This window comes from Cobetia sp. UCD-24C, assembly GCF_001306765.1.
Classification (GTDB): domain Bacteria; phylum Pseudomonadota; class Gammaproteobacteria; order Pseudomonadales; family Halomonadaceae; genus Cobetia; species Cobetia amphilecti.
In genome coordinates, this window is the sequence record NZ_LJTD01000003.1 from 230,687 (window position 1) to 346,029 (window position 115,343).

The 115,343-nt window shown below is 63.6% G+C and carries 97 protein-coding genes, 1 pseudogene and 2 riboswitches (2 of these 100 running past the window's edge); of the genes and pseudogenes, 45 read left to right on the forward strand and 53 right to left on the reverse strand.

Translation table 11 applies throughout. The features are described 5' to 3' along the window. Positions 1-520: the 3' portion of a zinc transporter ZntB gene (locus AOG28_RS05180; RefSeq protein ID WP_054555550.1), read on the forward strand. It extends 506 nt beyond the left edge of the window; 520 of the gene's 1,026 nt are visible here — the last part of the coding sequence; its start codon lies beyond the left edge, outside the window; its stop codon occupies positions 518-520. A 39-nt stretch (positions 521-559) separates the two neighbouring features. Here AOG28_RS05180 and AOG28_RS05185 read toward each other — a convergent pair whose 3' ends face one another. Further along, on the reverse strand, positions 560-883 hold the full coding sequence (locus AOG28_RS05185; protein ID WP_054555551.1) for a SelT/SelW/SelH family protein: 324 nt from the start codon (positions 881-883) through the stop codon (positions 560-562). 353 nt (positions 884-1,236) lie between these two features. Between AOG28_RS05185 and AOG28_RS05190 the strand changes: the two genes are divergently transcribed. The 5 genes from AOG28_RS05190 to AOG28_RS05210 all read left to right on the forward strand — a co-directional run bounded on the left by AOG28_RS05190 (position 1,237) and on the right by AOG28_RS05210 (position 7,302). After that, the gene (locus tag AOG28_RS05190) at positions 1,237-2,544 is read left to right on the forward strand and encodes an MFS transporter (RefSeq protein ID WP_054555552.1); all 1,308 of its coding nucleotides are present in this window, start codon (positions 1,237-1,239) and stop codon (positions 2,542-2,544) included. A 272-nt stretch (positions 2,545-2,816) separates the two neighbouring features. Continuing rightward, positions 2,817-3,257 (forward strand): PAS sensor domain-containing protein, encoded by a 441-nt coding sequence (locus AOG28_RS05195; protein WP_043331389.1) that lies wholly within the window; start codon positions 2,817-2,819, stop codon positions 3,255-3,257. Positions 3,258-3,520: 263 nt separating this feature from the next. Continuing rightward, entirely contained in the window at positions 3,521-3,766 is a 246-nt protein-coding gene (locus tag AOG28_RS05200) for a PA3496 family putative envelope integrity protein (RefSeq protein WP_054555553.1), read from the forward strand. A 193-nt stretch (positions 3,767-3,959) separates the two neighbouring features. Continuing rightward, entirely contained in the window at positions 3,960-5,621 is a 1,662-nt protein-coding gene (ettA, locus tag AOG28_RS05205) for an energy-dependent translational throttle protein EttA (RefSeq protein ID WP_043331392.1), read from the forward strand. A gap of 331 nt (positions 5,622-5,952) precedes the next feature. Then, complete coding sequence (locus tag AOG28_RS05210) at positions 5,953-7,302, forward strand: DUF2254 domain-containing protein (protein WP_160317851.1); 1,350 nt, start codon at positions 5,953-5,955, stop codon at positions 7,300-7,302. Positions 7,303-7,490: 188 nt separating this feature from the next. Here the strand turns inward: AOG28_RS05210 and AOG28_RS17615 are convergent, their stop codons facing one another. The 14 genes from AOG28_RS17615 to ftsB all read right to left on the reverse strand — a co-directional run bounded on the left by AOG28_RS17615 (position 7,491) and on the right by ftsB (position 20,518). Then, positions 7,491-7,652 (reverse strand): DUF1328 domain-containing protein, encoded by a 162-nt coding sequence (locus tag AOG28_RS17615; RefSeq protein ID WP_043331394.1) that lies wholly within the window; start codon positions 7,650-7,652, stop codon positions 7,491-7,493. A 431-nt stretch (positions 7,653-8,083) separates the two neighbouring features. After that, positions 8,084-8,467 (reverse strand): TlpA family protein disulfide reductase, encoded by a 384-nt coding sequence (locus AOG28_RS05215; RefSeq protein WP_043331395.1) that lies wholly within the window; start codon positions 8,465-8,467, stop codon positions 8,084-8,086. An 8-nt stretch (positions 8,468-8,475) separates the two neighbouring features. After that, entirely contained in the window at positions 8,476-9,393 is a 918-nt protein-coding gene (gene lpxL / locus AOG28_RS05220; RefSeq protein ID WP_054555555.1) for an LpxL/LpxP family Kdo(2)-lipid IV(A) lauroyl/palmitoleoyl acyltransferase, read from the reverse strand. Positions 9,394-9,453: 60 nt separating this feature from the next. Continuing rightward, on the reverse strand, positions 9,454-10,605 hold the full coding sequence (gene alr / locus AOG28_RS05225) for an alanine racemase (RefSeq protein ID WP_054555556.1): 1,152 nt from the start codon (positions 10,603-10,605) through the stop codon (positions 9,454-9,456). Positions 10,606-10,985: 380 nt separating this feature from the next. Continuing rightward, positions 10,986-12,356, reverse strand: coding sequence for a TolC family outer membrane protein (locus AOG28_RS05230; protein ID WP_054555557.1), 1,371 nt, complete (start codon positions 12,354-12,356; stop codon positions 10,986-10,988). 383 nt (positions 12,357-12,739) lie between these two features. Continuing rightward, positions 12,740-13,717, reverse strand: coding sequence for an RNA polymerase sigma factor RpoS (gene rpoS, locus AOG28_RS05235; RefSeq protein ID WP_043331399.1), 978 nt, complete (start codon positions 13,715-13,717; stop codon positions 12,740-12,742). A 61-nt stretch (positions 13,718-13,778) separates the two neighbouring features. Beyond that, positions 13,779-15,020: a peptidoglycan DD-metalloendopeptidase family protein gene (locus AOG28_RS05240; protein ID WP_235506948.1), complete on the reverse strand. Its 1,242-nt coding sequence runs from the start codon at positions 15,018-15,020 to the stop codon at positions 13,779-13,781. Continuing rightward, positions 15,013-15,966 carry a DUF368 domain-containing protein gene (locus AOG28_RS05245; protein WP_054555558.1) on the reverse strand — a complete coding sequence of 318 codons (954 nt, stop codon included), beginning with the start codon at positions 15,964-15,966 and terminating at the stop codon, positions 15,013-15,015. Before AOG28_RS05245 ends, AOG28_RS05240 begins: the two co-directional genes overlap by 8 nt. After that, the gene (locus AOG28_RS05250) at positions 15,963-16,619 is read right to left on the reverse strand and encodes a protein-L-isoaspartate(D-aspartate) O-methyltransferase (protein WP_054555732.1); all 657 of its coding nucleotides are present in this window, start codon (positions 16,617-16,619) and stop codon (positions 15,963-15,965) included. The genes AOG28_RS05245 and AOG28_RS05250 overlap by 4 nt, the downstream gene beginning before the upstream one ends. Positions 16,620-16,803: 184 nt before the next feature. Next, a complete protein-coding gene (surE, locus tag AOG28_RS05255) occupies positions 16,804-17,550 on the reverse strand; it encodes a 5'/3'-nucleotidase SurE (RefSeq protein WP_043331401.1) in 747 nt (248 codons plus the stop codon). 51 nt (positions 17,551-17,601) lie between these two features. Beyond that, the gene (truD, locus tag AOG28_RS05260; protein ID WP_326998953.1) at positions 17,602-18,777 is read right to left on the reverse strand and encodes a tRNA pseudouridine(13) synthase TruD; all 1,176 of its coding nucleotides are present in this window, start codon (positions 18,775-18,777) and stop codon (positions 17,602-17,604) included. Further along, a complete protein-coding gene (ispF, locus tag AOG28_RS05265; protein WP_054555734.1) occupies positions 18,770-19,270 on the reverse strand; it encodes a 2-C-methyl-D-erythritol 2,4-cyclodiphosphate synthase in 501 nt (166 codons plus the stop codon). The genes truD and ispF overlap by 8 nt, the downstream gene beginning before the upstream one ends. A 91-nt stretch (positions 19,271-19,361) precedes the next feature. Next, positions 19,362-20,147: an IspD/TarI family cytidylyltransferase gene (locus tag AOG28_RS05270; protein WP_235506949.1), complete on the reverse strand. Its 786-nt coding sequence runs from the start codon at positions 20,145-20,147 to the stop codon at positions 19,362-19,364. After that, positions 20,144-20,518 carry a cell division protein FtsB gene (gene ftsB / locus AOG28_RS05275; RefSeq protein WP_054555736.1) on the reverse strand — a complete coding sequence of 125 codons (375 nt, stop codon included), beginning with the start codon at positions 20,516-20,518 and terminating at the stop codon, positions 20,144-20,146. Before ftsB ends, AOG28_RS05270 begins: the two co-directional genes overlap by 4 nt. A 153-nt stretch (positions 20,519-20,671) precedes the next feature. Between ftsB and AOG28_RS05280 the strand changes: the two genes are divergently transcribed. Further along, the gene (locus AOG28_RS05280) at positions 20,672-20,983 is read left to right on the forward strand and encodes a hypothetical protein (RefSeq protein WP_054555559.1); all 312 of its coding nucleotides are present in this window, start codon (positions 20,672-20,674) and stop codon (positions 20,981-20,983) included. Between the two features lie 52 nt (positions 20,984-21,035). Here the strand turns inward: AOG28_RS05280 and AOG28_RS05285 are convergent, their stop codons facing one another. After that, positions 21,036-21,620, reverse strand: a complete 585-nt coding sequence (locus AOG28_RS05285; protein ID WP_054555560.1) for an NUDIX hydrolase — start codon at positions 21,618-21,620, stop codon at positions 21,036-21,038. A gap of 142 nt (positions 21,621-21,762) precedes the next feature. Here AOG28_RS05285 and AOG28_RS05290 point away from each other — a divergent pair, with 142 nt between their 5' ends. Together AOG28_RS05290 and AOG28_RS05295 are read left to right on the forward strand one after the other, a co-directional pair. After that, a complete protein-coding gene (locus tag AOG28_RS05290; protein WP_054555561.1) occupies positions 21,763-22,392 on the forward strand; it encodes a CoA pyrophosphatase in 630 nt (209 codons plus the stop codon). 231 nt (positions 22,393-22,623) lie between these two features. Then, a complete protein-coding gene (locus AOG28_RS05295) occupies positions 22,624-23,289 on the forward strand; it encodes a 2OG-Fe(II) oxygenase (RefSeq protein ID WP_054555562.1) in 666 nt (221 codons plus the stop codon). 56 nt (positions 23,290-23,345) lie between these two features. Here AOG28_RS05295 and AOG28_RS05300 read toward each other — a convergent pair whose 3' ends face one another. Together AOG28_RS05300 and AOG28_RS05305 are read right to left on the reverse strand one after the other, a co-directional pair. Further along, positions 23,346-24,818, reverse strand: coding sequence for an MFS transporter (locus AOG28_RS05300; protein WP_082388398.1), 1,473 nt, complete (start codon positions 24,816-24,818; stop codon positions 23,346-23,348). Between the two features lie 247 nt (positions 24,819-25,065). Beyond that, positions 25,066-25,800: a class I SAM-dependent methyltransferase gene (locus tag AOG28_RS05305; RefSeq protein ID WP_082388310.1), complete on the reverse strand. Its 735-nt coding sequence runs from the start codon at positions 25,798-25,800 to the stop codon at positions 25,066-25,068. A gap of 331 nt (positions 25,801-26,131) precedes the next feature. Between AOG28_RS05305 and AOG28_RS05310 the strand changes: the two genes are divergently transcribed. The 6 genes from AOG28_RS05310 (at position 26,132) to thiC (ending at position 34,121) form a co-directional block, all read left to right on the forward strand. Beyond that, positions 26,132-27,166 carry a lysophospholipid acyltransferase family protein gene (locus tag AOG28_RS05310; RefSeq protein ID WP_235506950.1) on the forward strand — a complete coding sequence of 345 codons (1,035 nt, stop codon included), beginning with the start codon at positions 26,132-26,134 and terminating at the stop codon, positions 27,164-27,166. 283 nt (positions 27,167-27,449) lie between these two features. Continuing rightward, positions 27,450-28,571: a PQQ-dependent sugar dehydrogenase gene (locus AOG28_RS05315; protein ID WP_152965336.1), complete on the forward strand. Its 1,122-nt coding sequence runs from the start codon at positions 27,450-27,452 to the stop codon at positions 28,569-28,571. Positions 28,572-29,025: 454 nt separating this feature from the next. Beyond that, positions 29,026-29,838 carry a TIGR04283 family arsenosugar biosynthesis glycosyltransferase gene (locus AOG28_RS05320; protein ID WP_200906738.1) on the forward strand — a complete coding sequence of 271 codons (813 nt, stop codon included), beginning with the start codon at positions 29,026-29,028 and terminating at the stop codon, positions 29,836-29,838. After that, positions 29,831-30,556 (forward strand): TIGR04282 family arsenosugar biosynthesis glycosyltransferase, encoded by a 726-nt coding sequence (locus AOG28_RS05325; protein ID WP_054555565.1) that lies wholly within the window; start codon positions 29,831-29,833, stop codon positions 30,554-30,556. The genes AOG28_RS05320 and AOG28_RS05325 overlap by 8 nt, the downstream gene beginning before the upstream one ends. Before the next feature lie 197 nt (positions 30,557-30,753). After that, a riboswitch (TPP riboswitch) is annotated at positions 30,754-30,880 on the forward strand. A gap of 146 nt (positions 30,881-31,026) precedes the next feature. Further along, positions 31,027-31,686 carry a thiaminase II gene (gene tenA / locus AOG28_RS05330; protein WP_043331406.1) on the forward strand — a complete coding sequence of 220 codons (660 nt, stop codon included), beginning with the start codon at positions 31,027-31,029 and terminating at the stop codon, positions 31,684-31,686. 158 nt (positions 31,687-31,844) lie between these two features. Next, positions 31,845-31,985, forward strand: a riboswitch (TPP riboswitch). A 126-nt stretch (positions 31,986-32,111) separates the two neighbouring features. Continuing rightward, a complete protein-coding gene (thiC, locus tag AOG28_RS05335; RefSeq protein WP_082388312.1) occupies positions 32,112-34,121 on the forward strand; it encodes a phosphomethylpyrimidine synthase ThiC in 2,010 nt (669 codons plus the stop codon). Positions 34,122-34,250: 129 nt separating this feature from the next. On the opposite strand, the gene AOG28_RS05340 is transcribed toward thiC, so the two are convergent. From AOG28_RS05340 to AOG28_RS05355, 4 genes are all read right to left on the reverse strand, one after another. Next, entirely contained in the window at positions 34,251-34,529 is a 279-nt protein-coding gene (locus tag AOG28_RS05340) for a peptidylprolyl isomerase (protein ID WP_043331408.1), read from the reverse strand. Positions 34,530-34,729: 200 nt separating this feature from the next. Further along, positions 34,730-35,098: a phasin family protein gene (locus AOG28_RS05345; protein ID WP_043331409.1), complete on the reverse strand. Its 369-nt coding sequence runs from the start codon at positions 35,096-35,098 to the stop codon at positions 34,730-34,732. 426 nt (positions 35,099-35,524) lie between these two features. After that, positions 35,525-36,820: a nuclease-related domain-containing protein gene (locus AOG28_RS05350; protein WP_054555566.1), complete on the reverse strand. Its 1,296-nt coding sequence runs from the start codon at positions 36,818-36,820 to the stop codon at positions 35,525-35,527. Positions 36,821-36,949: 129 nt separating this feature from the next. Continuing rightward, positions 36,950-38,278 carry a GNAT family N-acetyltransferase gene (locus AOG28_RS05355; protein WP_235506951.1) on the reverse strand — a complete coding sequence of 443 codons (1,329 nt, stop codon included), beginning with the start codon at positions 38,276-38,278 and terminating at the stop codon, positions 36,950-36,952. Between the two features lie 103 nt (positions 38,279-38,381). Between AOG28_RS05355 and AOG28_RS18630 the strand changes: the two genes are divergently transcribed. Next, positions 38,382-38,771 (forward strand): DUF4190 domain-containing protein, encoded by a 390-nt coding sequence (locus AOG28_RS18630; protein WP_235506952.1) that lies wholly within the window; start codon positions 38,382-38,384, stop codon positions 38,769-38,771. Positions 38,772-38,930: 159 nt separating this feature from the next. Beyond that, positions 38,931-40,103 (forward strand): nicotinate phosphoribosyltransferase, encoded by a 1,173-nt coding sequence (pncB, locus tag AOG28_RS05365; RefSeq protein ID WP_043331412.1) that lies wholly within the window; start codon positions 38,931-38,933, stop codon positions 40,101-40,103. A 166-nt stretch (positions 40,104-40,269) separates the two neighbouring features. Here the strand turns inward: pncB and AOG28_RS05370 are convergent, their stop codons facing one another. From AOG28_RS05370 to gap, 4 genes are all read right to left on the reverse strand, one after another. After that, positions 40,270-41,136 (reverse strand): dienelactone hydrolase family protein, encoded by an 867-nt coding sequence (locus tag AOG28_RS05370; RefSeq protein ID WP_064503214.1) that lies wholly within the window; start codon positions 41,134-41,136, stop codon positions 40,270-40,272. Positions 41,137-41,231: 95 nt separating this feature from the next. After that, complete coding sequence (locus tag AOG28_RS05375) at positions 41,232-43,586, reverse strand: sensor domain-containing diguanylate cyclase (RefSeq protein ID WP_152965337.1); 2,355 nt, start codon at positions 43,584-43,586, stop codon at positions 41,232-41,234. 445 nt (positions 43,587-44,031) lie between these two features. Next, positions 44,032-44,424: a hypothetical protein gene (locus AOG28_RS05380; protein ID WP_054555568.1), complete on the reverse strand. Its 393-nt coding sequence runs from the start codon at positions 44,422-44,424 to the stop codon at positions 44,032-44,034. A gap of 695 nt (positions 44,425-45,119) precedes the next feature. After that, positions 45,120-46,124: a type I glyceraldehyde-3-phosphate dehydrogenase gene (gene gap, locus AOG28_RS05385; RefSeq protein WP_043331416.1), complete on the reverse strand. Its 1,005-nt coding sequence runs from the start codon at positions 46,122-46,124 to the stop codon at positions 45,120-45,122. A 365-nt stretch (positions 46,125-46,489) separates the two neighbouring features. Between gap and edd the strand changes: the two genes are divergently transcribed. The 5 genes from edd (at position 46,490) to AOG28_RS05410 (ending at position 53,198) form a co-directional block, all read left to right on the forward strand. Next, positions 46,490-48,340: a phosphogluconate dehydratase gene (edd, locus tag AOG28_RS05390; RefSeq protein ID WP_054555569.1), complete on the forward strand. Its 1,851-nt coding sequence runs from the start codon at positions 46,490-46,492 to the stop codon at positions 48,338-48,340. Between the two features lie 55 nt (positions 48,341-48,395). Beyond that, positions 48,396-49,412 (forward strand): glucokinase, encoded by a 1,017-nt coding sequence (glk, locus tag AOG28_RS05395; protein WP_054555570.1) that lies wholly within the window; start codon positions 48,396-48,398, stop codon positions 49,410-49,412. Between the two features lie 37 nt (positions 49,413-49,449). Continuing rightward, on the forward strand, positions 49,450-50,328 hold the full coding sequence (locus AOG28_RS05400) for a D-hexose-6-phosphate mutarotase (RefSeq protein WP_054555571.1): 879 nt from the start codon (positions 49,450-49,452) through the stop codon (positions 50,326-50,328). A 204-nt stretch (positions 50,329-50,532) separates the two neighbouring features. Beyond that, a complete protein-coding gene (gene pgi / locus AOG28_RS05405; RefSeq protein WP_054555572.1) occupies positions 50,533-52,215 on the forward strand; it encodes a glucose-6-phosphate isomerase in 1,683 nt (560 codons plus the stop codon). Further along, complete coding sequence (locus AOG28_RS05410) at positions 52,215-53,198, forward strand: carbohydrate kinase family protein (RefSeq protein WP_054555573.1); 984 nt, start codon at positions 52,215-52,217, stop codon at positions 53,196-53,198. The genes pgi and AOG28_RS05410 overlap by 1 nt, the downstream gene beginning before the upstream one ends. A 241-nt stretch (positions 53,199-53,439) precedes the next feature. Here AOG28_RS05410 and AOG28_RS05415 read toward each other — a convergent pair whose 3' ends face one another. The 10 genes from AOG28_RS05415 to AOG28_RS05460 form a co-directional block, all read right to left on the reverse strand. Further along, positions 53,440-54,504 carry a porin gene (locus AOG28_RS05415; protein ID WP_054555574.1) on the reverse strand — a complete coding sequence of 355 codons (1,065 nt, stop codon included), beginning with the start codon at positions 54,502-54,504 and terminating at the stop codon, positions 53,440-53,442. A gap of 631 nt (positions 54,505-55,135) precedes the next feature. Next, complete coding sequence (locus tag AOG28_RS05420) at positions 55,136-56,521, reverse strand: TRAP transporter large permease (RefSeq protein ID WP_043331424.1); 1,386 nt, start codon at positions 56,519-56,521, stop codon at positions 55,136-55,138. Beyond that, the gene (locus AOG28_RS05425; RefSeq protein WP_054555575.1) at positions 56,518-57,102 is read right to left on the reverse strand and encodes a TRAP transporter small permease; all 585 of its coding nucleotides are present in this window, start codon (positions 57,100-57,102) and stop codon (positions 56,518-56,520) included. The genes AOG28_RS05420 and AOG28_RS05425 overlap by 4 nt, the downstream gene beginning before the upstream one ends. A gap of 97 nt (positions 57,103-57,199) precedes the next feature. Further along, positions 57,200-58,189 (reverse strand): TRAP transporter substrate-binding protein, encoded by a 990-nt coding sequence (locus AOG28_RS05430; protein ID WP_054555741.1) that lies wholly within the window; start codon positions 58,187-58,189, stop codon positions 57,200-57,202. 406 nt (positions 58,190-58,595) lie between these two features. After that, positions 58,596-59,501, reverse strand: a complete 906-nt coding sequence (locus AOG28_RS05435) for a ProQ/FINO family protein (RefSeq protein WP_054555576.1) — start codon at positions 59,499-59,501, stop codon at positions 58,596-58,598. A gap of 103 nt (positions 59,502-59,604) precedes the next feature. Beyond that, positions 59,605-60,156 carry a dihydrofolate reductase gene (locus tag AOG28_RS05440; RefSeq protein WP_054555577.1) on the reverse strand — a complete coding sequence of 184 codons (552 nt, stop codon included), beginning with the start codon at positions 60,154-60,156 and terminating at the stop codon, positions 59,605-59,607. After that, a complete protein-coding gene (locus tag AOG28_RS05445; RefSeq protein ID WP_043331428.1) occupies positions 60,153-60,947 on the reverse strand; it encodes a thymidylate synthase in 795 nt (264 codons plus the stop codon). The genes AOG28_RS05440 and AOG28_RS05445 overlap by 4 nt, the downstream gene beginning before the upstream one ends. 214 nt (positions 60,948-61,161) lie before the next feature. Next, complete coding sequence (gene lgt / locus AOG28_RS05450) at positions 61,162-61,965, reverse strand: prolipoprotein diacylglyceryl transferase (protein WP_054555578.1); 804 nt, start codon at positions 61,963-61,965, stop codon at positions 61,162-61,164. Between the two features lie 127 nt (positions 61,966-62,092). Then, on the reverse strand, positions 62,093-62,875 hold the full coding sequence (locus AOG28_RS05455) for a sulfite exporter TauE/SafE family protein (protein WP_054555579.1): 783 nt from the start codon (positions 62,873-62,875) through the stop codon (positions 62,093-62,095). 73 nt (positions 62,876-62,948) lie between these two features. Beyond that, a complete protein-coding gene (locus tag AOG28_RS05460) occupies positions 62,949-65,762 on the reverse strand; it encodes a response regulator (RefSeq protein WP_054555580.1) in 2,814 nt (937 codons plus the stop codon). Between the two features lie 162 nt (positions 65,763-65,924). Here AOG28_RS05460 and AOG28_RS05465 point away from each other — a divergent pair, with 162 nt between their 5' ends. Beyond that, complete coding sequence (locus tag AOG28_RS05465) at positions 65,925-66,887, forward strand: NRDE family protein (RefSeq protein WP_054555581.1); 963 nt, start codon at positions 65,925-65,927, stop codon at positions 66,885-66,887. On the opposite strand, the gene ptsP is transcribed toward AOG28_RS05465, so the two are convergent. Then, positions 66,880-69,180, reverse strand: coding sequence for a phosphoenolpyruvate--protein phosphotransferase (gene ptsP, locus AOG28_RS05470; protein WP_054555582.1), 2,301 nt, complete (start codon positions 69,178-69,180; stop codon positions 66,880-66,882). The genes AOG28_RS05465 and ptsP overlap by 8 nt on opposite strands. Before the next feature lie 308 nt (positions 69,181-69,488). Continuing rightward, positions 69,489-69,962 (reverse strand): annotated as a pseudogene (locus AOG28_RS05475) (RNA pyrophosphohydrolase); the annotation flags it as partial. A 260-nt stretch (positions 69,963-70,222) separates the two neighbouring features. Between AOG28_RS05475 and AOG28_RS05480 the strand changes: the two are divergent. Further along, positions 70,223-70,879, forward strand: a complete 657-nt coding sequence (locus tag AOG28_RS05480) for an HAD family hydrolase (RefSeq protein ID WP_054555583.1) — start codon at positions 70,223-70,225, stop codon at positions 70,877-70,879. 258 nt (positions 70,880-71,137) lie between these two features. Beyond that, entirely contained in the window at positions 71,138-72,529 is a 1,392-nt protein-coding gene (locus AOG28_RS05485; protein WP_043331433.1) for an FAD-dependent oxidoreductase, read from the forward strand. Between the two features lie 108 nt (positions 72,530-72,637). On the opposite strand, the gene rsd is transcribed toward AOG28_RS05485, so the two are convergent. From rsd to AOG28_RS05515, 6 genes are all read right to left on the reverse strand, one after another. Further along, positions 72,638-73,132, reverse strand: coding sequence for a sigma D regulator (rsd, locus tag AOG28_RS05490; RefSeq protein WP_054555584.1), 495 nt, complete (start codon positions 73,130-73,132; stop codon positions 72,638-72,640). Between the two features lie 126 nt (positions 73,133-73,258). Next, positions 73,259-73,819 carry a disulfide bond formation protein B gene (locus tag AOG28_RS05495; RefSeq protein ID WP_082388316.1) on the reverse strand — a complete coding sequence of 187 codons (561 nt, stop codon included), beginning with the start codon at positions 73,817-73,819 and terminating at the stop codon, positions 73,259-73,261. Between the two features lie 164 nt (positions 73,820-73,983). Next, entirely contained in the window at positions 73,984-75,582 is a 1,599-nt protein-coding gene (gshA, locus tag AOG28_RS05500) for a glutamate--cysteine ligase (protein ID WP_082388318.1), read from the reverse strand. Positions 75,583-75,746: 164 nt separating this feature from the next. Further along, positions 75,747-78,170, reverse strand: a complete 2,424-nt coding sequence (locus tag AOG28_RS05505) for a Tex family protein (RefSeq protein WP_082388320.1) — start codon at positions 78,168-78,170, stop codon at positions 75,747-75,749. Positions 78,171-78,330: 160 nt separating this feature from the next. After that, positions 78,331-78,828 (reverse strand): peptide-methionine (R)-S-oxide reductase MsrB, encoded by a 498-nt coding sequence (gene msrB / locus AOG28_RS05510; protein WP_054555585.1) that lies wholly within the window; start codon positions 78,826-78,828, stop codon positions 78,331-78,333. Positions 78,829-78,970: 142 nt separating this feature from the next. After that, entirely contained in the window at positions 78,971-79,732 is a 762-nt protein-coding gene (locus AOG28_RS05515; RefSeq protein ID WP_054555586.1) for an SDR family oxidoreductase, read from the reverse strand. Positions 79,733-80,376: 644 nt separating this feature from the next. On the opposite strand from AOG28_RS05515, the gene AOG28_RS05520 reads away from it, so the two are divergent. The 5 genes from AOG28_RS05520 to AOG28_RS05540 all read left to right on the forward strand — a co-directional run bounded on the left by AOG28_RS05520 (position 80,377) and on the right by AOG28_RS05540 (position 85,395). Then, positions 80,377-80,940, forward strand: a complete 564-nt coding sequence (locus tag AOG28_RS05520; protein WP_054555587.1) for an FxsA family protein — start codon at positions 80,377-80,379, stop codon at positions 80,938-80,940. Positions 80,941-81,554: 614 nt separating this feature from the next. After that, on the forward strand, positions 81,555-81,848 hold the full coding sequence (locus AOG28_RS05525) for a co-chaperone GroES (RefSeq protein ID WP_043331438.1): 294 nt from the start codon (positions 81,555-81,557) through the stop codon (positions 81,846-81,848). A 57-nt stretch (positions 81,849-81,905) separates the two neighbouring features. Beyond that, positions 81,906-83,555 (forward strand): chaperonin GroEL, encoded by a 1,650-nt coding sequence (groL, locus tag AOG28_RS05530; protein WP_043331439.1) that lies wholly within the window; start codon positions 81,906-81,908, stop codon positions 83,553-83,555. Between the two features lie 342 nt (positions 83,556-83,897). Then, positions 83,898-84,716 (forward strand): RNA methyltransferase, encoded by an 819-nt coding sequence (locus AOG28_RS05535; RefSeq protein ID WP_054555588.1) that lies wholly within the window; start codon positions 83,898-83,900, stop codon positions 84,714-84,716. A 475-nt stretch (positions 84,717-85,191) separates the two neighbouring features. Further along, positions 85,192-85,395: a hypothetical protein gene (locus AOG28_RS05540; protein WP_043331440.1), complete on the forward strand. Its 204-nt coding sequence runs from the start codon at positions 85,192-85,194 to the stop codon at positions 85,393-85,395. A 258-nt stretch (positions 85,396-85,653) separates the two neighbouring features. On the opposite strand, the gene rpsA is transcribed toward AOG28_RS05540, so the two are convergent. From rpsA to AOG28_RS05580, 8 genes are all read right to left on the reverse strand, one after another. Then, positions 85,654-87,333, reverse strand: a complete 1,680-nt coding sequence (gene rpsA, locus AOG28_RS05545) for a 30S ribosomal protein S1 (RefSeq protein ID WP_043331442.1) — start codon at positions 87,331-87,333, stop codon at positions 85,654-85,656. 306 nt (positions 87,334-87,639) lie between these two features. After that, positions 87,640-88,359, reverse strand: a complete 720-nt coding sequence (gene cmk, locus AOG28_RS05550; RefSeq protein WP_043331443.1) for a (d)CMP kinase — start codon at positions 88,357-88,359, stop codon at positions 87,640-87,642. Continuing rightward, positions 88,356-90,587: a bifunctional prephenate dehydrogenase/3-phosphoshikimate 1-carboxyvinyltransferase gene (locus AOG28_RS05555; RefSeq protein ID WP_131433164.1), complete on the reverse strand. Its 2,232-nt coding sequence runs from the start codon at positions 90,585-90,587 to the stop codon at positions 88,356-88,358. The genes cmk and AOG28_RS05555 overlap by 4 nt, the downstream gene beginning before the upstream one ends. Before the next feature lie 68 nt (positions 90,588-90,655). Beyond that, positions 90,656-91,795 carry a prephenate dehydratase gene (gene pheA / locus AOG28_RS05560; protein ID WP_054555589.1) on the reverse strand — a complete coding sequence of 380 codons (1,140 nt, stop codon included), beginning with the start codon at positions 91,793-91,795 and terminating at the stop codon, positions 90,656-90,658. 13 nt (positions 91,796-91,808) lie between these two features. After that, complete coding sequence (gene serC, locus AOG28_RS05565) at positions 91,809-92,903, reverse strand: 3-phosphoserine/phosphohydroxythreonine transaminase (protein WP_054555590.1); 1,095 nt, start codon at positions 92,901-92,903, stop codon at positions 91,809-91,811. Positions 92,904-92,961: 58 nt separating this feature from the next. Continuing rightward, the gene (gene gyrA, locus AOG28_RS05570; RefSeq protein ID WP_054555591.1) at positions 92,962-95,739 is read right to left on the reverse strand and encodes a DNA gyrase subunit A; all 2,778 of its coding nucleotides are present in this window, start codon (positions 95,737-95,739) and stop codon (positions 92,962-92,964) included. Positions 95,740-95,986: 247 nt separating this feature from the next. Further along, the gene (locus AOG28_RS05575; RefSeq protein WP_082388322.1) at positions 95,987-96,499 is read right to left on the reverse strand and encodes an acyl-CoA thioesterase; all 513 of its coding nucleotides are present in this window, start codon (positions 96,497-96,499) and stop codon (positions 95,987-95,989) included. 131 nt (positions 96,500-96,630) lie between these two features. Then, a complete protein-coding gene (locus AOG28_RS05580) occupies positions 96,631-97,731 on the reverse strand; it encodes a YHYH protein (protein WP_152965338.1) in 1,101 nt (366 codons plus the stop codon). A gap of 412 nt (positions 97,732-98,143) precedes the next feature. On the opposite strand from AOG28_RS05580, the gene AOG28_RS05585 reads away from it, so the two are divergent. Together AOG28_RS05585 and AOG28_RS05590 are read left to right on the forward strand one after the other, a co-directional pair. Then, positions 98,144-99,064 carry a recombination-associated protein RdgC gene (locus AOG28_RS05585; RefSeq protein ID WP_054555593.1) on the forward strand — a complete coding sequence of 307 codons (921 nt, stop codon included), beginning with the start codon at positions 98,144-98,146 and terminating at the stop codon, positions 99,062-99,064. Positions 99,065-99,126: 62 nt separating this feature from the next. Beyond that, positions 99,127-100,395, forward strand: a complete 1,269-nt coding sequence (locus tag AOG28_RS05590) for a 1-acyl-sn-glycerol-3-phosphate acyltransferase (protein ID WP_054555594.1) — start codon at positions 99,127-99,129, stop codon at positions 100,393-100,395. An 85-nt stretch (positions 100,396-100,480) separates the two neighbouring features. Here the strand turns inward: AOG28_RS05590 and AOG28_RS05595 are convergent, their stop codons facing one another. Then, on the reverse strand, positions 100,481-101,944 hold the full coding sequence (locus tag AOG28_RS05595) for a TrkH family potassium uptake protein (RefSeq protein ID WP_054555595.1): 1,464 nt from the start codon (positions 101,942-101,944) through the stop codon (positions 100,481-100,483). Between the two features lie 409 nt (positions 101,945-102,353). On the opposite strand from AOG28_RS05595, the gene AOG28_RS05600 reads away from it, so the two are divergent. The 13 genes from AOG28_RS05600 to AOG28_RS05660 all read left to right on the forward strand — a co-directional run. Beyond that, positions 102,354-103,067, forward strand: a complete 714-nt coding sequence (locus tag AOG28_RS05600; protein ID WP_054555596.1) for a beta-ketoacyl synthase chain length factor — start codon at positions 102,354-102,356, stop codon at positions 103,065-103,067. Positions 103,068-103,075: 8 nt separating this feature from the next. Beyond that, positions 103,076-103,873 carry a lysophospholipid acyltransferase family protein gene (locus AOG28_RS05605; RefSeq protein WP_054555745.1) on the forward strand — a complete coding sequence of 266 codons (798 nt, stop codon included), beginning with the start codon at positions 103,076-103,078 and terminating at the stop codon, positions 103,871-103,873. A 524-nt stretch (positions 103,874-104,397) separates the two neighbouring features. Next, complete coding sequence (locus tag AOG28_RS05610) at positions 104,398-104,667, forward strand: phosphopantetheine-binding protein (protein ID WP_054555597.1); 270 nt, start codon at positions 104,398-104,400, stop codon at positions 104,665-104,667. Next, positions 104,657-104,929: an acyl carrier protein gene (locus AOG28_RS05615; protein ID WP_054555598.1), complete on the forward strand. Its 273-nt coding sequence runs from the start codon at positions 104,657-104,659 to the stop codon at positions 104,927-104,929. The genes AOG28_RS05610 and AOG28_RS05615 overlap by 11 nt, the downstream gene beginning before the upstream one ends. Further along, the gene (locus AOG28_RS05620) at positions 104,926-105,537 is read left to right on the forward strand and encodes a hypothetical protein (protein WP_054555599.1); all 612 of its coding nucleotides are present in this window, start codon (positions 104,926-104,928) and stop codon (positions 105,535-105,537) included. The genes AOG28_RS05615 and AOG28_RS05620 overlap by 4 nt, the downstream gene beginning before the upstream one ends. Beyond that, complete coding sequence (locus tag AOG28_RS05625; RefSeq protein WP_054555600.1) at positions 105,537-107,558, forward strand: AMP-binding protein; 2,022 nt, start codon at positions 105,537-105,539, stop codon at positions 107,556-107,558. Before AOG28_RS05620 ends, AOG28_RS05625 begins: the two co-directional genes overlap by 1 nt. Next, positions 107,555-108,418, forward strand: coding sequence for a glycosyltransferase family 2 protein (locus tag AOG28_RS05630; RefSeq protein ID WP_235506953.1), 864 nt, complete (start codon positions 107,555-107,557; stop codon positions 108,416-108,418). Before AOG28_RS05625 ends, AOG28_RS05630 begins: the two co-directional genes overlap by 4 nt. Continuing rightward, positions 108,415-109,473, forward strand: a complete 1,059-nt coding sequence (locus AOG28_RS05635) for a hypothetical protein (RefSeq protein ID WP_054555601.1) — start codon at positions 108,415-108,417, stop codon at positions 109,471-109,473. The genes AOG28_RS05630 and AOG28_RS05635 overlap by 4 nt, the downstream gene beginning before the upstream one ends. 113 nt (positions 109,474-109,586) lie before the next feature. Continuing rightward, on the forward strand, positions 109,587-111,191 hold the full coding sequence (locus AOG28_RS05640) for an HAL/PAL/TAL family ammonia-lyase (protein WP_054555602.1): 1,605 nt from the start codon (positions 109,587-109,589) through the stop codon (positions 111,189-111,191). A gap of 65 nt (positions 111,192-111,256) precedes the next feature. Continuing rightward, positions 111,257-111,754: an acyl-CoA thioesterase gene (locus tag AOG28_RS05645; protein WP_054555746.1), complete on the forward strand. Its 498-nt coding sequence runs from the start codon at positions 111,257-111,259 to the stop codon at positions 111,752-111,754. Then, a complete protein-coding gene (locus tag AOG28_RS05650; protein WP_054555603.1) occupies positions 111,754-112,350 on the forward strand; it encodes a LolA family protein in 597 nt (198 codons plus the stop codon). Before AOG28_RS05645 ends, AOG28_RS05650 begins: the two co-directional genes overlap by 1 nt. Then, positions 112,347-114,779 carry an MMPL family transporter gene (locus AOG28_RS05655; protein WP_054555604.1) on the forward strand — a complete coding sequence of 811 codons (2,433 nt, stop codon included), beginning with the start codon at positions 112,347-112,349 and terminating at the stop codon, positions 114,777-114,779. The genes AOG28_RS05650 and AOG28_RS05655 overlap by 4 nt, the downstream gene beginning before the upstream one ends. Positions 114,780-114,863: 84 nt before the next feature. Continuing rightward, a protein-coding gene (locus AOG28_RS05660; protein WP_082388326.1) for an NAD(P)/FAD-dependent oxidoreductase crosses the window boundary here: on the forward strand, positions 114,864-115,343 show its start. It continues 912 nt past the right edge of the window; only the first 480 of its 1,392 coding nucleotides appear in the window; its start codon is at positions 114,864-114,866; its stop codon lies beyond the right edge, outside the window.

Below are 115,343 nucleotides of genomic sequence, written 5' to 3' on the forward strand. Positions count from 1 at the left end.
GGTCGATCGCGTGGCGGAGCTCAGCCATCGCCTCGATGAGCAGCTCGCCATCATCGAGGAAGACCAGCTCAATGATGTCGAGATCGACCCGGATGACATTACCCGCCTGCGGCGCCCCCTGATCACCCTGCGACGCTTCATGGGGCCGCAGCGCGACTGTCTGGCACAGCTCTCCCAGGGGCCATTGTGGATCGATGAACAGGCGCGCTTGGACCTGCGCGAGATCGCCAACCAGCTGTCGCGCTACGTGGAGGATTTCCAGGCCATGCAGGAACGCGCGCTGATCATCCATGAGCAACGCATGAGCGAGCACAACGAGCAGCTCAACCAGCGCATGTATCTGCTGTCGGTCATCACCGCCGTCTTCCTGCCGCTGGGCTTTCTCACCGGCCTGCTGGGGGTCAACGTCGGCGGTATACCGGGCAGCGACAGCCAGTGGGGCTTCGCTGCCTTCGTCGGCATCACGCTGGGCGTGGTCGCGATGCAGATGTGGCTGCTCAAGCGCAAGAAGTGGTGGTGAGCGCGCCCATGGCGTAGCGGAGCTGCTTGCAAGCGCTGCTTACGAGCCCTGCTCACGACTGGCGCGGTCGATATGGCCCAGATCGCGCTCAGGATCGAGCACATCACGCACGCGCTGCTTGAGGTCACGACTGTCGGGGAAGCCGCCGTCGCGCTTGCGCTCCCACAGTACCAGCCACTCCGAATCTGGAGTGGCCTGGCACAGCACCTCGAAATGGCCGCCGTGACTCGGCGCCAAGGCCACCTCACCGAGGTCTTCTCCGAAGGTGGACAGCAGTTCCTGTGCATACCAGGCCGCACGCAACAGCCAGTTGCAGCCGGTGCAGTAGTGAATCCGGACTTTCAGCGTGGATGCCTGATCCATGGTGGTGCCTACTCCAATCAATGATGTAATGATCACTTCACTGCACTGTCGCGCAATGGTCAACACCAAAAACCTACACACAAACTGTACATAAACTATACTCGGCGCAGTCATTCCTTCAGTGACGTCGCACTGCGATCGATCCTTCTTCAACCGGCGGCACGGGCGTGATCTGCATCACGACTTCCCGTACACGACGCCGATAGCGGAGCCCTGGCCACATGTCACCCCTGTCTTCCTCTACCGAGGCCTCCTCTCCGTCAGACGCTCAAGACCGCGAGACTGAGCGGGAGTCTGCAGACAAAGCCCACGAGAGGCCGTCGGGCAGCGGTCAGAGTCGCTTCTTCGAGCGCATGACCGGCGATGAAGATTCGCGCATGTGCAAGGACATCTCCGAGGATGCCTGCCACCAGCAACCCGGCAATTTCTGGCGTCACCTGCTGGCCTCGCTGGGCACCAAGCTGGCCGACGAGATGGCCAGTGCGCGGCTGGTGCTGCCGTGGCTATTGGGGTTGATCGGGGCGCCGGTGTGGATGGTGGGGCTGCTGGTGCCGATTCGCGAGGCGGGCGCCCTGCTGCCTCAGCTGCTGGTGGCAGGCTTCATTCGCCCACTGCCGCAACGCAAGTGGGTGTGGGTCGCCGGGGCCTCCATCCAGGCCTTGATGGCACTGGGGCTGGTGATGATCAGCCTGCTTGCCGAGGGCAACTTCGCCACGCGTCACGGACTCGATGGCACCCTCGCGGGCAGTCTGGTACTGATCCTGTTGATCCTGCTGTCGCTCGGGCGCGGGGTGGCCTCCATCGCCACCAAGGATGTGCTGGGCAAGACCATCGCCAAGAAGCGCCGCGGGCGCCTGATGGGCTGGAGTGGCAGTGTGGCGGGGGCGATGACCCTGCTGGCTGGTGTCGCCTTGATGCTGCTGGGCGAGCAGCCCGGGCAGCAGGTGCTGGCGATACTGATGGCCATCGCGGCGCTGGGCTGGACACTCAATGCCCTGTGCGCCGCCATGATCCGCGAGGACAGCGGTGCCACCAGCGGCGGTGCCAATGCCTGGGAGACAGTGCGTGACGGGGTCATCCAGCTCAAGCATGACGCTGCCTTCCGCAACTTCAATCTGGCGCGCGCCCTGCTGCTCTCAAGCGCGCTGGCACTGCCGTATATCGCCTTGCTCGGCCAGCAGCAGAGCGGTGAGAGCCTGGGCGGACTGGGCGTGCTGGTGGTGGTGTCAGGACTGGCCGGCATGCTGGCCAGCCCCATCTGGGGCAGGCTGGCCGATGCCTCCAGCCGCCGCGTGATGCGCAACGCAGGGGCCGGCGCCGCCGTCTGCTGCGCCCTGGCCGGCAGCATGGCCTGGTGGCCACAGGCACTGGCCGACAACATCTGGAGCTACGCACTGGTCTACGGGCTGCTGGTGATCGCCCACGCCGGTATCCGCCTGGGACGCAAGACCTACGTGGTCGATCTCGCCACCTCTGACAATCGCGCCCTCTACGTCGCGCTCTCCAACACCCTGACCGGCGTGCTGATGCTGGTACTGGGGCTATTGATCGGCGGGCTCGCCCAGTGGCTGGGCAGTGAATGGTTGCTGATGATTCTGGCGGTCGTCGCGGCCTGTGCCGCGCTCTGCGCGCAGCGCCTGCCGGAGGTGGAGGACGACTGAACATCCGGGGCAGGCATGACGGCCCCCCTGTTACTCCCCTTTCTCCCCTTTCTCCCCCTTCTCTATCTGATCGACTCTCACGCTGACAGGGCCTGACAACGATGTCGGGCCCTGTCACATTAGCGGCTGCGATTGCATAAGCCGCGTCTCCCCGCCATAGTGAAACCGATCATGGTGCTGGAATGTCCGGGCACACGGACAGGCACCCTATACCCGTACTCTCGGGCTCGGTCTTCATGGCCGGGTTCTTAAGCCGCAAGGATCAGAGTCAGATGAAAAGACCCCACATGATCAGCCCCGAGCTGCTCGAGAGAGTCGTGAATGCCTCGGACGATGGCATCGTGGTGGCGGAACAGGAAGGCGATGAGAATATCCTGATCTACGTGAATCAGGGCTTCGAGCGCCTCACCGGTTACAGCGCCGACGAGATTCTCTACCGCGATTGCCGCTTCCTGCAGAATGATGACCGCGATCAGCCGCAGCTGGACAACATCCGTGCCGCGCTGCGCGACAAGCGCCCGTGCCGCGAGATACTGCGCAACTATCGCAAGGATGGCAGCCTGTTCTGGAATGAACTTTCCATGACACCGGTCTTCGATGAGCATGACAACCTGCAGTATTTCGTTGGCGTCCAGAAGGATGTCACCGGCCTGATGACCGCCAAGGAAGAGCTGGAACGCCTGCGCGCGGAGCACCCCAGCGAGTCCAACTGATCGCCAGACGCTAAAGATCAGGCGCCGCATTGCGCCAGCAACGACAACGCCCACCCCACCGGTGGGCGTTGTCGTTGCTGGTCTCTCGCCTTTGGCAGTTGGCGAAAGCCCTGCCGGGCTGAGCGAAAGGCTTGTCATCCTCGTCAACGGGCGGTATATAGCCAGAGAGCCTTCGGCGCATCGCCGCTGGCGGTGCCCGGTGTCACAGGCCAGTCCAGGCGCTGGATATCGGGCAGGTCGTTCCAAGATCGTGAGGTCCGCCCATGGCCCGTGAACAATTCCTCGATGATATCGATGCCACGGCACTCGCCGAAGACAGCCCCACCGATGTGGACTTCGAGCTGTCATCCTCCAGCGCACCTGCCAAGCCACAACGCAATGACTCCCGCCAACGTCTTGAAGCTCTGCTTGAGGAGCGCGCCCTGGCTCGCTCCATCCGCGAAGGCTGGGACGATGAAGCCGACGACGATGATCTGATCGACGCCAGCGACTGGGGCGAAGAAGAGTAAGCTCTCCTTCAGCGGCGTGCAGGGGAAGGGATACCAGGGAACGGACAGGCCATGGAAGGGGTCGACGTCAGGACAGGGAATGTCATGCAGTGAGTCGCCGCGCTCGCCTGGCACAGGCTGCCCGGCTGGCCAAGCGTGACGCCGGGCACTATCATCTGCGCGTCATTCCATTCTCCAACCAAATTGGGATTCCATGGCGCAATACGTCTATACCATGAACCGGGTGGGCAAGGTCGTTCCCCCGAAGCGCGAGATTCTCAAGGACATCTCGCTGTCCTTCTTCCCGGGTGCCAAGATCGGTGTGCTCGGTCTCAACGGCTCGGGCAAGTCCTCGCTGCTGCGCATCATGGCCGGCGTCGATCAGGACTACAACGGCGAAGCACGTCCCATGCCGGGTCTGAATGTCGGCTACCTCCCCCAGGAGCCGGAACTGGATGATTCCAAGAACGTGCGCGAGTGCGTGGAAGAATCCCTGGCCCACATCAAGAACGCCCAGACCGAACTTGATGAAGTCTATGCCGCCTACGCCGAGCCGGACGCCGATTTCGACGCCCTCGCCGCGCGTCAGGCCAAGCTGGAAGACCTGATCCAGGCCTCCGACGCCCACAACCTCGAGCGCAAGCTGGAAGTGGCCGCCGAAGCACTGCGCCTGCCGCCGTGGGATGCCAATGTCGGCGTGCTGTCCGGTGGTGAGCGCCGCCGTGTCGCACTGTGCCGTCTGCTGCTCTCGAGCCCGGACATGCTGCTGCTGGACGAGCCGACCAACCACCTGGACGCCGAATCCGTCGCCTGGCTGGAACGCTTCCTGCACGACTACTCCGGCACCGTGGTCGCCATCACCCACGACCGCTACTTCCTCGACAACGTCGCCGGCTGGATTCTCGAGCTGGACCGTGGCCAGGGCATTCCCTTCGAAGGCAACTATTCCTCGTGGCTCGAGCAGAAGGACGCTCGCCTGCAGCAGGAAGCCAAGCAGGAAGCCTCGCGCAACAAGGCCATCCAGCAGGAGCTCGAGTGGGTTCGTCAGAATCCCAAGGGCCGTCAGGCCAAGAGCAAGGCGCGTCTCAATCGCTTCGAGGAAATGCAGTCCGGCGATTTCCAGAAGCGCAACGAGACCAACGAGATCTACATTCCGCCGGGACCGCGCCTGGGCGACAAGGTCATCGAGCTGCACAACGTCACCAAGCGTTTCGACGACAAGCTGCTGTTCGATGATCTGTCCTTCACCATCCCCCAGGGGGCCATCGTCGGTATCGTCGGCGGCAACGGTGCGGGCAAGTCCACGCTGTTCAAGCTGGTGACCGGCAAGGACACTCCGGACAGCGGCGAAGTCGTGCTGGGCGAGACCGTCAAGGTCGCCTACGTCGAGCAGCTGCGTGATGGCCTGGAAGACAATCAGACCGTCTGGGAAGCTGTCTCCGGCGGTCAGGACATGCTCAACATCAATGGCCATGAAGTCTCGTCGCGCGCCTATGTCGGCCGCTTCAACTTCAAGGGCACTGACCAGCAGAAGCGTCTGTCTGATCTGTCCGGTGGTGAGCGTGGCCGTCTGCAGCTGGCCCAGACCCTGAAGCAGGCTGCCAACGTGCTGCTGCTGGATGAGCCGTCCAACGACCTGGACATCGAGACCCTGCGTGCACTGGAAGAGGCCCTGCTGGCCTTCCCGGGCTGCGCGATGGTCATCTCGCACGACCGCTGGTTCCTGGATCGCATCGCGACCCACATCCTCGCCTACGAGGGTGACTCCAACGTGGTGTTCTTCGAAGGCAGCTATACCGAGTACGAAGCGGACTATCACGCGCGTGTCGGCAACGATGCTCCCAAGCGCATGAAGTACAAGCGTATCGACGCCTGATGAGCCGGCGGGGTCAGCCACGCTGATCGGCGCAAGCTGCAAGACGCCCTCACCGGTCCCCCGGTGGGGGCGTCTTGCCATCGGGCCCTGCTTTCCGTTCCAGCCTGTCCGTTCCAGTTCGTCCTCTCTGTCTACCCTGTTCGGTTCTGCCCGCTCTGTCCGCCTTGTTCAGCACTACTGTTCTGCTGCTTTCCTCCCCTCCTCACCCCCTGAACCCTCCTGCCAGCACGTCATGCTGACTTGCAGTGCTCGGCGCGAGCCGTCATAACAGGAGCTTGCCAATCCATCCGTTCGGGAATCGTCTATGAATCGCTGGCTACAGCAACCCCTCATGTGGCTGCGAACCTGGACCACCAGCATCGCCTATCTCCCCAGCATGCTGGCCATGGTCTATACCCTGCTGGGACTGATCTCGGTGATGCCCTCCGGGCTGCCGGACCCTTCCTCGCTGCCGAATAGCGACTTTTTCGAAGCACTGACCTTCAAGCAACATGACACCCCACGCACCTTGCTGGCGGCGCTGGTCGGCGGCCTGATCTCGCTGATGGTCTTCAGTTTCACCATGGTGATGAGCGTGCTCACCCAGGCCGGCGCGCAGTTCTCCCACAAGCTGCTGCTGGGTCTGGTGACCGAACGTCATCACCAGCTGGTACTCGGCCACTACCTGGGCAGCCTGCTGTTCCTGCTGGTCAACCTGATGGTGCCCAATACGGGAGACTCCCCGACCCTGTGGCGTTCGCTGGCGGTCTATCTCGGCGTGCTGATGATGGTCAATTGCCTGGGGATGTTCGTCTACTTCATCCATCAGGTCTCGCAGTCGGTGCAGATCAATGCCGTCGCGCGGCGCCTGTCCGGCCGCACCCGCCTCTCGCTGGAGCGCCTGCGTCAGCGCAATCGGGACGATGGCTTCTGCGAGCGCGAGGTCGGCCGTGACGACGACCAGTGCCAGCTACTGCGGGCACGCCGGCGCGGCTACATCCAGCAGGTCGACTTCTCGGCGCTGCGCCAGCTGGCCATCAAGCATGACATGGTGGTGCATCTGGATTTCGCGCTGGGCGCCTTCATCGTCAGCGGCATGCCCTTGATGCGCATCGAGTGGCCCAACGGCCTGCCAGAGGGCGCGACGGCGGGGGAAGAACTCGATGAAGAGCAGCAGGCCGAGTTGATCAAGAACCTGCGTGCCGCGCTTGGCTATCTGGATGGGGAGTCCGTCGAGGACCTGCACGAGCACGGCCTGACCCAGCTGATGGAAGTCGCCATCAAGGCGCTGTCGCCCGGCATCAATGACCCCGGTACGGCACGGCTGTGCATGCACCAGCTGACGGAGCTGCTCAGCGAGCGCATGTCAGTGCCGCTGTGCAATTGTTGCGTGGATGATCACAAGGCCGTTCGCGTCAGCTGGCAGATGGAGTCCTTCGCAAGCCTCCTCTACCGCTCCATCACGCCGATTCTGCATTATGGCCGTGATGACCTCTCGATCTGTCTGGCCCTGCTGGAGCTGTTGAAGACCCTGTCTCTGATGGGCGCGCAGTACGGCCATCTGGTGCTGCTGCAACAGCATGCCGACAAGGTGGTAGAGGCGATTCTCGCCCAGGCCGAATTCGAGGTGGATCGTCGTTTCATCGAACACGGCCTGCAGGCCGGTCACCATCGTCTGAACCTGCCCAGCCCTCAGTGGTGAAAAGGCCAGCGCCTGAACGCAAGACGCCCGCGACGGTCGATTACCGTCGCGGGCGTTGCTGTCTCTGACTCGTACTATTTCTGAGCCGTACTGTCTGTGAGCCGTACTATCTCTGAGCCGTCTATCCGATCACGTGACGGCTTGCGGCCTGTTGCCGTCAGTCTGACCCGTGGCAGGAAGTCAGAGCCTCACGGCTTGCGGCGGCTCTTGAAGAAGGACACCAGGAACAGCACCAGGAAGATCACGAACAGGACCTTGGCGATGGTCGCTGCGGTGCCGGCGATGCCGCCGAAGCCCAGTACGGCGGCAATGACAGCGACGATCAGAAAGATGATTGCGTAGTTGAGCATGTCAATTCCTTATGTCATGTGAGAATTGTCGCGGCGGAGTCAGCCCCTGACGGATGACGCCTCAGGCGCACTCCAGAGTGCTGAAAGCGGCGATCAGGAGGCGTGTCAGCCACCTGACTCGTTATTGCCAAGATGGTAATAAACTAAAGCTTTGTCAACATAATGTCGCACTTCAGTAAAAGAATTTGCCTCAACCCTTGTGATGGGTTGAAAGCCTGCTCCGTCATCCGCACGTCTTGTCATAGGCACACGATAAGCGGCACTCGGTTGACCGCACGCATGCAGCTCGGGCAGGTGATGTTGCTTGTCGGGTGCCGCTTTACACAGCAAAGACCCCCGTTCGGCGAGATGCCGAACGGGGGTCTTTGCTGTGTGCATCACTCGCGTCATCCCCCTGACAGCGGCGGATGATCGATGCCAGGGGTGACGGTCTACAGCGCGGCGATCAAGGCCTCGGCGTAGGCGACGAGATCGGGCTCGCTCATCACCTCGACGCGGTTCAATCCACTGTCGAGACTCGCCGGCTGACCGTGGCGAACCAGCAAGGTACGTGGATAGCCCGCACCACCGATGCGCTCACTCAGCTGTGCATGAGCATCGCTGAGATAGACCCCACGGGTCTGCTGCACGCACAGGGTCACCAGTGGCAGACCGCCACGGGCAAGCGCCGCCTCGAAGGCAGGCAATGCCGGACGCTGACGCTCGGTGCAATCCGGGCACCATTCCGCGACCTGATTGAGCACGAAGGTATCGCCAGCGGCCAACCGCGCTTCCACCTCGGCCAGGGTGACGTGAGAAGAGATGTCGTTGCTCATGGTTCACCTCAGTACAGGGACGGATCGGTTTTCTCGGGACGTGTCTTGAAGCGACGGTGCAGCCACAGATACTGCTCGGGATGCTTGCGGATCGCCCCTTCGATGAAGGCGTTGATGCGCGTGGCATCGGCGACGTCATCGCCACTCGGGAAGTTGTCCAGCGCCGGCAGATACTCCAGCGTATAGGTACGATTGTCCGGATTGCGGTGGAACATCAAGGGCATCACCGGCGCGCCCGTCATGCGGGCGATCTTGGCCGTCAGCTTGATGGAGGCGGCATCGATGCCGAAGAACGGCGCGAACACGCTGACCTCGCGGCCGAAGTCCTGATCCGGTGAATACCACACGCCATGGCCGCTCTTGATGCGACGCACCACGCCCCGCAGGTCGTGACGATCGATGGCGATCCCGAAGATGCGATTGCGCGCACGGGTCATGAAGCGCTCGAACAGCGGGTTGTCGTGGGGGCGATAGACGACATCGGCCGGGAAGAACAGCGAGTGCAGTGCGCCGCCCAGATCCAGGGTCGAGAAGTGGATGCCCACGATGAGCGCCCCCTTGCCCTGGGCCATGGCGCGCTCCATGTGCTCCTGCCCCTTGAAGGTCACGCGATCACGCATGTGCTCAGGATCACGACACCAGCCGGTGGCCGTCTCGAAGATACCGATGCCGTTGGCGTGGAAGGTCTTGCGTACCTGACGCGCGCGCTCCGCCTCGCTCCACTCGGGAAAGCACAGCTTGAGGTTGGTGTCGGTGATATGACGACGACGCTTGCCGAAGCGCCACGCCAGCTCACCAAGGCCACGCCCCAGCCACAACTTGGCGCACCAGGGCAGATAGGCCGAAGCCTTCATGGCACCGATGCCCAGCCAGGTCAGCCAGTAGCGGGGGTGTGCAAAACTCTCGGGATAGCTCTTCTTGGCCATGACTCTCTCGTTCGACGGGCAACGGCGGCCATTGTAGACCGCGCGAGCCTTGCCGTCAGGTCAGGCGTGCGTATCCAGCGGCTGAGCGCTGGCCAACTGCGCGACACCCTTGTCGTCCGCCACACTGCCAACGCCGCCATGATAGTGTCTGGGCACGCGCGGCAGCAGCCCCGTGAGCAGTGTATAGCTGATGGTGTCGCAGCTGGCGGCGACGCGATTGACCTCAAGCCCCTCACCCCACAGCACCACACGAGAACCGACACCCGCCTCGGGCAGGTCCGTGATATCCACCGTCAGCATGTCCATCGACACCTTGCCGGCCAGCACCGTTTCCTGACCATCCACCAGCACTGGCGTGCCATCCACGGCGTGACGGTCATAGCCATCACCATAACCGCAGGCGACGACACCGATACGCGTCGGACGCGTCGCCACGAAGCGCCCCGAGTACCCTACCGGCTCACCGATGGCGATCTCACGCACGGCGATGATGGCCGAAGACAGCGTCATCACCGGCTTCAGACGCCGACTGGCATCATTGGCGCCTTCCAGCGGGTCTGCCCCGTAGAGCATGATTCCCGGGCGGTTCCAGGCCGCATGCGTCTCTGGCCAGGCAAGCGTCGCCGGTGAGTTGGCCAGACACAGCGGCAGCTCTGCCTCGGCCGCCAAGGCTGTCACCGCCGCCATCTGCTGCTGGAAGTAGTCTGGTGTCAGGCTGTCAGCACTCGCGAAGTGCGTCATCAGGTGCAGATCACGCGCCTTGCCACTGGCCTCGAGGCGCGTCTTGGCGTCCAGCACCTGCTCGGACGTGAAGCCGAGACGATGCATCCCCGAGTCGAACTTGATCCAGCAGGACAAGGGCTGCGCAAGCTCACTCTGTTCGAGGGCCGCCAACTGCCATTCGCTGTGGATGGCGCACCAGAAGTCATGCTCGGCCGCCAAGGCGTACTCCGCGGCCTCGAACACTCCTTCAAGCAGCACGACCGGATGAGAGATGCCGCCCGCCCGCAGCGCCAGCGCCTCCTCTATCGTGGCCACCGCAAAGGCGGGGGCGAGATCCGCCAGTGCCTGCGCGCACGCCACCGCACCATGCCCGTAGGCGTCCGCCTTGATCACGGCAAGGGCGCGCGAATGCGGCGCCAGCTCGCAGGCCAGCTGATAGTTGTGACGCAGTGCATCGAGATCAATATCAGCGCGCAGTGGGCGGGACATGAAGGGACTCCAGGGTGATCGGTGAAAATGACAGACAGCAGAGCAAGCCCCTCAATTATTTTCCATCATCGCCGTCAGGTCACGCTGAAAACCACCAAACTTTCCCCAAATCACCGATAGAAACCACTGCCTGTTAAAACACACGCAGGATTTTCGTCCAAAACAACCACGAAACTGCCTGCCTCGAGGCCGCGCTGCCCTTGCGCGCTGCTTTTTCGGCGCCTTGGTGTCTGGCCATCACTTGCCTGTTGAACACATGCCTGACGATCAGTGGCCTGACCCACTGATGCCCTCAAACGCATCCCCCAAAACGCATGCACCCCCGCAGGCTGGGCCTGTGGGGGTGCATGCAGCACGTGGCGACAGCCAGCGCAGGACGATCAGGGCGTCACGTTTTCCAGCTCGTCGGGGCTCTCATCATTCAGCACCAGGGATACCTGACGATCTGCCTTGAGGCTCTCGTTGAGGTCACGCACGCTGTTGATATCGATGATACCTGCCGCCTGACGCAGGTTGAGCAGATCGAGCACATAGGTGTAACGCGAAGAGGCGTAGTCCGCCAGCGCCTGATACAGGGCCTGCTCGGCGTCCAGCACATCGACGATGTTACGGGTGCCGACTTCATAACCGGAGCGAGTCGCTTCCAGTGCACTGCGGCTGGAGACGATCGCCTGCTTGCGCGCCTTGACGGTCAGGACGTCGCTGCGCACCTGGCTGTAGAGCGAGCGTACGCTCTGGGTGGTGGAGCGCTGCTGATCAAGCAGGTCGTACTGGCTCTGCTCGAGCAGATGGGTGCTCTGACGTACCTGGGCGGAGGTGCGGCCACCGGTATAGATCGGCAGGGAGGCCTGGATACCGATCTGGTTGTATTCCTGATACCCCCCGGCAGTATCGATGTCGGTTTCATCGTAGGAGTAGGTCGCGAAGGCGCCGACTTCCGGCAGGTGGCCTGCGCGGGAGGTCTTCACATCGCCTCTGGCGACATCGACACCCTTCTGGGCAGCACCGATCAGCGGGTTGTTGGACAATGCCATCTCGACCCACTTGCCGCGGCTGGCCGGCACCGGCGCTTCGATCGCCAGATCTTCTTCCAGACCATCGATGGAATCGTACTGCTGGCCCGTCAGCTGCTGCAGGGCCTCGAAGCTGACCTGGAGATCGGCTTCGGCCGCGATGCGCTGGGCACGCGCGTCATCGAATGATGCCTTGGCTTCCTGCACATCCGTGATCGCGATCAGACCGACCTCGAACTGCTGATTGGCCTGGTCCAGCTGGCGGGAGAAGGCCTTTTCCTGAGCGATGCGCGCATCGAGCACATCACGATTGTTCAGGATGGTGAAATAGGCAGACGCCACGTCATAGAGCAGCTGCTGCTGATCGGAATCCAGCAGCAGTTTCTGCTGACGGGCGGTGTCCTTGCTGGTCGCGAGCTCATACCAGTCGGCGGCATCGAACAGCTGCTGGTTGACGTTGACCACGATATTGCTGTCGGTGTAATCGCCTTCGGTGCCGCTCTGGGAATTGCCGGTGACATCGGTACGCGACACGGTTCCCGTGGCAGTGATCTGGGGCAGCAGGTCAGCAAGCTCGATACGCTCATTGTCCTCGACACTCTGATAGAGCGAGCGAGAGGAGGACAGGCTGGCGTTGTGGGTCAATGCATCACGCGTGATGTCGAGCAGATTGGCAGCCTGAGCCTGGGTCGCAAAACCCATCGCCAGCACCAGTGGCAGTATGCGAATGTTGGCCATGTATGCGTTGTTCCTGATCAGTGACAGTCGTGACCTGCATGGCGCCTCGAAAGCACCAGGACAAGGTAAAAGGTAGCTCACACATCGGCTGGACTACTGCCTCAGCCCTGCTCAAGCGGGTCGTGGAAAAAGTGGCCTTAGTCTAATCGTCGCTCTTTTGGGCGTCCAGTTAGTTGGCTAACTTTGTTGCACGATACAGCGTTTCCAAATTGACAACAGTGTCATGGGGCATCCTGTACTCGAGCGCAGTGCGTCAGAATGCCCCCACTCTGCCAGAATAATGATGACACAATATGAAAACGGCCCACTCGAATCACGAGCGGGCCGTTTTCACTGGCAACCTGCATCAGGGTATCGACAGCCATGACGACTGTGCCCGCGCATCATTCAAAGATGGATTCGAGCGTCAGCCCCTGCTTCTCGAGCATGCGCCGCAGCTTCTTGAGCGCCTCGACCTGAATCTGACGCACCCGCTCACGCGTCAGGCCGATCTCCTCGCCCACTTCCTCCAGCGTCGCGGCTTCATGACCGCGCAGCCCGAAGCGGCGCACCACTACTTCCATCTGCTTCTCGGTCAGTTCCGCCAACCACTCATCGACATGCGCCTTGACGTCGACATCCACCAGGCTGGACTCCGGACTGGTGTCATTCTCGTCGGCGATGGTCTCGATCAGCGGCTTGTCGCTCTCGCCGCCCATCGGGTAGTCGACGGATGACACGCGCTCATTGAGCCCCAGCATCTTCTTGACGGTATCGACCGGCTTGTCGAGGAAGTCGGCAATCTCCTCCGCGGTAGCCTCGTGATCCAGTTTCTGGGTCAGCTGGCGCGCGGCACGCAGGTAGATGTTGAGTTCCTTGACGACGTGAATCGGCAGACGAATGGTGCGCGTCTGATTCATCAGCGCCCGCTCGATGGTCTGGCGAATCCACCAGGTGGCGTAGGTCGAGAAACGGAAGCCGCGCTCGGGGTCGAACTTCTCCACCGCGCGGATCAGCCCCAGATTGCCCTCCTCGATCAGATCGAGCAGCGACAGACCACGATTCAGATAGCGCCGCGCGATCTTGACCACCAGCCGCAGGTTGGACTCGATCATGCGCTGACGACCGGCAGGGTCGCCAGCCTGTGCCAGACGCCCGAAGTAGACTTCCTCCTCGGGCTTGAGCAACGGGGAAAAACCAATCTCGTTGAGGTAGATCTGGGTCGCATCCAGGCTTTGGTAGTGCTTGCGCTCTTCACGATTCAAGGCGCGTTCGAATGCCGCCTCTTCCGCTTCTGCCTCAAGCGTATCGTCGTCCTCCTCGACATCCTCAAGGGACAACTCAACCTCAGCCTGATCGATATCCTTTTCCAGCATGCTCATGTCGATACCCCGTTGTCTCTGGTCTGGTGCCAGGAACTTGTTGTTGTGGCAGCGGTGGGAATCAGCGTTTAGGCAGGAATTTCAGTGGGTCCTTGGGCTGCCCATCCTCGCGAATCTCGAAGTGCAGCTGCGCACGTTCAGCGTCAGTGGCTCCCAGAGTGGCGATGACCTGTCCGGCGTCGATCACATCGTTCTCTGATACACGCAGAGTGTCGTTGTGGGCGTAGGCGCTCAGATAGCGGTCGTTGTGCTTGAGAATGATGAGGTTACCGTAACCACGTACTCCGCTTCCGGCGTAGACCACGATTCCCGGCCCTGCTGCCTTGACAGGTTGCCCCTTTTGACCAGCGATATCAATGCCGCCGGTGACACTCTCGGACTCGCCGAACTTGCCGATGATCTCGCCTTGCGTAGGCCACTGCCAGTCAACGTTTTTTACTGGAACATAGGTCTTCTTGGCCGGTGCAGCCTTGGCGGTTTCGCCAGCGACGTTGGTGCCCTTTTCAACCTTGGCAGCCTCATTTTTCACGCTAGCGGCCGCTTTATCACGCTCTGCCGCGGCGGCAGCGGCGGCTTGCTCGGCCTTTTCCTTGGCAGCCTTGCGCGCCTCGGCCTGGGCGGCGGCCGCACTGGCAGCTGCCTCGCTGGCCGTCTGACTGGACGAGCTACTGGCCTGCGCAGCACTGCTGCTGGCCTGCTCTGCGCTGTCATTGATGGCGTTGCGCGCCGTCTCGGCGAGTGCCTCTTCACTGCCCTCCTGGTAGACAGGCCCCAGTCCGGCAGCCGCCGCGGCGCCGGTGGCGGCCGAGGACACGCCACCCGAGCCGGTCGTCAGCGACTGGGCCTGGCTGGTGCGCTGTTGCTGCTGAGCCATGGCGGACTCATCCGGTGCCAGCCAGTCAGGCAGTTCGCTGCCGCCGGCGATCGAGCTGTCGCTGCCCCCGCCCATCGGCGTGGCAACGACGCCACCGCTCGAGGCGACGCTCGTGCCGGAAGCGCCCGCCGCACTGGCCGGCAGCTGGGTGTTGGGGTCCAGACGCAGCGTCTGCCCCGGCTGCAGGGTGTAGGGCGGATTCAAGCCGTTCATGCGCGCCACATCCCGGAAATCCTGGCCACTCTGCCAGGAGATGCCATACAGGGTGTCACCGCGCTGAACGGTATAGGTGTCGGAGGTGATACGCGCATTGCCGGCGTTGAGGTCCTGCACCTGCGGGCGAGTGGTCGCCGTGCTGCAGGCTGTCAGCGCACCCAGCGCCAGACCTGCCAACGTCAGTTTGATTCCCTTGTCCATCCTGTCACGCATGTTCCTGCTCCTTGCGGGAATTGCTGGAGTCGTCATCCGGGCCGGAGCGTTCTCCGGCAAACCAGACAAGCAATACGCCGGCCAGCATCAGGGCGAGTGCCGCCCACAGCTGGGCAGGCTCACCGGTCACACTGGTGTAGGTATCCGGCATCATGAAGTGGTAATCCAGCGGAACCTGTTCACCCTTGGGTCCCAGACGATAATCGGTGATGGTGCGCCACGGCCACAATACCGGCAGCGAGCCGAGAATGAAGCCCGTCAGCAGCATCAGTGTCGCGGTGTGATGATGACGAAACAGCCACGACAACAAACGCGAGAAGGTAAATAGCCCGATGGCGCAGCCACTGCCGAACAGCACGATCAGCTGCAGATCGAAGCTCTTGATGCCAGTCATCACCGTGCCGTAGAGGCCCATGGTCAGCAACAGGAAGCTGCCGGAAACGCCCGGCAGCAGCATGGCACTGATGGCGATGGCGCCGCCGACCACCAGCACCCAGGAGGCATCGGTAGCGGCAGGCAACAGGCTCGGCAACTTGCTGGCCAGCACCAGCCCCAGCGCCAACCACACCAGATAGCCCATCCGGAAGGTGGTGATACGCCGCGCGACCACCACCCCGGAGCACACCACCAGCCCGAAGAAGAAGGCGTTGAGCAGCAGCGGCTGAGCCTCCATCAGCCAGGTCACCAGATGCGCCACACTGATCAGGCTGGCGAAGATGCCAGCGACCAGCGGCAGCAGAAAGGCCAGATTCAAATGCTGCCACAGCGCCTTGAAGCCCTGCTCACGCCATACGCCGATGGCAGAGGGGCCGAAGCGCTTGATGGACTCGATCAATTCTTCATAGATGCCGGTCACGAAGGCAATCGTGCCGCCTGATACTCCGGGCACGGCATCCGCCGCCCCCATGCCAGCGCCCTTGAGGAACACGCTCAAAGCTCGTTTCACCTGATCACTCCCTCGAGCAACGGCACGAAGCGCACGGCCTCGAACCGCTGAATATCCTGAGTGTCGCCGACGTGGCGCACTCGTGTCAGCCACTGACGATCACTGTCGTCCTCGGCCAATGGCACGATCATCACCCCCTGCGGGGCCAACTGCTTCAACAACGCCTGCGGCAGATGTGGCGCGCAGGCGGTCACCACGATCAGATCAAATGCCGAGTCATCGTCCTGCCAGCCATGCCCACCATCGGCATGGCGCAGCTCGACATTGTCGAGCCCGAACCAGCCAAGGCGTTGAGCGGCCCTGGCATGCAGCACGGCGATGCGCTCGAGCGAAGACACCCGAGCGAACAGGCGCGCCAGCAGCAATGTCTGATAGCCCGAACCGGTGCCGACCTCCAGCACCCGACACTCCTCGCGCGGGCGCGGCGCTTGCGCCAGGGCAAGCTCCGTCATGCGGGCGTGCATGTAAGGCTGGGACAGGGTCTGCCCCTGCCCCAGCGGCAGCGCGGTATCTTCATAGGCACGGTGCGCCAGCGCCTCATCGAGAAACAGATGGCGCGGCTCACTGGCCATCAGCTCCAGCACCCGCTCATCGCGAATGCCGGCGTCCTCCAGGCGCGCCACCATGCGGTCTCGCGTGCGCTGGGACGTCATGCCGATACCGCTCAGCTGCGCCGTGTCCGGTCGCCTGAGATGCAAGGGCCCGGCGATTCCCGCTGCGCTGTCTGACTGCGCAAGCGGGAAAGCGTTCTGATACACGTCCTTCATGGTCTTGATTCATATCCTTCGAACGAGGACTTCACAGCGAAATCTTGAGCCTTGGCTGGCGCTACGTCACTCAGGTCAGCGCCTCGAGCCACTGCGCCACATCGTGACGCGCCCCGTGGGAGGTGAGATCCGTCATCAACGGCGTGATCGACACATAGCCCGCCGCAATGGCGGCGAAGTCGGTGTCATCGCCATCATCGATGCCATCGCCGGCCAGCGCGATCCAGTAGCGGGTACGACCACGCGGGTCCTTGACCTCGATCGGGGCACCCGCCGGGCCACGGTGGCCCTGACGCGTGACGCGAAAACCGCGAATCTCGCTCCACGGCACATCCGGCACATTGACGTTGAGCAATGAGCGCGGCGGCAATGCCAGGGTCTCGGCCGCGCCGACGAGGCTCGCCGCAACGCGTCCAGCGGTCTCGAAGTGGGTCTTGCCGCACAGTGACATCGCGATCGCCGACATGCCCAGCGAGCGCCCTTCCATCGCCGCCGCCACGGTGCCGGAATACAGCACGTCATCGCCCAGGTTGGCACCATGGTTGATGCCGGAAATCACGATGTCAGGCTTCTCGTCCCAGACGCCATTGACGCCCAGATAGACACAATCCGCGGGCGTGCCGTCGACGCTGTAGAAGCCGTTCTCCATCGCGGAGAGCAACAACGGCCGACTCAGCGTCAGCGAGTTGCTGGCCCCTGAGCGATCACGGTCCGGCGCGACCACACGAATGCGTGCCTGCCCGGCCAGCGCGTCATGCAGCGCCTTGAGCCCCGGAGCGTGCACGCCATCATCATTGGAAAGCAGAATCCTGCGCATCATCTCACTCCTTTGCGAATCATCGGATAGCCGTCATGTCGCCTGACGGCACTACAGCAGCGGGTGGGCGATCAGCTCACGCAACAGGCCCGTCGCGAAGCTGCCACGCGGCAGATCAAAGTGCAGCCAGACACTGGCCTCGCTGCCTTCGGCGTGCGACTGCTCTGGCGTGATATCCCACTCCAGACGCGGCTTGCCGGGAATCAGGCGCAGCGGACGACGCTCCGCCTTGACGCCGGCCTTCTCGAGTCCCTCGCACAGCTGCGGCCAACGCGTGCCCAGGACCTGCTCGAGCTGGGCGACCTGCGCATGAGCCTCCGCACGCCCGGTGCCCCACAGCGGGCCAGTGGGATGAATATCGCCACTCGCCAGGCGCTGCGCCAGCGTCTCGGCCGACTCACTGCCATCGGTGACGAAGCGCGAGCCCGTCCCGTTGAGCGCAAACACCTCACCGCTCAGCGCCGTCGCCCAGCAATTCGCCTTGAGCCGCGCGGCCAGCACCTCGTTGAACAGGAAGCTGCGCGCGGTCGACAGCAGCATGCCGCTGCGGTCATCACGCTTGCGCCAGCCACGCACCAGCACGGCACGCGCCCGGCCGAGATTATGTCCCTGATGCCCGAAGCGCTGCGGCCCGAAATAGTTGGGCACACCATCACGTATCAGCGTCTGCCAGCGCGCCTCGAATTCGGGATGCGCAACGGCCTCACCGCTGACACGCAGCGCGAAGCGGTTGCCGCGATGCACGCCACGCTTGAGCTTGCGCGGATGACGCACGCTGGCCAGCACGCGGACGCCCTTCTCGGCCAGCGCATCGCTGAGATCCTGCGGCGCTTCACACCCCGGCAACCACACGGAGACCCACTGCTGGGTGATCGCCTGCTTGTCCTTGAGACCGGCCACGCCGATATCGCGCGGCGCGACCTCACACAGGCCGGCCAGTTCACGGCACAGCTCATCGGTGGTCAGGCCGCGTTTCTCGACCCACAGCCACTGATGCTCGCCGTGACCTTCGGGCACGAAGTCCATCAGCTCGGTGACCCGGAAGTCCTCCGGCGTGTGACGGAAGTCGCCGGCTCCCAGCGGGCCGCCATGCGCATGCGGCCAGCGCTGCATCAATTCGGCTTCCTTGACCCACGCCTCGCTGCCCGCGGCGTCCAGTGCCGCCAGCGCCTCGGCAAACAGCGCATCCGCCTCGGGCGACTCAGACATGTCATTCACTTCAGACATGCTCGGCTCCGCCCGCGGTCGGCAGCGCGCCCAGCAGCACCACCGCCTCGGCGGCGATGCCTTCCTTGCGACCGGTGAAGCCGAGCCGCTCGGTGGTGGTGGCCTTGACGTTGACGACCGCCAGCGGCACGCGCAGGTCTTCGGCGATCACTTCCCGCATCGCCTGGATGTGCGGCGCCATCTTCGGCGCCTGCGCCATCACGGTGAGATCGACATTGCCGACCCCGAAACCGGCAGCATTGACCAGCCCGATCACGTGGCGCAGCAGGCCACGGCTATCGGCGCCGGACCACTCGCTGTCGGTGTCCGGGAAATGCTTGCCGATATCGCCCATGCCACAGGCACCGAGCAGCGCATCGCACAGCGCATGCAGCAGCACGTCACCGTCGGAGTGCGCCACGAAGCCATGCTCGTAGGCGATCTTCACGCCACCGATCATCAGGTGATCGCCATCGCCGAAGCGATGCACATCGAAGCCGTGGCCGATGCGCAGGGCCATGGGCACATGGCCAGCCGGCTGAGGAGAGGCCGCGGATTGCGCAGAGGAAGTGGCAGCAGCGGGTGTTGCAGATTGCTCAGTCATGTCAGGCAGACGTCCGGGGGCTATCGGGAAGCGCCTCGCGCGCGGCCAGCAACAGACGCGCCATGGCGAGGTCTTCCGGATGGGTGATCTTGAGATTGTCGCGGGCGGCGGCGACCAGCACGGGGGCACGGCCACAGGCCTCCAGTGCCGAGGCCTCATCCGTGATGAGCGCGGGGTTCTCCCCAAGCGCTTCACGCAGCGCCCGCCGCAACAGGCCCAACGGGAAGGCCTGCGGCGTGAAGGCATGCCACAGGCCGACGCGGGATTCGGTGTGCGCGATGCTCGGCGCACGCTCTTCATCGCCATGCGGGCGGGAGTCGCCGGCCGGCGCGGCGCGCTTCATGGTGTCACTGGCGGGGGCCGCGAGGATGGCGCCATCGGCACTGCGACGAGCGGTCGCCACCAGCGCATGGATATCGGCGTCGCGAACGCAGGGACGCGCGACATCGTGCACCAGCACGAGGTCATCGTCATGGGCGTGGCGGCTCAGGCAATCCAGGCCCGCCAGCACGCTGTCGGCACGCTCGCTGCCGCCATCGGCGCGCAGCCAGTCCTGCCACGGCACCATCGACGGCGAGAAATAGCCATCATCGGCGCCCAGCACCAGACAGAGCCCTGCCTCGGGCAGCGCGCGCTTGAGCGTCGCCAGCGTCGCCTCCAGCACGCAGCCGCCGGGCGACAGCTCCAGATACTGCTTGGGGCGGTCAGCCTGCATGCGACTGCCCACTCCGGCGGCCGGCACCAGATACCACAGACGGGGCTCGCGCGAGGCGTCTGTCGGCATCATGGCGTGATCACCTTGGGCAGCCCGCCTTCCAGGCCCTTGCCCTCCAGCGCACCGTCCGCCACTTCATCGGGTGATGGCGCCTTGCGTTCCGGCACCGCGACATTGGGCACCCACAGGAACTGCTCGTCCTTGCGCACCATGCCGAGGTCATTGCGTGCACGCTCCTCGATGGCCGCCAGACCATTCTTGAGGTCGACCACTTCCGCACCGAGCCGCTGATTGCGGTTGTCCAGCACCGCATCTTCCTTGGAAAGCTGCTGCACGCGTGCGCGAATATCGAATAATTCGGTGATGCCATTTTCGCCCCACCACAGCCGATACTGGAGCAGTGCCAGCAGCAGCAGCAGTGAGATATTGATCCATTTGAGCATGGCGATGTCCTTGGCCGTTGCAGCGCGCATTATGCCATCATCCGGGAGCGTGACGCAGGCACTGCCAGCATCCGTTGCCACGCTTGACGCACCCCTGTCGATCAGGGCCACCTGATGACAGCGCCCTCTCACCCTTCTGCCAGGAGTCATCCGATGTACAAGCTTGCGTTCTTCGTCCCGATGAATGACGCCGAACACGTCAAGGAAGCCGTCTTCGCCACCGGTGCAGGGCGCATCGGCGACTACGAGGCCTGCTGCTTCGAGACACGCGGCACCGGCCAGTTTCGGCCACTGGCCAGCGCCAATCCGCATATCGGGACCTGCGGCACGCTGGAGCGCGTCACCGAACTGAAGATAGAGCTGGTATGTGACGATTCGCTCATCGCCGCTGCCGTGGCGGCGCTGCGCGACGCCCACCCCTATGAAGAAGTCGCCTTCGATTGCTGGCGACTGGAAACGTTCTGACCCCGCGCCCCCCGAAGAACGAGGCACGCGAGGTCAGCAATGGCCAGACGATCTAGCTCGCGGGCAGGAAGGTGGTGTTGAAGAAGTGCTCGCGGGTTTCCAGGTCGATCTGCTCGAGATGCAGCGGGAAATGTTCGTCACCCTCGCCGTGGCGGCGGTCCTCGAAGTAGCGGCGCAGCGTCACTTCCATGGTCGGGAAGGCCAGTGACTGCCAGGGGACCTCCTCCTCGGCGAACAGCGCCACCTCGAGACTCTCGACGCCCGCCGAGTAGTCGCTGATCAGCTCGGCCCGAAACAGCATGTAGACCTGATTGATGTGCGGCAGGTCGATCAACGTATAGAGCCCCTGCAGCTTGACCTCGGCGCCGGCTTCTTCCCGCGTCTCGCGGGCAGCGGCGTCGCTGGTGGTCTCGGCGTTCTCCATGAAGCCGGCCGGCAGGGTCCAATAGCCCAGGCGCGGCTCGATGGCACGCCGACAGAGCAACACCTTGCCATCCCGCACCGGCAGGGTGCCCGCGATGATGCGCGGATTCTGATAATGGATGGTGCCGCAGCTATCACACAGGTAGCGCAGACGATCATCGCCCTGCGGCACTGCCAGACGCACCGTTTCACCACAGTGACTGCAATAATTCATTCGCTCTCCCATGAAATCTCAAGGCGCCCTTCAGTGACATCCCGTCCCCGCTTCCTCGCTGCGCGATGGGCCCAGGGGCATGGCAGTCGCCTTGACCGCCAGGACCCTCGCGCCACATGATGAATGCCTACGAGGAAACGACATGCTAGAAGCCCTGCGCCAACGCCTGCAAGCACATCAACCCCTTGCGACCGACCACCAGCTACCACGCGCCGCCGTCCTGATCGCGCTGATCGATCGTCCCGAACCGACGCTGCTGCTCACGCGTCGTGCCAGCCATCTCAGCCAGCACCCCGGCCAGGTGGCTTTCCCCGGCGGCAAGGCCGAGCCCGATGATAGCAATCTGTTGGCCACCGCGCTGCGCGAAGCCGAGGAAGAAGTCGCGCTGCCGCCCAGCGCCGTGGAGGTCTTCGGCCAGCTGAGCGACGTGATTTCCCTGCACGGCATGCGTGTCACGCCCTTTGTCGGGCGCATTCCCGCCGACCTGCCGCTGCGCGCTGACCCCGGCGAGATCGAGCAGATCTTCGAGATGCCGCTGAGCATGTTGCTCAAGGACGAGCGCGAGCATACCGACGTGATCACCGTCGGTGACGAGACCTGGTACGTGCCCAGCTATCGCGTGGCCGACCAGGTGCTGTGGGGGCTGTCCTCGATGATGCTGGTCGAACTGATGGCCATCGGCTTCGGCCATGCCGTGAGCCTCAAGGCAGCGCCACCGCCTGGTGCCCCGCTGCGCCATCTGCCGCCGCGCCCGGTGCCGCCTCGGCCCTGAAGCTCAAGCTCCTGAATTCCTGAGTTACTGAGCCCCTGAGTTACTGAGCTCCTGCACCAGACAAGGTGCGTTCCCGCCGAGCGGCTCGCCATTGCCCGGATGTCATCGTCCTGATGTCATTGCCCATGGTTTTGCAGCACTGCCATTGCCCCGACGATATTGCACCGACAATGGCACTGGACTATAACTCCTCGCCCACGATGCCATGCCACTTCCCGTTCGGAGCGCCTGATGCCCGCTGCACCTGCACCCGCCCCACTGCTGGACCCTGTCGCACTGAACCTGCTGATCGATGAACTGGTCGAGCATGGCTACAGCGTGCGCCCCGACTTCCTGCCGCACCAGGTCATCGGTCAGCTCAATGATGAACTGACGGAGCTTGAGACGCGGCAGCAATTGACGGCGGCGGGTATCGGGCGCGGACGCGAGCATGATCTGCGCCCGGACATCCGCGGCGACGCGATTCGCTGGCTGGACCGCAATTCGCGTGCCCAGCGCGCCTATCTGGAAGCGATGAACGTGCTCAAGGATGAGCTCAACCGTGCCCTCTACCTGGGGCTGTTCGAGTATGAGGCCCACTTCGCCCACTATCCGGTCGGCAGCTTCTACAAGAAGCATCTCGACAGCTTTCGCGGCCGCGGCAATCGCCTGATCTCCAGCGTACTCTATCTCAATGAGGACTGGCCGCACGATGGCGGCGGCGAGATCGTGCTCTATGACCCCGAGGATGACAGCCGCGAAATGGCGCGCGTCACCCCCGAGGCCGGCACCTTCGTGTGCTTTCTCTCCGAGCAGATCCCCCATGAGGTGCTGCCGACGCATCAGGCGCGCGCCAGTGTCACCGGCTGGTTCCGGCGCAACAGCTCACAGGGCAATCTGGTCGATCCCGCACGCTGACTCCCGGGCGGGAAGGCCCAGCCAGACAGGTCTGGACAGCACCGCACCAGCGGCCCTCAGTCGCGCGCCAGCGGCGCGTCATCGCGTGGTGGCACTTGGCGCTGCGCATCCTGCAATGCTTGCTCGTCATTCAAGGCCTGCTCCTCGTGCAGCGCCTGCTCCTCCTTGACCTCGATCTCCTCGAGGCTGTCCAGCGAGGCATCCGTGATCAGCTCCGGCATGTCAGCGACCAGCTCACGCGTGACCTCGACCAGCGGGTCATCGGCCTCGGCGTCACGCAGGTGCTCCTCGGCGGCCTCGACCAGTTCAGGCCCGACCGCAAGCTCGGTGCCCAGCGGTGTCTGCGGGGCATGGGTCTCGAAGCGCGCCAACGGCTGCGGCGCCGGACGCATGACGCGTCGCCAGACGAAGAAGAGCAGCATGCCGCCCCCCATCACCGCCAGACTCAGCGCCATGCCGGGCATCGCGCCCATCTCGGCCATCGGCAGCGATACCGCCGGCGGGGACAGGGTCGACCCCACCGCGTTGATCAACAACAGGCCCTGGCTCATGCGCACCAGGGCACCGGCGGGCGCACGGTCGGCGGCATGGCTGACCGCCACCGGATAGAGCGTGAAGGCGGCACCGCCGAGCAGGAACAGCACCGTCAGCTGGGCGATACCCTCGCGCGCCGGCCCCAGCAGCAAGGCAGCGAAGCCGACGATGGCGATCGACAGGATGATCAGTACCTGCTGGCGATCGTGGCTGTCAGACCAGCGGCCGATGGGGTATTGCAGCAGCATGCCGCCGAGAATCACCAGCGCCATGCGCTGACCGATCTCCGCGGTGCTCAGGGTGCCGCCATCGCCCAGCGCCAGAGGCAGCAGGCTGTAGATGACCGCCACCACCAGTCCCGAGGCCAGACAGCCGAACACGCCCGTCGGCGTGATGCGAATAAGGCGCCACGGGCTCAGGGGTTCGGACTGTTCGATCAGCGGCGAGACTCGCGGCAGCAGCACCAGCGGCAATACCGAGGCCGCCGCCAGCATCGCCACCAGCATGAAGGCCGCCTCGAGGCTCAGCATGGCGGTCACGCCCAGCAGCAGCTGACCGAGCACCCCCGCGCCGTAGAGCACGATCATGTAGAGCGCCAGCAGGCGCCCGCGCACGGCAGGGTCGGCGGCGCTCAGCAGCCAGCTCTCGATGACCAGATATACCCCGACCAGCGACCAGCCGATCATCATACGCAGCAGGAACCACACCACCGGGTGGTCGCCCAGCCCCATGGCCAGAGCCGCGACCGCCACCAGCGAGGCGAAGCCGGCATAGGCGCGGATATGGCCGATGCGCAGTAGCAGGCGGTCGTTGACCAGCGCGCCGAGCCCGAGGCCCAGATAGTAGGCCGAGCTGATCAGGCCGATCGCCTCGCTCGAGACGCCGGCGGCAGACAGCCGCAACGGGACCAGCGAGGTCAGCATGGCGTTACCGATCCCCAGCAAGGCAAGGCCGAGCAGGGGCGCAAGGGACATCAACAGCAGATGACGGGGCATGACCAGATCCTCGGCCGGCCGCCAGTCAGCGATCAGCCAATGCCGCAAGGTGCGGATATCGTCGGGAGGGGGAATTTGCCCTGCGAGAATACGTCAAGGCGCGGGCAATATAGTGACAGTCCGCGCCAAATCCAAGCCTTTTTGCGTCATTTGGCGACAATATCGCCTTGCGTATCGCTGCGCCCTGTCTAGCGCCCTATTCATGCCCTGTCCCACGCCCTGTCCCGCGCCCTGCCCCACGCCCTTGTCAGGCGGGTTGGGGCACGCGGAAGATGACGCTGTCGTTGGCGACCTGCTCAAGCTCGAGTCCGTGCGTACGCGCAAGCCAGGCAAAGGTCGCCGGGCTGAACAGGCACACATGCGTCGGATCACGCAGGTAGTGCCAGCGCCTGAGCGCCTCCGGGTCATCCGAGGCGGGCTGCGTCATCACCCCCAGCAGGCCGCCGGGCCTGAGGCAGCGTAACCACTGGCGGAAGACTTCACCCGGTGAGTAGAGATGCTCGATCACCTCGGTGCTGACGATGAAGTCATGCTGGCGGGTGAGCGCTGCCGGGTTCGGATGATAATAGAGGTCGTGCAGCGCCATCGGATGACCCGCCTCCTCGAACATCTGCGCCAGGGCAGGCCCCGGCCCACAGCCGAAATCGAGCCCGCTGGCACCGGCCGCGAGCCGCTCGCACATCGGCGTGAATAGCTTGGCCAGGAAGCTTCGATAGCGCGGGTCTGCTGGGTCATTCTCGTGCTGGTCGTAGATATCCTGCTCTGCCTTGGCATCCAGGCGCTGGGATGGCGCCAGATACAGCAGATGACATTCCGGGCAGCGCAGGTAATCGCGCTCGTCGGCGGGCGGTCGCTGACCGGTGTCGGGGCACGGTCTGCGCCGCTGTACCAGGTGCAGCACATGCTGGCTCTGGGACGCCTCACACAGCGGGCAGACAGTATCCGCAGGCGGATAGGGAACGAGGGAATCAGGGGCTGACATCAGGGCTCCGCGGCAAGGGACACTGGCGATGAGGGTCGACGCCACCACACGACTGGCGGTGACAACTCGGCGCCACGCGCGACACCGCGGCGGCACGGGCAATTCCGCAGCAGGTGAACGTATCGAAGGTGGCGACTGTCTGAGTGCTGAATGATACCCCGCGCCAGTGTCTTGCGCCTGCCACGATGGAGCCTGCAGGCACCGCCCCCCTCTGGCACAATGAGCATCATTCGAGTGCGGCACCGCGACACCTGACGATGTCACGGCGCCTGCCTTCGCGTCAGACAGGCGCGACCTTTCACGCCAGACCACCGGAACTTCACGTGTGACGATGGACAAGACTCTCAAGCGGTTCGAACAGGCCATGGAACAGCGCCTGACTCCTCTCAAGGCCAACTCCGTGGCCTGTCTGTGGCAACGACTATCCGGACTCAGCACCCGCCAGCTCTGGTGGCTGGCGCGCCCGTTGGCGCGTGTGGTGCAGCTGTGCAATCCCCGTGAGCGCCGGGTCACGCGCCAGAATCTGGGCCAGGCCTTCCCGCAGCTCGACAGCCAGGCGCGCGCGCGTCTGGCGAGCGACAGCCTCGCGCATTCCACCGCCACCATGCTGGAACTGGGCAAGGTGTGGCTGGGCGATGAAGACGCCGTGCGCGATTCGATTCTCGAGGTCCACGGCCGCAACCTGCTCGACGAGGCGCGCGCCGAGGGGCGCGGCGTCATCGTGCTGGCGCCACACTTCGGTAACTGGGAAGTGCTCAACTTCTGGCTCTCCAGCCATTTCCCGTTCACCGCCATGTACGAGCCGCCCAAGTTCGAACGCCTCGACCCGATCATCCGCAATGGCCGTGAGCGCATGGGCGCAAGCCTGGTGCCCACCAACTCGCGTGGCGTAGCTGCCTTGCTCAAGGCACTCAAGCGCGCCGAAGCGATCGGCATACTGCCGGATCAGGAGCCGGGCCGTGGCAGCGGCGTCTTCGCCGACTTCTATGGCCGCCCCGCCTATACCGCCACCCTGCTGCCCAAGCTGGTGGCGAGAACCGATGCGCGCGTCGTCACCGGTGTCGCCCAACGCCTGGAAGATGGCCATGGCTTCGCCATCCACTTCCTCGCTGCGGATGAGGGGGTCTATTGCGAAGAGGAGGTCGCCTCGGCACGCGGGGTGAATGCCTCGGTGGAAGCGGCGATCGCCTTGGCACCGGCCCAGTATCAGTGGGAATACAAGCGCTGGCGCAAGAGCCCGCAGGAAATGGAGCAACAACCGGGCTGGCAGGAATCCCGCTTCTATGCGCGCACCTATTCCTTCTTCTCGCTCAAGGGCTGGCGCCGCTATTTCAAGCATCGCCGCAAGGCCAGCAAGCGCGGCTGAGGGCAGCACTGGCGGATCAGGCCATCAGCTCCCAGACTGAATGCGCATGGCTCAATGACAGGAGGCAAGGATGCCGATCCAGACTCACGCCGCTCACCTCACAAGCGCATCCCTGTCCCGGGTGGTGCCGGCACACCTGATGACAGGCTTGGCGACAAGGTTGGCAACAAGAGTGGCGACACGCCTGGTCGTAAGTGCCGTGGCGGCCTGTCTCGCATTGTCTCTGCCAGCCCAGGCAGAGACAGAGGCCCCTTCCTCACTGTCGCTGGTGAGCGCTCAGCAAGTGCCCAGCGATGCCCCAGCGCTCAAGCTGCCTGAGGGCGCCACGCTCGAGCGGCTGGCCTCGCTCGACAGTCCACGCATGCTGCATCTCACTGATGCTGGCGAGCTGCTGATCGGCTCGCGGGCCGAGCGTGTCTATCGCGCTCAGCTGACGCCGGACGGCAACCTCTCTGCCGTGAAGACGCTGGTCGAACTGTCGGGCTACCCTCACTCGCTGGTGGTGCGCGGCGACAAGCTCTATGTCGCGACCACCGCCGCCTTGCTGGTCGCCGACTATTCACCCGGCGAGTCTCTCACCCGCGATGACTTTCGTGAGCTGATCGCCCTGCCCGGCGGCGGTGGCCACAACTCACGCACCTTGAGTCTCGGGCCGGAGGGTGACCTCTATCTGGCGCTGGGCATCCAGGGCAATTGCTCGAATCAATACCTTGCAGGCAGCGAGCAGGGCTACTCCTTCAGTGAACGCCGAGGCGGCGTGCTGCGCCTTGAAGAATCCGGCGATGCGCCGCACTGGCAGCCCTGGGCCAGCGGACTGCGCAACCCGGTAGGCCTCACCTGGCAGCTGGGCATAGAAGGTGAGCCGCGCCTACTGGCCACCAACAACGGCCCCGACCACTGGGGCTATGAGCAACCTCGCGAGCTGGTGGTTGCTGCTCGCGAAGGCAGCTTCCATGGCATGCCCTGGCATCAGTGGGTCGATGGCCGCTGGCAGGCGGATGACTGCATCACGAGCGATTCACCGCGCAAGCGTGACGAGATTGCAGCGCCGCTGGCCGAGATCCCCGCTCGCAGTGCGCCGATGGGAATCGCGGTGGTACCGCCAGAGCATCCATTGGCGGCAGACATGGATGTCGTGGTGGCAGTCCACGGCAGCTGGGGCACGGCGCCCTCCGGCAACGCGGCGGGTGACCCGGCCAGCCGCCGTGAGCCTCGCCTGCTGGGCCTCAAGCTGGCGACGCCAGACACTGAAGCACGCCTGGTGCCAGTGCTGACCGGTCTGCAGGACAGCAGCAGCGGTCAGCGCTGGATTCGCCCGCTCGATGTCCTGTTCGGCCCTGATGGCAGCCTGTACTTCACCTCGGATAGCGGCGCGGCTGGCCTCTATCGCCTCACCTTCGATTGATGGCCTGACCTCCAGCAGAACGGGCTTTTGATAACCGAGGCCCTGGCCCTTATTCACGCGCTCTCTCCAAGCCCTCTGTCCAGGCTCTCTTCTCCAAACCCTCTCTTCAGGCTCTCTTTCCAGGAGCTGCTTGGCAGAGGGCCTATGGACAGGGCCTATGGTTAGGGCCTATGGACAGGGCCTATAAATAGGGCCGATGAATGCAGCGCTTGCCTGCTGCAGACTCAGAAAACCTGCCGTTCATGCCCCGCCTGCGAATTACAGAAATGTAGTCCCGTGCCCTGGCATGCACCCAATGGCCAGCTAGGCATTGTGTGGCCATGGAGCGACTCTGGGTCGACGCCAAGCGTTTAATGAACGATGACGCTTTGAGAGAGCGTCTCTCGCCCGTGCATCCAGCCTACGAACTCCTGCGTATGATCCAACGAATACGCCATCGTCGGAGCCTGCCGCCATGAACCAGCAGCCACCCCCAGCATCACGGACGCCCGCCAACCGGGACTCCCTGTCGAGCACATGCACGCACCTGACGCGCGCTCCCTGGCTGAGCATCGTGATGCCGGTGCATGACGAGGCAGCCGGCATCGTGCAAACCCTGATTGCCCTGAGTCGCCTGCGCGCGGGCGGGGACTGTGAAGTGATCGTGGTGGATGGCGGCTCGACGGATGGCACCCCCTCACTGGCCCGACCGCTGTGTGATGCCGTGCTGAGCAGTGAACCGGGCCGGGCACGCCAGATGAATGCCGGAGCCGCGCGTGCACGCGGAGAATGGCTGCTGTTTCTGCATGCCGATACCGACTTGCCCGACAATGCGCTGGCATTGCTCAAGGAGGCCGTCACGACGCATCGCCGCAGCGACTGGGGCCGCTTCGATGTCAGCATCAAGGGCGAGTCGCCGTGGTTACCGATGATCGCCGCCATGATGAATCTGCGCTCGCGGCTGACCAGCATCAGCACGGGCGACCAGACCCAGTTCGTGCAGCGCTCGACCTTCGAGGCCATCGGCGGCTTTGCCGACATGCCACTGATGGAAGATATCTGGCTGAGTGCCCAGCTCAAGCATCTGACCCCGCCAATGAACCTGACGGCGCGCGTCACGACCAGTGGTCGACGCTGGGAGACCCACGGCGTCTGGCGCACCATCGTCAAGATGTGGGGACTGCGGCTGGCGGCCTGGTGTGGCGTCTCCCCTGCACGACTGGCACGTCTCTACGGCTATCGCGCCGCGGCGCAGGCCTGTGAGCAGCGCGGCATGCCCCATGCGTGATACGGCGTTGCCTACCTTGCCCACCGCTGATGCCGCGTCAGAGGTGCGCCCGACTCTCATCATCTTCGGTCGCCTGCCCATCGCCGGCCACTGCAAGACACGCCTGATCCCCGCACTCGGCCCCGAGGGCGCAGCTCGACTCTATGCGCGGATGCTGAGCCATATCGTTGACCACGCCTGCGCCGCGCGCCTCGGCAAGGTCGTGGTGATGCTGACGCCCGCTGACGAGCCGTCGAGTCAGGCATCTGAACAGGCGGCTCTGCGGGCAGCGCTGGAAGCCCGGCTGCGAAGCATTGTCGACACCTCTGCCGACCTCACCTTCGAGACACAGCCACAGGGGGAGCTCGGTGAGCGAATGTCTCGGGCCATGGCCCGACATCTGCCCGAGGGGCCGGTGTTGCTGATGGGCTCCGACCTGCCGGCGCTGGACAGCCAGCGGCTGCGCGAGGCAGCCCACAGACTGCGCACTCACGACGCGGTGCTGCAGCCCACCGACGATGGCGGCTATGGCTTGATCGGCCTCAAGGCGCCCTGCCCGCAAGCCTTCCTGCTGCCCCGCTGGAGCCATGCCCATGTCTGCCGGGACACTCTGGCGCTGCTGGCACGGGCGGGGAGAACGGCCGCTTGCCTGCCGATCAGCTGGGATGTCGATGAACCGCGTGACCTTGCGCGACTGTCGCGCCACCTGCCGGCGCTCATGGCCGACCTTGCCGCTTGAGGCTTTGCATGAACATGCTCACGGCTTTCTACAAAGCCGCTTGAGGCTCATCACAAGCCCGCTTGAGGCTCTTTATAAGCCCGTCTGAGGCTCTTCACACATTCGGCATGCCTCCCAAAGTCGTATGCATTTTTGCTCACACTGCCCTTCTTCTGCGCCGCAGGGCTGTTACACTCGCTGCATCGTGACTCATATGTCACAGCTTGACGGGGTGCCGGTAAGACCGGCTGAGATGTCATGCGCAGGCAATGTCCTTGCGTGAATGACGATCCCGCCGAACCTGATCCGGCTAGTACCGGCGTAGGGATCAAGCGCGAAGCGATGCCACTCGATATCGTCACCACTTTCTCACGGTGACTGTCGGCACCTCCCCCGCTTTTCCCCTGCTCCTGTTCCGGTACTGGCCACGCTTGCGCCAGAGACCTGTCGCCCCATCACGGGTCGTCAGCACGCTCACCGAGGGATGCGTCATGCCTAGTTTCAACGACCTGACCAGTGCCTGCGCCGAGGAATGGCGTGACTATCTCGAGCACGACTTCGTTCGCCAGCTGGGCGAAGGTCGTCTGCCGGAGGAGTCCTTCCGCCATTACCTGCAGCAGGACTACCTGTTCCTGATCCACTTCGCACGCGCCTGGGCGCTGGCCGCCTACAAGAGCCGCACCCTCGCGGAGCTGCGTCAGGCCACGGCCAGTCTCGACACCATCCTCAATACCGAGCTCGATCTGCATATCGGCTACTGCAGCGAGTGGGGCATCAGCGAGGATGACCTGAGCGAGCTGCCGGAATCCCGCGCCACCCTGGCCTATACCCGTTACGTGCTCGATTGCGGCCAGCGCGGCGACCTGCTTGATCTGCACGTGGCGCTCGCGCCCTGCCTGATCGGCTACGGCGAGATCGCCGAGTGGTTGCTCGATCAGGACACCACCGAGATCGAGAACAACCCGTACGCGGACTGGATCGCGATGTACTCAAGCGATGACTTCAAGGAAGCCGTCGAAGCCGAGCGCGAATGGCTGGATGCGCGCCTCTCGGAAGTCTCGGAGCGCCGACTGGGTGAACTGGTCGATGTCTTCCGGGACGCCACGCGACTCGAGATCGACTTCTGGCAGATGGGCCTCGATCGCGCTTGAGGCATCACAGACTGACGTCCCGACGCTCGCCATGAGCCGCTCGGGATGACGCCATCCTCCATGGATGGCACGACTGACAGGCCAACAGAGCCTGGATGCGAGAAAGCTCCCCGGGGCAAGCCTGACGCTTCGGGCAACACCCTCGCATTGAAATCTGAACACGCTTGACGGGGTGCCGGTGGAACCGGCTGAGATCCTGCATGCATGCTTCGCCGCCCTGACGCGCGAGCTTGCCAGCAAGGGGTCCCGTGGAACCTGAACCGGTTAGGACCGGCGTAGGAATCAAGCTGATGGCCAGCCGCTGCGCGCGGCCGCCTCGCTCCCGGGCCACCTGTTGGCAAGGAGTCGGCGACGACCATCCTCTCCCTGCGCACGGTCTTCCCATGATGACGTCAGCCGTGACGTCGCCCTTTGAGGAGACCTGCATGAGCACTGCCCCGACGACACAAGACCCGCAAGCCACCAACGCCGCCGAGTCACCGCTCGCCTCGCAGCCTGATGCTGCCCCCAAGGCACGCGCGCGTGCCGGTCGCAAGGATGGCAGCCGCCACCTCGCCAGCGAAGCACAGGTCGACGCCGCCGCCATCGCGCCGCTGAGCGGCTCGCGCAAGATCTATATCGAAGGCTCCCGTCCGGACATCCGCGTGCCCATGCGCGAGATCGGCTGCTCGCCGACCCAGACCTCCAGCGGCCTGGAAGAGAACCCGCCGATCGTCGTCTACGATACCTCCGGCCCCTACACCGATCCGGCGGTCGAGATCGACATTCGCCGGGGCCTGGCGCCGCTGCGCGAGCAGTGGATCGAGGAACGCGGTGATACCGAACAGCTCAATCAGCTGAGCAGTGAATATGGCCGCGTGCGCCAGGCCGACCTGCGCCTGTCGTCCCTGCGCTTCGAGCTGGACCACCGCCCGCGTCGTGCCCTGCCGGGCAAGAATGTCACCCAGCTGCACTATGCGCGCCAGGGCATCATCACCCCGGAGATGGAATACATAGCGATTCGCGAGAATCAGCGTCGTATCGCGCTGCGTGAGGAATATCAGGGCAGCGAATCCGTCGAGAGCATTCTGGGCCATCAGCACCCGGGCCACAGCTTCGGCGCCAACCTGCCCGACGAGATCACCGCCGAATTCGTGCGTGAGGAAGTCGCACGCGGCCGCGCCATCATTCCCGCCAACATCAATCACCCGGAAAGCGAACCGATGATCATCGGCCGCAACTTCCTGGTGAAGGTCAACGGTAACCTGGGTAACTCGGCAGTCACCTCCTCCATCGAGGAAGAGGTCGACAAGATGACCTGGGCGATCCGCTGGGGTTCCGACACCGTGATGGACCTCTCGACCGGCGCCAACATCCACGAGACCCGTGAATGGATTCTGCGCAATTCTCCCGTGCCGATCGGCACGGTGCCGATCTATCAGGCGCTGGAGAAGGTCGATGGCGTGGCCGAGAACCTCGATTGGGAGATCTTCCGCGACACGCTGATCGAGCAGGCCGAGCAAGGCGTCGACTACTTCACCATCCACGCCGGCGTCCTGCTGCGCTATGTGCCGCTGACCGCCAGCCGCGTGACCGGCATCGTCTCGCGCGGCGGCTCGATCATGGCCAAGTGGTGTCTGGCGCATCACGAGGAAAGCTTCCTCTATCGCCACTTCGAGGACATCTGCGAGATCTGCAAGGCCTACGACATCAGCCTGTCGCTGGGCGACGGCCTGCGCCCGGGCTCGGTGGCCGATGCCAATGACGCCGCCCAGTTCGGTGAGCTCGAGACGCTCGGTGAGCTGACCAAGATCGCCTGGCAGCACGATGTCCAGGTCATGATCGAAGGCCCGGGTCACGTGCCGATGCACCTGATCAAGGAGAACATGGACAAGCAGCTCAGCGAGTGTGACGAGGCGCCCTTCTACACCCTCGGCCCGCTGACCACCGACATCGCCCCGGGCTACGACCACATCACCTCCGGCATCGGTGCCGCGATGATCGGCTGGTTCGGCTGCGCCATGCTCTGCTACGTGACCCCCAAGGAGCACCTGGGCCTGCCCAACAAGGACGACGTCAAGACCGGCATCATCACCTACAAGATCGCCGCGCATGCCGCCGATCTGGCCAAGGGCCACCCGGGCGCGCAACGCCGTGACAATGCGCTCTCCAAGGCACGTTTCGAGTTCCGCTGGGAAGACCAGTTCAATCTGGGCCTGGACCCGGACACCGCGCGCAGCTTCCACGACGAGACGCTGCCCAAGGACTCGGCCAAGGTCGCCCACTTCTGCTCCATGTGCGGGCCGAAGTTCTGCTCGATGAAGATCACGCAGGAAGTGCGTGATTACGCCAATGAGCATGGTCTGACCGGCGATGCCGACAGCGTGATGGCCGGCATGCAGGAGCAGGCCGACAAGTTCAAGCGTGAAGGCAGCCAGCTCTATCAGGAGGTCTAGGCGAGCGCCTGATACACAGGAAAGCTGACTTTCCGAGCGACACAAAAAACGCCCCGACCAGTGATGGTCGGGGCGTTTTCGTCACATCCTGCCAGGGGCTCATGACATCTCATGAGCGTGACAGAAGGCTCACGTGCGGCTGGTGACTTCCAGCAGGTGATAACCGAACTGGGTCTTCACCGGGCCCTGAACCGTGTTGATCGGGGCGCTGAACACGACTTCGTCGAATTCCTTGACCATCATGCCCGGGCCGAAGGCGCCCAGATCGCCGCCACTGCGGCCGGACGGGCAGGAGGAGTGCTCGCGAGCGGCATCAGCGAAATCGCGGCCGTTCTCGATTTCGGTCTTGAGAGCTGCACACTGTTCTTCGCTGGAAACGAGAATATGACGCGCTGTGGCCTGTGCCATGTCTATCACCTGTCACTGATCGAATAAATGCCGCCGGCAATCACCGGCGGCGTGGCAGGACATTGTGGCCCAAGGCAGCGCTCGCCGCTAGCGTCGCGCGCCTCCCCACCTGCTCAGCAATGCCCCAGACACGCGAACGCCCACCCGGAAGACCGGATGGGCGTTGGGGACGCTCGCCTGAGAGCGTCGGCAGCAGTCGCTTACTTGGCGACTTTCTGCATGGCCTCGGAGGCGGACTTGGCGTTGCTTTCTGCCAGTTCCTGACCTTTCTTGGCGTATTCCTGGTTCAGCTCGACCACTTTCTGGGTGTCGTTCTGCAGCTTCTCGCCCAGAGTCTTGACGGTTTCCTGCTGCTCCTTGACGAAGTTCTTCAGACCTTCGCTGTCCTTGATCTCGAGCATGGAACGCGCCTGGGTCAGGGAAGCATCAGCATAGGACTTGGTCAGTTCCATCTGTGCGCCGATCAGCTTCTCGCTGTAATCGATGCTCAGGGCGCTGAACGCACGCAGCGGAGACAGGAACATATCGTCGAACTGCTGAGCGGACTTCTCGAAGTTGGCATTGAACATGTAGGCACCCTCCAGGGTATTGGCATCACGCTGAAATGAACCGGAGCGTTGCTCCGTTCGGTTATCAGGACTGAACCGGGCTGGTGCACCGTAGTGACCGAGCCATCATTATCAAGCCGTCACTATCAAGCCGTCGCGGTCAGATAGTGCTATCGACCAGGTTCCATCCTCGCTGCAACGCAGCATAAGACAGTCTTTGTTGCACTGCAACATCAAAAACATCGCAACGACTGATCTGTACGCCCTGGTTGATGCAGTTGCTTGATTGCACTGGAGAAAAACAATCAGAAGCCGAAAAGAAAATTGACGCCTTGGGGCCCCGTCATGCCACACACCACGCCCCTGGAACGCCAGGCTGGGCCAAAGTGCTGGAACAGAAGCCCGAAGCTGAAAGACTGAACTTGAGGAGAGCGCCGTGTTGCTGCGTCACTGGCATGAGGCGTCGCGACAGCGTTTGCAGAGCAGACGCCCGCCCAGCGCGCGTGCCTGATCTGCCTGGCGACAGAAGTCGACACTCTGGGTGGAAAGCCATCGCCGACAGCCCTGACAGCGCGGCAAGCCTTCCTCATCCTGCGACTGGGCGGAAGACGCGCCCTGCTGATTGTCGGCCACAGCCCCCGGCTGCTCGCCTGCCGCCTGCGGGCTCGTGGGGTCTTCTCGGCTATCCTGATCCGGGGCCTGGTGCCCGGGTTGCCAATGCGCGGCCTGCAGCCCTCGGCCCCCAAAACCGCACTGCCGTTTCAGGACAACCGTAGATGTCACGCCACGCTGGACCGCCAGCGTCGTGTCATCCGATGCCCCTTCCATGTCATCAGACTCTGCCGCCATGGCAGCGCTTTCGCCTGAGGCCCGCACCAGTTCTTCAGGCGATAGCGGCGGTTGCCATAGATAGGCCAGCGGGGATACCAGAGTGGCAGCGTCACCCTCCGTCGCGCGCGTGCCAGCGGCCAGGCCCAGCTCCGCCACCCAATCCGTATTGGGGGCCACATGCTGGGTCGCGATGGCGCGCCCCAGCTGGCGCAGACGGCGTTGATCGAGGCGGTGGGTAAAACTGCGCAACCGTGTCACGTAAGCGGTCTTGCCGCTCACCTGCAGGCACTGTCGCTTGAGGCGCGCGAAGGACAGCAGCGCACGACTGTCGACGATGTCTTCCGGCGGCCGACTGACCTGAGCCGCATCGGCCACCACGATGCGATAGCGCAATTGCGGCTGCAGGGTCATCCCAAGGCGAACAGGCAACAACGAGGAGGCCTCCAGCCATTGCACGATGGCGCGGCTACGCTCAGGGATCGTCTGCAAGGGACACGGCGTCACGGCATGCGCCATGACGCCATCTTCGCCTGAGGGTGTCTCGCCACCCTCAGAGACTCGTCCGCTATGGGCCAACAGCTCACCGAAGGGGGTGATCGAGAGCGTCAGATCAAAACAGGAGGCGTCCAGCACCCAGACCTGCATGAGGCTATTGATCAGCAGGTGATCGATCTCGATCACGCCCTCTGGCTGCGCTAGGCGCACATCATGCAGCACCACCCAATCATCCCGCGTCCCCAACAAGGCATCCAGCTGGCTTGCCAGCACACGGCGACGCGCCTGACGGGCACGTATCGCACGCAGGGCCTCCAGCACCTTGTGGCGCTCGGGCGCGGCAAGCGCAGCATCCTGCGCCAGCACCTCGAGCACCAGCAGGTCGTATTCCCGTGAATCGCAGTCCTTGATCAGCATGGGCGCCTCTGGATTAGAGCATTCATATATAACTCAGTGTAGTGCTCTATTCGCAATCTTTCTTGCCTCTGACTCTGCGGGAGAATCCGCCAGCGGATAGCGGATGACAGTGAAGAAGGCTGAGGGTCATCACTCCTGCGCTGTCTGAGGCGCGGGCTCCCGGTAGGGCAGCATTACCGTCACCTGCTGACGCGCCTTGCTGAGCCAACGTGCCTCCTCCTCGACCGCCTCTGCCACCGCCTCCTGAAGCCCGGGATGCATCAGCCAATGCAGCGACCCGGTGGCATATGCCGCGAAACCGCGGCTGATCTTGTGCTCTCCCTGGGTGCCGGGGTCGAAGCGCTTGAGCCCTCGCTGCAGGCAGAATTCGAGCCCCTGGTAATAGCAGACCTCGAAGTGCAGACAGTCGGCATGCACTTCGCTGCCCCACCAACGACCATACAGGCAATCACTGCCGATCAGACACAAGGCTGCCGCCACCGGCGCGCCCTGCTCATCACGCGCCTGCACCAGCAGCAACCGCTCAGGCATGCTGCGCCTGAGCTGCTGGAAGAAATCGAGCGGCAGATAAGGGCGCTGGCCGCGCTCGAGATAGGTCATGCAGTAGCAGCGGTAGAAGGCCTCGATGTCATCAGGGCCAATCTGCGCTCCCTCGAGCCTGGCCAGCGTGAAGCCTTGCTCGGCGACCTTGCGCCGCTCGCGACGGATCTCCTTGCGCCGTTTGGAGCGCAGACTCTCAAGCCAGGTGGCAAAGTCAGGCTCGCCGCGTGACTGCCAGTGATATTGCATCCCGGGTCGCGAAATCAGCTCCGGAATCGCCGCCTGCCAGTCTTGCCGCTCCTGTGCCGAGGCAAACAGCAGATGAAACCCGCTGTGCTCATAACGACGCAGCGCACTACCCGGCTCAGCCGCGGGTGCGATGCCGGCCTTGAGATGCGGCCACAACCACTCAAGCAAGGCACGCCGGGCTGCGGGCGACGCCAACTGCGACGAGGTGACAAGGCGTGGGCCATCGCTGGGAGTGAACGGCACGGCAGTCAACTGCTTGGGATAATAGCGCCCACCGGCCTGCTCCAGGGCCTCCGCCCACTGCTGATCGAACACATATTCGCCACGCGAGTGCAGCTTGAGATAGCGCAGCAGCCCCGCCAGCAAGCGGCCGTCGGCGTCTCGCACTACCAGATGGGCAGGATGCCAACCACTGGCGGCGCTGGCCGCACCGCAGCTTTCCAGCGCGCTCAGATAGGCATGCTGCAGAAAGGGATAGTCATCGCCTGCCAGCGCATTCCATTCACTGGCGGTGAGGGCGTCGAGGGAATCCAGCACCTCCAGGCGCCAGCCCTGCTTCTCTACGGCATCTGCGGCGCTCACAGCCTGCTGCAGGCCTGTCGCGGCCCCTGTCGCGTGTGCCGCCGACCCTGTCGCCGCCTCATCCTCTGCCTGCCATTGCCCTGTCACCGTACTCTCCTCATAGTCTTGCCATGCCCACCGCTGGTGCAGACATGCCGCACATCCCAGGACATGCTAGTGTGTCGCCATGATGCAGGACAACGAGACCCACATGACAGAGACTCCCACGCCGCCCGACGACACGTCCACGAGCGGCTCACAGACCCAGGGGCGCGCTCAAGAGTCCTCGCAAGGGCCCTCTCAAGGACCCTATGCGCCGACCCCGCCCGCGCAGGACACCCATGCCAGCACGAATCTCATGGCAGTGGCCGCCTTTGCCCTGAGCGTGCTCGGCTGCCTGCTCGCGCCTGCGGCACTCGGCGGCGTCGTGTGTGGCCACATTGCGCGCAGCCAGATCCGCCGCAGTGGCGAAGCCGGTGACAGCTGGGCCCTGGCCGGACTGATTCTCGGCTACCTGCTGATCGCCCTGTCGCTGGCCGGCCTGCTGATGTTCGGCGGCATGATGCTGACCATGTTCGGCATCATGGCCTTCAGCACCTGACCAGCGCCTGGGCACTCCGGCTTGAACGTGCAGCGCGCCTGCACGGATAATGCGTCGACATTGCTTCCCCGTGCCAGCAGGGCATGCCTGCCTCTCGCAGCGCCTGCCCTGCCAGCGATTCCGGTTCCCCCGAGCCGCCTTGATACTGAGCGAGCCTCGATGTTGTACTCGATTCTCGATAATGATTTCTACAAGTTCACCATGCAGAACGCCGTGGTGAAACTGTTTCCGTATGCGCGCGCTCGCTACGCCTTCATCAACCGTGGCGAACATTCGTTCCCGCCGGGGTTCGGCGAGGCCTTGCGCATCGCGGTAGACAACATGGCCGAACTGGCATTGAGCGTGGAAGAGAAATCCTTCCTCGAGCTTCACTGCCCCTTCCTGGACCCGACCTACCGCGACTTCCTGGCGGGTTTCCGCTTCGATCCCTCCGAAATCACCATCACCCAGACCGGTGATGAGCTGGAGGTGCATATCGAAGGCTACTGGTATCGCACCATCCTGTGGGAAGTCCCGCTGATGGCGATGATCAGCGAGCTCTGGTATCAGCTGGGCGGAGATCAACGCGACAGCGATCAGGCCCTGCGCGACAGCACCCTGGCCAAGATCGAGCACTACAAGCGACTCGGCATCCGCGTGGCGGAATTCGGCACTCGTCGTCGTCACTCCTACGATGTGCACGACAAGGTGGTCGCGGGCCTCAAGGACCACGGCCGCGGCTGCTTCATCGGCACCAGCAACGTGCACATGGCGCAGCGCCACGGCATCAAGCCGATCGGCACGCACGCCCATGAGTGGTTCATGTTTCATGCCGCGCGCTTCGGCTTCAAGATGGCCAACATTCTGGCGCTGGAGAACTGGGTCAAGGTCTATCGCGGTGACCTGGGGATCGCCCTGTCTGACACCTTCACCAGCCAGGCCTTCTTCAAGAGCTTCGACAAGAAGTTCGCCAAGCTGTTTGACGGCGTGCGCCACGACAGTGGTGACCCCATCGACTTCGCCGAGACCACCATCCGTCACTATGAGTCGCTGGGGATCGACCCCAAGACCAAGACCATCGTGTTCTCCGATGGTCTGGACACCGACAAGGTCGATCGCATCGTGCGCTACTGCGCCGGGCGTATCGGCATGTCGTTCGGCATCGGCACCAACTTCACCAATGATGTCGGCCCGCAGCCGATGAACATGGTGATCAAGATGACCGAAGCCCGTCCCGAGGGTCAGGAATGGGTGCCGGTGATCAAGCTGTCGGACGTCTCGAGCAAACACACCGGCGACCCCGACATGATTCGTCTGGCGCACCAGGTGCTGTCACTCAAGGAGCTGGATTGAAGCGCACGCTCAGCGATCGCTGAACGCCTTGCCATGGCCTCCTGCCAGAGACCTTGAAACAGGCTCATGAAATAGCTTCTAGAACCCCCCCCATGAAAAAGCCCGCCCGGAAACCTCCCGGGCGGGCTTTTTCATGTCGATCACCTTCAGCACCGGTGACGACGGCTCAGGTCTTGACGGACTTCTTCGGTGTCTTGAAGACCTCATTGAACAGGTTGAGCATGACCTGCCAGGAAGCCGAATCCGCGGCCGCGTCATAGCCCAGCGGCAGATCGTACTTGGCCGCCTTGGCATCCGATTCCGGATTGGTGAAGGCGTGCTTGGCGCCCGGATACTGTATCAACGTGGTGCGCGTCTCGAGTGACTGGAAGGTCGCGACCAGCTTGTCGAGATCCTCCTGCGGCACCAGCGTATCGGCCGCGCCATTCTGGATCACGACCCGGCCGGCAAACGGCTCGGGCTCCGTCACGGCAATCGACGGGCTGCCATGGAAGCTGACGACCGCCTTGAGCGGTGCTCCGGTCAGCGCCATGTTGAGCACCACGGCACCGCCGAAGCAGTAGCCGATCGCCGCCATGCGCTCGCCATCGACTTCCGGGCGTGAGCGCAGCACCGCCAGCGCCGAATTGAAGCTGGATTCGGCCTTCGGCCAGTCACTCATCACCGCAGAGGAGAAGGCACCTGCCTCCTTGGGGTGCTCGGCCGTGCGCCCACCGCCATACATGTCGACGGCCATGACCACGTAGCCAAGTCCTGCCAACTGTTCGGCGCGCTTGCGGGCGTAGCTGTTCAAGCCCCACCACTCATGCACCAGCAGGATACCGGGACGGCGCCCCTGCGCCTTGGCATCGCGTGCGATCAGGCCTACGTGCTCCTCACCATTGGCCCGATAGGTCACCGTCTCCGTCACCACCTGCGGCCCCTCGAGACGATTGACCAGCGGTGCATCCTCGGCGGCCATGGCCTGTCCGGCGGAAAATACCGACTGTGCAAACAACAGGGTGCCAGCGCACCAGCCACGTAACATTCGCATCGCCTACTCCTTGTATGACGTGATCCACTTGCATGACGCGATCCACAACCCGAGACACCGGCTGCAGGTGTGCCCGATTGATCACCGGCATTGGCTCAATTGTCCTCGCTCAAGGACTGCGATGCCAGTACCACCCGATCGCGACCGCTGCGCTTGGCACTGTAGAGCGCCATATCGGCACGGTGCAGGTAGCCATCCCGGGTCTCCCCCGGCAGCGGTGTCGCCACTCCCATGCTGATGGTGCAGCGCAGTGTCAGCGACTTGAAGCGCACCTCCAGCGCCGCGATCTGCTGTCGCAGGCGCTCGGCCATGCCGACACCGGTGGCGGTACCGGCATCGGTGAGCAGGACGGCAAACTCCTCGCCGCCCAGACGCGCAAAGCAGTCATCGCGCCGCAGCTGGGCACGACACGCCTCGCCAAGACTGATCAGCACCTGATCGCCCGCCGCATGGCCGTGAGTGTCATTGACGCGCTTGAAGTGGTCGATATCAAACAGGATCAACGCCATCTGCTCCCGCGATGACGAGCTCAGCAGGGTATCGAGCGTGTCGAGGAAGCTGGCCCGGGTCATGGCGCCGGTCATGGCGTCCGTCATCGCTTCATGCTCACGGCGCTGTTCGACCAGCTTGCGCTCATGAATGTTGCGCGACACCGACAGCACGCGTTGATACCGCCCGGTGACGGGGTCCATCGAGGGCGTCGAGATCGACTCGAACCACAGCGTATGCCCGGCCTTGTGTTGAATCCTGAAGTCGATTCGAAACACCTCGCCGAGACAGGCGGCACGATGGACCTCCTGCGCGATGCGCAGCATGTCATCGGGATGGATCAGCTGCTTGATCTCCTGGCCGATGATCTCCTGCGGGCGATAACCGCAGAGCTTTTCCACCGAGGGGCTGATGTACTGACAGATGCCATGGGAGTCCTCGATGCTGACCAGATCGCTGACGGAGTTGAGGATGAAGCGATAGCGCTCCTCGCTCTGGCGCAGTTCATCCTCGATACGGTATCGGACGGTGGCATCATCACAATAGCCATTCCAGATTACGCCGCCCTCGGGGGAGTCGATCACCTGCGGCAACCCGACACACGCCAGCCTGCGCTCCTGACCATCCGGATGCTGATAGCGTATCTCCGCCTCCCAGGGCGATTGCTGCCGGGCACTGGTCTGCAGTGACATGAGCAGCTGCTCACGCTCGCGACCCGCAATGCGCGCCAGCAGCAGCATGGGGTCGTCGATGACGGCCTGCGGGTCGAGCCCCAGCACTTGCGAGGCAACTGGCGAAAGGTAGGTATAACGCAGCTCACCCTCCCGACTCAGGCGACACTGGAAGACGACGCCGCGCATCTGCTGGACAAGGTTGTCCAATTGGCGCCGATGCGCTTCGCGCTGGGTGACATCACTGAGCTTGCCGAGCACGGCGGTGGCCTCTCCCGCAGGCGAGTAACTCAGCTGCATGTCATCCTGGAGATAGCGCTTGCGCCCATCCACATGCACGAAGGCGTAACACAGACTCAGACGACTATGGCGCTCCCGCACGGCCTCGCCGAAGCGCTGCTGACAGATGGTCAGCTCATCCGGCGCCAAGCGGGCTTGCCAGAGGCCCGGGCTTGCCATCAGCAGGTCATGCGAGAGCCCGGTGAGCGCCTCGCTGCCTGCCGACAGATACTCCAATTCCTCTGGCGGCCATTCACCAGCGGTCGCGTAGTGCGCGCCGGGCGTCTCATCCACCCGCCGCGCCAGACGCTGCTGTTGATCGATCACATGCTCGAGACGTTGATGTACCTGGGTGATGTCGCGCGCCATCACGGCCACCTGACGCCCCTCGTCGGCGAGTGAGCGTCCCAGACTGACCATCTGCACGGACAACCTGGATTCCCCCCGCGGCAGCGACAGACTGATATCGCATTGCCAGGGTTCGGCTCTCTCCAGGCTACGCAGAACATGAGGGAGGTAGAGGTGCTCAAGCGAGAGGCGGGAATGCGCACAGGCCGCATCGTGATAAAGGTGCCAGGCCGGGTTGGCATGACTGATCACCAGGCTTTCATCCTTGAGCAGCAGGATCGCCATTGGGTCACGGCTGCGCACCATCATCAGACGATAGGCACGCGCCAGCTGCTGCTCCTGCTCATTGGCCTTGTCACGCTGCGTGATATCCGTCACTCGTCCACACAGCGGATGCCCCACGCCAGAACTCCACAGACATTCCTCGAGCAACAACAGCTGACCGCTGCGGTCGCGCATGCGATACGTCGTACGCTCGACCCGCCCCATCGAGGCGCGAAAGTCACTCAACCGCTGCCGGTCGGCGGTGATCACCAGCGAAAGCCAGAGCTCCGGCTGCTTGAGAAAATCCCGCACCGTATATCCCAGCAGGCGTTCCGCCGCTGCATTCATGGCAATCAAGCGCTGACCATCAGCACTGAGCGTGAACAACACATCTGCCACGACAGCATAATGATGCTGCAGCAAACGACTATCCGCGAATGATTCAGGCAACGTGAAACCCCTTCTCTGTCATGCGGTTTGCTCAAGAATGCCCTATCCATGGCGCTGGCAGCCAGCAGTACCCCCAACGCTTGGTTGCGCGAGGATCCGAGCAGATGACGGCATATGAACGATTGCGACCTTTGCCTTTGCGTCTGACTATCTCCCTTATCGGCAGCGCACGCGCAATGTTGTGGGCGAATATCACGCAAGCGGCGCCGAAGGGAAAACCTCAGGATGCAAAAAGCCCGAAGCATAAGCTTCGGGCTTTTTGGGGAGCTCACATTGACCAGACCTGGCCCTGAACAGAGCTGTTCTTGAACAGAGCAAGCCTTGAACAGAGCAAGCCTTGAACAGAGCAAGCCTTGAACAGAGCAAGACTTGAACAGACTTGGCCTGAAAAGATCTAGCCTTGCGCGGAACGCGGCATGGCATCGTCGATGAGCGCGGAGGACGGGGCGTCAGGTGCGCCGCTGCGGCCGTCGTTGCTCTCGCCAGCCGGCTGGGCAGTAGCGCGCGGGGCCTTGCGCTTGTGACGCCGCGACTGCCTGCTGTCCTTGTCCTGCTGGGCGGAAGGCGCCTTGACCGGCAGGCGCGCCCGCAGGTGCTCGAGCAACGCGCGAAAATCATCCGGCTCCATGCCGATGCGCTCCGCTGCGGCACTTTCCTGCCATAGCACATAGATCGCCGGCTGCTCACGCCCCAGGTCCATACCCACGACCTTGCCCTCGCGCTGGGTACGCGGGTCGCGCAAGGTAGCACCGATCAATTCATGAGCTTCGCGGATGGCATCGTGCATCTGAGACAGCCTGCTGTGGAAGTCGAGATAACTGCCGGAAAGTGTGCGGCAGTGTGGCAATACCTTCCCTGAATTGCGCACAACAATGGATCACTCGCAGGCCATATGACCGCCTGCATGATTTGACGTTGTCATGACCTGGCTCGCCGATAGACGCAAGGCCAACAGGTGCGAAGTGTAACACACCGCCACAGTTTCGCTAATTTCACTCGACCGTGAATTACGATGACGACATGTTGACCACCTTTCTCGACGTATCAGTGCACGTTTCACGCCACCTGATCCAACTCTGTCGCGATCGTGCTCAGAAAAGTTGCCATAAGGTCACGCCATTGACGCAAGGCAACGACACTTTGCGCCTTGAAGCATCTCCCGCACTTTTATGGTGCGCAAAAAAAACCTCTCCCATTGGGAGAGGTTCAAAAATGGATGACGCGATGTCATTCCGAGCAGCATCGAAGCCGGTCTTGGCGCCAACCCTGACCGACCACCGATTCAAAGGGGACGAATGGCATTGCCTTGTCCGTGGAGCCTGAGCGCGACGCGAGAATCCTCGGGCCACTCGTCCTCACCTGTTGGGAGCCTGCCCTCCTGTCTTGCCGACAGACTGACAGACTCCCGAATTCTTGCTGTCCCGCGCGGCCTTGTCGGTTGATCGATGAGGGATCAACGGCCGCGCGGGACTCACCAAGCGCTTACTTGGCGGCTTGCATTGCCAGCGCAGTGTCGAGCATACGGTTGGAGAAGCCCCACTCGTTGTCGTACCACGCCATGACCTTGACCAGGCGATCTTCGCTGACGCGAGTGTGATTGCTGTCGAAGGTGGAAGAGTGTGCATCGTGATTGAAGTCGATGGACACCAGCGGCAGCTCGTTGACGGCCAGCACGCTGGAGCCTTCGGCGGCCTTGGCCACGATGGCGTTGATCTCTTCGATGGAGGTATCACGCGACGCGGTGAAGGTCAGATCGACCAGCGACACGTTGATGACCGGCACGCGGATCGCCAGACCATCCAGCTTGCCGTTCAGTTCCGGCAGCACCAGACCCACCGCCGCGGCGGCACCGGTCTTGGTCGGGATCATGGAATGGGTCGCGCTGCGGGCACGGTACGGGTCGGAGTGGTAGACATCCGACAGGTTCTGATCGTTGGTGTAGGCGTGAATGGTGGTCATCAGGCCATTCTCGATGCCGACTTCATCATTCAGCGCCTTGGCGACCGGCGCCAGGCAGTTGGTGGTGCAGGACGCGTTGGAGACGACCTGATGCTCGGCCTTCAGCACATCTTCGTTGACGCCGAACACGACAGTCGCATCGGCATCGCCGCTCGGCGCGGAGATCAGCACACGCTTGGCGCCGGCTTCGATGTGCTTGGCAGCGGCAGCACGCTTGGTGAACAGACCGGTGCATTCCATCACCAGGTCGATGTCCAGGCTGGACCACGGCAGCTGGGCCGGGTCACGCTCGGCCAGGATGCGGATCTTGTCGTCACCGACGAACAGATTCTCTTCGTCGTGCGAGACGGTTTCGGCGAAACGGCCGTGGACGGTATCGCGGCTCAGCAGGTGAGCGTTGAGCTTCGGATCACCCAGATCATTGATGGCGACGACCTGGATACGATCGTTGTACTGACCTTCATACAGCGCACGCAGCACGTTGCGACCGATGCGACCAAAACCATTGATGGCGACGCGTAATGTCATGACTCAACTCCTGTGGCGTATGGCGGGTGCAGGACCAGACCTGATCCAGGAACGAAAGCCTGCAATGCGTTCCGTGAAATTATCCTACACGCTTTTCCCATAATTTGGCCGAAAGTCGTCCAGTCTTCAAGCAGTTTTTTTGTTAAATTTACCGAATATTCCGAACAAAACCGTTTCTCGAGCGCTATGACGCGCTACTGTAGGCTACCCCGGTAACCGAACGACGCGACACGAGTGAGGCCAGAGGCTTTACACCGCCATCACCACTGGATAGCGTCGCCGGATAGCAGCACGCCCACACAGCGGGAAACGCTTTCTTTCGCCAGCCTCGGCGCCCTGCGCCGCCTGATACATGAGGTAAGAGCATGTCAGTCAACCAGACCGTAGAGCACGTGACCCAGCGCATCATCGACCGCTCCCGCGAACGCCGCGCCGCCTATGAGCAGTTGATGGAAAGCCAGCAGCGCCGCGGTGTACACCGCTCCGAGCTCTCCTGTGGCAACCTGGCGCACGGCTTTGCCGCCTGTGGCGAGACCGACAAGAATCGTCTCAAGCTGATGAACTCGGCCAACCTGGGCATTATTTCGTCATATAACGACATGTTGTCCGCCCACCAGCCGTTCGAGGACTATCCGCGCATCATCAAGGAAGCCGTCCAGGCGATGGGCTCCACCGCCCAGTTCGCCGGCGGCGTGCCCGCGATGTGCGATGGCGTGACCCAGGGTCAGCCGGGCATGGAGCTGTCACTGTTCTCCCGCGACCTGATCGCCATGGCCGCCGCTGTCGGCCTGTCGCACAACATGTTCGATGGCGCCCTGTTCCTCGGCGTGTGCGACAAGATCGTCCCGGGCCTGTTCATTGCCGCCGCACGCTTCGGCCACCTGCCGACACTGTTCGTGCCGGCAGGCCCGATGCCCTCCGGCCTGCCCAACAACGAGAAGGCGCGTGTCCGCCAGCTGTTCGCAGAAGGCAAGGTCGGCCGCGATGCGCTGCTGGAAGCCGAGTCCGCTTCCTACCACAGCCCGGGCACCTGCACCTTCTATGGCACCGCCAACTCCAACCAGCTGATGGTCGAGCTGATGGGCCTGCACCTGCCGGGCGCGTCCTTCGTCAATCCGGGCACGCCGCTGCGCGAAGCCCTGACGCGTCACGCCGCCGAGCAGACCATCCGCAACAGCGAAGTCGGCGGCGACTACCGTCCCTTCTATCGCCAGATCGATGCCCGCGCCATCGTCAATGCCATGGTCGGCCTGCTGGCTTCCGGCGGCTCCACCAACCACACCCTGCACCTGGTCGCGATGGCCGGCGCTGCGGGCGTGACCATCACCTGGGATGACTTCACCGAGCTTTCCGCGGTGGTACCGAGCCTGACGCGCATCTACCCGAACGGCCAGGCCGACATCAATCACTTCCAGGCGGCCGGCGGCATGAGCTTCCTGATCCGTGAACTGCTCAAGGCGGGTCTGCTCCACGACATCCCCACCCAGGACGGCGGCACCCTGGCCGGCTATGTCCGCGAGCCCTTCCTCGAGAACGGCAAGCTGGTCTGGAAGGACGGCCCCACCGACAGCCTCGACGAGGATGTGCTGCGTCCGGTGGCCAACCCGTTCGCCCCGACAGGCGGCCTGACCGTACTGGACGGCAACCTCGGCCGCGGCGTGATCAAGGTCTCCGCCGTCAAGGAAGAGCATCGTCTCGTCGAGGCGCCGGTGAAGCTGTTCAGTGACCAGGATGAGATGAAGGCCGCCTTCGAAGCCGGCGAGCTTGAGCAGGACATGGTCGCCGTGGTGCGCTACCAGGGTCCGCGTGCCAACGGCATGCCGGAACTGCACAAGCTGACGCCCTACCTCGGCATTCTGCAGGACCGCGGCTTCAAGGTCGCACTGGTGACGGATGGCCGCATGTCTGGCGCCTCGGGCAAGGTCCCGGCCGCCATTCACATGACGCCGGAAGCGCTCGACGGCGGCCCGCTGGCACGCCTGCGCGAAGGCGACGTGGTCCGCCTGGACGCCAATGCCGGCACCCTCACGGCGCTGGTCGATGAAGCCGAATGGGCCGAGCGCGAGGCCGAGACCATCACTCGCGACAGCTATCATCACGGCCTGGGCCGCGAGCTGTTCTCCGGCATGCGTTCACTGGTCGGCGGTGCCGAGGAAGGCGCCTCCAGCTTTGCAGGCTACGGAGACCTGCCGGGCAGCGGCCACGACCTGATGTGATGGGCGCACCCTGTCACTCTCCTGAGGCACTGACGCAAAGGAAGGATGCCGGACGATGACCCGCGACACCTCCCATCGCCTTGCTCTGGTAGGCGATATCGGTGGCACCAATGCCCGGCTGGCACTTGTCCAGCCGGGCAGCCACACCCTGCAGCACATCCAGACGCTCGCCTGCGCCGAGCATGCCGGACTCGAGGAGGCCATCCAGGCCTACTATCGGATGCTGGGCCTGTCGGAGGCCGAGCAACCCGTCGAGGCCTGCCTGGCCTTCGCCTGCCCCGTGCATGATGAACGCGTCAGCATGACCAACAATCACTGGACGTTTCTCAAGCGCGAGGTGCGCGAATCATTGAAGCTTGAGCGCTTCAAGTGCCTCAATGATTTCACCGCCATGGCGCTGGGCGTGCCCCACATCGAGGCCAGCGAACGCCTGGCCATCGGTGAGGAGCTCACCGAAGGTAGTGGCGATGCGGCCTCGCCACGCCTGGTGATCGGCCCCGGCACCGGGCTGGGTGTCGCGGGTCTGGTGCGCGGCACGCACAACTGGATCCCGCTCGCGACCGAAGGGGGGCATGCAAGCTTCGCCCCCACCGACGAGATCGAGGATGGTCTGCTCGGCATCTTCCGCCGTCGCCATGGTCGCGTCTCGGTGGAGCGCCTGCTGTGTGGCCAGGGCATGCTCGAGATCTATCAGGCCCTGGGCGAGCTTCGCGGCCTGCCGACTCCCCTCGACAGTGCGGCCAGCGTCAGCCAAGCAGCGCATGAGCACCTGCATCACGATGAACCGCAGAATGCTCTCGCCTTTGATGCCGTGATGCGCTTCATGAAGATTCTTGGCGCGGTCGCCGGCGATGCGGCACTCACGCTGGGGGCGCGTGGCGGGGTCTATCTGTGCGGTGGCGTGCTGCCGCGCAACCTGGATCTGCTGATGCGCAGCGATTTCCGACACGCCTTCACCGACAAGAATCGTCTGAGCCGTTACAATGCCGCGATACCCACCTGGGTGGTGACCGCGCCGTGGACCGGCCTGCTGGGCGCCGCCGAGGCTCTGCACAATGAAGAGGTGGCATGATGCACCGCCACCTCCTGAACCATCGAGGTAGCTCGAGATGATCCCCGAAAGTCTGCGCGCACTGATCGCCGACACCGCTGGCCAACGCACTGTCGAATGGCAGGGCCGCTCGCTGTTGATCCTCAACCAGGAGTGGGGCGAGCTGGTGGTCTGCCACCAGGGGGCTCAGGTGCTGCACTATCAGCCGACGGGCGATTCTCCCTGGCTGTGGGTGACGGAAACGCCCGCCGCCCTGCCGGGCAGCATTCGCGGCGGCATTCCGCTGTGCTGGCCCTGGTTCGCGGATGAATTCCCCGAGGGCGAAAGCGAACTGCACGGCCCCGCTCGCAAGGCCGACTGGCGCATCGATGCGGTGGACGAGGAAGACGAAGGCGTCGAGATCCATGCCTCACCGGTCTCAGCGCTGCACGCCGCCCTCTCTCCGCGCGTGGTGATCTTTGCCAGCCGCCGCTTCCTCAAGGTCGAGCTGATCACGGAAAACCGTGGCGAGGCCCCGATCAAGATGACCGGCGCGCTGCATACCTACTTCGCAGTGGCGAATGCCTTCGAGTGTCGCGTCACTGGTCTGGCCGGCGCCAGCTACCTGGACAAGCGCCAGGACTTCTCGCGCTTCGACCAGCAGGGCGAACTGGGCGTGCGCGGCCCGCTGGACCGCATCTACCAGACCAGCCAGATTCAGGTGCTCGAAGACGGCAAGCGTCAGCTGCGCATCGCCAAGCAGGGCTCTGACTCCACGGTGGTCTGGCATCCCGGGGACGCGCCGCCGGCCGACACCAGCGTCGAGAATGCGCGCAGCTTCCTGTGTGTCGAGACCGCCTGCACGCGCCTCGACCCGGTCTGGCTGCCGCCGGGCGCTCAGCATCTGCTGGCTCAGCACATCTCACCGCTGAGTGGTGATGAGGCAAGCGGCGTGTGAATGACAGCCGGCCACGCGGCTCACGGCGTGGCCGGCACCTTGCGCACCTTGTCGACCAACCGAGAGCGCCAAGCGCCTGAATCGTGTCATCGACACGACTGCCGGCTGACAGTGACTCTCGCCTCACCTGCAAGCGTGCGTCGGGCCGCCACAGAATGCGACCCGCCCCGATGAACTTCAACAACCCATACGATGGACACTTCCATGCTGCAATTGACCCGTAGTGTTTCCTGGCAGGCGCTGACCCGGCTGGGCGAGGTGACCCGCAACGACCGCATCCGCGATTACTTCGCGGCGGATCCCAAGCGCTTCGAGAAGATGAGCCTGCGCGTCGGCGGCCTGTTTCTCGACTACTCCAAGCACCACATCTCCGATGAGGTGATGGAGGCGCTGGTCGAACTGGCTGAGCACTCTGCACTCGTTCAACGTCGCGCGCAGATGTTCTCCGGCGACATCATCAACGTCACCGAGAATCGCCCGGTGCTGCACACCGCACTGCGCAGCCAGACCAACACGCCGGTCATCGTCGATGGCAAGGACGTGATGCCGGAAATCCACAAGACGCGCGAGCAGATCCGCGCCTTCTCGGAAGCCGTGCGCAGCGGTGAGTGGAAAGGCTTCGACGGCCAGCGGATTCGTGACGTGGTCAACATCGGCATCGGCGGCTCTGATCTGGGCCCCAACATGGCCTGCCGTGCGCTGCTCAAGCATCGCCACCCGGAAATCAATTTCCACTTCGTCTCCAACGTCGATGGCAACCACATCCAGAAGGTGCTCAAGCGTCTGGATCCGGCCACCACGCTGTTCATCGTCTCCACCAAGACCTTCTCCACCCAGGAAACCCTGCTCAACGCCAAGACGGCGCGCCGCTGGTTCCTGGAGCACGCCGGTCAGGATGCCGACGTCGGCGCCCACTTCGTCGCGGCTTCCACCAACCGCAAGGCGGCCAAGGAATTCGGCATTCGCGAAGAGAACGTCTTCGAATTCTGGGCCTGGGTTGGCGGTCGCTACTCCATGTGGTCTTCCATCGGCCTGCCCATCGCCCTGTCCATCGGCTATGAAGGCTTCATGGAGCTGCTGGAAGGCGCCCACGAGATGGACCAGCACTTCATCAATGCGCCGATGGCCGAGAACATGCCGGTCCTGATGGCGCTGATCGGTATCTGGTACATCAACTTCATGGGCGCCGAGACCCAGGCAATCGTGCCTTACGACCAGGCCCTGCATCAGCTGCCCGCCTTCCTGCAACAGCTGGACATGGAATCCAACGGCAAGTCGGTCGACATCTTCGGCCGTCCGGTGGACTACAAGACCGGCCCGATCGTCTGGGGCGAGACCGGCTCCAACGGCCAGCATGCCTTCTTCCAGCTGCTGCACCAGGGCACGCGCTACGTGCCCATCGACTTCATCGCCTCACTGAAGCCGGAGCCGGGTACCGAAGAGCACCACTTCGCGCTGATCACCAACATGCTGGCTCAGGCCAACGCCTTCATGGAAGGCAGCCAGGATGGCAGCAACCTCGATCCGCACTACAATTGCCCGGGTAACCGCCCGTCGAGCACCCTGCTGCTGGATGAGATGACACCGCGCAATCTCGGCGCACTGATCGCCCTCTACGAGCACAAGGTCTTCGTGCAGGGCGTGATCTGGAACATCAACTCCTTCGACCAGTGGGGCGTGCAGCTCGGCAAGCGCATCGCCGGGGAAATCAGCGCGCGTATCGATACCGACGTGAAGGCCTTCGATCCGTCCACCCAGGGCCTGCTGGCGCTGGTCCGCGAGCACTTCCCTGCCGGTGGCGCCACCCAGGCGGATGACAGCAACGACAAGCCGGGCAAGAAAGCCAAAGGCTCCACGACGACCACTCGCAAGGAAACCTCCTCCTGATGACTCCGGTAATCGCGTTCGGCGAAGCGCTCGTCGACATGCTCTCCAACAAGCTCGGCGGCCAGGCCGTCGAGCAGGAAACCTTCACGCCCTACGCGGGCGGCGCACCGGCCAACGTCGCGGTGGCCTGTGCCCGCCTCGGCCTGCCGAGCCACTTCGTCGGCATGCTGGGTCAGGACAGCTTCGGTGACTTCCTGCACGACGAACTGAGTGCTCATGGCGTGCAGATGGATCACGTCAAGCGCACCAGCCATGCACGCACCGCACTCGCCTTCGTGTCTCGCGATGAAGAGGGTGAACGCCGCTTCGACTTCTATCGTCCGCCGGCCGCTGACCTGCTGTTCCGTCCGGAGCACGCCGGGCCTGAGCTGTTCGCGACACCCGCCATCTTCCACCTGTGCAGCAACAGCCTGACCGACGCCGGCATCGCGGACACCAGCTTCGTGCTGGCGTCACGCGCGCGTGCTGCAGGCTCTCTGGTCAGCGTGGATGCCAATCTGCGTCACAACCTGTGGCCGAACCAGCAGGTCGATGTGACCCTGGTCACGCGTCTGCTGGACAACGCCGACATCCTCAAGCTGTCCCAGGAAGAGGTCGAGGCACTGACCGGCAGTCAGCCGCAGACCGACTGGCTCGAAGCGCGCCTGAAGGCCGGTGTGCGCCTGATCGTGCTCACCGATGGCCCGGGCGTGATCCGTGCCCTGGTGCGCAAGCAGAGCGGCGACATCGAGACCGTCAGCATCACGCCGCCCACCGTCAAGGCGGTCGATACCACGGCCGGTGGCGACGCCTTCATCGGGGGCTTCCTGTCAGCCCTCAGCGAAGCCGGCATCAATGCCGACAACCTGAGCGACTGGTGCGAAGACGAGAGTCATCTCAACGCCGCACTGGAGCGTGCTGCAGCCTGCGGCGCCTTCGCCGTGACTCGCCCGGGTGCCTATGCTGCACTGCCCAAGCGTGAAGACCTCGACGCCATGAAATGATGGCCGGATAATTTCGCTGACCGGTTATCCGCCAGCGCTATCATTTCCCTGAGAGGCACATGATAAAAGCCCCTTTGATCAACAGATCAAAGGGGCTTTTTCGTGACCATGACGCTCATGCTTGTGCACTGACTACCCTCCCTTCATCGGACAGGGAGTCAGCCATCACGGTAGTGACAGACGTAAAAAAGCCGGCCCCGAGGACCGGCTTTCGTTAGCTTGCTAGACGATTGAAGACGTCTTAGAAGCCGTAGTAGATGCCAACTGCAGCGCCGTCACCGGCGTCGCCAGCACGATCCAGCTGACGATATTCGACATAGGTGTACATCGCGGAAGAGATGTTGTAAGTCACACCCAGGTTGAATTCATTGAAGCTGTCATCGCCATATTCGGTAGCATAGTTGGACTGATCTTCAGCATCGACGTACTGGTAAGCACCGTAGACATCGCCCATGCCGTAGCCGTAACGTGCACCGATACCATAGAAGTCGACATCGGTGTCATCTTCTTCACCGGCGAAGCGCTCAGCCTTGATAGCAACGCGCAGTGCATCGACGGTGTACTGACCGGTGATACCGTACTGGTCACCAAGGTCTTCGCCAGTAGCGCTGTTGGCTTCGAACTGATCCAGGTTGTCATACACAGCGGCGAGGGAGAAACCACCGACAGTGTACTTGGCGCCTGTAAAGAAGGATGCCTGGTTGGAGTTGGAGATATTGTCATCGCCATCTACAGAGTCGCCATCACCCTTGAAGTTGGAACCGACGGCAAACTGCAGGCCACCCATGACCGGAGACATGTACTGCAGCTTGTCACCCTCACGCAGCGCAGCATCATTACCACCTTCACCGGAGTCGCTACCTGCCGCGAGCGCGGTGCCTGAATCACTCAGATCGAAGAATTCATTGTTGGTGATCGGATCCTGGATCCAGTCGTCCATCAGCGGATCCCAGGAACCGATACGTGCATCACCGAAGGAGCCCTTGGCACCGACGTAAGCTTGGTCGCCGCCGTCAAGACCACCATTCTTGGCTTCATCAGCGTCGTATTCCCACTCGGCCTTGAAGTAACCGACGATATCGTCGTTGATCTTGTGCTCGCCTTTGGCACCGAAGGTAGAACCATTGTCGCCAAGCTCGCTATCTTCAGCACCGTTGTACTGATCGATATAAGAGTATGCCAGCTGAACGTTACCGTAGATGTCCAGCTTGGTACCGTCCTGGTTGTAGACGGTAGCAGCGGAAGCAGAAGTAGCAGCCAGGGCAGCAGCGCCGGCGATGGCAGTAGCCAGAAGTGTCTTTTTCATCGCGATAGTTCCTTAACTAGCGTTAACTGTTCGATCGTGTCTGCCGGTGGCAGTGACCAAGGTTCCGGGCGCTTGATGACGCCTCTAAAACTCTGTGGCCTAGTTATTATCCAATGCTCGCAGGGAAACCATATACCGGGCTTTCAGGATGTGCAACAGAAAAAAACACTGTTTTCGATCACCACTCCTGAACCTATCCATCGGTCGGTTGTCTGGCGTGAGCATACTCTAGGGCTCAAGAATGAAGGATTCATGACAACCATGCGTCTTGACGCGGATTCCTGCATCACCGAGCGCATCGCTGAGCGTTAATCTCGGGTTCATTGTGGAAAAACCTCGCTTGCGACAAAAGTCGCAGAACAAATACCCGTCAACTGCTGTGCTTGTATGATGCCAAGTTGTGGTTTCCTCTCAGCTTTATCTTCATGAAAGGCACCGTCCCTGTGCCAATGATTCATTCATGAGTCTGCTATCAAGATCGGTCATCAAGCTGGGTCATCAAATCCAGTCAACAAGCCCAGTCGCCCTCCCTGTCATCAAGCTCTGTCATCAAGCTCTGTCATCAAGCCCTGTCATCAAGCCCTGTCATCAATCAATCTTTCCATCGCACCTTGTCAGCAGGCAGTGATCCTCAACTGCTCAACCAGTTGGGCAGGAACAGCGAGATAGCCGGCACATAGGTAATCAACACCAGGAACAGCAGCAACAGCGACAGCCACGGCAATGCTGCCCGAATGACCCAGGTCATCGGCTTGCCGGTGATCCCCGCCGTCACGAAGAGGTTCAGACCCACGGGGGGTGTCAGCATGCCGATCTCCATGTTGACCACCATGATGATGCCGAGATGGATCGGGTCGATCCCCAGCTGCGTCGCGATGGGGAACAGGATCGGCGCCATGATCAGCAGGATGGCCGAGGGCTCCATGAAGTTGCCCGCCGCCAGCAGCAGCAGATTCATCACGATCAGGAAGCCCCACGCCGGCAGCCCCCAGCCGATGATGGTTTCGGCGATGGTGTGCGGAATGCGCTCCGTGGTCAGTACATGCGCGAACAGCATCGCGTTGGCGATGATGAACAGCAGCATCATCGAGACGCGCGCGCCATCCAGTACCACCTTCTTGACCTCCTGATCGGTGAAGGACCCCAGAAGCCCGGCAGGCACCTGCCACAGCGCGCGCAACCCCGCACTCCCCCAGGCTTCGTTGCCCTTGCGCCACGGCACGTTCTTCAACGGCCCCATGTCGCGATAGCCCACCACGGCGATGAACCAGGCATACACCGTGGCCACGGCTGCGGCTTCGGTGGGACTGGCCACGCCACCATAGATCGAGCCCAGCACGATGAAGATCAACATCAGACCGCCCATGGCGATCAGGCCGGAGCGCGCAAGCACCCGTACGCCGGGGAAAGGTTGTGCCGGCAACTTCTTGATCCGCGCCGCGATATAGATGGCGACCATCAGGATACCGCCCATCAAAAGCCCCGGAATCAGACCAGCCATGAACATCTTGGCCGCCGAGACTTCCGTGGCGGCGGAATACACCAGCATCACGATGGACGGCGGAATCAGGATGCCCAGTGTCCCCGCATTGGTGATTACGCCCGCCGCGAAGGACTCGGTATAGCCCTGACGCACCATGCCCGCGATCACGATGGAGCCGATCGCCGCTACCGTGGCCGGAGAAGAGCCGGACACGGCGGCAAACAGCATGCATGCCAATACGGAGGCCATCGCCAGCCCACCGCGCACGTGGCCGATGGCATCGGTGGCGAAGGTGATCAGGCGACGTGCCACACCACCGGTCGAGAGAAAGGTGCTGGAGAGAATGAAGAACGGGATCGCCAGCAGGGTGTAGTGATGCGACAGGGCTTCGAACAGCTTGATCGCCACCGACCCCAGTGAGTCACTGGAAAACAGCAGGATCGTGGTGACGCTCGAGAAGCCCAGCGCAAAGGCGATCGGCATGCCGAGAAAGATGCCGCCGAACAGCAGCGCAAACAGAGTGGCTATGGTCATCGTGGTGTTCCCTGGTCACTGTCACGGTCAGCATCGCCATTGTCTTGGCCATCCGGCGCGTCCGACTGCACCAGATGCATGCTGTCCTCGCCTTCGTCATGAAAGCCGAAGCCACTGGCATCGCCACGAATCACCTTCCAGCCCAGTACCGCAAAGCGCAGCATCAGCAGCAACATGGCAATGGGCAGAATGGTGAGGGCGTACCACTTGGGAATCGCGATGTCCTCAAGCTCGATGCCGATCATCTTCATCAGCGAGAGGTATTCATAACTGCCGACCAGCAGCATCACGCAGTACGCCATGCAGATCGCCAGCGCCAGCAAGGTCGCCACGCGCTGCCAGAGCATCGGCAGCATCTTGACCACGACATCCACGCCGATGTGCGCGCCCTGCTTGACGCCCCAGGACACGCCGATCAGCACGAACCAACCCGCCAGATACAGCGTGGCTTCCTGTGACCAGCTGATGCCGGTATTGAAGACGAAGCGCAACACCACCTCGACGAAGACCAGCAGCACCATCGCTACCAGCAGCAGCGAGAACAGCGTCTCTTCCGCCTTGTGAAGCCATCGTAGTGCCATGGCAAAAATCCTCATGTCGCTCAAGGACACTTGCCCCACGCGAGATCGCCGATGTCCTGGCGCTCAAGATGGGGCAAGTGATGGATGGCCTGATGGCTTACTGGTTGGCAGCTTCCGCGGCGTCGACGATGTCCTGACCGATGTCGTCGGCAAACTCGCCCCATACCGGCTTCATGGCGTCGACCCACTGCTGACGCTGGGCATCGTCGAGCGTGATGATCTCGCTCTGACCGGAATCGATGATGGCCTGCTTGGCCTCCATGTTCTTGGCTTCGGAGAGCTGGTTGCCGTAGACGATGGCCTCATCGAGCGCCGACTTGACCTCGCCACGCACATCATCCGGCAGGCCATTCCAGAAGCGTGCCGAGGACACCACCATGTAATCCAGCACGCCGTGGTTGGACTCGGTGATGTACGGCTGCACCTCGAAGAACTTCTGGGAGTAGATATTGGAGTAGGTATTCTCCTGGCCGTCGATGGCCTTGGTCTGCAGCAGGATGAAGACCTCGGAGAACGGCTTCTTCAGCGAGACGGCATCCACCGCATCAAACTGGGCCTCGAGCACATCGGAGGTCATGATGCGGAACTTCTTGCCGTCGGCATCCTCCGGTGTCTTGAGCGGCGACGACGCGGACAGCTGCTTCATGCCGTTATGCAGATAACCGAGCCCCACCAGCCCCTTGGATTCCAGCGACGTCAGCAATGACTGGCCCGTCTCGCTGCTCTGGAAGCGCTCGACAGCGCCCATGTCCTTGAACAGGAAGGGCAGATCGAAGACCTGCAGCTGATCGGTATATTTCTGGAACTTGGACAATGACGGTGCCGCCAGCTGCACATCGCCCAGCAGCATGGCTTCCAGCACCTTGTCGTCCCCGTACAGCTGCGAACTGGGGTAGAGCTCGACTTCCACCTTGTCGCCTAGACGCTCCTCTACCAGTTGCTGGAATTTCTTGCCCATCTGGCCCTTGGGGGTATTTTCCGCCACCACATGGGAGAACTTGATGGTGATCGGGTCGGCCATGGCCGTCGCTGAGGCAAACAGGATGGCAGCACTCAGGGCGGTCAGGGCTGGCTTGATAAGGCGCATGGCGAATCCTCTTGAATTGCGGATATTGTTGGTCTTGTAGGGCATTCGATATCCCGTCTGCGCGGCTCCGGCACGAAGCCGCGCAGAGGTGCGGCGCGAGCAGGGATAGCCGAGACACTGCGAGCATTGCGCCACAGCCGCCAGATAGACGAGACAATCCAGACAATTCAACAAGTTGAAGACGCACAGTTGGCACACAACTCGCGCACAAGTGAGCCGAATTCCGCGGGCCGCTGGCGATTTGTGAGGAGCTGTGCGGATTTCCGCCCATCAACGACAAGGCCCCTGTGCGGGAATCCGCACAGGGGCCTTGTCTGTTAGCACCGATCATGGTCGACCGAGCGCCTTCACCAGCTGTCACACCACCTGCCAACACACTCTCAGGGACGGTGCTCAGGGACTGTGTTCAGGGACGATGCTTGGTCATCAGCTCGCTGAGCTTGTGGCTGATGCGCTGATCGGTCGCCTGCTCTTCACGCGCCTTCTGCTGACGCGTCAGCTCATCGAGCTGCTGACGGGCATGACGTGCCTCATCTTCCGTCACGGCACCCACCGACTGGCCCGAGAGGTCCACCCGTTGCGTGCCCGCCCGTACCGCCTTCAGATACCGCGGCAGATGGACATAACCCGCCAGCGCGCGCCGCACCAGCTTGTCATCCCAGGGCTCGTTTTCCAGCAGCTCGATATGGATGCCGATCTTCAGCGGCCGGGTATGGCCCTTGAAGAAGGTATCCGGATAGCGCTTGTACCACTGCTTGAGCAGCGCATGGGGAGAAGGCGCCGACTCAGGCTGAGAAGCCTGCTGTGCTTGCGGGGCCTCGCTCTGCGCGGCAGCTGCCGGCTGACTCACGTTCAGGCGCTCTGAGGCCAGGCGTTCTGCCTGCGCTTCCTGCTGCGCTGCCAGACCCGACTCCGCATTCGTGGAGGGTTGCGGCGCAGAAGCCTGCTCAGCCTGCTCAGCCAGTTCGCGCAATTGCGCATCTCGCGCCAGCAACGCCTCATTCACCGCGCTTAACTGCGCCTGCTGCTCCTGCAGTGTCTGGCGCGCCGCCGCGAGTTGCTCAGCGAGCTGCTCACGCTCATGACGCTCCGCGGCCAGTGCACGCTCGGCTTCTGCCAGCGCACGCTGATGCGCATCGGCATCTGCCGTGGCTGCAGACGTTGCCTGCTGCTCCAGCTGGGCCAGCGCATCGCGCAGGCGGGCATTTTCCGACTCCAGGGCCGCACGGGCCTGGCGCTCTGTGTCACGCTGCTGTCGCTGTGTGTCGGCTTCATGTTCAAGCGCAGAATACAGCGCTTCGAGGCGATCCATCGTCAAGGCCTGAGCCTCCCTTGCACGCTATGGGCAGTTCCGTTTGGCACCAGTCTGTGTCAGTACCTGCTGACTGTAAAGGTCACGCCGGCCAGCCAGTGGCTCAGACGTCGCGGCGCTCGAAGCGCACGAAGTCATAGGCCGGCAGGCCCTCACCACTCTCCCCCGGGACACGCTGCGCTTCCTGCCAGCTCGCATCCAGCGCCGGGAAATGGGCATCGCCCTCGATCTCGACCGCAACCTCGGTGAGGTAGAGGCGCGTCGCCACCGGCAGCGCCTGGGCGTAGATCTGACCGCCACCGATCACCATGATCTCATCCACGCCTTCGATCATCGCGTGGTGGTCCGCCATGCTCAGCGCGGCGGCCAGGTCACTGCAGACCCGCACGCCATCGTGACTGAACTCGCTGTCACGCGTGACCACGATGTTGAGGCGGTTGGGCAGCGGCCTGCCGATGGAGGCGAAGGTCTTGCGCCCCATGATCACCGGCTTGCCCTGGGTGACATGCTTGAAGAACTTCAGGTCTTCCGGCAGATACCACGGCAACTGGTTGTCGACGCCGATCACGCGGTTGACCGACATGGCGGCAATCATCGCGACGGGCACGACGGTGTCAGCCGCCGCCGTCAGCGGAGAGAATTCATTATCGCTCATACAGCCACCTGCGCCTTGATATGCGGATGGGATTCATAGCCTTCGATGGCAATGTCATCGAAGGTGAAGTCGAACAGATCCGTGACTTCCGGATTCAACACCAGCTGCGGCAGCGCCAGCGGCTCACGCGTCAACTGCTCACGTGCCTGCTCGAGATGATTGCTGTAAAGGTGGGCATCGCCGAGGGTGTGGATGAACTCGCCCGGCTTGAGGCCACACACTTGGGCGACCATCTGGGTCAGCAACGCATAGCTTGCGATGTTGAACGGCACGCCGAGGAAGATGTCCGCGCTGCGCTGATAGAGCTGGCAGGACAGGCGACCATCGGCGACGTAGAACTGGAACAGTGCATGACAAGGCGGCAGCGCCATCTCGTCCACCAGCGCCGGGTTCCAGGCCGAGACCATCAGGCGGCGCGAATCCGGGTTGGTCTTGATCTGCTCGATCAGCTGGCTGATCTGGTCGACGGAACCGCCTTGCGGGTTCGGCCAGCTGCGCCACTGGTAACCGTATACCGGCCCGAGGTCGCCATTCTCATCGGCCCACTCGTCCCAGATACGCACGCCGTTTTCCTTCAGGTAGGCGATGTTGGTATCGCCCTTCAGGAACCACAGCAGCTCGTGGATGATCGAGCGCAGGTGCAGCTTCTTGGTCGTGACCAGCGGAAAGCCTTCGGCCAGATCAAAGCGCATCTGGTGGCCGAAGACACTCAGGGTGCCGGTGCCGGTGCGATCGCCCTTTTGTGTGCCGTTTTCCAGCACATGGCGCATCAGATCTAGATAGGGTTGCATGGTGGCGAGTCCGTACGGCGTGTCAGAGGCTGGCGCAGCGAGCGGAGCCGTGGATCGCCCTGCGCCAGCCTCTTCATGAATTCGAATCGTTCACTTGACGATATTTGACGCTGCCAGATACGCAAGAACGCGGCCCGATGGCCGCGTTCTTGCGTATCTGGCAGGGGGGCCAGTTTACACCGAATGCCCCCTGTATTCACGCTTGCATTGCCCCTCAGGAGGCGCGAGGCACCGGCGGCTGCGCCACTTCCTGACCGCGCGACCAGGCCATCAACAGCAGCCCGAACAGCACCATCGGCAGCGACAGCAGCTGGCCCATGGTCAGCCAGTCGAAGGCGATGAAGCCGAGCTGGGAGTCCGGCTGACGGAAGAATTCGGTGATGAACCGGAAGCAGCCGTAGCAGAGCAGGAACAGACCGGAGATCAAGCCTTTCTGGCGCGGTTCACGCGAAACGAACCACAGGATGGCGAACAGCGCGACGCCTTCCAGTGCAAACTGATAGAGCTGCGAGGGATGACGCGGCTCCGGCCCGTAGAGCGGATAGACCATGCCCCAGGAGACATCGGTGATGCGACCCGGCAGCTCCTGATTGATGAAGTTGCCCAGCCGCCCTGCGCCGAGACCGATCGGCACCATCGGCGCGATGAAATCGGTCAGCTGGAAGAAGGTCAGCTGATGGCGACGCGCGAACATCAGCATCGCGATCAACACGCCCAGCAAGCCGCCATGGAAGCTCATGCCGCCATCCCAGACCTTGAAGATCCACACCGGGTCCGCCAGCAGCTTGTCGAAGCCATAGAAGAGCGCATACCCCAGGCGGCCACCCAGCACCACACCCAGGGCGCCGAAGAAGATCAGGTCGCCTACCGCGTCCTGACTCAGGCCGACGCGTGCGCGACGTGCTCGCGCCAGCCCCCAGGCCGCCGCGAAACCGATCACGTACATCAACCCGTACCAATGAATCTTGAAGGGCCCCAGCGCCAGCGCCACGGGGTCGATCTCAGGATATTGCAACATGTGAAAACCTTGAATGAGGAAGTCGGGCTCTACCAACGTACTGGGCGATGCAGTCATCGCCTCTCAGGCGGGCAGAGCATAACAGTCAAAGCATGAACACGACCTGCCTGAGGCAGCGTATTCCCGCTCACGCCAGCAGAAACCGCAGTCCGACGATGACCAGAATCAGCGCGAACAGGCGCTTGAGCAGCAGAGCCGGCAAGGCATGCGCCAGCCGCGCCCCGAGGCGCGCAAACGGCACGGACGCCAGCACGATGCCCAGCCACGCCACCCAATGGACATAGCCGATGGCGTGCTCCGGCAGATTGGGGGCATGCCAGCCGACCACGATGTTGGTCAGTGCGGCGGTCAGCGCGATGGGAAAGCCTGCCGCGGCCGCGGTCCCCACGGCTTCGGTCATGCGCGCCTGCCAACTGGAAAGCATCGGCACCATCACCGTGCCGCCACCGATGCCGAACAGCGAGGAAATCACGCCGACGGTACTGCCGCCCACGAACTGGCCGACCCGCCCGGGCGCCTGTGCCATCTGGCCCACCTTGAGATCCAGCCCGAGTTTGGCCGCCACCAGCAGCACGAAGACGCCGAACGCCAGCTTGAGCGTCTCGCCGCTCAGTTCACTGGCCAGCACCACGCCCAGCCCGGTGCCGACCACCAGCCCCGGCAACAGCCGCTTGAGCCAATCGAGGCGCACCGCACCGCGCTCATGATGCGCCCGCGCCGACGACAGCGAGGTCACCACGATGGTGGCCAGCGAGGTGCCGATCGCAAGATGCATCAACACCTCCGGCGCGACGCCTTGCAGCACGAAGGCCGCGGCCAGCACCGGCACGATGACAAGCCCTCCGCCGATCCCGAACAACCCCGCAATCATGCCGGCGACTGCGCCCAACAAGGGATACCACCACCACATACCCGACTCCTTTCATGCTGCATTGTGGTGACTGTCCGCCGAGAGTGGCCCGGGCCTCTCAGCGCCATGACCGTCAGCCGTCTGTTGATAGCGGACCTTCGCCACTGACGGACGCGCGTGGTGTCAGCGTCACGTCAGGCAGCCACATGCTGACCTTGTCGATCAGCGCCTGAGGGCGGTAGGGCTTGCCCAGATAATCATCCAGCCCGGCGGCGAAGAAGCGCTCGCGATCGGCCTCACTGGCATTGGCGGTCAGCGCGATGATGACACTGCGCCGCTCACTGCCGGCGGCGGCTTCCTGCTCGCGCCAGAGCTGGCTGACACTGACGCCATCCATGCCGGGCATGAAGATATCCATGAACACCAGCGCGTAGAAATGCTGGCCACGTGCGGCCAGCGCCTCTTCGCCGCTACTGGCGGTATCGACCAACAACCCTTGCCGCCCGAGCACCGTGCGCGCCAGCATCGCATTCACCGGCCCATCATCCACCACCAGAATGCGGGTTTCGGTCGGCTTGCCCGGCCATGTCATCGGCAGCAGGATTTCCAGCGCCTGCTCATCGTCCAGGTTGATCTGTCGATAGCTGCCGCCCAGCTCGTCGATCAAGCGCCGCGCCATGATTAGACTCGAGGGCGATTGATGACCGATATCGAGCCCGACATGCCCACGCAGCTCGAGCCGCAGACAGCAACAGCCAGCGCCCTCATCCTCTGAGCCCTCTGCAGAGAACGCCGCATCGCGACAGGCCGGCAGCTCACAGGCTTGCTGCAGCTCAAGCAGCAGAGATTGATGGCTGGCACTCTCGTGGCGCATGCAGCCTTCCGCCAGATGCTCGAACAGCTGCGCGAGGCGGCGCACATCACCACGCAATGCCTCCGGCATCGGCCCCAGCTGCCACTCGAAGGGGCAGCCGACATCATGATGGCGCTGCTGCATGTCCTCGAGCAGCGCCCCCAGCGTCTCGGTCGGCGAGAAGTCATTCTCTTCCAGCGGCGTCCGTACCACTTCCTCGCGCTCGGTCAGGGCATCCAGCAGTTGCGCCACGCTGTCGAGGTGGCCCTGCAGCAGGCTGAGCTCGGCATCCTCGATATGACGCTCGCGCCTGAGCTGACCAAGCTTGCGCACCAGGCCTTGCAGCGGCGGCGTCAGCTCAGCGTGCAGCATGTCCAGATAATCACTCTTCAGACGCGCCTCTTCGCGGGCACGGTCACGCGCGACCAGCAACTGCTGGCTGACCTGATCGTGCTCCGACTCATCGATCATCACGCCGAGCACCTGCGCCGGGTCATTGTTGAAGCGACACAGCTCCAGGCGCATGCGCCGCATGCGCCCCTCGGCGTCATGTACCCGGAGTTCACGACTGCTGGGCACGCTGGGGTTGGGCTCCAGCATCAGCAAGCTGCCCACCGACCGGCCCAGCGCCTCATGCAATACCAGCCCGAACAGCTTCTCGAAGGCCGGGTTGGCCATCGCCAACAGTCCATGGCGCATCACGAAGGCCGGCAGCGGCAAGGCATCCAGCTCATGGCCGCGACCACGACGCAGCAAGGCCACGGCCCCACGATGGCGACGCAGGATGTCATCCGCCGGATAGGCCTGCCGCCCCACCGGCGGGTACTCCTCCATCACCTCACCGTTCTCGATACGCTCGCTCTGGCGCGCCAACCACTCCAAGGGCTGCCCCAGGCGCTGGTCCATGCGCCTGAGCCGCCATTGCAAGATGAGCATGACGACGGCAAACACCAGCAGCAGCGCGCCACCACTGCCCAGCAACAGGGTCAGCAGCGGCACCTGACCGGGCACCTCGAGTCGCGTGCTGGACACCAGGCGCCAACCAGTGACCGGCAAGCTGTCCCACACCACCACCTGAGTCCCGTGCGGGTCATCCAGTGTGGCACCGCGCAGGCTGGTATCCATCGCGCGGGCGATATCCGCGGGCAGCTCCCGGGAATGGCCGTCGCCGACATTGCTGCTGGCCGCCCAGACGTTCAGGTGGTCATCGACCAGCCAGAAGGCATCCGAGGGGGCATGCCCCGGCAGCAGCAGGCGCGCCTCCATCTGCGGCAGCGCGAGATCCAGCCCGACACGCGCCTTCTGGCCATTGCTGAGAGAGACCTCTGCCAGCGCCGTGATCTGCGGCAGACCGGCAGGCCCCGGATGCGGCGGTAGCCAGACCACGCGCGCCGCACCATTGTCGGTGTTCTCGGCAAGCTGACGCACGGTGTCCGGCAGCACGCCGGTATAGGGCATGAAATCGCTGCCCGGCGCGAAGGCATCCAGCACGTTGAACCAGGGATAGAGCATGACCATGCTGTTATCGAGGCTCACGAACAGGCGTGAGATCAGGGGGTCCGACGAGTAGAGGTCCGACAGCAGCCACTGCATATGCATCAGTCGCCGCCCGGCGTCACGATCCTCATCGCTCAACGGCCCTGCGAATTCGCCGTAGAGTGCGGCCCCCCCACGCGATACCGGTCTGAACAGCTGGCCCTGCTCGGTGAGCGAAAACTGGTCCAGGCCAGCGTCATAGGCGCTGCTCCCGTTGGCGCCGAAGTCGAGATGGCGCCGTGCATAGCGCGCCAGAATCTGCAGGCGACGCTGCTGGGTTTCCAGGCGCTCGCTGACCAGCGCCGTGGCCAGCGCATGCTCCTGCCGGAGTTCCCCAAGCGCGGTATCGACGGCGGCATGCCGCGTGCTGTCCCAGACCACGGCGGCCCCGACCAGAAAGCTCAACGCCACCGCCAGCTCCGCCAGCAGCAGCGGGCCAACCGTCAGCCGAATCATGCGCGCCCAGACCTTCTCCAGGCCACTGGCGGAATTCTGGGCATTCGAAGCCATCGCCGCCGAAGGCGGTGGCTCGACAGAGGAAGCACGGCGCGAGAACATGATCTGAAAGCATCCTGTAGGTGAGGCGTCGGCAAGCCCGACCGCTGACCAGCGCAAGCTGTCGAGACAAAGCAGCAGCATACGCAAGCCGCCGTCAGGCGTCATGCAGTGCCAGCGTGACAGAGGCGCTATTTTCTCCCGACCCCCTGATGGAGTGGCGACATGTGCCTGATGGCATTTGACTGGCAACCGGACTCGCCGCAGGGCGAATGCCTGCTACTGATCGGCAACCGGGATGAGTTTCACGCACGCGCCACCGCCGGGCTCTGCGTGTGGCCGGATGGTGTCCTGTGCGGCGGACGCGACCTGGTGGCCGGCGGCGGCTGGCTGGTCATGCACCCCGCCGGCAGCCTCGCCACGCTGACCAATGTGCGCCAGCTGGACCACCCTGCCCCGACGGCCAGCATCAGCCGTGGCCAGCTGGTCGCGGCCGCGGCGCGTCAGGCGCTGGGCCAATGCTCGCGCTGGCGCCTTGAAGACTGGTTGCGCGCACTGGTCGCGGGAGAGAGCGTACCCGCGGCACTGGAGGGAGCGGACGCACAGAAGCTGTCTGCGCTGACGCTTGAGGCCGTGGACTGGTGCAACCTGCTGGTCTGCGATGGCAAGGCGTTGTGGCGCCTGCATCATGGCCCGCAAGGGGCCGAGATGACCCGCCTCGGCGCGGGCATCCATAGCCTGAGCAATGGCCATCCCGGGAGCGACTGGCCCAAGCAACGACGCCTGAGCGGCCGCCTGGCAGCCCTCCTCGACCCGTCAGTCCGTGCCGGTCAGACAACCGCACGGCCATTGAGCGACGACGCGCTGCTCGACCTGCTCAAGGATGAGTGGCGGCCCGCGCCGACTCAGCTACCGGCCACCGGACTCTCGCCCGAACGCGAAGCCCTGCTGTCCAGCCCGTTCATCGTCAGCGCCGAATATGGCACGCGGGCCTCGACCCTGGTGCGCTGGCAACGCCACCCGACAAGGGATACGGCTGATCCGTCCGGTGTGGTGCAGACCTTGACCCTGCTGGAGCGCCGTTTCAGCCCTGAGGGCCATACCATCGCCAGCCGCAGGGCCATGACCCGCTTGCTCGCCACGGGGAGCGACGAGGAAGGAGATATCGGCAGCTGGCGGCTCAGCTAGTCGTCTCACCAGCCTTCTGTGCCACAGGCGCGTTGTCGCGCGGCGGCAGCAGATGGGCCAGATCCCAGGCCTGCAGGCGGTGGAGCAACAGGTCATGAACCTCATCGGCGGTGGGCTGACACAGCACCTCGTCCACCAGCCCCTGCGCCGCACTCAGTGACACCCGCCGAATGGCCGCACGCACGCGTGGCAGACTCGGGGCATTCATCGACAGGCTGTCAAAGCCCATGCCCAGCAGCAGCAAGGCCCCGGCGGGGTCGCCCGCCAGCTCACCGCAGACGCTCACCGGCATCTTGAGCGCACGCGACTCTTCCGCCAGACGCGCCAGGGCGCGCAACACCGCCGGATGGCAGGCATCGTAGAGACTCGCCACGCGCGGGTTGTTACGGTCCACCGCCAGCAGATACTGGGTGAGATCGTTGGAGCCCACTGAGAAGAAGTCGACCCGGGTGGCGAGCGCTTCCAGCTGGTAGAGCGCCGCCGGCACCTCGATCATCACGCCGACACTCGGTCGCGAGACGTTGATGCCCTCTTCGGCCAGCTCGACCAGCGCCCGATTGACCAGCGCCAGCGCCGCATCGACTTCCTCGATTCCCGAGATCATCGGCAGCATGATGCGCAGATTGTCCAGCCCTTCCGCGGCACGCAGCATGGCCCGCAGCTGCACCATCAGCACCTCGGGGTGATCGAGCGTCACCCGGATGCCCCGCCAGCCCAGGAAAGGATTGGCCTCGTTGATCGGGAAATAGGGCAGGTCCTTGTCACCGCCGATATCCAGCGTACGCATGGTGACCGGCAGCGGCGCGAAGCCCAGCAGCTGCTCACGATACAGACGCGCCTGCTCCTGCTCGCTGGGGAAGCGGTCACTCATCATGAACGGCACTTCGGTGCGGTAGAGCCCGACCCCGCCGACCCGCGACTTGAGCGACGCGACGGAATCCAGCGCCAGGCCGGTATTCACCATCAGCGGCAGAACATGGCCATCCGGGGTCACGCTTGGCAGATCCTGCTCCTGTTCCAGCAGCGCACTCAACGCCTGCTCCTCCTCGATCAACCGTGAATAGTAGGCGCCGAGCTCAAGCTCGGGACGCACTACCAGTCGACCACGGTGACCATCGAGAATGACCGGTGCACCGCCCAGTCGCGACAACGGAAGATCCACCATGCCCAGCACGGTAGGAATCCCCATCGCACGCGCCAGGATGGCGACATGCGAGGTACTCGAGCCACTGACCGCGACCAGCCCCTTGAGGCGTTCCCGCGGGACTTCCCCCAGCGTGGCGGGGCTGATCTCGTGGCCGATGAGGATGGTGTTTTCCGGGTATTCGATCGGACCGCTGTCACTCTCTTCCTGCAGGTGTGACAACACGCGGCGCCCAAGATCCCGTATATCGGCGGCTCTTTCGCGCAGATAGTCGTCATCGACCCGCTCGAGATACTGCACATGGCGGCGCACGATATCGGCCAGCGCCGCCGGCGCCCACTGTCCTTCACGGATGCGCTTCTCGACTTCCTGCCCCAGCGCCGCGTCGCCCAGCATCTGCTGATAGACCTCGAACAGCGCATGTTCCTGGGTGGAGATACGACTGGCGAGACGCTCCGCCGCGACGCGAATCTCTTCGCGCACGGCGTTGATCGCCTCCTTGAGGCGTGCGATCTCGAATTCGATATCGGTGGGGATCAGGTCGGGGACGGCGTCCAGGTCGGCAGGTGGAGACAGCACGAAAGCCTTGCCGATGGCGATACCGGGCGAGCCGGCCACGCCGGAGAAGGTCGCCTGGCCGCTGGTACCGGCCAGCTTGCCCAGCGCCCCGGTGGCCAGCGCGTGAGCCAGCACTCCCGCCAGCTGCGCACCGAGGGTGACAAGGAAGGCTTCCTCACCTTCATCGAAACGGCGCTTCTCGTGCTGCTGGATGACCAGCACCCCGAGCACGCGACGCTGATGAATGATGGGGACACCGAGGAAGCTGGAGAAACGTTCCTCTCCGGTCTCCTCGAAATAACGGAATTGGGGGTGTGCGGGCGCATCCTCGAGGTTAAGCGGCTCTTCTCTGAGCGCCACCATCCCGACCAGGCCCTCGCCACGTGCCAGACTGACCTGCCCCACCGACGACGAGCGCAGACCGATGGTGTCCTTGAGCACGAAGCGATCGCTTTCCGGTGCCAGCAGATAGACGGAGCAGACGTCCGTCTTCATGGCCTTGCGTATGCGCAACACCATGGTCGCCAGTGCCGCGTCCAGAGAACGTGCGCCATTGACCTCCTGAACGATACGACGTAGCACCTCAAGCATGGAGTACCTCAAGCATGGTGTATCTCGCGCATCGAAGACGTCGAGAAGGTGATTGCTCAGCCAAGGCGGCGTGACCCACGCTCAGCCACCCGCGCCCATCAACGCCATCAGCCGGACAAATGTCGCCCGTGACCCTCGGAGCTGGCGCCATCGGCCCCGGAATCAGCGGCACCGGCACCATCGAGCCCCTTGGCCGCCGCGTTGGCAGTAGCGACCGGTGAGCCACTGGCGCCAGACGGCCCGCAGGCGCCCCGCGCCTCATGCAGCGATGGCCCCTCGGCGAGCGCCTTGAGCCGCTCGGTGTCCACCAGACGCTGCAGACGCGGCGCCAACTCACGCAGGGCGCGTCGATAGACCTCGCGCTTGAAGGCCACGACCTGCCCCAGCGGATACCAGTAGCTTACCCAACGCCAACCATCGAATTCAGGATTGGGCGTGGTATCCACACTTACGCGGTTGTCCTGACAGCGAATCTGCAACAGGAACCACTTCTGTTTCTGACCGATGCAGATCGGTCGGGAGTGCGTTCTTACCATGCGTCTGGGTAACCGGTAGCGCAGCCATCCACGGGTGCAGGCCAGTATCTCGACGTCCTCAGCTTTCAGGCCGATCTCTTCTTCGAGTTCACGAAACAGCGCCTGTTGCGGTGTCTCGTTTGGCTTGATGCCCCCTTGCGGAAACTGCCACGCATTCTGTCCTACCCGGCGCGCCCAGAGCAGCTGGCCCTCACAGTTGGCAATGATGATGCCAACGTTGGGGCGAAAGCCGTCAGCGTCGATCACGGATGTCACCTTTGATTCGTTAATTGAAACCATTCTTCCACAAAGGCTGAAAGCGCTTCAATACGCGGTTTGGCGGTGTGAAAGCCCGAGCACCTCTGCAATAATCGCTGCCTTCACGCTATTGCAGTGCAACACGGCCGTGCGAGACTGCTCGTCGGCCACCGTACACCCGCGCAAACACTGGGCCGGCACCCTATCGTGCTCTGTTGTCCGTGTCTGTCGCCCAGCCGAGTGTGGCTGGGCAGAGCAAGGAGTTTTCCGTGAGTCTGGCCATCTTTGATCTCGACAATACCCTGATCGCCGGGGACAGTGATCACGCCTGGGGCGAATTTCTGGTCGAACAGGGCGCTGTCGACGCCAACGTCTACCGTGAAGCCAACGAGCGCTACTACCAGCTCTACCAGAGTGGCGAGCTGGACATTCACGAATACCTGGCCTTCTCACTCAAGCCGTTGTCCGAGAACAGTCCGGAGCAACTGGCGGCCTGGCACCAGCAGTTCATGGCCGCCAAGATCGAGCCCATCATCCTGCCGCGGGCGGAAGAGCTGCTGGCACGTCACCGGGCACGCGGCGACACCCTGCTGATCATCACCGCCACCAATCGCTTCATCACCGCCCCCATCGCGGACCGCCTGGGCGTCGATGAGCTGATCGCCATCGAGCCCGAGATCGTCAACGGCCGCTACACCGGTCGCGTCAGCGGCGTCCCCAGCTTCCAGGCCGGCAAGGTGACCCGCCTCGAGGCCTGGCTGGCCGAACGTGACCACACCCTGGATGGCAGCACCTTCTACAGCGACTCCATCAATGACCTGCCGCTGCTGGAGCGTGTCGATACTGCCATCGCAGTGGACCCGGATGAGCAACTGCGCGCCGCCGCTGACGCGCGCGATTGGCGCATCATTTCGCTGCGCGACTGATAAGGGACTGATTTGCATGGGCTTTATCGATCCATAAGGTCGAGCAGCCTCAGCTATAAGGTTTTCATGTGGCTACAAGCATTCACCATAAAGTCGACCTTATTTGCTGAATCATTTCGCACAAGATGTGTCTATAATGTGTGTCCATCGAACCGTCGAGCCTGGTGCGGCAACTTTTGCCCCGTCACGGCAGGACGGCCTCCGGAATCCCGGTCGGGTCCGGGGGATGTCCCTCACCAACCTTGAGCGTGAGCAGCCATGTCCTCAACGACATACGATGTCCTGATTGTGGGTGGCGGCGTGTCCGGCACCGCCCTTCTCTATGAACTCGCCCGCTACACCGACCTCAAGTCGGTCGGCCTGGTGGAAAAGTACGACCACGTCGCGATCGTCAACTCGCACGGTCGCAACAACTCCCAGACCATTCACTGCGGCGACATCGAGACCAACTACACGGTCGAGAAGGCGCGTGTGACCAAGCGCACCGCGGGTATGGTGGTCAACTTCGCCACCAAGCTCAGCGAGAGTGAGCGCGATCACATCGTCTACAAGTATCCGAAGATGGTGCTGGCGGTCGGTGCCAAGGAATGTCAGTTCCTGCGCAAGCGTTTCGACACCTTCAAGCAGCTGTTCCCTAACCTGAAGCTGCTCGAGCGTGATGACATCGCCGAGCTGGAGCCGAAGGTGGTGGAAGGTCGTCGTCCTGACGAGGAAATCGTCGCGTTGGGCTCCACCGACGAGTATACCGCCGTCAACTACACCACCCTGTCGGAAGCCTTCGTCAGCGAAGGCGAGAAGGCAGCGGCCGAGAAAGGCATGAACTTCGACGTTCGCCTCTCGACCGCCGTGGAAGACATCCGCAAGGAAGGTGACGTCTACAAGGTCAAGACCGACAAGGGCGAGCTCAGCGCACGCTATGTCGTGGTCAGCGCCGGCGGTCACTCGCTGCTGTTCGCCCACAAGATGGGTTACGGCCTGGACAAGTCCTGCCTGCCGATGGCCGGCTCCTTCTACTTCACCCCGAAGGTGCTCAACGGCAAGGTCTACACCATCCAGAACGAGAACCTGCCGTTCGCCGCCGTCCACGGCGACCCGGACGTGCTGGTGGAAGGCAAGACCCGCTTCGGTCCGACCGCCCTGATGCTGCCGCTGCTGGAGCGCTACAACGGCAAGACCTTCTGGGAGTTCCTCAAGGTGCTGCGCATGGACCGCAACGTCGTCAAGGCCCTGTGGGACCTGATGAAGGTGCGCGACATCCGCAACTACATCTTCAAGAACTTCATGTTCGAGGTGCCGGTGCTGCGTGAGCGTCTGTTCCACGGCGACATCAAGAAGATCGTGCCGAGCCTGGACGTCAAGGACGTCAGCTTCGCCAAGGGCTTCGGTGGCGTTCGTCCGCAGTTGATCGACAAGAGCAAGCAGAAGCTCGTGATGGGCGAAGCCAAGATCAATCCGGGCACCGGCATCGTCTTCAACATGACGCCGTCACCGGGTGGTACCAGCTGTCTGGGCAACGCCGAGAAGGACATGTATCTCGCCCAGGAATTCCTTGGCTTCAACATCGACAAGGAAACCTTCGAGCGTGATCTGCTGACCGGCGAGATCGAACTGACCGAGATCGAGCGTCCGGAAGCCTCCTCACTGATGTAAGCCTCTTTCGAGACACGCATCGGGATGAGCATCAAAAAGCCCCGCCAGCATTCGCTGGCGGGGCTTTTTGATGGGTGCCTGTTGATGGGTGCCTGGCGGGAGGCGGCCTCAGGACACCGACTGACCCGACGGGGCCATGGGCTCGTGCACCGCATGCAGACGCTGGATCAGCTGATCCTCCAGCGCGAAACGCTCGGTCAGCCCCTGCTGCAGGCGGGCCAGCCATTCCGGCAGTCGGGCGCGATAGTGCTGGCAGCGGGTCGGACTGGAGAAATCCTCATCGAAGGACAGCACCAGCTCGGTGGAGGGCTCCAGACGCTGCATCAGCTGCTCGCAGACCGCCAGTGCCGCGGTGTCCTCGAAGACACGGCCTTCTTCCTTGAGCTGAGGATAGACCTCGAAATGCCCTGCCGAGATGTAGTCCATCAAAAGCTCGATGAAGCGATTGACGCGTGTCATCTCGAGCTGATCGAGGTCATTGACGCAGGCCTCGTGCAGATCCATGAAGCAGACCAGCATCTCGCGTCGCTGGTCCAGCCAGCGATCAACCAACTGATGAACGCCACGAAAGCGTTCCGCCGCAGTGGTGCATTCCTCCAGCATGGGCGCCTCCTCTGGCATGACCCGAACGATAGGGGCTGACATCCGGTGCTCGCCCCGCTGCCAACCCACTATCCTCCATGCCGTGCACGCTGCCAACCCCCCACCATGGTGGCAGGGCATATTGCCTCAACGGCGGAAGCTGCTCCACAGCATCGCCAGCGGTACCAGCGCCAGCCCACAGAAGCCGATCAACGACCACTGAGGGATCGAGAGACCCAGCCATTGCGCGCTGATCTGGGCGCACTCACCGGAGGCGTTGAGCACCTGGGTGATCACGTCCCATACCGGCAGCACTTCCAGCATGTAGTTGAGGCCCGGGCCACAGGCCGGCACCTGATCCGGCGGCAGTGACTGCAGCCAGATATGGCGACCCGCCAGCACGACCGCGCCGATGCTGCCGGCCAGCGCGCCCAGCGCGTAGATACGCGTGCCGATGCGCCCGGGGCCATGCAAGGCTCCCAGCAGGAAGAAGACGCCGGCCACGGCCACCGCCACGCGCTGGAAGATGCACAGCGAACACGGCGCCAGATCGAAGGCGAACTGCAGCACGAAGGCCACGCCCAGCAAAAAGGCGCACCCCAGCGCTCCCAACAGACACCATTGACGCCCGCTCCAGCTCGCCAGGCGGGCAAGCCCGCCCTTGCGCGCTACCGGCTGCTGTCCCGATTGTTTGTCCGCTTGTGTCATTTGCCGTCCTTGCCGGTGGAACTCCAGTGGAGTCATGGGTGAGAAATGACGCAGGTCTGAGGCGCCGATGATGAAGCGATAGCCGAATCCGTCACTATCAGCGACTGATGCCTATCATGCCGTGTCGCGATGACCTGAACATGAATTGGCGTTGCGTCACGAGATCACGCCGGTTGCGTGCCATGGGCGGACGCGAAGTACTCGGCCATGAAGGTGTCGAAATCCTGATGATCACCCTTCTCGATATCGCCCTGCTGCTGCAGCGAGGTCTCGACCAGCTGATCGAGCAGATAGCCGCGCGCACGCTCCGTCGGCTCTGACTTGAACTGCTCGGCCTGACCCTTGGCCAGCGCCAGCACTTCGTCGACGAAGTTGCTGCCGTTGTCGAGCATGCTGGTCAGCAGACGGCCCGACGGTGTGGTCTGGGCATCGTCGAAGCGCGGTGCGAGCGCCGCCAGCGCATCACGGTGCGCGCTGCCTGTCTTGTCACCACTGTCGAGCAGGCCCGCGACTTCGCCCAGTTCATCCATGATGTTGGCCGCCAGATCGCGCAGGCGACGCTCTTCACCATTGACGCTCAGGGTCAGTTCCGGATCACGCCCGGCCTCGACCACGCGACGCTTGCTGTTGTCGAGCGTGGCGCATTCCTCGTCGTCGATCCACGGGCTCTCGGTCAGCAGACACCAGATCAGGAAGGTATCGAGGAAGCGGATCTGCGTCTCGTCGATCCCGACCGGCAGGAAGGGGTTGAGGTCCAGACAGCGCACTTCGATGTACTCGACACCACGCCCTTCCAGTGCCTGGCTGGGCGTCTCGTTCTGCCGGGTGACACGCTTGGGACGGATGTCGGAGTAGTACTCGTTCTCGATCTGCAGGATGTTGCTGGAGAGCTGCGACCAGCTACCATCGGCCTGCTTGACGCCCAGCTTCTCGTAGTCCTTCCACGGCGTGACGATGGCGTGACGCAGCGTGCCGACGAAGTTGTCCAGCGAGTTGAAGCAGATCTTGAGCTGCGCCTGCACCTTGTTCTGATAGCCCAGGTCCGACATGCGCAGGCTGGTGGCGTAGGCCGAGACCAGGCTGCGATCCGCCTGACGCTTGAGGCGATCATCATTGCCGCCATCGAGGAAGCTCTCATCGATGCCCGGCGAGGCGCCAAACAGATAGAGCAGGATCCAGCTGTGACGACGGAAGTTGCGGATCAGCTCGAAATAGCGACGCGAGCGGAAGTCGCGCGCATCTTCCGCCTCTGCCCCTTCCAGTCCCTGCAGCAGACTCCAGAAGTCATCCGGCAGCGAGAAGTTGTAATGGATACCGGCAATCGACTGCATGATGCGTCCGTAGCGGACATCCAGCCCCTTGCGGTAGATATGCTTCATGGTGCCGCTGTTGGAGGTGCCGTAATCAGCGATCGGCACGCTGTCATTGCCGTGCAGACGCGGCGGCATGCTGGCCGGCCAGATCAGCTCATCGCCCAGGTTGCGATAGCTGAAACGATGCAGGTCAGCCAGAAACTCCAGCGACTCCTTGGGACGAGTGAACACCGGGGTGATGTACTCGAGCAGAGACTCGGAATAGTCCGTGGTGATGTACGGGTGGGTCAGCTTCGACCCCAGAGAACGCGGATGCGGCGTCTGGCTGATGTCACCGCCAGCGGTAACCCGCAGGCCTTCCTTCTCGATACCACGGCGCAGGCGCCCGAAGAGACCCTGACGGGCCTGGGGCGTGAGTCGCGCAATGGCGGACGCGAGTTGCTCGGACAAGGTATGAACCCTTTCGCATGGGGAGAAGCCCAGCCTCTCCGGTCGAATTGGATGACCATGGCCCGCGTGCTGCACCGGATGCCATGCAAGACGCGAACGGCAGGTACCGTTCGCGTCAGGTCAGTATGCCCACATTATGGGCGCGTAAAAAATGCTTTCAAGGCTTATGATTTCGACTTGCGCGCATTGAGCAATGCTGCTGCCATCGCATTGTTGGCCGGTGCCGCGCCGCCGCTCGCGCCAGAATTGCTGCCGCGACCACCGCGCTCCTGACGGCCACCGCCACCTTGCGAGCGCCCACCGCGACCACCCTCTGCGCCGCGTCGCGCCTCGCCTGCCGCGCCTTTCTCGGCGGGAGTATCGCTCATGCGCATGCTCAGCGCGATGCGCGCGCGCGGGATGTCGACTTCCATCACCTTGACGCTGACGATGTCGCCCGCCTTGACCACCTCGCGCGGGTCGGCAACATACTTTTGCGACAGGGCAGAGATGTGTACCAGGCCGTCCTGATGCACGCCGATGTCCACGAAGGCTCCGAAATGAGTCACGTTGGTGACGACGCCCTCAAGCTTCATGCCCGGCTCGAGGTCCTTGAGGGTCTCGACGCCTTCCTTGAACTCGGCGAAGCGGAATTCGGGGCGCGGGTCACGTCCCGGCTTGTCCAGCTCACGCAGGATGTCGGTCACCGTCGGCAGGCCGAAGTGCTCATCGGTGAATTCCGTCGGCTTCACGGTGCGCAGGAAGGCGCTGTCACCCAACAGACTCGGCAGATCACGCCCGTGCGCCTTGGCGATGCGCTCGACCAGCGGATAGGCCTCCGGGTGAACGGCACTGGCATCCAGCGGATTCTTGCCGGAGGCGATGCGCAGGAAACCGGCACACTGCTCGAAGGTGCGTGGACCCAGCCGGCTAACCTTGAGCAATTCCTGGCGCGAGGCGAAACGGCCATTGGCATCCCGGTGCGCGACGATATTCTCGGCAAGCGTGGTGTTGAGACCGGCTACGCGTGACAGCAGCGCGCTTGAGGCCATGTTGAGGTCGACGCCGACACCGTTGACGCAATCCTCGACGACGGCTTCCAGACTGCGCCCCAACTGCACCTGACTGACATCGTGCTGATACTGGCCGACGCCGATGGACTTGGGCTCGATCTTGACCAGCTCACCCAGCGGGTCCTGCAGGCGGCGGGCGATGGAGACCGCGCCGCGGATGGTCACGTCCAGGTCCGGGAATTCGCGCGCCGCATATTCCGAGGCGGAGTAGATGGATGCGCCGGCCTCGTTGACCATCACCTTCTGCAGGCGACGGCCGGACAGGCGCGTCAGCACGTCGGCGGCCAGCTTGTCGGTCTCGCGCGAGGCGGTGCCGTTGCCGATGGCGATCAGCTCGACGTCATGCCGCTCGACCAGCTTGACCAGCTCGGCCACCGAGCCGTCCCAGCGATTGTGCGGCGCATGCGGATAGATGGTGGCCTGATCGACATACTTGCCGGTGGCATCCACCACCGCGACCTTGACGCCGGTACGCAGACCCGGGTCCAGGCCCAGCGTGGCCTTGGGGCCCGCCGGCGCCGCCAGCAGCAGGTCCTTCAGGTTGTCGGCGAAGACCTGGATGGCCTCCTGCTCGGCGCGCTCGCGCAGGCGGCCGATCAGTTCACTTTCCAGATGGGTATAGAGCTTGACGCGCCAGGTCCAGCGCACCACTTCCTTCAACCAGCGATCCGCGGCGCGCCCCTGATCCTCGATGGAGAAATGCGCCGCGATGGCGCCTTCCATCGGGTGACGCGGCAGGTCGTCCTCGCCTTCGAGCTTGAGCGCGAGACTCAGCACGCCTTCGTTGCGACCACGCAGCATGGCCAGCGCACGGTGCGAGGGCGCCTTGTGCAGCGGCTCGTCATGCTCGAAGTAATCGGAGAACTTGGCGCCCTCCTGCTCCTTGCCCTTCATGACGCGCGCACTGAGGATGCCATCGTCCCACAGACGTTGACGCAGGCGACCGACCAGCGCGGCGTCCTCCGCGAAGCGCTCCATCAGAATCTGCTTGGCGCCATCCAGCGCCGCCTTGGTATCAGCCACGTCCTTGTCGGCAGCGACGAAGCCAGCCGCCTGAGCCTCCGGCTCCAGCGTAGGGTCCGCGAGCAGCGCATCGGCCAGAGGCTCCAGCCCCGCTTCACGCGCGATCTGGGCCTTGGTACGGCGCTTCTTGCGATACGGCAGGTAGAGATCTTCCAGGCGCTGCTTGCTGTCGGCGGCCAGCACATCCCGCTCAAGCGTGGCGCTCAGCTTGTTCTGCTCGGCGATCGACTCGAGCACGACCTGACGCCGCTCCTCCAGCTCACGCAGATAGCGCAGGCGCTCTTCGAGCTGACGCATCTGGGTGTCATCGAGCCCGCCGGTGGCTTCCTTGCGGTAGCGCGAGATGAACGGCACGGTCGCGCCGCCATCCAGCAGCTCGACGGTGGCGGTGATCTGTTCTTCGCGCACCCCAAGCTCACCGGCCAGCGCCTGTTGAATGCGGCGAGTGGTGGCAGCGGGCGACAGCGTCGGTGCAGGACGGGAGGTGGTAGCGTCAGTTGCAGTAGCGTCCATGAAACGTCAGTCCCTTACAGCAGAATTCATGCGGCAATATACAGACGGCCCGGTCGTGGAATCGACCGGGCCGTCTGTATCACGATGTCGTCACGTTACCACAAAGCGGCAAGATTGCTTTAGCCACTCACTGCGCCAACCAAGATGCCTCCCAAGCGCCTCACGCGGGCACGAAGCGCAGCGCGACACCGTTGTTGCACCAGCGCAGGCCGGTGGGTTCGGGGCCATCCTCGAAGACATGCCCCTGGTGCCCGCCGCAGCGCGCGCAGTGATATTCGGTGCGCGGCCAGATGAGTCCGTAGTCGGTCTTGGTCAGAAGGCGCCCTTCGATATGATCGAAGAAGCTGGGCCAGCCGGTGCCGGACTCGAACTTGGTGGCAGAAGAGAACAGCGCCAGATCACAACCGGCACAGCGATACTCGCCGTCGCGATGCTCCTTGTTGAGCTCACTGGAGCCCGCACGCTCGGTACCCTCCTCGCGCAGCACGCGATACTGCTCCGGGCTCAGGCGGGCACGCCATTCGTCTTCCTCGAGGGTCAGCGGCGTGATGTCCGCGCCACGCTCGAGCTCAAGCTCCGGACGCGCGGCAGACAGTCTGGGCAGCGCCAGCATCGCGCCAGCCCCCAGCACTAGCCCCATGAATTGGCGACGTTGCATGACGAGTCTCCTTGTAGCAATGAACGGCAATACTGACTTCTACGCGCAGCGGCCTGCGCTGGATGCATCGCCTCAAGAGAAAGCCCCCACGATGCTGCCATCGTGGGGGCTTGGGTCTCATCGGCTGACGCCAGCCATCGGGTCAGATGCGCAGACCACCATCACATTCGATCACCCGCCCGGTGAAGTAGTCATTGTCGAAGATGAAGGCCACGCTGCTGGCGATATCTTCCGGGCGCCCCAGGTCGCGCATCGGGATGCCACTCTTGATCTTGTCGAGCATCTCCGGCTTCATGCCGGCGGTCATCTCGGTGGCGATGAAGCCCGGCGCCACGGCACCGACGCGAATCCTGTAGCGTGCCAGCTCCTTGGCCCAGGTCACGCTCAGTGCCGCGACACCGGACTTGGCGGCGGTGTAATTGCTCTGCCCCATGTTGCCGGCGCGCGAGATGCTGGAGATATTGACGATCACGCCCGGCTGGCCGGCCTCGATCATCTGGCTGGCCGCTTCACGCGTGCACAGGAAGACACCGGTCAGATTGACATCGATGACCTGCTGCCAGCTGGACAGCGACATGGTCTTCTCCACCACGCCATCGCGTGCCTTGATCAGCAGCCCATCGCGGGTGATGCCGGCATTGTTGACCAGACCGCTCACCGGCCCCAATGCGCCCTTGATGGCCGAGAAGGCCGCCGTGACGGAATCCTCTTCCGCGACATTGGTCACGAAACCCTGCGCCTTGATGCCTGCAGCCTCCAGACTCGCGACGGCGTCATCCAGGCCGTCCTGTTCGATGTCCAGCAGCGCCAGCACCGCTCCCTTCTCGCCCAGATAGCGCGCCATGGCCAACCCCAGCCCACGAGCGCCGCCCGTAATCGCGATGACCTTGTCGTCAAGCTTCATGTCCCGTCTCCCAGGTTGTCTGCCGGCAGTGAGGAACGGCTGCCGGATGCGAGGCCCGCATGCCGTACGGGCGTCACGATCTATGTGTCGAGTGTCTCGCACCGCGTCCTTCAGTGTTGAGCGTCATCGTGACAGAGAATGCCTCGGGATGACGCCCGCTGCCAGCTCGCGGTGAATTCTCATGATGCAGTGCAACAGATCACGGCGTGTCCTGCCTCAACGCAGGCGAGATCCGCCAACGCAACGCACTGACGGCGTCAACGCACGCCATCGACAGCGGGCGCGAAAGCAGGGAATGCTGATGAGTGAGCCTCGGCCCGCCCCCTGCAGACGCCTGGGCTCTGCCTGTCCGACTCTCCCTGTCCGACTCTCCCTGGCCGGCTCTCTCTGGCCGGCTCTCGCTGTCCAACTCGCCCTGGCCGACTCTCCCTGTCCAGCCCTTCTATTGTGCACTGCAACATGCAACATCGTTCAGCATGGCACCGCTACTCCTACAGCGCCAGCCATCCACGCCGCCGACCATCAGCGGCTCATCAGCAGATCATGGCCCGTTCATGAGCCCGATTCGACTGTTCCCCATCCGGCGGCTGGTTTACCCTTGACGCATTGGCGCAACCTGCCATTTACCTGCTTCGGGAGAGACGATGCCCATACTGTTAGTGATTACCCTGTTCGGGTTATTGGATTTCGTGGTGCTGTTCAGTCTTGGCAGCCAGATCGGCCTGCTGCCGACCCTGGCGCTGGTGCTGATCACCGGCGCCGTCGGCCTGCATCTGATTCGCCGCGAAGGTCGCGCGACACTGATGCGCGCCCAGGAACGCCTGCAACGTGGCGAGATGCCTTCCGGCGAGCTGATGGAAGGCGCGGCACTCATCTTCGGCGGCGCCCTGTTGATGGCACCGGGTTTTCTGTCTGATGCCTTCGGCCTGCTGTGCCTGCTCCCCGCCTCACGGGGGCTGTTGACGCGCGGCCTGAGCGGCAATAGTGCGATCGCGCGCTTCTTCAAGGGCCGCTTCTCGGCTGCGGGAACCTCGCGCAGCACCCGCACGGGTGACTGGGAAGCCGACGCCCGTGCTGACAGCGCATCACGCAGCGGTGGCGATCAGCAGCACGCAAGTGGCAACCATGCAGGGCAGCAAGGCAGCAGCCAGCAGACCGGCGAGCCGCTGGAAGGCGATTACATCAGCCGTGACGAGCCGCGCCTCTAGCGCCTTCTCACGCACAAGCACCACGTGCAATCGTCTGCTTGGGAATCATGTTTGAAAGCGATGGGCCCGGCACTGGAACACCAGTGCCGGGCCTTTTTGATTCGTGATATCTCGCTTCACAGGCTCCATCACGCTGTCCTGCTCTCTCCTGTCCTGCACTGGCCAGCCCCAGCGCCAATGCCAGTCACTGACCGGGTTCGCGCTCTGTAAGCTGCCCGACCGAACCCTTGCGCCCTGCAACGACGCACACCCTGGCCGCTGACCTTCCTCTGGCGTCTTGTACCAATGGACACCGTCTGGAGGCTGCCAGCTATATGCCAACGGTGAACGGCTCGATACACTCAAGCCGTTGATTCATCTAGCGGAACCTTGCGGAAAACAGGCTGCAGCCAAGGTGCGTAGCTTTCATGCGACGCACAAGATGCGCCGATTTGAAATTTTTTTATGATCGCCTACTTGAAAGCTGTCCCCCCGCCACCATAAAAGCGGTGCAATGGATAACGGCCACGCCCCCAGCGGCGGGGCCCAACACTCGGTAGGCAACCCCATTGAACGCCAGACTCACCGACAAAGAACGGTAGCTGGCGGGATTTACCATCAGGAGAACGTGAGCAATGAACATTCGTCCCTTGCACGATCGCGTCGTGGTTCGTCGCGTGGAAGAAGAACAGAAAACTGCAGGTGGCATCGTTCTGCCCGGCAGCGCCCAGGAAAAGCCGACCCGTGGCGAGATTCTCGCCGCCGGTAACGGTCGCATCCTCGAAAACGGTGAAGTTCGCCCGCTGGACGTGAAAGTCGGCGATACCGTGATCTTCAAGGATGGCTACGGCGTCGAGAAGCAGAAAATCGACGGCGAAGAGGTGCTGATCATGAGCGAGAGCGACATCCTCGCCGTGGTGGAAGGCTGAGTTTCAGCTTTTTCGGGTTCCAACGCTTCGACTTACTGATTAAAGGTAGAGATAAACATGGCTGCAAAAGACGTTCGTTTCTCCGATGATGCACGCAAGCGCATGGCGCGTGGTGTCAATGTCCTGGCCGACGCGGTCAAGACTACCCTCGGCCCGAAAGGCCGTAACGTGGTACTGGAAAAATCCTTCGGCGCTCCGACCGTCACCAAGGACGGCGTTTCCGTCGCCAAGGAAATCGAGCTGAAGGATCGCTTCGAGAACATGGGCGCCCAGATGGTCAAGGAAGTCGCTTCCAAGACTTCTGACGTGGCTGGCGACGGCACCACCACCGCCACCGTGCTGGCTCAGTCCATCGTCAACGAAGGCCTGAAAGGCGTGACCGCGGGCATGAACCCGATGGACCTGAAGCGCGGCATCGACAAGGCCGTCATCGAAGCCGTCAAGGCCGTGCGTGAGCTGTCCGTGCCGTGCACCGACACCAAGGCCATCGCCCAGGTCGGCACCATCTCCGCCAATGGCGACTCTCGCATCGGCGAGATCATCGCGGAAGCGATGGAGAAGGTCGGCAAGGAAGGCGTCATCACCGTCGATGAAGGTCGTGGCTTCGAAGACGAGCTGGAAGTGGTCGAAGGCATGCAGTTCGATCGCGGTTACCTGTCTCCGTACTTCGTCACCAACCAGGACACCATGGCGGTCGAACTCGAAGACCCGTACATCCTGCTGGTCGACAAGAAGATCTCCAACATCCGCGAACTGCTGCCGGTGCTGGAAGGCGTTGCCAAGTCCGGCAAGCCGCTGGCGATCATCGCCGAAGACATCGAAGGCGAAGCGCTGGCGACTCTGGTCGTCAACACCATGCGCGGTATCGTCAAGGTCGCTGCCGTCAAGGCACCGGGCTTCGGTGACCGTCGCAAGGCCATGCTGCAGGACATCGCTGTCCTGACCGGTGGCACCGTGATTTCCGAAGAAGTCGGCCTCAACCTCGAACAGGCCAACCTGGACCACCTGGGCACCGCCAAGCGCGTGACCATGTCCAAGGAAAACACCACCATCATCGATGGCGCCGGCAACGAAGGCGATATCGAAGCACGCGTTGCCCAGATCCGCGCTCAGATCGAGGAAACCTCCTCTGATTACGACCGCGAGAAGCTGCAGGAACGTGTCGCCAAGCTGGCCGGCGGCGTTGCCGTCATCCGCGTCGGTGCTGCCACCGAAGTCGAGATGAAAGAGAAGAAGGCTCGCGTCGAAGACGCCCTGCACTCCACTCGTGCAGCCGTCGAGGAAGGCGTCGTGCCTGGCGGTGGTACTGCCCTGGTTCGCGTGCTGGGCCAGCTGGTCGACCTGAAAGGCGACAACGAAGATCAGACTCACGGTATCGCCATCGCACTGCGTGCCATGGAAGCGCCGCTGCGTCAGATCGTCACCAACGCCGGTGAAGAAGCCTCTGTCGTGCTCAACAACGTCAAGGCTGGTGAAGGTAACTACGGTTACAACGCCTCTACCGGCGTCTACGGCGACATGTTCGAGATGGGCGTGCTGGACCCGGCCAAGGTGACCCGTTCTGCACTGCAGTCCGCGGCCTCCATCGGCGGTCTGATGATCACCACCGAATGCATGATCGCTGAAGATCCGGAAGACAAGGCCGCTGCCGGCGGCGGCGACATGGGTGGCATGGGCGGCATGGGTGGCATGGGCGGCATGATGTAAGCCAGCCTCACCCCACGACTCACCCGTCGTGTCCCGAACCGCTCCTGCGCAAGCAGGGGCGGTTTTTTCATGCCTGTCATTCGGCGAGCGCTGCGAGTTCCATGCGGTGAGCAGCGCGAGACCCATACAGGCCCTTATACGGTAAGCGCCGCGGCTCTCGGCACCTGACGCCTCCCGCTCACCACGCTACACTAGGCGCCACTTTTTGCCGCGACCCGAGACATGGCGCCTGGTGATGGCAGTGCATCGAAGCTGACGATGTATTGAGGCTGAAATGCCTACGGTCACGACCGATGACGCCAACCGCTCAGGCCGCGCACCTCGCTTGCCCAGGACCTTCTCATGACTGATACCCCCGCCGCTTCCCAGACCACTAGCGCCCTCGACAATGTGCGTGTCGTACTGGTGCAGACCTTCCATCCCGGCAACATCGGTGCCACCGCTCGCGCCATTCTGACCATGGGCATCAAGGACCTGGTGCTGGTCAATCCGCGCTGCTTCCCCGACGAGGAAGCGACACGCATGGCCAGCGGTGCCGCGGAACTGCTGGAAAATGCGCGCGTGGTCGAGCACCTGGAAGACGCCGTCAATGACTGCCAGCTGGTCATCGGGGCCAGTGCTCGCCTGCGCAGCGTCCCGCTGCCCCACTTCGATGAGCCACGCGAGATGGCGGCGCACGCCATGGATATCGCGCGCGATGGCAAGGTGGCGCTGGTATTCGGCCGCGAGCGCTTCGGACTGACCAACGAGGAGATCGCCTGCTGCACGCATCAGGTATCGATCCCCACCAACCCGGACTACGGCATCCTCAACGTCTCACAGGCCGCCCAGGTGCTGGCGCACGAGTGCCGCAGTGCATGGCGCCTGACGCTCGACAAGCCCCAGGAGGCGCCTGTCGCGCGCCGTGAGGATGATCAGCTGCCGACCCGCGAACAGCTCGGCTACTTCCATGAGCATCTCGGTCGCGCCCTGCAGAGCTCCGGCTTCCTCAACCAGCCCCACTCCCAGACCGAAGAGCGGCTGCGCGCCCTGTTCGCGCGTGCCGAGCCGACACGCCGCGAACTCTCCATCCTGCGTGGCATGCTGTCCAATCTTGAGCGTCAGACGGCAGCGGCGAACGCTGGCACAGCCAGCGAGCAGAGCGATCACGAGGCGTCCTGAGTCGCGCACGGCCGCCCCGTCATGTACTGAGGCTCGGACTGTTGCCACTTGGCACTTGCCACTTCGCAACAGCCTGTCAGCGCAACGTCATCCTTCTGACATGGATCAAGGTGCACTGTAGACCTTCCGCTATGCTTGATAAGCAAGACGTCAGGCACCGCAGAACCCGTCACACAGCCTAGGTATAGAAATACGGGTATAGAAATACCGGCATAGAGATACGGCACAGACCCATGCAGTAGCTGCAGCCCACCAAGGAAGTCACGCGCGAAGGCTGCAGTGTCAGGCAAAGGCTCCTTTGCGACCTTGAGATCTGCCACGCAGGTCGAGAACTGCCGCAAGAGCAGGCAGAGACGCCGCCACGCCAACACACGAAGGGCCATGACAGGCCAGCGTGGCGACGCACCTCGAGACACCCACAAGAAGAGCCGACCCTGATCCCATCCACGACCATGGACTCACGGAGCGCCTTTACATGACTCAGACAGCCGCACGACAGACACAGACCCCGGACGCGGAACAGCTGGCCAGCGACATCCACCAGCTGGAAGCTCGCCTGCTCAAGACCGACCCGACGCAGGAACCGACGCTCTACCGCAGCCTGTACTGCACGATCTCACTACGTCAGATGCAGCTGCTGGCCAAGGTCAGTCAGCCCGCAGCCTCGCAGGCGCATTGAACGACGCTAGATGAGGTGATTGGCAGGTGGCGACTGGTAATGACCAGCAACGACGATCGACGATGACCAGCAGCCACCCGTAACGACCAGGCATGAAAAAACCGCCACCCCGAAGGGTGGCGGTTTTTTTCGTTCCCGCATATGACATGCGTCTCATGCAGGATACCGATTCGGAGACGCTGAGGTGACTACCAGAGGCATGTCACCTCAGCGTGGATCCGGACACTCCACCTCACGAGGAGGCGGAGTGTCTCGGGATCACTCCTGACCCAGCTGCTGCTTGATCAGATCACCGATGGTAGTCGGGCCGTTGCTCTCGACTTCCTGGGTACGCGGCTTGGCAGCATCACGACGCGGTGCTTCAACCTGGTCCTTGGACTTGACGGACAGGTTGATCAGGCGGCTCTTGCGATCCACACCGACGATCTTGGCTTCGACAGCATCGCCGACGCTCAGGACGTTGCGTGCGTCTTCGACACGGTCAGCGCTGATTTCAGAAGCCTTCAGGATAGCGATGACGTCAGTCGCCAGCTCTACCTGAACTTCCTTGGCATCGATGTCGACAACACGACCGGACACGATAGCGCCCTTGTCGTTGACGGCCAGGTACTCGGAGACCGGATCGCTCTCGAGCTGCTTGACGCCCAGAGAGATGCGCTCACGTTCCGGATCGATGGACAGGATGACCGCTTCAGCTTCTTCGCCCTTCTTGTAACGACGCACGGCTTCTTCGCCAGCTTCGTTCCAGGAAATGTCGGAGAGGTGAACCAGGCCGTCGATGCCGCCTTCCAGACCAATGAAGATACCGAAGTCAGTGATTGACTTGATGGTACCGGAGACACGGTCGCCCTTGTTGTGCTTGCCGCTGAAGTCTTCCCACGGGTTGGTGGTGCACTGCTTGATACCCAGGGAGATACGACGACGCTCTTCGTCGATGTCCAGAATCATCACTTCCACGTCATCGCCGACATTGACGACCTTGGACGGGTGGATGTTCTTGTTGGTCCAATCCATTTCGGACACGTGGACCAGACCTTCGACGCCCTCTTCCAGCTCGGCGAAGCAGCCGTAGTCGGTGAGGTTGGTGACGCGTGCGTTGATCTTGGCGCCTTCCGGGTAGCGAGCCTTGATGTTGACCCACGGATCTTCGCCCAGCTGCTTGAGACCCAGAGACACACGGTTGCGCTCGCGGTCGAACTTCAGCACCTTGACATTGATCTCGTCGCCGACAGCAACGATCTCGGACGGATGCTTGATGCGCTTCCATGCCATGTCGGTGATGTGCAGCAGGCCGTCAACGCCGCCGAGGTCGACGAAGGCGCCGTAGTCGGTCAGGTTCTTGACGATACCCTGAATCTGCTGACCTTCCTGCAGAGTCGCCAGGAGGGCTTCACGCTCAGCGCTGTTCTCGGCTTCGAGGACGGCACGACGGGACACGACAACGTTGTTGCGCTTGGCGTCGAGCTTGATGACCTTGAAGTCCAGTTCCTTGTTCTCGAGGTGGGCGGTGTCGCGCACAGGGCGGACATCGACCAGAGAACCCGGCAGGAAGGCACGGATGGTGTTGATGTCGACGGTAAAGCCACCTTTGACCTTGCCGTTGATCACGCCCTTGACGATCTCGTCTTTCTCGAAGGCGGCTTCCAGCTCTTTCCACGCTTCGGCACGCTTGGCCTTCTCGCGGGACAGGCGGGTCTCACCGAAGCCATCTTCCACGGCTTCCAGTGCAACCATGACTTCGTCGCCGATGCTGATGGACAGCTGGCCACTTTCGTCACGGAACTGTTCAGACGGAATCTGACCTTCAGACTTCAGACCGGCATTGACAGTGATCCAGTCGCCATCGATATCCACGATGGTAGCGGACACGATTGCGCCCGGCTCCATGTTGATGTCCTGGAGTGACTGTTCAAATAAATCAGCAAAGCTCTCGCTCATGGTATTCCTACATGATCAACGTTTGGGGCGGCTTGCACCGCAGTCTCCGTACCACCAGCAAGCACGGGCCATATCTACATATCCCCGGGGGCGTTGACGCTGGTTCGAGATACACCGGCTTTCCGCTTGCCGCCGATGCACCCCATGACACCTTGCCGGGGGGTTGATGACACCTCGGTGTCATCTGGGTTCTGCATCATCACTCGCGAAGCGAGCGAAACCCGCTGCTGCCCGACCCGGAGGCCGTATTGCAACAGCAGGCGATCAATCCGTTGTTCTGACGACTTACAGGCTGAGACTCGAGTCTCAGCGCGCTGCTACCAGGCCGTATTCGACCAGCAGCTGCTGGATGCGTTCGATCACCTGGTCGATGTCGAGATCCGTCGTATCGAGGATCACGCCGTCGTCTGCAGGCTTGAGCGGGGCGACTGCCCGGCCCATGTCACGCGCATCGCGCGCCTGTATTTCTGTCAAAAGGCTCGAAATATTAGCATCGACACCCGCTTCCTGCAACTGGGCATGACGACGACGCGCACGTTCCTCGGCGCTCGCCGTCAGGAAGATCTTGAGCGGCGCACCGGTGAAGACCACCGTGCCCATGTCGCGACCATCGGCCACCAGGCCCGGCGCACGCGCAAAGGCGCGCTGGCGCGCCAGCAGTGCAGTCCGCACACGCGGTTGGGCCGCGATGATGGAGGCATTGTTGCCCACCGACTCGAGACGGATGTCACGGGTGACGTCCTCACCTTCCAGAATCACGCTGGTGGCGTCGCCTTCGGCGTCAAACTGCACATCGAGGTGCTCGGCGATGGTCGCCACGGCATCCTCGTCTTCCAGCGCCACGCCATGACGCTCGGCGGCCAGTGCCGTCAAGCGATACAGCGCACCGGAATCCAGCAGATGCCAGCCCAGGCTCGCCGCGACCAGACGACTGATGGTGCCCTTGCCTGCCCCGCCAGGGCCATCAAGGGTCAGTACTGGCGCGTCGCAGATCTGGCTGTGATGAGGTGTCGCTTCCCCGCTCATGAAGCCTCCTGGCCGGGTGCCACGGCACCAAGGTTCTCGACCTGCATGCCGACTTCAGCGGCCAGCGCCACGAAGTTCGGGAAGGAGGTCGCGACATTGGCGCAGTCGTCGATCAGGATCTCGCCCTGGGCGCGCAGCGCCGCGACACTGAAGGCCATCGCGATGCGATGATCGCCGTGGCTGTCGACCAGGCCGCCGCCGTAGGCGCCACCACGGATGTCGATGCCGTCCGCGACCACTTCGTGCTCGACGCCGATCTGCGCCAGACCATCCGCCATCACCTGGATGCGATCGGATTCCTTGACGCGCAGTTCCTCGGCGCCACGCAGACGGGTCATGCCCTCGGCGTTGGCGGCGGCGATGAACAGTGCCGGGAATTCATCGATGGCCAGCGGCACCTGGTCTTCCGGAATGTCGATGCCCTTGAGCGGCGCATAACGGATGTGCAGGTCTGCCACCGGCTCACCGCCGACTTCGCGCTCATTGGAGACGCTCAGATCGGCACCCATCGCCTTGAGGATGTTGATGACGCCGATGCGCGTCGGGTTGATGCCGACGTGCTCCAGCACCAGATCGGAGCCCGGCGTGATGGCCGCGGCGACCAGGAAGAAGGTCGCGGAGGAGATGTCGGCCGGCACGTCGATCGGGCAGGCTTCGAGGCTGCCGCCACCGTTCAGCCACGCCTCGGCGCCCTGACGCTCGACCTTGTAGCCGAAGCCATTGAGCATGCGCTCGGTGTGGTCACGCGTCGGCGCCGGCTCGATGGCACGTGTCTCGCCTTCGGCGTAGAGACCGGCCAGCAGCAGGCAGGACTTGACCTGAGCGGACGCCATCGGCATCTCGTAACGGATGCCCTTGAGCGGCTGACCACCGTGGATACGCAGCGGCGGACGGCCGTTGTCTGCGGTATCGATCACCGCGCCCATCTCGCGCAGCGGATTGGCGACGCGGTCCATCGGACGCTTGGTCAGCGAGGCATCACCGGTCAGCTCGGTGTCGAAGGCCTGACCGGCCAGCAGACCGGCGAACAGGCGCATCGCGGTGCCGGAGTTGCCGACATACAGCGGGCCCGGCGGCTGCTTCAGGCCGTTGAGACCCACACCGTGAATGGTGACACGACCCTGATGCGGGCCTTCGATGACCACACCCATGTCGCGGAAGGCCTGCAGCGTGGCCAGGCTGTCTTCCCCTTCCAGGAAGCCTTCGACTTCTGTCACGCCGGTCGCCAAGGCGCCCAGCATGATGGAGCGATGCGACATGGACTTGTCGCCCGGCACACGAATGCGCCCCTGAACCTGCCCACCCGGCAGTGCACGGTACCGCACGTTCTGCTGTTCCATGGTCTGATAACTCGTCTGTTTCAAGAGGGTATTGAAGTAGTGTCGGGCGTGGCTTGCGCGGGTGAATATCCCCAGCATCGCCTCACCATCGCCCGCGGTCACGGCAGCGCGCACCCGCGCTACCCCGGCCTCGAATTCATCCAACGCCTCCAGCACCGCATCGCGGTTGGCCAGATAGACGTCGCGCCACATCACCGGGTCACTGCCCGCGATGCGCGTAAAATCACGGAAACCGCCCGCCGCGTAGCGGAAGATCTCCAGTCGCTCATCCTGGCGCGCCAGGCTGTCGACCAGCGAGAACGCCAGCAGGTGCGGCAGATGGCTGGTGCGCGCCAGCACTTCATCGTGGCGCGCCACGCTCATGCTCAGAAGCTGGGCACCACATACCGACCACATGGCCGCCACGCGTGCCACGGCCTCGGCATCGCTGTCCGGCTCCGGCGTCAGAATCACCTTGTGATCGCGATAGAGCTCGGGATTGGACGCCGCGACACCGCTCTTCTCGGACCCGGCGATCGGGTGACCGAGCACCAGATTCGGCGGCATGCGACCGAAGACGCCGAGCGCCGCATCGCGGATCGCGCCCTTGGTGCTGCCGACATCGGTGATGACGGCGTCATCATCCAGCAACGGCGCCAGTTCGGCCATCACGCTCTGCATTGCCATCACCGGCACGCACAGCACGATCAGCGAGGCACCCGGTACCAGCGCCGCCAGTTGCGTGCTGCCACCGTCGATCAGCCCCATGCGCTGACCGAGGCAGATCTCGTTGGAGTCACGATCACAGGCGAGAATCTCGCCGCGATGGCCCGCCGCGCGCAATGCCGCCGCCAGCGAGCCACCGATCAAGCCCAGCCCGACCAGCAGGATACGCCGCTCGCCGGCCAGACGCTCCGCTGACGGCAGCGAGGACAGCAGGTCTGACGGCGCAGCATGGCGCGTGTGGTCGACCTCGCTCACAGCACACCGACCGGGTAGGACCCGAGTACCTTGACGTCCGCCGCGCACTGGCGCAGCTCTTCCAGCGTCGCCGTGATGAGCGGGTCATCACGGTGGCCACGGAAGTCGATGAAGAAGACATAGTTCCAGGCACCGGAGCGTGACGGACGCGTCTCGACGCGGGTCAGGTCGATCTGGTGGCGGTGGAACGGCGCCAGCAGGTCGTGCAGTGCCCCCGGCTGGTTGCGCATCGCCACCACGATGGAGGTCTTGTCATCGCCGGACGCCGGCACCGAGCTGTCACCGATGATCAGGAAGCGCGTGGAGTTGTCGGGGCTGTCCTCGATCTTCTCCTCGACCTTCTCCAGCTCATAGAGCTTGGCCGCCATGTCACCGGCAATCGCCGCACTGTGCCACTCGGTGCGCACCTGACGCGCGGCCTCGGCATTCGAGGATACCGCGATGCGCTCGGCGTGCGGGAAGTGGGCATCCAGCCACTTGCGGCACTGGGCCAGCGACTGGGCGTGGGAATAGATGCGCGAGATCTTCTCGCGACGCGTATTCGGGCCCACCAGCAGGTGGTGGTGAATGCGCAGCACCACTTCGCCGGAGATCTTGAGCTGCGAGCCCATGAACGAATCCAGCGTGTGGTTGATGACGCCCTCGGTGGAGTTCTCCACCGGCACCACGCCATACTGCACCGCACCCGCCTCCACTTCGCGGAACACCTCGTCGATGGCGGCCATCGGCTTGGTCACGGCGCTGTCACCGAAGTGCTTGAGCGCGGCCTGCTGGGTGAAGGTGCCTTCCGGGCCGAGATAGGCCAGGCGGATCGGCTGCTCCAGCGCCAGACAGGCGGACATGATCTCGCGGAACAGACGCGCCATCTCCTCGCCTTTCAGCGGGCCGGGGTTGTTGGCCATGATGCGGCGCAACACCTGGGCTTCGCGCTCCGGGCGGTAGAACTGCACCTGGCCATCCTCGCCCACGTCACCGGCCGCCAGCTTGACCTCGGCGACCTGCTGCGCGCAGCCCGCGCGCTCGCTGATCAGGTTCAGCAGCTCATTGTCGATGGCGTCGATGCGCTGACGCAGATCATTCAGCGTCACCGCCTTGCCCGCCGCCTGCGACGCAGGGCTCTCCTTGGAATCCGACATCTCACCTCCTCCCTTAGCCGTGACGGCGCGCGAAGTCGCCCATGAAGTCCACCAGCGCAGTGACGGCAGCTTCCGGCACGGCGTTGTAGAGGCTGGCACGCATGCCACCGACGCTGCGGTGACCGGCCAGATTCAAGAGACCCGCCGCTTCGGACTCGGCGAGGAAGGTCTTGTCGAGACGGTCATCGGCCAGCACGAACGGCACGTTCATGCGTGAACGGTTCTCGGTCACGATCGGGTTGGAATAGAAGTCGCTGCCATCGATGGCCGCGTAGAGCGCCTGCGCCTTGCGATCATTGATCGCGTTCATGGCGGCGAGGCCACCGACCTCGTCCTTGAGCCACTCGAACACCAGCCCGGAGAGATACCAGGCGTAGGTCGGCGGCGTGTTGAACATGGAGTTGGCCTCGGCGGCCGTCTTCCAGTTCAGCATGGTCGGGCAGTCCTTGCGGGCACGATCGAGCAGGTCTTCGCGCACGATGACCAGCGTCAGACCCGCCGGACCGATGTTCTTCTGGGCACCAGCATAGATAACGCCGAAACGGCTGACATCCAGCGGGCCAGACAGGATGGAAGACGACATGTCACACACCAGCGGCACGCCATCCGCTGCCACCTCGGGGATATAGTCGAACTCGAGGCCGCCGATGGTCTCGTTGGCGGTGTAGTGCAGATAGCCCACATCGCCCGAGAGCTGGATCGCGTTCTGGCGCGGCACGGCGATCAGGCCATTGCTCTCGCTGGAGGCCGCCACGTGGCTGCCCACCGCCAGATGCTCGGCTTCCTTGATCGCCTTCTTGCCCCAGATACCGGTATACAGATAGTTGGCACTGCCACCCGCGCCCAGCAGGTTCAGCGGCACACCCGCAAACTGGGTCGAGGCGCCACCCTGCATGAACAACACGCGATAGTTGGACGGAATCTCGAGCAGTTCGCGCAGGTCCGCCTCGGCCTTCTCGGCGATGGCCACGAATTCGTCGGAGCGATGACTCATCTCCATGACGGACAGTCCGCGGCCCTGATAATCCAGCATCTCGGCGCGGGCGCGCTCCAGGACAGCGGTCGGCAGTGCAGCAGGACCGGCGCAGAAGTTGAACTTGCGTGTCATGTCGTCTTATTTCCCGAAAGTGAAGCGACCGCCCCGAAGGCGGTCGCAATCCAGCGTCTTATTCCGCGTCTGTCGGCGGGGTATCCGTCGACTCGGCGTCATCTCCCGCCTGCACCTGTTCGTCGGTGCTCAGCGCCTCTTCGTCCAGCTCATCCTGCACCACAACGACCTCTTCCGGCTCGTCGACACGCACCGTCGTCACCAGACGCTCCTCTTCCGCGGTGCGGATCAAGGTCACGCCCTGGGTGTTGCGCGAGGTGGTGGACACCTCGGCGACGCGGGTACGTACCAGGGTGCCGCGGTCGGTGATCAGCATCAGCTCGTCGTTGTCGCTGACCTGCACCGCGCTGACCAGGTCGCCGTTGCGCTCGCTGGTCTGCATCGCGATCACGCCTTGGCCACCACGGCCACGCAGCGGGAACTCTTCCAGACGCGTGCGCTTGCCGAAGCCATTGGCGGACGCGGTCAGGATGTAGCACTGCGGCACCTCACCGCTGGCGACGCTGTCTTCCGTCGCGCCATCGGTGGTTGCCACATCAGCGCTCTCGACGCCTTCCGCCGTCGCGTCCGCGGCGTCATCGACCTCGATCTCGTTGTCATCGATCGCGGTGGTGCGCGGAATGATCAGGCTGATGACCTGTGCATCGTCGAGCAGACGCATGCCGCGCACACCACGAGCGGTACGGCCCATCACGCGCACGTTCTGCTCTTCGAAGCGGATCGCCTTGCCGTTGGAGGACACCAGCATGACGTGGTCGGAACCGGACGTGATGTCGGCGCCGATCAGGCGGTCACCTTCCTCGATGTCCAGCGCGATCAGGCCGACACTGCGTGGACGCGAGAACTGGCTCAGCGCGGTGCGCTTGACCGTGCCGTTGGCGGTGGCGAAGAAGATGTAGCTGTCGGCGGCGTAATCGCGCACCGGCAGGATGGTGGTGACCCACTCGCCATCGTCCAGCGGAATCAGGTTGACCAGCGGCTTGCCGCGCGAGCCACGTGACGCCTGCGGCATCTCGTAGACCTTGAGCCAGTACACCTTGCCCTTGTTGGAGAACAGCAGCACGGTGTCGTGGGTCGAGGCGACCAGCAGGTGCTCGATGACATCCTCATCCTTCATCGAGGTGGCGGACTTGCCGCGGCCACCACGCTTCTGGGCCTGGTAGTCAGACAGCGGCTGGGTCTTGGCATAGCCGCTGCGCGAGACCGTCACCACCATGTCTTCCTCGTTGATGAGGTCTTCGATGGTCAGGTCACGACGGCTGGTCATGATCTCGGTGCGGCGCTCATCGGCGTACTGGGCACGCACTTCGCGCAGCTCTTCGCGGATGACTTCCATCAGGCGGTCGGCAGAGGACAGGATCTCCATCAGCTCGGCGATGCGCTCGAGGATGGAGGAGTACTCGGCCAGCAGCTTCTCGGTCTCGAGACCGGTCAGGCGATGCAGACGCAGCTCGAGGATGGCCTGAGCCTGGGCCGGCGACAGACGGTAGTGCTTGGCGTCCTCGGACAGCCCCAGACCTTCCGGCAGATCTTCCGGACGGCAGGAAGTGGCACCGGCGCGCTCGAGCATCTCGACCACCTGGCCCGGCTGCCATTCGCGATCGATCAGCTTTTCCTTGGCTTCCGCCGCGCTCGGCGAGCCCTTGATCAGCTCGATCACCTCATCGATGTTCGAGATCGCCACCGCCAGACCTTCAAGAATGTGGCCACGTTCACGCGCCTTCTTGAGTTCGAACAGGGTACGACGGGTGACGACTTCACGACGGTGACGCACGAAGGATTCCAGAATCTGCTTGAGATTCAGGATCTTCGGCTGACCTTCGTGCAGCGCGACCATGTTGATGCCGAACACGGTCTCAAGCTGGGTCTGGGAGAAGAGGTTGTTGACGACCACTTCACCGGACTCGCCACGCTTGGTCTCGATGACCACGCGCAGACCGTCCTTGTCGGACTCGTCACGCAGCTCGGCGATGCCCTCGATCTTCTTATCCTTGACCAGTTCGGCGATCTTCTCGATCAGACGCGCCTTGTTCACCTGGTAGGGAAGCTCGGTGATGATGATGTGATCACGGCCGTTCTTGTCGTTGTGCTCGATGGTATGCACGGCACGCACGTAGATACGACCACGACCGGTGCGGTAGGCATCGAGGATGCCTGCACGGCCGTTGATGATACCGGCGGTCGGGAAGTCCGGCCCCGGTATGAATTCCATCAGCTCATCGATGGTCAGATCACCGTTGTCGATCAGTGCCAGACAGCCGTCGATGACCTCGCCCATGTTGTGGGGCGGGATGTTGGTGGCCATGCCCACGGCGATACCGGAGGAGCCATTGACCAGCAGGTTCGGGGTCTTGGTCGGCAGCACGGCAGGAATGCGCTCGGTGCCGTCATAGTTGTCGACCCAATCGACGGTGTCCTTCTCGAGGTCAGCCAACAGCTCGTGCGCCAGGCGCGCCATGCGCACCTCGGTGTAACGCATCGCCGCGGCGCTGTCGCCATCGATGGAACCGAAGTTGCCCTGACCATCCACCAGCACATAACGCATGGAGAAGTGCTGGGCCATGCGGACGATGGTGTCGTAGACCGCACTGTCACCGTGCGGGTGGTATTTACCGATCACATCGCCGACGACACGGGCAGATTTCTTGTAGGCCTTGTTCCAGTCATTGTTCAGCTCGTGCATCGCGAACAGTACGCGACGGTGAACCGGTTTGAGGCCATCGCGAACATCCGGCAAGGCACGCCCGATGATGACGCTCATCGCGTAATCGAGATACGACTGCTTGAGCTCGTCCTCGATGTTGACTGGCAGTATCTCTCTGGCGATCTCACCCATGATTCGTCAAATCCTTGAACTCAACTGTTGGCGCCACTGCAGCAACGACGCATGCTCCGTCGGTACTGCAGCGCGGCAGTGGCGTGAAGCAGACACGGGGTGCCAGCTCCGCGGCACCGAAGTGGCGGCATTATATCACTTGCGAGCGCGCCTAGCAGCTCACACGACGCCGCAAGGACACCTCAGTACGGTAGTACGGCCGTCAATGTGCGCGGCCTGCTGGCTCATGCCTCGCCGCTGACGGCGATCAGGCCGTTTCTTCACTGACCAACGCGCCCAGCAGCGCGCCGATCTCGCCGTCCAGCGGCATGGCGCGACCGGTGTCGGTATTCATCAGCACGAAGGTGAAATCCGCCCTGGAGACCAGCGCCCCGGAACGCGGATGCACCTCGCCCATGCGCCGCTCGCCCAGATGGATCTCCTGGCGCATGATCATCTTGCGGCGCCCGAGCTCTGACAGCCGCGTGGTGATGACCAGCTCATCATGCACGGTAGCGGGATAGTGCCAATCCAGGTTGAGGTTGACCGCCACCATCGCGATGCCTTCGCGCTTGAGTGCGGCCAGATCGAGATGCGCGAGCATGAACTCCCAGCGCCCTTCCTCATAGAACTCCAGATAGCGGGCATTGTTGACGTGCCCATAGCCATCCAGATGGTAGCCACGCACCGTCAGGGTCGTGCGACTGACGACGCCTGTGCGATTGCCGACGTCTGTGTGAGTGCCGACCGCTGCCTGCGGTGGATTGCTGTCGTGTTGCATCCCTGCCTCCCGTCCGTGAAACGATCGCGCCGTGTGGCCATCGTCAGCTGATCTTATGCCGGTGACGGACAGAAAAACAAACGCTTGGCTGAATGATGGCACCGGCCCTGCTCGCCATCCCGACAAGACGGCTACTCGCCGGGCGGACCCTGCGGCGGCCTCTCGCCGCCCTCCTCGTCGAGGAAGTGCCCCTTCTCGCCCATGAAGCAGCCGAAGATCTGGTTAACCCCCGGCGCGGAGGCGTGATAGTGATAGCCACGCACCGGGTCCGTCTCGCCGCCACACTCATCCAGGTCAGCGGGGATATTGCCGTCCTTGTCCTCTCTGGCATAGATGGCATAGCCATCCAGCGCATAGCCGATCATCGGCGAATGGCCATCTTCCTGAATGCCGATCTCGGAGCAGCCAGTGGCGGTGTGATAGTGATAGCCCTCATGCGGATTGGCATGCGCGCCACAATCATCGAGCACCCCCAGGGTGTGAGAGCTCAAGATCAGCTCCAGCGGCGCCGGCGGGCCGAACAGCACGCCATTGAGCGCCACTCCGGTATTGGAGCGGCCGGCAAGCGAGGTCGACTCGGCGGCCGGCACCGGTACCTTGGGAATCACGACAGTCTTGTCGATGCCACCGCCCAGCTCATCCAGCGGACACTCGAGACAGAAGTTGTCGAAGCCTTCGATGGGGTTCGGGTTCCCCGCCACCTCACAGCCACGTGCGCCATCGATCACGGTGATCTCGCCCGTGTTGACGTCGTACATCTGCCACTCCTTGTCCTTGTAGAGAGTGGCCAGATTCTTGATGAACTCACCGTCCACCTGATAGAGAGTGCCCTCGCCATCCATCCAGGTGCCGCCTTCCTCCTCACCGGAGTGGATATTGGGCGGGCAGAAAGGCCCCTCCGGCGAGGTTTGCGGGTCCGCGGGCGCACCGGCCACACGGAACTGATAGCAGGTCGTCTGCGTGCCGCCGCTCAGGGTGCAGTCGACGGTCTCGACCTCACCGACGATCGCGCCCTCGGCAAACATCTCAGGCTCCAGCCCGAGCGCCGCCGGGGCAGATTCGCCGTCAGCGGCTGCCTCTTTCGTGACCGTTGCACTGGTCTCGGCCGCGCTGGCCGTCTTGTCTTGGGCGTCATGCTCCCCGCTGCAGCCGAACAGCAGCAGGGTCAGCGCCGCCAGCGTCAGTGGTCGTGTCCGTTTGAGCGCGCTCGCGCCCGAAGCTCTGCTCTTCACAAAAGCCTCCACAACCGTCTCCTCAGCAGTCCCCACAGCAGTCTCCACAACAACGTCGTCGATCACTCTGCCGCCCTCCGCGTCTCAAGTCTGATGGTCTATGTTTGCGGGTCGATGCCTACGGGTCGATGCCTGCTGATCGATATCTACGGGTCTTTGCCTGCTGATCGATATCTACGGGTCTTTGCCTGGTGGGCGATACCGCAAACCGCCAGACCGCGCACCGCTAGGTCGACTCAAGACTAGCGCCACAGCGTGCACACAGTATGTCTTTGTGCTCGCGCGAGATGGTCGACAACCGCAGTGTGACGCAGGGTCACGTCCACGGCGGATGACCCGCCGCATGAGTTTCGCCATAATATGCGCCATTCAGACGGGCAGCCCCCGTTCACCGGACTCAAGGACTGGTCGCATGTGGTTCAAGAACCTGCAACTGTATCGCCTGCACGATAGCGCACCGCTGGAAGAGGGTCGTCTCGCCGACGCCCTGCCGGAGCATGTCTTCCGCCCGGTCACCGGCGTCGAAGCCAAGCGTATCGGCTGGGTCGCACCTGGCGGTCGCAACAGCGACCTGCTGGTGCACGAGATTCAGGGCCATTTCCTGATCAGCGCCCTGCGCCAGGAGCGCGTACTGCCCTCCGCCGTGGTCAAGGAAGAACTCGAGGAGCGCGTGGCCGAGCGCGAGACCGCCGAAGGCCGTCCGCTGCGTCGCCGCGAGAAGCTGACCCTCAAGGAGCAGATCTACGAGGAGCTGCTGCCGCGCGCCTTCACGCGCTCCTCGCGCACCGACCTGTGGTGGGACAGCCGTCGCGGCCTGATCGCCGTCAACGCCTCGAATGCCAAGCGCGCCGAGGAAGTGCTGGACCTGCTGCGCCAGACACTGGGCACGCTCAAGGTCACGCCGCTGGCCGTCGCGCAGCCGCCTTCCCAGGTGATGACCACCTGGCTCAAGGATGTCAGCTCACGTCCGGAAGACCTGATCGTCGGTGACCAGGTCGAACTCAAGGCGCCGGGCGGCGAGGATGGCGTGCTGCGTGCGCGTCACTTCGATCTCGACGGCGAGGAAATCCAGACGGCGCTGAATCTGGGCCGCGTGGTCAGCAAGCTGGCGCTGGAAGTCGATGGCCGCGTCGCGCTGGTGCTCGGTGAGGACATGGCGCTCAAGAGCCTCAAGTTCGCCGATGCCGTGGTCGACGAAGCCAACGCCCAGGATGACGGCGAAGACCCCATCCTGCGTCTGGAGACCGACTTCGCGCTGATGGCCCAGGTGCTGTCCGGCGTGATCGAGCAGATGACCGCCTGGCTGGGTGGTGAAGCCCAGCCCGCCAGCTGAGCCTTGGGCCCACTGCCGACCTTCTCTTTTTTCAGAATGACAAACCCGGATGACGTGCGTCGATGACTGACACTGCAACACCCAAGCCTGCCACGACCAGCGAACAGGACCCGTTCGCCGATATTCGCCCCTACCACGACGACGAGGTAGCGGAGGTGCTGGTACGCCTGGAGCAGGACCGCGAGCTGCTCGACACCCTGACTCGCTTCCGCCTGCCGGGCCTGACCCAGCGCTTCCCGTGGCTGGCACGCCAGATCGCGCGCCTGGCCATCAAGCGCGAGATGATTGGCGTCAAGGATGTTGCCAGTTTCCAGAGCCGCATCGCCGTCTACATGGCGCGCATGATCCACACCACCACCACCAGCTTCGAGACGGTGGGGCTGGAGCGCCTGTCCCCGGACACGCCGTATCTGTTCCTGTCCAACCATCGCGACATCTCGCTGGACCCGGCCTTCGTCAACTACGCCCTCTATCGTCACGGGCGTGACACGGTGCGCATCGCCATCGGTGACAACCTGCTGCAGAAGCCCTTCGTCACCGACCTGATGCGCCTCAACAAGAGCTTCATCGTGCCGCGCTCCGCCAAGGGCAAGCGTGCGATGCTGGCCGCCTACCAGTCGCTGTCGGGCTATATCCGCCACTCGCTGACCCACGACCAGCACTCCATCTGGCTGGCCCAGCGTGAAGGGCGCGCCAAGGATGGCCGTGACGGCACCGAGAGCGCCATCATCAAGATGCTGACCATGGCGGCGCGCACCGCCGACAAGACGCGCCCGTTCAGCGAGGCGGTCAGCGAGCTCAACATCGTGCCGGTGTCGATCAGCTACGAGTTCGACCCCTGTGACCTGCAGAAGGCGCGTGAGCTGGCGGCCGTCGCCAATGAAGGCCGTTACGAGAAGGTGCAGTACGAGGACATCAAGTCCATCGCGGCGGGCATCAGCGGCCACAAGGGGCGCGTCAAACTGGTGTTCGGCGAGCCGCTCAAGGGCGACTTCGAGACCCCGGAAGACGTGGTGAAGGAAGTCGACCGTCAGGTGCTGGCCTACTACACCCTCTACCCGAGCCATCAGCTGGCACTCGAGAAGCTGGCCGCCAGCCGCCCGCAGCTGCGTGAGGAGCCGCGTCTGGCCTCGGCGCTGGATGTCTCCACCATCAGCGGTGCCGAACGCGCCACCTTCGAGAACCGCCTCGCAGAGGTGCCCGCAGAGCTCAAGGACTGGTGGCTGGTGCAATACGCCAACCCGATCCTCAACCGCGAAGGGCTCTCCATCGATCTCGATGAAAAGCTCGATGCCGCCGAGGCGACGGACGGCGAGAAGGTCGCTCAGTAAGCCAGCACTGCGGTACAAGATACTTGAGTCTTGTACCTGCCACGAAAAAGCCACCGTCAATCGACGGTGGCTTTTTCGTGGGCCGCTACTTGCGCCAGAAGCTGGGCGAGAACAGCACCAGCACGGTCAATATCTCGAGACGCCCCATCAGCATGCCGAGGCACAGCAACCACTTGGCACTGTCCGGCAGGCTCGAGAAGTTGCCCGCCGGGCCGATGATCTCGCCCAGTCCCGGGCCGACATTGGTGACGGCCGTGGCGGCGCCGGTCACCGCGGTGATCAGGTCCAGCCCGATGAACGACAGCGCCAGCGCCAGGCCACCGATGGTGATGAAGAAGAAGAACGAGAAGGCGATCACGGCGCGCACCACCTCATCGGGCAGCGCGCGACCGTTGTAACGCTGCGAGAAGACGCCATTGGCATGGATCAGCGAGCGCAGATGGTTGCCGAGCATGATCAGGCCGATCTGCAGGCGGAAGATCTTCATGCCGCCGCTGGTCGAGCCGCTGCAGCCGCCGACGAAGGTCAGATAGAAGAAGGCCACCACCGCAAAGGGCCCCCAGGCACTGTAGTCGTCGCTGGCGTAGCCGGTGGTGGTCACCACCGAGATGACATTGAAGGTCACCTGGGTCAGCGCCGTGAAGATGGCCTCGCCATTGACGACGCGATACAGCGTCAGCAAGGCGATCACCCACCCCAGCAGACGCAGGAAGCCGCGTACCTGGGCATCACGCCACAGGACGCCGGCCTGGTCCTGCCAGGCGCGGATGAACAGCACGAAGGGCAGCGCCCCCAACATCATGAAAGCCGAGGCCATCCACAGCAGATAGGGCCGGTCGGAATAGACGCCCATCGAGCTGTCGTAATTGGAGAAGCCGCCGGTGGCCAGCGACGTCATGCCATGCACCAGCGCATCCAGCCAGTGCATGCCACCGAGCCAGTAACAGACGATGGCCAGCAAGGTCAGCCCGACATAGACCAGCCCGATGGCCTTGGCCACGCCACCGGCACGCGGCAGCACCTTGTCGGACCAGTCCGAGGATTCGGTCTGGAACAGGCGCATGCCGCCGACCTTCAGAAACGGCAGGATCGCGATCGCCATCACGATGATGCCGATGCCACCGACCCACTGCATCAGGCCGCGCCACAGCTTGAGACCATCCGAGAGCCCTTCGATGTCAGACAGCACGGTCGAGCCGGTGGTGGTGATCGCCGACACCGATTCGAACACGGCATCGGTCACGCCCAGGTGGGTGGCACCGAAGATCAACGGCAGGCTCGAGTAGGCCGACACCAGCACCCAGCTCAGCGTCGTCAGCACGAACATCGCACGCGGCTTGAGCTGCAGCTCCACCTTGTGCGATACCGTCAGCATGATGACCGCCGAGCCGAGCGTGATGCCCAGCGAGATCAGAAAGGCGCTGGCATCCGCATCCGCTTCGCCGAGCAACACCAGCAAGGGCGCCAGCATCATCAAGGCCACCACGCACAGCAGCAGGCCGAGTACCCGGATGACCGGCAACCACTCCGAGAGCGAAAGAAGGCGCATCAGCGCCTGCGAGTGCGCTCGGGTCGCCTGCCCTGCGCGAGCCCGTCTACGCTGCAGGTCCCGCGAGCCACCCTTCATGCCACCGACCTGTTGATGACAGTCATCATTGTGCGTCCTCAGCGTTTTACCCCATGACGCCCCGGGCGCCAGTCTCAGTGCGACGATACCCTACACCCTCTTCTGCCGCTGTCCAGCGCCGCCACAGCGGTGACCCGCCGCAGGACATCACACCCCGACACCTCACGTAAGGCGCCTTGTGCCGCCCTGCAAGCTGCTATCCTGCCAACGACACGCGTAGCCACGCCGCCTGCTCAGTGCCAACACGCCTGAGTCCGGTTGGGCTGCCCAACCCCTGTGCGGTACACTGAGGCCCCAATATGGCAACGATGCGTTCACGGACAAGAACCTCATGCGTCTGACTGATTGGCGAGCCTGGCAGGCGAGTGCGACCCGCACCGCCCACGACAGCCGCTTAGATATCACCCCCACCCCGCGTGCCGAGCAAGTTCCGGCCATGCAGCGTCGTCGACTCAGCCCGGTCGGCCAGGCCTGCTGCAAGCTGCTGTTCGCGCTCGACCCTGACGCCGACCTGCCCATCATCCATGCCTCGCGTCATGGCGATACCGGCAAGATTCTCGCCCTGCTGGATGCCGCCACCCAGTCCGACGAGGCCCTGTCACCGGCACGCTTCTCGCTCTCGGTGCACAACGCCGTGCTGGGCATGTACTCGATCACCGGCAAGTCCCATCAGCCGCTGGAAGCCCTCGCCGCCTGCGGCAACGAATTCGAGGCGCTGATGAGCGAGGCGCTCGGCTATCTGAGCGAGCGCGAGGATGTCATCGTGCTGTTCTCCGATATCGCCGCGCCGGAGGCTTTCCTGCACCACGGTGACTACCCGGCGTGCGCCAGCGCCGTCGCCCTGCGCCTGAGCCGCCGCAGTGAAGATGACAGCGCATGGACACTGAGCGCCACGCCTGGCGAGTCAATGACGGACAGCGCCCCGACGCCGCTTGAGGTCATTGCCTGGCTTGAGCAGGCCGGGGCTGAGACGCTCGCCTGTCGTCGCCATCAATGGCAGCTGAGCCGCGCTCACGCCGCCTCACCGACGCCGCCAGCAGACTGATGCCACGCATGCTGTCGTCTCCCCTCGGGCGCCTGTGGCGTGGCATCGCCACGGCCATCAGCTTCCTGACCTTCGGGCTGGGCGGCTTGCTGGTGGGGGGAATGTGGCCCCTGCTGACACTGGTGGTACGCTGCCCCGACAAGCGACAGAAGCTCGCACGCAGCATCATCCATCACTGCATGCGCGGCTTCGTGGGCCTGATGCGCGGCCTGGGCGTGCTCGACTATCGCCTGCACGACTGCGAGCGCCTGCAACGCCCGGGCCTGCTGGTGCTGGCCAATCACCCGACGCTGATCGACGTGGTCTTCCTGCTCGCGCTGATTCCCCACGCCGACTGCGTGGTCAAGGGGCGGCTGGCACGCAACCCCTTCACCCGTGGCCCCATCCGCGCCGCGGGCTACATCACCAATGAAGAGCCGCAGGGCGTGCTCGAGGCCGCCGGCGCGAGCCTGGCGCGCGGCAATGCCTTGATCCTGTTTCCGGAAGGCACGCGCAGCGTGCCCGGGCGCGCACTGAAATTCCGCCGCGGCGCCGCCAACATCGCCCTGCGCACGCCCTGTGACATCACCCCGGTGCTCATCAACTGCCAGCCCAGCACGCTGACCAAGGGCGAGCCCTGGTACCACATCCCCGCGCAGCGCGTGATGCTCAATCTCAAAGTACTGCCAGACATGACAGCGCACACCACACAGCTGCTGACTGAGAAGGATGAGGTACCGCCCCCACAGCAATCCAGACTCCTAACTCAGCAACTCGTGGCTCTATTTACATATGAAAGCGCTAAATTTAAGCATTATCGGCAATAAAACCAGATAAGTTATACCCTCCCAATTCAAGCTCATCAGAAAGCACACTCTTTCTTATTTAGCATTCCCTCACTTAATCTAAAGCCATCATCATAACCAGTATTTTTCAATCTTAGCCATCTTCTCTATTGAGCAGAAGCAACTTATCTAGTTTAAAAATAATGGCAATAACGGGAACCGTAGAGTTTTCGACTGGTCATAAGCAGCACCTTGGGATGTAAACTGAAAAAAGCTTCAGTTACGAACAGATTTTTATCCTAACTATCAATAACTTGTTGCACTTCACATACATCACTGTCGCATTTTACCAACAAAATTTTCCTGAAGAAGCATTAGATAAGAACATATTAAAAAAACAAAAACTAATTTAAATAGGGCTACTGGAAATTAAAGAAAAATTTAGATCTAAAACCAGAACCAGGCGTAATACTACTTAAGATCACCCTGTGCCTCAGCACTGACACATACCGCCTTCTGTCAACGAGTCTTTACTAAACACACTCATCAGCTTATGAGGTAACGCCGTGAGCAACACCCACCGCATAGAACTGGAACTCAAGCAGCTGATCATCGATACGCTGGAGCTTGAAGACATCACCCCGGACGACATCGTCGCCGATGAGCCGCTGTTCGTGGATGGCCTGGGGCTGGATTCGATTGACGCCCTGGAGCTGGGCCTCGCGCTGCAGAAGCGCTACGGCATCACCCTGGATGCCGAATCCGAGGACACCCGGGCCCACTTCGCCAGCCTCAACGCGCTGCGCGAGATGGTGGAGGCCCGTCGTGAGCGCTGATCAACCGCCCCCCTCCCGCGAGGAGATCTACGCCCATGTCCGCAGCACCCTGATCGAGCTGTTCAAGATCGAGGCCGCTGACATCCACCCCGAGGCGCGCCTTTACGAGGATCTCGACATCGACAGCATCGATGCCGTGGACCTGGTGGTCGAGCTCAAGAAGTTCACCGGCCGACGCATCGACGCCAATGACTTCAAGAGCGTGCGCACGCTCAACGATGTGGTCACCGCCGTCGAACAGCTGACACAGCGCCAGGCATGACGCCGTCGTCCCCTGACAGCCGCACGCGCCCCGCACAGAGCAGGGTGCTGCTCGGCGTGCTGGGCATCGTGGCCGCTCTTGGCTGGCCACTGCTGGTCTACGCCCTGCTGTCGCGCCTCACCGCAGACAGCGGCGCGGTCAGTGGACACTCGTCGCCCTGGGTGTGGGCCTTGATCCTGTTCGGCGCCCTGCTGATCCAGCGCCTGCCGCTGCACCTGGCACTGCGCCTGGGTCTGGCCGCCCTGCTGGTGGGCATCAGCGTGACGAGCGAGGCCGAACTCGGGCTGCGGGCCTATCCGGTACTGGTCAATCTGGCCATGCTCAGCGTCTTCGCCACCAGCCTGTGGCGCGGCATGCCGGTGATCGAGCGCCTCGCACGCCTCAAGGAACCCGACCTGCCCCCTGCCGGCGTGCGCTACACCCGCCAGGTCACCCGGGTGTGGTGTGCCTTCTTTCTCTTCAATGCCAGCATCGCCGGCTGGACGGCCCTGCATGCCGACCTGGCGACCTGGACGCTCTACAACGGCCTGATCAGCTATGTGCTGATGGGCCTCCTGTTCGGCGGTGAATGGCTGGTTCGCCGTCGCCTGCGGAGTTCACACACCTGATGCCTGACTCATCTCCCGTCAGCCCGGATACGCCGGTCACGTCGCTGTTGACGCAGCATGTCTGGCGTCAACTCGCCGATCAGTCACCCGAGGCGCCGGCCTGCTGGCTGGCCGTCCCCGGTCACCCACTGCGCGCATTAACGCGTGCCGAACTGATGGCGCGCGTGGACGCCTGGCATCACTGGCTGGACTGCCTGCCCGGTGATCACGACGCCCGCCAGCCCGGCGCACGCTGGGTGCTGTTCCAGCCCACCACGCTGGGCGCCTGCGTGCAGCTGCTGGCGCTGTGGGAACGCGGCATGCGGGCGATCCTGCCGGGAGATGACCGCCCCGAGACCCTGGCACGTCTGGCGGGCGACAGCGCCGGCCAGCTCCCCGAGACCACCGCCGATGGCTGGCCACCGGGACAGCCCGACCCTGCAGGTACTGCCGCGACGGCTTCTGCACCTGCCCCTGTACGACCGGACACCACGCCCGATGCCGCACGCATCGCACTGGAGCTTTGCACCTCCGGCTCCACCGGCGAGCCACTGCGCATCGCCAAGCGCTTCGACCAGCTCGAGGCCGAACTGGCCGTGCATCGCGCGCTATGGCCGCTGGCGTCAGGCCCTGACACTGCCCTGGCGTCCACGCCGGACACCGTCAGCCTCAGTCAGGTCAGCCATCAGCACATCTACGGCCTGCTGGTCTCGCTGCTGCGTCCGCTCAGCGAAGGCGTGCCGTTCCTGAGCGAAGCCTGCCACTACCCGGAGCAGCTGGCCGCCGCCATCGCTCAGCTTTCCGGGCTTGGTCATCGCTGCCAGCTGGTCAGCTCTCCGGCCCAACTGGCGCGTCTGCCACAGACCGATGAACAGACGCCATCCGCCGCCCCTCTGGCGGAACTCGGTCAGGTATTGCGGGTCTTTTCTTCGGGCGCTCCGCTGCCGGCCGAGGCTGCCCGTCATGCCGAGGCCAGCCTGAAGGCACCGGTGATCGAGCTCTACGGCAGTACCGAGACGGGCGGCATCGCCCGGCGCCGCCAGCAAGAGACAGCCTACTGGACGCCGCTGCCGGCAGTGGAGATCACCTTCTCGCCGGGCTTCGCGGTGCGCTCGCCATTTCTGAAAGCGCCTGATCAGTGGTGGCAGCAGGCCGACAAGGCGGCGCTGGTGGAGGACGCGGCAGAGGGTGACGACGCACGGAACGCGGCGCCACGCTTTCAGTTGCTGGGGCGCAGTGATCGGCTGGTCAAGCTGGCCGGCAAGCGGGTCTCGTTGAGCGCGGTGGAGCGCTGCCTGAGCGAGCAAGCGGAGGTGCTTGAAGTGCGTTGCCTGCCGATGCCCACGCGTGAGCATCGCCTGGGCGCAGTGGTGGTGATGGATGAGCGCGCGCTGCCGCAGCTTCACGCCAGCCGCCGCGACCTGATCGCGCGCCTGCGCCGTGCACTGATGCCGGGCTTCGAGCGCATCGCCCTGCCGCGCTACTGGCGCTTCGTCACGCGCCTGCCGCTGAATGCCCAGGGCAAGTTCACGGCGGACTCCGTCGCGCGGCTGTTTGCCGATCTCGACGATCATCGTCTGCCGCGCTGGCTGGGCGAGACCTCCAGCGGCCCGCAGCAGCTGACGCTGGAAGCCGAGGTGCCCGACAGCCTGTGCTACCTCGAGGGGCATTTCGCCGCCCAGCCACTGGTGCCCGGCGTGGTGATGCTCAAGTGGGCACGCGATCTCGGCCGCCGCCTGCGCCTGGCGGGTGTCGGTGTGGAGGAAAGCCGTTTTCAGCGTCTGGAGCGCATCAAGTTCTCCAACCTGTTGCTGCCGGGCATGCGCTTCACGCTGGCCGCGACACTGGTCGCCGACAGCCACGGCCTGCGCGTCGACTTCCGCCTGGAATCCCGCGCGGGCCTGCACGCCAGCGGCCGCTTGCGCTACGGTGCTGAAACCGATGACACACCTCTCAGTTCGCCACTCAGTTCGCCACTCAGTTCGCCACTCAGTTCGCCATTTAGTTCACCCCAGACGACACCCACACCGGAGGCGTCATGAGCCAGCCCCAGGCGCCGATGACCGGCCACACATCCTCTCCCCCCAGCCGCGAGTCGCCACTGCGCGCCTGCGTGGTGATTCCGGTCTACGACCACCCCGCCACCATCGCCGGCGTATGTGCTGGCCTAGCGCCGCTCGGGCTGCCCATCGTGCTGGTGGATGATGGCTGCAGCGCGCCCTGCGCCGAGGTGCTGGATCAGCTGGCGGCCGAGGGTCATCACCTGGTGCGTCGCGAGCAGAATGGCGGCAAGGGCGCTGCGGTGCGCAGTGGGCTGCAGGCTGCCGAGCAGCTCGGCTTCACCCATGCCCTGCAGGTGGACGCCGATGGGCAGCACGACGTCAGTGATCTGCCCGCCTTCCTCAACGGCATGCAGGAAAATCCCGACTGCCTGCAGATCGGCTATCCGCAATACGACGCCAGCGTGCCGCGCATCCGCTTCTATGGCCGCTACGCCTCGCACATCTGGGTGTGGATCAACACCCTGTCGCTGGCCATCCGCGACACCATGTGCGGCGTGCGCCTCTATCCGCTGGCCGCCACCAACCGGCTGCTGGCGCGTCATGACTGTGGCGATCGCATGTCCTTCGACACCGAGGTGCTGGTGCGCTGGTACTGGGCCGATGGCGAGGTCGCCAACCTGCCGGTGCATGTCAGCTATCCCACCGGAGGCGTCAGCCACTTCCGCCCCGGTCACGACAACCTGTTGATCAGCGCCATGCACACGCGGCTGTTCCTCGGCATGCTGCTGCGCTCACCGAAACTTGCCTGGCGCACGCTGTCGGGACGCAATGGCAGGACATCATCCACTCATGTCAGTCGCCCCTCGCAGCCTGACGACGCGAAGGGGAAACACGAATGACCCATTGGGCACGCCTGTCGGAAACCGGCTCCACCACTGGCATGCGCCTGATGGTGACGATTCGTCGTCGCCTCGGGGCCTGGCCGTTTCGCATCGCGCTGTTTCCGGTGCTGGTGTGGTACTTCCTGCTGCGCGGGGTGGCGCGGCGTGCCTCCTTCGACTTCCTCAAGCGCCTCGAGCCAGAGCTTGGCGGCGTGCGCCTGTGGACGAGAAGCTTCGCCCACTTCATGCAGTTCGGTGAGGCGATCATGGACAAGGTCTCGGCCTGGAGCGGCGAGATTCCGCTGTCCTCGCTGACCGGCACCGGCCCGGAAGACCTGCGCGACGCCGCGCTGCGTGGCGAGGGCGGCATCATCCTCGTCGCCCACCACGGCAATCTGGATGTGATCAATGCCATCGGCGAGCGCCACGACATCGATCTGTGCGCGCTGGTGCACACGCGCCACGCCGAGAAGTTCAATCAGCTGCTGGAGCAGGCCACCGGCCGCAAGCCGCCGCAGATGATCGAGGTCAGCGAGATCACGCCCGCCACCGCCATGGCACTGGGCGATCGCGTCAATCGCGGCGGCTTCGTGGTCATCGCCGCCGACCGCGTGCCGATTCCGCCCACCGCCGACAATGCCAAGGCCGATACCAACTCGGTCGAAGCCAACACGGCAGAAGGCAGCAGACCCGCGTCGCCGGCGAGTGCCGCGGCCTCACCGCGCGTGCTGCACTGTGATTTCATCGATCAGCCCGCGCCCTTCCCGCAGGGGCCCTTCATGCTGGCCGCGCTGCTGCGCTGTCACGTCTATACCCTGAGCTGCATTCGCGAACAGGGCGGCGCCCATCCGCGTTTCCGGGTCGATTTCGCGCCCTTCGATGACAGCCGCGCCGTCAAGCGCAGCGGTCGCGAGGCGTGGATCCAGCAGGCCATGCAGCGCCACGCCCGTCATCTGGAAGCGCGCGTGAAGCGCCATCCGCTGCAGTGGTTCAACTTCTTCGACTTCTGGCATCAGGCGCCTGACAGCGCGTCGAATCCAGACAGCACGTCGGCTCCGAAACAGGACGCCTGAGCCGCGCCGGGCCTGCGACAACGCTGCTTCGCGCCCGGCTCAGCGGCCTTCACCTTGTTCGGTCTTCACGTTCAGCGCATTTTCACGCTTCTCTCTTCGCCAGGTACCTCGTCATGTCACAGCCCGCCACCTCTTCCTCCCCCCTGATTCTCGACGGCAGTGATATCACCCTCGAGCAGTTGATCGATGTCGCCGAAGGCCGCCGTGAGGTGCGCCTGACCTCGGATGCCGCCTTCCGCGCCCGTATCGAGGCCGGTCCGGCCCTGCTGGAACGCCTGCTGGAAGAAGAAGGCGTGGTCTACGGCGTCACCACCGGTTACGGCGATTCCGTGACGCGTGCCGTGCAGGGGGCAGAGGACCTCGAAGCCCTGCCGCGCCACCTCTATACCTTCCACGGCTGTGGCATGGGCGCGGACCTGGATGTGGTCAGCAGTCGCGCGGTGGTGATGGTGCGCCTCGTCTCGCTGTGCCGGGGTGTCTCCGGGGTCAGCATGGCGCTGCTGGAGCGCCTCGTATGGCTGCTCAATCACGACATCCTGCCGCGCATTCCCGAGGAAGGCTCGGTGGGTGCCAGCGGCGACCTCACCCCGCTGTCCTATGTGGCCGCCGTGCTGTGTGGCGAGCGTGAGGTCTGGGTGCGCCCCGGCGCAGGCCAGCCCCACGCGCTGCGCCCGACGGCGGAGGTCTTCGCGGCACACGGCCTGACGCCCTATGTGCTGCGCCCCAAGGAAGGCCTGGCACTGATGAACGGCACCGCCGTGATGACGGCCCTCGCCGCGCTGGCCTACGGCCGCACCTGCTACCTCAGCCGCCTGAGCGCGCGCATCACCGCGCTAAGCGTGCAGGCGCTGGAAGGCAACCCCTACCACTTCGATGCCGATCTGTTCGCCGCCAAGCCGCATCCCGGTCAGGCCCGCGTGGCCCAGTGGCTGCGCGATGACCTGGCCCACCCGGCGGCGCCGGAAGTCGATGCCACACCGATCAACTCGCCGCGCCTGCAGGACCGCTACTCGACACGCTGCGCGCCCCACGTCATCGGCGTGGTCGAGGACAGCCTCAGCTGGTGGCGCAGTTTTCTCGAGACCGAGCTCAACAGCGCCAACGACAACCCGCTGATCGATGTCGAGGCCGGCAAGATTCTCCACGGCGGCCACTTCTATGGCGGCCATGTGGCGATGGTGATGGACAGCCTCAAGACGGCGGTCGCCAACCTGGCCGACCTGCTCGACCGCCAGCTGGCACTGCTGGTCGACAGCCGCTACAACCGTGGTCTGCCCAGCAACCTCAGCGGTGCCACGCTCGAGCGCGCGCCGCTCAATCATGGCTACAAGGCGGTACAGATCGGCGCCTCGGCCTGGACGGCGGAAGCCCTCAAGCTGACCATGCCCGCCAGCGTCTTCTCGCGCTCCACCGAGTGCCACAATCAGGACAAGGTCAGCATGGGCACCATCGCCGCGCGGGATGCGCTGCGCGTGCTGACACTGGTGGAACAGGTCGCCGCCGCCACCCTGCACGCCGCCGTGCAGGGTGGCGAGCAGCGCGCCGACATCACGGGTCAAGCCGCCACGCCGCCCAGACTGGCCGCCTTCACCCGTGAACTGCGTGAAGACATCGCGCCCCTCGAGGAAGATCGCGCTCTGGAAGCCGACCTGCGCCTGCTGTGCGCGCGCATCCGTGAGCGCCATTGGGCCCTGAGCGCAGGCGAGGCCAACGCATGAACGAGGAAGAAGCTATGAGCGGGGCAGCCTTGAGCGAGGAAAAAGCCTTGAGCGAGAAACAAGCCATGAATCAGCCCACAGACACCCCGATGCCGACCGCCACGGTAGAGATGGAAGTGCCCTTCCACGACGTCGACATGATGGAAGTCGCCTGGCACGGCCATTACGTGCGCTATCTCGAGATCGCCCGCTGCAAGCTGCTCGACATGCTCGACTACAACTACCCGCAGATGCGCGATTCCGGCTACGCCTGGCCGGTGATCGACCTGCGCCTGCGCTATGCCGGCCCGGCGCGCTTCGGTCAGCGCATCGCCGTCACCGCGCGGCTGCGCGAGTGGGAAAACCGCCTCAAGCTCGACTACGTGATCCGCGATGTCGAGAGCGGCAAGCGCCTGACCCGTGGCTACAGCGTGCAGGTCGCGGTCGGGCTGGAAGATGGCGAGATGCTGCTGGCCTCGCCCGCCGCGCTCAGCGAGCAGCTGGCCGCCTGGCAGGCCGAACAAGCGCTGACACACACCAGTGATTCGCCTGCCTCCCCTTCAGAAACACAAGGAACGCCGTGATGACTTCGCGCCTTGCCATTGCCGCCACTGTCCTGCTGCTGACTGCCGGTGCCTCCTGGGCCAACGCATCCGAGACCAGCGACTCAGACGCCAGTTTCGACGCCCGCGCCCTGACGCAACAGCTGGCGCGCACCGCGCCAGTCTGCGGTGATTTTCAGCAGACGCGCTGGCTCGAGGATGTCGGTGCAGAGCTCGAGAGCCGGGGTCATTTCCGTCTGATCGGGGACCCGAACGCGCCCGAAGGCCTGGTGTGGGAAACCACTTCACCGATTGAAGACCGTCTCGAGATGCGCCCCGATGCCAGCGAAGGCCCGAATGGCGAGCCGCTGCCGGCCGACCAGCAGGCGATGGCGGAGCTGCTGATCAGCTTCTTCCACGGCGACTGGCAGGCGCTGGAGGAGCACTTCTCCCTCACGTTGACGGGTACGCCGGATGACTGGCAGGCCAGCCTGACGCCCAACGATGCCCGTCTGGCCGAGGCCATCGAGCGTCTCGAGATCGACGGTGGCAGCTGGCTGGAACACGTGAATCTCGACAGCGGCGACGGTGACCGCCTTGAGCTGACGCTCACCGCCGGCGGTCACTGCGAGCGATGACATCGCCCAGCCGTGAGCCGCGCAAGGGGCTGGATCGCGCCGTCTGGCGCTGGCTGTGGGCCGCCGCCCTGCTGCTGTGCGCGCTGCTGCTGGCCGCGAAGATCGTCCCGCAGAGCCCCTGGCGTGGGGCGATCGATACCCGCATCACCGCCATGCTGCCAGAGCAGGAACGCAGCCCGCTGGCGGCGCGCGCCGAATCGCTGGATGACACCGCCAACCGGCTGGTGATTCTGGTCGGCAGTCGCGATGCCAGCGCCGCCGCACGCAAGCAGCGTGACGCCGCCGCCCAGGCGCTGCGTCAGGCGCTCGCACCCATCGCGAGGCTGGATGACGGCAAGAGCCTCGAAAGCCTGCGCCTACCGGCAGAGGTCCAGCCGGCCCTGATCGCCCCGTCGCTTGCAGGCCTGAGTGACGATGACTGGCAAGCGCGCGCCCTCAGACAGCTGTTCCAGCCCGGCGGCCAGCGCGACCTGATCCGCGACCCCTTCGGACTCGCCGGCGCCTGGCAGAGCTGGCTGACGCCCGCCAACCTGTCGCTGTCCGGCGGCCAGCTGTTGCTGCGTGCGCCGGCTTCCGCTGGCTCAGTCAGTAACGAACAGGACAGTGACGAGCAGAACAGCGAAGAAGGCGGTAGCGGCTATCGCCTGATCAGCGCCACCCTGACGGGCAGCGCCTACGCGATGAGTGACCAGCAGGCGCTGGAGCAGGCCGTGAATGGCGTGAAGGCCGACTATCCCGACATTCGGCTGCTGCGCTCCGGACTGGTCTTCCATGCCAGCAACGGCGCGCAGCAGGCCAAGCAGGAGATGTCGACCATCGGGCTCGGCTCGCTGATCGGCGTGCTGCTGTTGCTGTGGGCGGTGTTCCGCACCCCGCGGCGGCTGCCATTGCTGCTGGTGCCGGTGGCCACCGGCGTGCTGTTCGCGCTGCCGCTGACCTGGTGGGCCTTCGGCAGCCTGCATGTGCTGACGCTGGCCTTCGGCGCCAGCCTGATCGGCATCTCCATCGATTACGTACTGCATCTGGAGTGCATGCGCCGTCTGGCGACGAATGGCCGTGGCGGGCTCGCCGCGCTGTGGCCGGGCCTGACGCTGGGGCTGTGCTCCAGTCTCGCCGCCTATCTGGCCATCACCCTGACGCCGATGCCCGGCCTGCGCCAGATGGGCATGTTCGCGGCGCTCGGCTTGATCGGTGCCTGGCTGAGCGTGCGCCTATGGCTGCCGCAACTGCCACTGCCGGCGCAGGCCACCCGCGAGGACTCCCCCGCCGCCCGCGCCGCAGGATGTCTGGCGCGCGCCATTCCCGGCAAGCGCAGCTGGCAGGCACTGGGTCTGCTGCTGCTGGCCGCGCTGGCAAGCCTCTACGGACTGCGCAGCGATGACCGCCTCACGCAGCTCAACCCCTCGCCTGCGTCTCTCATCAGCGAGCAACGCGAGGTCCAGCGCCTGCTCGCCGAACCGGACGGCCTGCGCTACCTGATCGTGCAGGCCGAGACAGACGCCGCCCTGCTCACGCGCCTGCATGCGCTGGAAGACACCTTCCAGCAACTGAATGCACGCCAGCAGTTGGGCCACTGGGCGAGCCTCGCTCAGCAACTGCCGACACTTGAACAGCAGCAGGCCAATCTCGGCGCCATGCGTGAGCGCACCCGCACCCAGCTGCCCCAGGTGCTGAGCACCGCAGGCTTGCCGCCCGAGCTGGTCGCGCGTGCCGAGCAGGCCATCGCAGACGCCCATCCGCTGCGCCCGGCGGACTGGGTCGCGCTGCCCGCCGGCGAGATGGGCCAGCGACTGTGGCTCGACTCACGCAGCGCCGCCATCGGCATCGTACGCTTCGGCGATGTCACGGCTGAGGGCAGCGCAGCGCTTGCGCGCCTCGCCGCGGATGACGACAGCCTCGAGTATGTCGATCAGGTCGCCAGGCTCTCGACGACGCTGGGCAGGATTCGCAGCGAGATGGCCTGGCTGGTCAGTGCTGCGGTGGTGGTGATCAGCCTGCTGCTGGCGCTGCGCTATCGCCGCAGCACCTGGCGCGCCCTGCTGCCGCCGCTGGGCGGGCTGGTACTGACGCTGTCGGCCCTGACGCTGGCTGGCGTCGGCCTCAACCTCTTCCACCTGCTGGGCCTGCTGCTGGTACTGGGGATTGGCCTCGATGCAGGGATCTTCTGTGCCGAGCACCCTGCGCGCAGCGCAGAGAAAGGTAATCCCGCGCGAAGAGCGAATGACAAAACCGAACAAGGCAACGCAGAGGCCACCGCCAGCCGCGCCTCGCAGGCCAGTCTGCTGGCGATCTCGCTGTCATGTGCCTCCAGCCTGCTAGCCTTCGGATTGTTGAGTTTCAGTCAGACACCGGCATTGGCCGCACTGGGGCTGGCCTGCCTGCTGGGGCTGACGGCCACCTGGTGCCTGGTGCCCTTCGCCCGCAGTTGAGGCGATCTCGTCACGCGGGCCAGACGGAGGCGGGAACACGAATGCCGTCATGAACACATAACGACAACGACAGGGGACGATGCCATGGAATCGGCAGATCGCAGCAGCAACCCACCACGCAAGGAAGTCATCATCATCGGCGCCGGACCTGCCGGGGCGGCGGCGGCGGCCTGGCTGGCGCGCGCCGGCCACGCCGTGCGCGTACTGGAGCGCAGCCACTTCCCGCGCTTCTCCATCGGCGAGAGCCTGCTGCCGCGCTGCATGCAGCATCTGGAGGCCTGCGGCTTGATGGAGGCCGCCGCCGCCGGTGGCTATCAGCGCAAGACCGGTGCGGCCTTCACCCGCCGCGGCGAGCATCGCGTGATCGACTTCCGCGACAAGTTCAGTGACGGCCCCGGCACCACCTGGCAGGTGGAGCGCGCCGACTTTGACCAGCGCTTGATCGAAGGCGCCCGGGCGGCGGGGGCCGAGGTCGAATTCGGCGTCACCGTCACGGGTTTCACTCCCGCTCGCCCCACGCAGAGTGACACCGCTGGCCATGCTCAGGGGCCGCGTCTCACGCTG

Coding starts and splice junctions, on each gene's coding strand:
- AOG28_RS05185 (WP_054555551.1), bottom strand. CDS start 883: ATGGATCAGGCATCCACGCTGAAAGTCCGGATTCACTACTGCACCGGC.
- AOG28_RS05190 (WP_054555552.1), top strand. CDS start 1,237: ATGACCGGCGATGAAGATTCGCGCATGTGCAAGGACATCTCCGAGGAT.
- AOG28_RS05195 (WP_043331389.1), top strand. CDS start 2,817: ATGAAAAGACCCCACATGATCAGCCCCGAGCTGCTCGAGAGAGTCGTG.
- AOG28_RS05200 (WP_054555553.1), top strand. CDS start 3,521: ATGGCCCGTGAACAATTCCTCGATGATATCGATGCCACGGCACTCGCC.
- ettA (WP_043331392.1), top strand. CDS start 3,960: ATGGCGCAATACGTCTATACCATGAACCGGGTGGGCAAGGTCGTTCCC.
- AOG28_RS05210 (WP_160317851.1), top strand. CDS start 5,953: ATGTGGCTGCGAACCTGGACCACCAGCATCGCCTATCTCCCCAGCATG.
- AOG28_RS17615 (WP_043331394.1), bottom strand. CDS start 7,652: ATGCTCAACTACGCAATCATCTTTCTGATCGTCGCTGTCATTGCCGCC.
- AOG28_RS05215 (WP_043331395.1), bottom strand. CDS start 8,467: ATGAGCAACGACATCTCTTCTCACGTCACCCTGGCCGAGGTGGAAGCG.
- lpxL (WP_054555555.1), bottom strand. CDS start 9,393: ATGGCCAAGAAGAGCTATCCCGAGAGTTTTGCACACCCCCGCTACTGG.
- alr (WP_054555556.1), bottom strand. CDS start 10,605: ATGTCCCGCCCACTGCGCGCTGATATTGATCTCGATGCACTGCGTCAC.
- AOG28_RS05230 (WP_054555557.1), bottom strand. CDS start 12,356: ATGGCCAACATTCGCATACTGCCACTGGTGCTGGCGATGGGTTTTGCG.
- rpoS (WP_043331399.1), bottom strand. CDS start 13,717: ATGAGCATGCTGGAAAAGGATATCGATCAGGCTGAGGTTGAGTTGTCC.
- AOG28_RS05240 (WP_235506948.1), bottom strand. CDS start 15,020: ATGCGTGACAGGATGGACAAGGGAATCAAACTGACGTTGGCAGGTCTG.
- AOG28_RS05250 (WP_054555732.1), bottom strand. CDS start 16,619: ATGACGTCCCAGCGCACGCGAGACCGCATGGTGGCGCGCCTGGAGGAC.
- surE (WP_043331401.1), bottom strand. CDS start 17,550: ATGCGCAGGATTCTGCTTTCCAATGATGATGGCGTGCACGCTCCGGGG.
- truD (WP_326998953.1), bottom strand. CDS start 18,777: ATGTCTGAAGTGAATGACATGTCTGAGTCGCCCGAGGCGGATGCGCTG.
- AOG28_RS05270 (WP_235506949.1), bottom strand. CDS start 20,147: ATGATGCCGACAGACGCCTCGCGCGAGCCCCGTCTGTGGTATCTGGTG.
- ftsB (WP_054555736.1), bottom strand. CDS start 20,518: ATGCTCAAATGGATCAATATCTCACTGCTGCTGCTGCTGGCACTGCTC.
- AOG28_RS05280 (WP_054555559.1), top strand. CDS start 20,672: ATGTACAAGCTTGCGTTCTTCGTCCCGATGAATGACGCCGAACACGTC.
- AOG28_RS05285 (WP_054555560.1), bottom strand. CDS start 21,620: ATGAATTATTGCAGTCACTGTGGTGAAACGGTGCGTCTGGCAGTGCCG.
- AOG28_RS05290 (WP_054555561.1), top strand. CDS start 21,763: ATGCTAGAAGCCCTGCGCCAACGCCTGCAAGCACATCAACCCCTTGCG.
- AOG28_RS05295 (WP_054555562.1), top strand. CDS start 22,624: ATGCCCGCTGCACCTGCACCCGCCCCACTGCTGGACCCTGTCGCACTG.
- AOG28_RS05300 (WP_082388398.1), bottom strand. CDS start 24,818: ATGCCCCGTCATCTGCTGTTGATGTCCCTTGCGCCCCTGCTCGGCCTT.
- AOG28_RS05305 (WP_082388310.1), bottom strand. CDS start 25,800: ATGTCAGCCCCTGATTCCCTCGTTCCCTATCCGCCTGCGGATACTGTC.
- AOG28_RS05310 (WP_235506950.1), top strand. CDS start 26,132: ATGGACAAGACTCTCAAGCGGTTCGAACAGGCCATGGAACAGCGCCTG.
- AOG28_RS05320 (WP_200906738.1), top strand. CDS start 29,026: ATGAACCAGCAGCCACCCCCAGCATCACGGACGCCCGCCAACCGGGAC.
- AOG28_RS05325 (WP_054555565.1), top strand. CDS start 29,831: ATGCGTGATACGGCGTTGCCTACCTTGCCCACCGCTGATGCCGCGTCA.
- tenA (WP_043331406.1), top strand. CDS start 31,027: ATGCCTAGTTTCAACGACCTGACCAGTGCCTGCGCCGAGGAATGGCGT.
- thiC (WP_082388312.1), top strand. CDS start 32,112: ATGAGCACTGCCCCGACGACACAAGACCCGCAAGCCACCAACGCCGCC.
- AOG28_RS05340 (WP_043331408.1), bottom strand. CDS start 34,529: ATGGCACAGGCCACAGCGCGTCATATTCTCGTTTCCAGCGAAGAACAG.
- AOG28_RS05345 (WP_043331409.1), bottom strand. CDS start 35,098: ATGTTCAATGCCAACTTCGAGAAGTCCGCTCAGCAGTTCGACGATATG.
- AOG28_RS05350 (WP_054555566.1), bottom strand. CDS start 36,820: ATGCTGATCAAGGACTGCGATTCACGGGAATACGACCTGCTGGTGCTC.
- AOG28_RS18630 (WP_235506952.1), top strand. CDS start 38,382: ATGACAGAGACTCCCACGCCGCCCGACGACACGTCCACGAGCGGCTCA.
- pncB (WP_043331412.1), top strand. CDS start 38,931: ATGTTGTACTCGATTCTCGATAATGATTTCTACAAGTTCACCATGCAG.
- AOG28_RS05370 (WP_064503214.1), bottom strand. CDS start 41,136: ATGCGAATGTTACGTGGCTGGTGCGCTGGCACCCTGTTGTTTGCACAG.
- AOG28_RS05380 (WP_054555568.1), bottom strand. CDS start 44,424: ATGCACGATGCCATCCGCGAAGCTCATGAATTGATCGGTGCTACCTTG.
- gap (WP_043331416.1), bottom strand. CDS start 46,124: ATGACATTACGCGTCGCCATCAATGGTTTTGGTCGCATCGGTCGCAAC.
- edd (WP_054555569.1), top strand. CDS start 46,490: ATGTCAGTCAACCAGACCGTAGAGCACGTGACCCAGCGCATCATCGAC.
- glk (WP_054555570.1), top strand. CDS start 48,396: ATGACCCGCGACACCTCCCATCGCCTTGCTCTGGTAGGCGATATCGGT.
- AOG28_RS05400 (WP_054555571.1), top strand. CDS start 49,450: ATGATCCCCGAAAGTCTGCGCGCACTGATCGCCGACACCGCTGGCCAA.
- pgi (WP_054555572.1), top strand. CDS start 50,533: ATGCTGCAATTGACCCGTAGTGTTTCCTGGCAGGCGCTGACCCGGCTG.
- AOG28_RS05410 (WP_054555573.1), top strand. CDS start 52,215: ATGACTCCGGTAATCGCGTTCGGCGAAGCGCTCGTCGACATGCTCTCC.
- AOG28_RS05415 (WP_054555574.1), bottom strand. CDS start 54,504: ATGAAAAAGACACTTCTGGCTACTGCCATCGCCGGCGCTGCTGCCCTG.
- AOG28_RS05420 (WP_043331424.1), bottom strand. CDS start 56,521: ATGACCATAGCCACTCTGTTTGCGCTGCTGTTCGGCGGCATCTTTCTC.
- AOG28_RS05425 (WP_054555575.1), bottom strand. CDS start 57,102: ATGGCACTACGATGGCTTCACAAGGCGGAAGAGACGCTGTTCTCGCTG.
- AOG28_RS05430 (WP_054555741.1), bottom strand. CDS start 58,189: ATGCGCCTTATCAAGCCAGCCCTGACCGCCCTGAGTGCTGCCATCCTG.
- AOG28_RS05435 (WP_054555576.1), bottom strand. CDS start 59,501: ATGGATCGCCTCGAAGCGCTGTATTCTGCGCTTGAACATGAAGCCGAC.
- AOG28_RS05440 (WP_054555577.1), bottom strand. CDS start 60,156: ATGAGCGATAATGAATTCTCTCCGCTGACGGCGGCGGCTGACACCGTC.
- AOG28_RS05445 (WP_043331428.1), bottom strand. CDS start 60,947: ATGCAACCCTATCTAGATCTGATGCGCCATGTGCTGGAAAACGGCACA.
- lgt (WP_054555578.1), bottom strand. CDS start 61,965: ATGTTGCAATATCCTGAGATCGACCCCGTGGCGCTGGCGCTGGGGCCC.
- AOG28_RS05455 (WP_054555579.1), bottom strand. CDS start 62,875: ATGTGGTGGTGGTATCCCTTGTTGGGCGCAGTCGCCGGCATGATTGCG.
- AOG28_RS05460 (WP_054555580.1), bottom strand. CDS start 65,762: ATGTTCTCGCGCCGTGCTTCCTCTGTCGAGCCACCGCCTTCGGCGGCG.
- AOG28_RS05465 (WP_054555581.1), top strand. CDS start 65,925: ATGTGCCTGATGGCATTTGACTGGCAACCGGACTCGCCGCAGGGCGAA.
- ptsP (WP_054555582.1), bottom strand. CDS start 69,180: ATGCTTGAGGTGCTACGTCGTATCGTTCAGGAGGTCAATGGCGCACGT.
- AOG28_RS05485 (WP_043331433.1), top strand. CDS start 71,138: ATGTCCTCAACGACATACGATGTCCTGATTGTGGGTGGCGGCGTGTCC.
- rsd (WP_054555584.1), bottom strand. CDS start 73,132: ATGCTGGAGGAATGCACCACTGCGGCGGAACGCTTTCGTGGCGTTCAT.
- AOG28_RS05495 (WP_082388316.1), bottom strand. CDS start 73,819: ATGACACAAGCGGACAAACAATCGGGACAGCAGCCGGTAGCGCGCAAG.
- AOG28_RS05505 (WP_082388320.1), bottom strand. CDS start 78,170: ATGGACGCTACTGCAACTGACGCTACCACCTCCCGTCCTGCACCGACG.
- msrB (WP_054555585.1), bottom strand. CDS start 78,828: ATGCAACGTCGCCAATTCATGGGGCTAGTGCTGGGGGCTGGCGCGATG.
- AOG28_RS05515 (WP_054555586.1), bottom strand. CDS start 79,732: ATGAAGCTTGACGACAAGGTCATCGCGATTACGGGCGGCGCTCGTGGG.
- AOG28_RS05520 (WP_054555587.1), top strand. CDS start 80,377: ATGCCCATACTGTTAGTGATTACCCTGTTCGGGTTATTGGATTTCGTG.
- AOG28_RS05525 (WP_043331438.1), top strand. CDS start 81,555: ATGAACATTCGTCCCTTGCACGATCGCGTCGTGGTTCGTCGCGTGGAA.
- groL (WP_043331439.1), top strand. CDS start 81,906: ATGGCTGCAAAAGACGTTCGTTTCTCCGATGATGCACGCAAGCGCATG.
- AOG28_RS05535 (WP_054555588.1), top strand. CDS start 83,898: ATGACTGATACCCCCGCCGCTTCCCAGACCACTAGCGCCCTCGACAAT.
- AOG28_RS05540 (WP_043331440.1), top strand. CDS start 85,192: ATGACTCAGACAGCCGCACGACAGACACAGACCCCGGACGCGGAACAG.
- rpsA (WP_043331442.1), bottom strand. CDS start 87,333: ATGAGCGAGAGCTTTGCTGATTTATTTGAACAGTCACTCCAGGACATC.
- cmk (WP_043331443.1), bottom strand. CDS start 88,359: ATGAGCGGGGAAGCGACACCTCATCACAGCCAGATCTGCGACGCGCCA.
- pheA (WP_054555589.1), bottom strand. CDS start 91,795: ATGTCGGATTCCAAGGAGAGCCCTGCGTCGCAGGCGGCGGGCAAGGCG.
- serC (WP_054555590.1), bottom strand. CDS start 92,903: ATGACACGCAAGTTCAACTTCTGCGCCGGTCCTGCTGCACTGCCGACC.
- gyrA (WP_054555591.1), bottom strand. CDS start 95,739: ATGGGTGAGATCGCCAGAGAGATACTGCCAGTCAACATCGAGGACGAG.
- AOG28_RS05575 (WP_082388322.1), bottom strand. CDS start 96,499: ATGCAACACGACAGCAATCCACCGCAGGCAGCGGTCGGCACTCACACA.
- AOG28_RS05585 (WP_054555593.1), top strand. CDS start 98,144: ATGTGGTTCAAGAACCTGCAACTGTATCGCCTGCACGATAGCGCACCG.
- AOG28_RS05590 (WP_054555594.1), top strand. CDS start 99,127: ATGACTGACACTGCAACACCCAAGCCTGCCACGACCAGCGAACAGGAC.
- AOG28_RS05595 (WP_054555595.1), bottom strand. CDS start 101,944: ATGCGCCTTCTTTCGCTCTCGGAGTGGTTGCCGGTCATCCGGGTACTC.
- AOG28_RS05600 (WP_054555596.1), top strand. CDS start 102,354: ATGCGTCTGACTGATTGGCGAGCCTGGCAGGCGAGTGCGACCCGCACC.
- AOG28_RS05605 (WP_054555745.1), top strand. CDS start 103,076: ATGCTGTCGTCTCCCCTCGGGCGCCTGTGGCGTGGCATCGCCACGGCC.
- AOG28_RS05620 (WP_054555599.1), top strand. CDS start 104,926: ATGACGCCGTCGTCCCCTGACAGCCGCACGCGCCCCGCACAGAGCAGG.
- AOG28_RS05625 (WP_054555600.1), top strand. CDS start 105,537: ATGCCTGACTCATCTCCCGTCAGCCCGGATACGCCGGTCACGTCGCTG.
- AOG28_RS05630 (WP_235506953.1), top strand. CDS start 107,555: ATGAGCCAGCCCCAGGCGCCGATGACCGGCCACACATCCTCTCCCCCC.
- AOG28_RS05635 (WP_054555601.1), top strand. CDS start 108,415: ATGACCCATTGGGCACGCCTGTCGGAAACCGGCTCCACCACTGGCATG.
- AOG28_RS05640 (WP_054555602.1), top strand. CDS start 109,587: ATGTCACAGCCCGCCACCTCTTCCTCCCCCCTGATTCTCGACGGCAGT.
- AOG28_RS05645 (WP_054555746.1), top strand. CDS start 111,257: ATGAATCAGCCCACAGACACCCCGATGCCGACCGCCACGGTAGAGATG.
- AOG28_RS05650 (WP_054555603.1), top strand. CDS start 111,754: ATGACTTCGCGCCTTGCCATTGCCGCCACTGTCCTGCTGCTGACTGCC.
- AOG28_RS05655 (WP_054555604.1), top strand. CDS start 112,347: ATGACATCGCCCAGCCGTGAGCCGCGCAAGGGGCTGGATCGCGCCGTC.